Annotated in this window: 110 protein-coding genes and 2 tRNA genes (2 of these 112 only partly in view); 42 read left to right on the top strand and 70 right to left on the bottom strand. The window is 51.8% G+C overall.

Annotated elements, in window-relative coordinates:
- From cheY to otsB, 14 genes are all read right to left on the bottom strand, one after another.
- On the bottom strand, positions 1-377 hold the 5' portion of the coding sequence (cheY, locus tag MUG06_RS03310; protein WP_215846584.1) for a chemotaxis response regulator CheY. 13 nt of this gene lie to the left of the window's left edge; the window shows 377 of its 390 coding nt (coding positions 1-377); its start codon is at positions 375-377; the stop codon falls past the left edge of the window.
- Positions 378-416: 39 nt separating this feature from the next.
- On the bottom strand, positions 417-1466 hold the full coding sequence (locus tag MUG06_RS03305) for a chemotaxis response regulator protein-glutamate methylesterase (protein WP_215848260.1): 1050 nt from the start codon (positions 1464-1466) through the stop codon (positions 417-419).
- Positions 1466-2338, bottom strand: a complete 873-nt coding sequence (gene cheR, locus MUG06_RS03300; protein WP_215846583.1) for a protein-glutamate O-methyltransferase CheR — start codon at positions 2336-2338, stop codon at positions 1466-1468. Before cheR ends, MUG06_RS03305 begins: the two co-directional genes overlap by 1 nt.
- Before the next feature lie 82 nt (positions 2339-2420).
- Positions 2421-4097: a methyl-accepting chemotaxis protein gene (locus MUG06_RS03295; RefSeq protein WP_243077706.1), complete on the bottom strand. Its 1677-nt coding sequence runs from the start codon at positions 4095-4097 to the stop codon at positions 2421-2423.
- Between the two features lie 108 nt (positions 4098-4205).
- Positions 4206-5768, bottom strand: a complete 1563-nt coding sequence (locus MUG06_RS03290; RefSeq protein ID WP_243077705.1) for a methyl-accepting chemotaxis protein — start codon at positions 5766-5768, stop codon at positions 4206-4208.
- Between the two features lie 366 nt (positions 5769-6134).
- On the bottom strand, positions 6135-7802 hold the full coding sequence (locus tag MUG06_RS03285; RefSeq protein WP_215846580.1) for a methyl-accepting chemotaxis protein: 1668 nt from the start codon (positions 7800-7802) through the stop codon (positions 6135-6137).
- A 284-nt stretch (positions 7803-8086) separates the two neighbouring features.
- Positions 8087-8581 carry a chemotaxis protein CheW gene (gene cheW / locus MUG06_RS03280; protein WP_215846579.1) on the bottom strand — a complete coding sequence of 165 codons (495 nt, stop codon included), beginning with the start codon at positions 8579-8581 and terminating at the stop codon, positions 8087-8089.
- A gap of 23 nt (positions 8582-8604) precedes the next feature.
- On the bottom strand, positions 8605-10596 hold the full coding sequence (cheA, locus tag MUG06_RS03275) for a chemotaxis protein CheA (RefSeq protein WP_243078490.1): 1992 nt from the start codon (positions 10594-10596) through the stop codon (positions 8605-8607).
- 10 nt (positions 10597-10606) lie between these two features.
- Entirely contained in the window at positions 10607-11551 is a 945-nt protein-coding gene (gene motB / locus MUG06_RS03270) for a flagellar motor protein MotB (RefSeq protein ID WP_215846578.1), read from the bottom strand.
- Positions 11548-12435, bottom strand: coding sequence for a flagellar motor stator protein MotA (motA, locus tag MUG06_RS03265; RefSeq protein ID WP_215846577.1), 888 nt, complete (start codon positions 12433-12435; stop codon positions 11548-11550). The genes motB and motA overlap by 4 nt, the downstream gene beginning before the upstream one ends.
- A gap of 131 nt (positions 12436-12566) precedes the next feature.
- Positions 12567-13145, bottom strand: a complete 579-nt coding sequence (gene flhC / locus MUG06_RS03260; protein ID WP_215846576.1) for a flagellar transcriptional regulator FlhC — start codon at positions 13143-13145, stop codon at positions 12567-12569.
- Positions 13145-13495, bottom strand: coding sequence for a flagellar transcriptional regulator FlhD (flhD, locus tag MUG06_RS03255; RefSeq protein ID WP_215846575.1), 351 nt, complete (start codon positions 13493-13495; stop codon positions 13145-13147). The genes flhC and flhD overlap by 1 nt, the downstream gene beginning before the upstream one ends.
- A gap of 1007 nt (positions 13496-14502) precedes the next feature.
- Entirely contained in the window at positions 14503-15939 is a 1437-nt protein-coding gene (gene otsA, locus MUG06_RS03250) for an alpha,alpha-trehalose-phosphate synthase (RefSeq protein WP_243077704.1), read from the bottom strand.
- Positions 15936-16724: a trehalose-phosphatase gene (gene otsB / locus MUG06_RS03245; protein ID WP_243077703.1), complete on the bottom strand. Its 789-nt coding sequence runs from the start codon at positions 16722-16724 to the stop codon at positions 15936-15938. Before otsB ends, otsA begins: the two co-directional genes overlap by 4 nt.
- 522 nt (positions 16725-17246) lie before the next feature.
- On the opposite strand from otsB, the gene eptA reads away from it, so the two are divergent.
- The 5 genes from eptA to msrA all read left to right on the top strand — a co-directional run bounded on the left by eptA (position 17247) and on the right by msrA (position 22150).
- Positions 17247-18887 carry a phosphoethanolamine transferase EptA gene (gene eptA / locus MUG06_RS03240; RefSeq protein WP_243077702.1) on the top strand — a complete coding sequence of 547 codons (1641 nt, stop codon included), beginning with the start codon at positions 17247-17249 and terminating at the stop codon, positions 18885-18887.
- Entirely contained in the window at positions 18884-19564 is a 681-nt protein-coding gene (pmrA, locus tag MUG06_RS03235; protein ID WP_243077701.1) for a two-component system response regulator PmrA, read from the top strand. Before eptA ends, pmrA begins: the two co-directional genes overlap by 4 nt.
- Positions 19561-20652: a two-component system sensor histidine kinase PmrB gene (pmrB, locus tag MUG06_RS03230; RefSeq protein WP_215846572.1), complete on the top strand. Its 1092-nt coding sequence runs from the start codon at positions 19561-19563 to the stop codon at positions 20650-20652. The genes pmrA and pmrB overlap by 4 nt, the downstream gene beginning before the upstream one ends.
- 337 nt (positions 20653-20989) lie before the next feature.
- A complete protein-coding gene (locus MUG06_RS03225) occupies positions 20990-21556 on the top strand; it encodes a flavin reductase family protein (protein WP_215846571.1) in 567 nt (188 codons plus the stop codon).
- Positions 21557-21616: 60 nt separating this feature from the next.
- Positions 21617-22150, top strand: coding sequence for a peptide-methionine (S)-S-oxide reductase MsrA (gene msrA / locus MUG06_RS03220; protein ID WP_215846570.1), 534 nt, complete (start codon positions 21617-21619; stop codon positions 22148-22150).
- A 146-nt stretch (positions 22151-22296) separates the two neighbouring features.
- Here the strand turns inward: msrA and phoA are convergent, their stop codons facing one another.
- Positions 22297-23703 (bottom strand): alkaline phosphatase, encoded by a 1407-nt coding sequence (gene phoA, locus MUG06_RS03215; protein WP_243077700.1) that lies wholly within the window; start codon positions 23701-23703, stop codon positions 22297-22299.
- A 13-nt stretch (positions 23704-23716) separates the two neighbouring features.
- Here phoA and MUG06_RS03210 point away from each other — a divergent pair, with 13 nt between their 5' ends.
- Together MUG06_RS03210 and MUG06_RS03205 are read left to right on the top strand one after the other, a co-directional pair.
- Complete coding sequence (locus MUG06_RS03210; RefSeq protein ID WP_243077699.1) at positions 23717-23935, top strand: hypothetical protein; 219 nt, start codon at positions 23717-23719, stop codon at positions 23933-23935.
- An 11-nt stretch (positions 23936-23946) separates the two neighbouring features.
- Positions 23947-24034 (top strand) — tRNA-Ser (locus MUG06_RS03205).
- A gap of 138 nt (positions 24035-24172) precedes the next feature.
- Here the strand turns inward: MUG06_RS03205 and phoH are convergent.
- The 5 genes from phoH to putP all read right to left on the bottom strand — a co-directional run bounded on the left by phoH (position 24173) and on the right by putP (position 30495).
- Positions 24173-24961: a phosphate starvation-inducible protein PhoH gene (gene phoH / locus MUG06_RS03200; RefSeq protein WP_215846568.1), complete on the bottom strand. Its 789-nt coding sequence runs from the start codon at positions 24959-24961 to the stop codon at positions 24173-24175.
- Positions 24962-25537: 576 nt separating this feature from the next.
- Entirely contained in the window at positions 25538-26812 is a 1275-nt protein-coding gene (gene efeB / locus MUG06_RS03195; RefSeq protein WP_243077698.1) for an iron uptake transporter deferrochelatase/peroxidase subunit, read from the bottom strand.
- Between the two features lie 2 nt (positions 26813-26814).
- Entirely contained in the window at positions 26815-27933 is a 1119-nt protein-coding gene (gene efeO, locus MUG06_RS03190; RefSeq protein WP_243077697.1) for an iron uptake system protein EfeO, read from the bottom strand.
- 54 nt (positions 27934-27987) lie between these two features.
- Positions 27988-28815: an iron uptake transporter permease EfeU gene (efeU, locus tag MUG06_RS03185; protein WP_243077696.1), complete on the bottom strand. Its 828-nt coding sequence runs from the start codon at positions 28813-28815 to the stop codon at positions 27988-27990.
- A gap of 195 nt (positions 28816-29010) precedes the next feature.
- A complete protein-coding gene (gene putP, locus MUG06_RS03180) occupies positions 29011-30495 on the bottom strand; it encodes a sodium/proline symporter PutP (RefSeq protein ID WP_243077695.1) in 1485 nt (494 codons plus the stop codon).
- Between the two features lie 449 nt (positions 30496-30944).
- Between putP and putA the strand changes: the two genes are divergently transcribed.
- The gene (putA, locus tag MUG06_RS03175) at positions 30945-34892 is read left to right on the top strand and encodes a trifunctional transcriptional regulator/proline dehydrogenase/L-glutamate gamma-semialdehyde dehydrogenase (RefSeq protein ID WP_243077694.1); all 3948 of its coding nucleotides are present in this window, start codon (positions 30945-30947) and stop codon (positions 34890-34892) included.
- A gap of 1791 nt (positions 34893-36683) precedes the next feature.
- Here the strand turns inward: putA and MUG06_RS03170 are convergent.
- From MUG06_RS03170 to MUG06_RS03125, 10 genes are all read right to left on the bottom strand, one after another.
- Entirely contained in the window at positions 36684-37769 is a 1086-nt protein-coding gene (locus tag MUG06_RS03170) for an acyltransferase family protein (protein WP_215846563.1), read from the bottom strand.
- A 441-nt stretch (positions 37770-38210) separates the two neighbouring features.
- The gene (locus tag MUG06_RS03165) at positions 38211-39302 is read right to left on the bottom strand and encodes an acyltransferase family protein (RefSeq protein ID WP_243077693.1); all 1092 of its coding nucleotides are present in this window, start codon (positions 39300-39302) and stop codon (positions 38211-38213) included.
- Positions 39303-39530: 228 nt separating this feature from the next.
- Positions 39531-40283 (bottom strand): L-cystine ABC transporter ATP-binding protein TcyN, encoded by a 753-nt coding sequence (gene tcyN, locus MUG06_RS03160; RefSeq protein WP_243077692.1) that lies wholly within the window; start codon positions 40281-40283, stop codon positions 39531-39533.
- Positions 40280-40948 (bottom strand): cystine ABC transporter permease, encoded by a 669-nt coding sequence (gene tcyL, locus MUG06_RS03155; RefSeq protein WP_215846561.1) that lies wholly within the window; start codon positions 40946-40948, stop codon positions 40280-40282. Before tcyL ends, tcyN begins: the two co-directional genes overlap by 4 nt.
- Positions 40948-41748, bottom strand: coding sequence for a cystine ABC transporter substrate-binding protein (tcyJ, locus tag MUG06_RS03150; protein ID WP_215846560.1), 801 nt, complete (start codon positions 41746-41748; stop codon positions 40948-40950). The genes tcyL and tcyJ overlap by 1 nt, the downstream gene beginning before the upstream one ends.
- Before the next feature lie 104 nt (positions 41749-41852).
- Positions 41853-42839 (bottom strand): D-cysteine desulfhydrase, encoded by a 987-nt coding sequence (locus MUG06_RS03145; protein WP_243077691.1) that lies wholly within the window; start codon positions 42837-42839, stop codon positions 41853-41855.
- A 139-nt stretch (positions 42840-42978) separates the two neighbouring features.
- On the bottom strand, positions 42979-43482 hold the full coding sequence (fliZ, locus tag MUG06_RS03140; RefSeq protein ID WP_215846558.1) for a flagella biosynthesis regulatory protein FliZ: 504 nt from the start codon (positions 43480-43482) through the stop codon (positions 42979-42981).
- A 50-nt stretch (positions 43483-43532) separates the two neighbouring features.
- The gene (locus MUG06_RS03135; RefSeq protein WP_215846557.1) at positions 43533-44255 is read right to left on the bottom strand and encodes an RNA polymerase sigma factor FliA; all 723 of its coding nucleotides are present in this window, start codon (positions 44253-44255) and stop codon (positions 43533-43535) included.
- Between the two features lie 143 nt (positions 44256-44398).
- On the bottom strand, positions 44399-45367 hold the full coding sequence (locus tag MUG06_RS03130) for an HNH endonuclease signature motif containing protein (protein ID WP_215846556.1): 969 nt from the start codon (positions 45365-45367) through the stop codon (positions 44399-44401).
- A 165-nt stretch (positions 45368-45532) separates the two neighbouring features.
- Positions 45533-46837, bottom strand: a complete 1305-nt coding sequence (locus MUG06_RS03125; RefSeq protein WP_243077690.1) for a FliC/FljB family flagellin — start codon at positions 46835-46837, stop codon at positions 45533-45535.
- A 339-nt stretch (positions 46838-47176) separates the two neighbouring features.
- On the opposite strand from MUG06_RS03125, the gene fliD reads away from it, so the two are divergent.
- The 4 genes from fliD (at position 47177) to amyA (ending at position 50975) form a co-directional block, all read left to right on the top strand.
- Positions 47177-48598: a flagellar filament capping protein FliD gene (fliD, locus tag MUG06_RS03120; RefSeq protein ID WP_215846555.1), complete on the top strand. Its 1422-nt coding sequence runs from the start codon at positions 47177-47179 to the stop codon at positions 48596-48598.
- A 12-nt stretch (positions 48599-48610) separates the two neighbouring features.
- Positions 48611-49021: a flagellar export chaperone FliS gene (gene fliS, locus MUG06_RS03115; RefSeq protein WP_243077689.1), complete on the top strand. Its 411-nt coding sequence runs from the start codon at positions 48611-48613 to the stop codon at positions 49019-49021.
- Positions 49021-49386: a flagella biosynthesis regulatory protein FliT gene (fliT, locus tag MUG06_RS03110; RefSeq protein WP_243077688.1), complete on the top strand. Its 366-nt coding sequence runs from the start codon at positions 49021-49023 to the stop codon at positions 49384-49386. Before fliS ends, fliT begins: the two co-directional genes overlap by 1 nt.
- Before the next feature lie 104 nt (positions 49387-49490).
- Entirely contained in the window at positions 49491-50975 is a 1485-nt protein-coding gene (gene amyA / locus MUG06_RS03105; protein WP_243077687.1) for an alpha-amylase, read from the top strand.
- A gap of 573 nt (positions 50976-51548) precedes the next feature.
- On the opposite strand, the gene yedD is transcribed toward amyA, so the two are convergent.
- Positions 51549-52019 carry a lipoprotein YedD gene (yedD, locus tag MUG06_RS03100; RefSeq protein ID WP_243077686.1) on the bottom strand — a complete coding sequence of 157 codons (471 nt, stop codon included), beginning with the start codon at positions 52017-52019 and terminating at the stop codon, positions 51549-51551.
- Between the two features lie 322 nt (positions 52020-52341).
- Here yedD and MUG06_RS03095 point away from each other — a divergent pair, with 322 nt between their 5' ends.
- Positions 52342-52665: a DUF6388 family protein gene (locus MUG06_RS03095; RefSeq protein ID WP_243078489.1), complete on the top strand. Its 324-nt coding sequence runs from the start codon at positions 52342-52344 to the stop codon at positions 52663-52665.
- 190 nt (positions 52666-52855) lie between these two features.
- Here the strand turns inward: MUG06_RS03095 and iraP are convergent, their stop codons facing one another.
- Entirely contained in the window at positions 52856-53155 is a 300-nt protein-coding gene (iraP, locus tag MUG06_RS03090; RefSeq protein WP_215846552.1) for an anti-adapter protein IraP, read from the bottom strand.
- A 179-nt stretch (positions 53156-53334) separates the two neighbouring features.
- Between iraP and MUG06_RS03085 the strand changes: the two genes are divergently transcribed.
- Positions 53335-53574 (top strand): DinI-like family protein, encoded by a 240-nt coding sequence (locus MUG06_RS03085; protein WP_215846551.1) that lies wholly within the window; start codon positions 53335-53337, stop codon positions 53572-53574.
- 36 nt (positions 53575-53610) lie between these two features.
- On the opposite strand, the gene MUG06_RS03080 is transcribed toward MUG06_RS03085, so the two are convergent.
- The 3 genes from MUG06_RS03080 to MUG06_RS03070 form a co-directional block, all read right to left on the bottom strand.
- Positions 53611-53877: a hypothetical protein gene (locus tag MUG06_RS03080; RefSeq protein WP_215846550.1), complete on the bottom strand. Its 267-nt coding sequence runs from the start codon at positions 53875-53877 to the stop codon at positions 53611-53613.
- A 113-nt stretch (positions 53878-53990) separates the two neighbouring features.
- Complete coding sequence (locus tag MUG06_RS03075) at positions 53991-54332, bottom strand: hypothetical protein (protein WP_347568896.1); 342 nt, start codon at positions 54330-54332, stop codon at positions 53991-53993.
- Positions 54313-54699 (bottom strand): hypothetical protein, encoded by a 387-nt coding sequence (locus tag MUG06_RS03070; RefSeq protein WP_215846549.1) that lies wholly within the window; start codon positions 54697-54699, stop codon positions 54313-54315. The genes MUG06_RS03075 and MUG06_RS03070 overlap by 20 nt, the downstream gene beginning before the upstream one ends.
- Before the next feature lie 136 nt (positions 54700-54835).
- Here MUG06_RS03070 and MUG06_RS03065 point away from each other — a divergent pair, with 136 nt between their 5' ends.
- Positions 54836-55468, top strand: a complete 633-nt coding sequence (locus MUG06_RS03065; RefSeq protein WP_243077685.1) for a helix-turn-helix domain-containing protein — start codon at positions 54836-54838, stop codon at positions 55466-55468.
- A 64-nt stretch (positions 55469-55532) separates the two neighbouring features.
- On the opposite strand, the gene MUG06_RS03060 is transcribed toward MUG06_RS03065, so the two are convergent.
- Positions 55533-55781: a hypothetical protein gene (locus MUG06_RS03060; protein ID WP_243077684.1), complete on the bottom strand. Its 249-nt coding sequence runs from the start codon at positions 55779-55781 to the stop codon at positions 55533-55535.
- 320 nt (positions 55782-56101) lie between these two features.
- Here MUG06_RS03060 and MUG06_RS03055 point away from each other — a divergent pair, with 320 nt between their 5' ends.
- Positions 56102-56302 carry a hypothetical protein gene (locus MUG06_RS03055; protein WP_243077683.1) on the top strand — a complete coding sequence of 67 codons (201 nt, stop codon included), beginning with the start codon at positions 56102-56104 and terminating at the stop codon, positions 56300-56302.
- Between the two features lie 32 nt (positions 56303-56334).
- On the opposite strand, the gene MUG06_RS03050 is transcribed toward MUG06_RS03055, so the two are convergent.
- From MUG06_RS03050 to fliE, 3 genes are all read right to left on the bottom strand, one after another.
- Complete coding sequence (locus MUG06_RS03050; protein ID WP_243077682.1) at positions 56335-56553, bottom strand: hypothetical protein; 219 nt, start codon at positions 56551-56553, stop codon at positions 56335-56337.
- A gap of 1340 nt (positions 56554-57893) precedes the next feature.
- Complete coding sequence (locus tag MUG06_RS03045) at positions 57894-58055, bottom strand: YnfU family zinc-binding protein (protein ID WP_215846544.1); 162 nt, start codon at positions 58053-58055, stop codon at positions 57894-57896.
- Between the two features lie 567 nt (positions 58056-58622).
- Complete coding sequence (gene fliE / locus MUG06_RS03040) at positions 58623-58934, bottom strand: flagellar hook-basal body complex protein FliE (RefSeq protein WP_215846543.1); 312 nt, start codon at positions 58932-58934, stop codon at positions 58623-58625.
- Between the two features lie 233 nt (positions 58935-59167).
- Here fliE and fliF point away from each other — a divergent pair, with 233 nt between their 5' ends.
- The 15 genes from fliF to MUG06_RS02965 all read left to right on the top strand — a co-directional run bounded on the left by fliF (position 59168) and on the right by MUG06_RS02965 (position 73032).
- A complete protein-coding gene (gene fliF / locus MUG06_RS03035; RefSeq protein ID WP_243077681.1) occupies positions 59168-60898 on the top strand; it encodes a flagellar basal-body MS-ring/collar protein FliF in 1731 nt (576 codons plus the stop codon).
- Positions 60895-61887, top strand: coding sequence for a flagellar motor switch protein FliG (gene fliG, locus MUG06_RS03030; protein WP_215846542.1), 993 nt, complete (start codon positions 60895-60897; stop codon positions 61885-61887). Before fliF ends, fliG begins: the two co-directional genes overlap by 4 nt.
- Positions 61880-62572, top strand: a complete 693-nt coding sequence (gene fliH, locus MUG06_RS03025; protein ID WP_215846541.1) for a flagellar assembly protein FliH — start codon at positions 61880-61882, stop codon at positions 62570-62572. Before fliG ends, fliH begins: the two co-directional genes overlap by 8 nt.
- Positions 62572-63933 (top strand): flagellar protein export ATPase FliI, encoded by a 1362-nt coding sequence (fliI, locus tag MUG06_RS03020; RefSeq protein WP_215846540.1) that lies wholly within the window; start codon positions 62572-62574, stop codon positions 63931-63933. Before fliH ends, fliI begins: the two co-directional genes overlap by 1 nt.
- A 32-nt stretch (positions 63934-63965) precedes the next feature.
- Positions 63966-64409: a flagellar export protein FliJ gene (gene fliJ / locus MUG06_RS03015; RefSeq protein WP_215846539.1), complete on the top strand. Its 444-nt coding sequence runs from the start codon at positions 63966-63968 to the stop codon at positions 64407-64409.
- A complete protein-coding gene (locus MUG06_RS03010; protein ID WP_243077680.1) occupies positions 64406-65665 on the top strand; it encodes a flagellar hook-length control protein FliK in 1260 nt (419 codons plus the stop codon). The genes fliJ and MUG06_RS03010 overlap by 4 nt, the downstream gene beginning before the upstream one ends.
- 129 nt (positions 65666-65794) lie before the next feature.
- Entirely contained in the window at positions 65795-66280 is a 486-nt protein-coding gene (gene fliL, locus MUG06_RS03005) for a flagellar basal body-associated protein FliL (RefSeq protein ID WP_215846537.1), read from the top strand.
- A gap of 4 nt (positions 66281-66284) precedes the next feature.
- Positions 66285-67292, top strand: a complete 1008-nt coding sequence (gene fliM, locus MUG06_RS03000; protein WP_215846536.1) for a flagellar motor switch protein FliM — start codon at positions 66285-66287, stop codon at positions 67290-67292.
- Positions 67285-67692 (top strand): flagellar motor switch protein FliN, encoded by a 408-nt coding sequence (gene fliN / locus MUG06_RS02995; RefSeq protein WP_215846535.1) that lies wholly within the window; start codon positions 67285-67287, stop codon positions 67690-67692. The genes fliM and fliN overlap by 8 nt, the downstream gene beginning before the upstream one ends.
- A gap of 2 nt (positions 67693-67694) precedes the next feature.
- On the top strand, positions 67695-68093 hold the full coding sequence (gene fliO, locus MUG06_RS02990) for a flagellar biosynthetic protein FliO (protein WP_215846534.1): 399 nt from the start codon (positions 67695-67697) through the stop codon (positions 68091-68093).
- Positions 68093-68824 carry a flagellar type III secretion system pore protein FliP gene (gene fliP, locus MUG06_RS02985; protein WP_243078486.1) on the top strand — a complete coding sequence of 244 codons (732 nt, stop codon included), beginning with the start codon at positions 68093-68095 and terminating at the stop codon, positions 68822-68824. Before fliO ends, fliP begins: the two co-directional genes overlap by 1 nt.
- Before the next feature lie 26 nt (positions 68825-68850).
- A complete protein-coding gene (gene fliQ / locus MUG06_RS02980) occupies positions 68851-69120 on the top strand; it encodes a flagellar biosynthesis protein FliQ (protein WP_215846533.1) in 270 nt (89 codons plus the stop codon).
- Positions 69120-69905, top strand: a complete 786-nt coding sequence (gene fliR, locus MUG06_RS02975; RefSeq protein ID WP_243077679.1) for a flagellar biosynthetic protein FliR — start codon at positions 69120-69122, stop codon at positions 69903-69905. The genes fliQ and fliR overlap by 1 nt, the downstream gene beginning before the upstream one ends.
- A gap of 632 nt (positions 69906-70537) precedes the next feature.
- Positions 70538-71173: a transcriptional regulator RcsA gene (gene rcsA / locus MUG06_RS02970; RefSeq protein WP_215846532.1), complete on the top strand. Its 636-nt coding sequence runs from the start codon at positions 70538-70540 to the stop codon at positions 71171-71173.
- Positions 71174-71325: 152 nt separating this feature from the next.
- Positions 71326-73032: a methyl-accepting chemotaxis protein gene (locus MUG06_RS02965; protein ID WP_215846531.1), complete on the top strand. Its 1707-nt coding sequence runs from the start codon at positions 71326-71328 to the stop codon at positions 73030-73032.
- Between the two features lie 77 nt (positions 73033-73109).
- Here the strand turns inward: MUG06_RS02965 and dsrB are convergent, their stop codons facing one another.
- Together dsrB and MUG06_RS02955 are read right to left on the bottom strand one after the other, a co-directional pair.
- Entirely contained in the window at positions 73110-73304 is a 195-nt protein-coding gene (dsrB, locus tag MUG06_RS02960) for a protein DsrB (protein WP_215846530.1), read from the bottom strand.
- 63 nt (positions 73305-73367) lie between these two features.
- Positions 73368-73526: a YqaE/Pmp3 family membrane protein gene (locus MUG06_RS02955; protein WP_215846529.1), complete on the bottom strand. Its 159-nt coding sequence runs from the start codon at positions 73524-73526 to the stop codon at positions 73368-73370.
- 318 nt (positions 73527-73844) lie between these two features.
- Between MUG06_RS02955 and MUG06_RS02950 the strand changes: the two genes are divergently transcribed.
- The 3 genes from MUG06_RS02950 (at position 73845) to MUG06_RS02940 (ending at position 76618) form a co-directional block, all read left to right on the top strand.
- Positions 73845-74081, top strand: coding sequence for a DUF2525 domain-containing protein (locus MUG06_RS02950; protein ID WP_215846528.1), 237 nt, complete (start codon positions 73845-73847; stop codon positions 74079-74081).
- 491 nt (positions 74082-74572) lie between these two features.
- Positions 74573-75355, top strand: coding sequence for a mannosyl-3-phosphoglycerate phosphatase-related protein (locus MUG06_RS02945; protein WP_243077678.1), 783 nt, complete (start codon positions 74573-74575; stop codon positions 75353-75355).
- 42 nt (positions 75356-75397) lie between these two features.
- On the top strand, positions 75398-76618 hold the full coding sequence (locus MUG06_RS02940; protein WP_215846526.1) for a glycosyl transferase: 1221 nt from the start codon (positions 75398-75400) through the stop codon (positions 76616-76618).
- 85 nt (positions 76619-76703) lie between these two features.
- Here MUG06_RS02940 and MUG06_RS02935 read toward each other — a convergent pair whose 3' ends face one another.
- The 5 genes from MUG06_RS02935 to vsr all read right to left on the bottom strand — a co-directional run bounded on the left by MUG06_RS02935 (position 76704) and on the right by vsr (position 78980).
- Positions 76704-76883: a DUF2158 domain-containing protein gene (locus MUG06_RS02935; protein ID WP_215846525.1), complete on the bottom strand. Its 180-nt coding sequence runs from the start codon at positions 76881-76883 to the stop codon at positions 76704-76706.
- A 179-nt stretch (positions 76884-77062) separates the two neighbouring features.
- Positions 77063-77194 (bottom strand): hypothetical protein, encoded by a 132-nt coding sequence (locus MUG06_RS22780; RefSeq protein WP_256449269.1) that lies wholly within the window; start codon positions 77192-77194, stop codon positions 77063-77065.
- Positions 77195-77227: 33 nt separating this feature from the next.
- Positions 77228-78139, bottom strand: coding sequence for a DUF808 domain-containing protein (locus tag MUG06_RS02930; protein ID WP_243077677.1), 912 nt, complete (start codon positions 78137-78139; stop codon positions 77228-77230).
- A 21-nt stretch (positions 78140-78160) separates the two neighbouring features.
- On the bottom strand, positions 78161-78436 hold the full coding sequence (locus MUG06_RS02925) for a hypothetical protein (RefSeq protein WP_215846524.1): 276 nt from the start codon (positions 78434-78436) through the stop codon (positions 78161-78163).
- A 67-nt stretch (positions 78437-78503) separates the two neighbouring features.
- Positions 78504-78980: a DNA mismatch endonuclease Vsr gene (gene vsr / locus MUG06_RS02920; RefSeq protein ID WP_243077676.1), complete on the bottom strand. Its 477-nt coding sequence runs from the start codon at positions 78978-78980 to the stop codon at positions 78504-78506.
- Positions 78981-79365: 385 nt separating this feature from the next.
- On the opposite strand from vsr, the gene MUG06_RS02915 reads away from it, so the two are divergent.
- Both MUG06_RS02915 and dcm read left to right on the top strand, forming a co-directional pair.
- Entirely contained in the window at positions 79366-81243 is a 1878-nt protein-coding gene (locus tag MUG06_RS02915) for a hypothetical protein (protein WP_243077675.1), read from the top strand.
- Between the two features lie 82 nt (positions 81244-81325).
- Positions 81326-82705, top strand: a complete 1380-nt coding sequence (dcm, locus tag MUG06_RS02910) for a DNA (cytosine-5-)-methyltransferase (RefSeq protein ID WP_279233908.1) — start codon at positions 81326-81328, stop codon at positions 82703-82705.
- Between the two features lie 89 nt (positions 82706-82794).
- On the opposite strand, the gene MUG06_RS02905 is transcribed toward dcm, so the two are convergent.
- Positions 82795-83046: a hypothetical protein gene (locus MUG06_RS02905; protein WP_243077674.1), complete on the bottom strand. Its 252-nt coding sequence runs from the start codon at positions 83044-83046 to the stop codon at positions 82795-82797.
- 78 nt (positions 83047-83124) lie between these two features.
- The gene (locus MUG06_RS02900) at positions 83125-83823 is read right to left on the bottom strand and encodes a phosphohydrolase (protein WP_215846520.1); all 699 of its coding nucleotides are present in this window, start codon (positions 83821-83823) and stop codon (positions 83125-83127) included.
- Positions 83824-84429: 606 nt separating this feature from the next.
- Between MUG06_RS02900 and MUG06_RS02895 the strand changes: the two genes are divergently transcribed.
- From MUG06_RS02895 to MUG06_RS02885, 3 genes are all read left to right on the top strand, one after another.
- The gene (locus tag MUG06_RS02895) at positions 84430-85107 is read left to right on the top strand and encodes a hypothetical protein (RefSeq protein ID WP_215846519.1); all 678 of its coding nucleotides are present in this window, start codon (positions 84430-84432) and stop codon (positions 85105-85107) included.
- Positions 85108-85277: 170 nt separating this feature from the next.
- Positions 85278-86054, top strand: a complete 777-nt coding sequence (mtfA, locus tag MUG06_RS02890; RefSeq protein ID WP_243077673.1) for a DgsA anti-repressor MtfA — start codon at positions 85278-85280, stop codon at positions 86052-86054.
- A 103-nt stretch (positions 86055-86157) separates the two neighbouring features.
- Positions 86158-86233 (top strand) — tRNA-Asn (locus MUG06_RS02885).
- A 293-nt stretch (positions 86234-86526) separates the two neighbouring features.
- On the opposite strand, the gene MUG06_RS02880 is transcribed toward MUG06_RS02885, so the two are convergent.
- The 14 genes from MUG06_RS02880 to MUG06_RS02815 form a co-directional block, all read right to left on the bottom strand.
- Positions 86527-86688, bottom strand: a complete 162-nt coding sequence (locus MUG06_RS02880; protein ID WP_215846517.1) for a hypothetical protein — start codon at positions 86686-86688, stop codon at positions 86527-86529.
- Between the two features lie 106 nt (positions 86689-86794).
- On the bottom strand, positions 86795-87679 hold the full coding sequence (locus MUG06_RS02875; protein ID WP_243077672.1) for an ABC transporter permease: 885 nt from the start codon (positions 87677-87679) through the stop codon (positions 86795-86797).
- A gap of 9 nt (positions 87680-87688) precedes the next feature.
- Entirely contained in the window at positions 87689-88639 is a 951-nt protein-coding gene (locus MUG06_RS02870; protein WP_215846514.1) for an ABC transporter permease, read from the bottom strand.
- A 98-nt stretch (positions 88640-88737) separates the two neighbouring features.
- Positions 88738-90411, bottom strand: a complete 1674-nt coding sequence (locus tag MUG06_RS02865) for a peptide ABC transporter substrate-binding protein (protein ID WP_243077671.1) — start codon at positions 90409-90411, stop codon at positions 88738-88740.
- Between the two features lie 51 nt (positions 90412-90462).
- Positions 90463-91794 carry an FAD-binding oxidoreductase gene (locus tag MUG06_RS02860; RefSeq protein ID WP_243077670.1) on the bottom strand — a complete coding sequence of 444 codons (1332 nt, stop codon included), beginning with the start codon at positions 91792-91794 and terminating at the stop codon, positions 90463-90465.
- A 134-nt stretch (positions 91795-91928) separates the two neighbouring features.
- Complete coding sequence (locus MUG06_RS02855; RefSeq protein WP_243077669.1) at positions 91929-92402, bottom strand: MarR family transcriptional regulator; 474 nt, start codon at positions 92400-92402, stop codon at positions 91929-91931.
- A 138-nt stretch (positions 92403-92540) separates the two neighbouring features.
- Positions 92541-94175 carry an ABC transporter ATP-binding protein gene (locus tag MUG06_RS02850; protein WP_243077668.1) on the bottom strand — a complete coding sequence of 545 codons (1635 nt, stop codon included), beginning with the start codon at positions 94173-94175 and terminating at the stop codon, positions 92541-92543.
- Positions 94176-94445: 270 nt separating this feature from the next.
- Positions 94446-95558, bottom strand: a complete 1113-nt coding sequence (locus MUG06_RS02845; protein WP_243077667.1) for a beta-propeller fold lactonase family protein — start codon at positions 95556-95558, stop codon at positions 94446-94448.
- Positions 95559-95751: 193 nt separating this feature from the next.
- Entirely contained in the window at positions 95752-97161 is a 1410-nt protein-coding gene (locus MUG06_RS02840; RefSeq protein ID WP_243077666.1) for an EmmdR/YeeO family multidrug/toxin efflux MATE transporter, read from the bottom strand.
- A gap of 119 nt (positions 97162-97280) precedes the next feature.
- Complete coding sequence (locus tag MUG06_RS02835) at positions 97281-98027, bottom strand: ABC transporter ATP-binding protein (RefSeq protein WP_243077665.1); 747 nt, start codon at positions 98025-98027, stop codon at positions 97281-97283.
- On the bottom strand, positions 98020-98898 hold the full coding sequence (locus tag MUG06_RS02830) for an ATP-binding cassette domain-containing protein (protein ID WP_215846506.1): 879 nt from the start codon (positions 98896-98898) through the stop codon (positions 98020-98022). Before MUG06_RS02830 ends, MUG06_RS02835 begins: the two co-directional genes overlap by 8 nt.
- The gene (gene livM, locus MUG06_RS02825) at positions 98891-100174 is read right to left on the bottom strand and encodes a high-affinity branched-chain amino acid ABC transporter permease LivM (protein WP_215846504.1); all 1284 of its coding nucleotides are present in this window, start codon (positions 100172-100174) and stop codon (positions 98891-98893) included. Before livM ends, MUG06_RS02830 begins: the two co-directional genes overlap by 8 nt.
- 10 nt (positions 100175-100184) lie before the next feature.
- Entirely contained in the window at positions 100185-101099 is a 915-nt protein-coding gene (locus tag MUG06_RS02820) for a branched-chain amino acid ABC transporter permease LivH (protein WP_243077664.1), read from the bottom strand.
- A gap of 203 nt (positions 101100-101302) precedes the next feature.
- A complete protein-coding gene (locus MUG06_RS02815; RefSeq protein WP_215846500.1) occupies positions 101303-102418 on the bottom strand; it encodes a branched-chain amino acid ABC transporter substrate-binding protein in 1116 nt (371 codons plus the stop codon).
- A gap of 353 nt (positions 102419-102771) precedes the next feature.
- On the opposite strand from MUG06_RS02815, the gene MUG06_RS02810 reads away from it, so the two are divergent.
- Positions 102772-104226 (top strand): AMP nucleosidase, encoded by a 1455-nt coding sequence (locus MUG06_RS02810; protein WP_215846499.1) that lies wholly within the window; start codon positions 102772-102774, stop codon positions 104224-104226.
- 86 nt (positions 104227-104312) lie between these two features.
- On the opposite strand, the gene MUG06_RS02805 is transcribed toward MUG06_RS02810, so the two are convergent.
- Entirely contained in the window at positions 104313-104717 is a 405-nt protein-coding gene (locus MUG06_RS02805; RefSeq protein WP_243077663.1) for a hypothetical protein, read from the bottom strand.
- A 318-nt stretch (positions 104718-105035) separates the two neighbouring features.
- Positions 105036-106334 carry an NCS2 family permease gene (locus MUG06_RS02800; RefSeq protein WP_243077662.1) on the bottom strand — a complete coding sequence of 433 codons (1299 nt, stop codon included), beginning with the start codon at positions 106332-106334 and terminating at the stop codon, positions 105036-105038.
- Positions 106335-106762: 428 nt separating this feature from the next.
- Here MUG06_RS02800 and MUG06_RS02795 point away from each other — a divergent pair, with 428 nt between their 5' ends.
- Positions 106763-107506, top strand: a complete 744-nt coding sequence (locus MUG06_RS02795) for a response regulator transcription factor (protein ID WP_215846498.1) — start codon at positions 106763-106765, stop codon at positions 107504-107506.
- Here the strand turns inward: MUG06_RS02795 and MUG06_RS02790 are convergent.
- The 6 genes from MUG06_RS02790 to MUG06_RS02765 form a co-directional block, all read right to left on the bottom strand.
- Positions 107443-108495 (bottom strand): carbohydrate kinase family protein, encoded by a 1053-nt coding sequence (locus tag MUG06_RS02790; RefSeq protein WP_215846496.1) that lies wholly within the window; start codon positions 108493-108495, stop codon positions 107443-107445. The genes MUG06_RS02795 and MUG06_RS02790 overlap by 64 nt on opposite strands.
- A 1-nt stretch (position 108496) precedes the next feature.
- Positions 108497-109357 carry a ketose 1,6-bisphosphate aldolase gene (locus MUG06_RS02785; RefSeq protein WP_243077661.1) on the bottom strand — a complete coding sequence of 287 codons (861 nt, stop codon included), beginning with the start codon at positions 109355-109357 and terminating at the stop codon, positions 108497-108499.
- A gap of 11 nt (positions 109358-109368) precedes the next feature.
- A complete protein-coding gene (locus MUG06_RS02780) occupies positions 109369-110052 on the bottom strand; it encodes a D-lyxose/D-mannose family sugar isomerase (protein ID WP_215846493.1) in 684 nt (227 codons plus the stop codon).
- Positions 110053-110098: 46 nt separating this feature from the next.
- Positions 110099-111037: an ABC transporter substrate-binding protein gene (locus MUG06_RS02775; RefSeq protein WP_215846491.1), complete on the bottom strand. Its 939-nt coding sequence runs from the start codon at positions 111035-111037 to the stop codon at positions 110099-110101.
- Positions 111038-111433: 396 nt separating this feature from the next.
- Positions 111434-112417, bottom strand: coding sequence for a ribose ABC transporter permease (locus MUG06_RS02770; RefSeq protein WP_215846489.1), 984 nt, complete (start codon positions 112415-112417; stop codon positions 111434-111436).
- A 10-nt stretch (positions 112418-112427) separates the two neighbouring features.
- A complete protein-coding gene (locus tag MUG06_RS02765) occupies positions 112428-113942 on the bottom strand; it encodes a sugar ABC transporter ATP-binding protein (RefSeq protein ID WP_215846488.1) in 1515 nt (504 codons plus the stop codon).
- Between the two features lie 143 nt (positions 113943-114085).
- On the opposite strand from MUG06_RS02765, the gene MUG06_RS02760 reads away from it, so the two are divergent.
- Positions 114086-115002, top strand: the start of a protein-coding gene (locus MUG06_RS02760) for an ATP-binding protein (RefSeq protein ID WP_243077660.1). The gene runs 1681 nt beyond the window's last position; only the first 917 of its 2598 coding nucleotides appear in the window; the start codon lies at positions 114086-114088; its stop codon lies off the right edge, out of view.

Genomic DNA, 115002 nt, shown 5'->3' with positions numbered 1-115002 from the left:
TTTTCGAAAATCTTGCCCAATTTCTCTTCAAGCGTCGCCGCAGTGAACGGCTTAACGACATAGCCGCTGGCACCGGCCTGCGCGGCAGCAATGATGTTCTCTTTCTTCGCTTCCGCGGTGACCATCAAAACTGGCAGGCTGCTCATCGCTGCATCTGCACGGATAGTTTGCAACAGTTGCAGACCATCCATATTCGGCATGTTCCAGTCGGAGATGACAAAGTCAAAGCCACCTGCACGCAGTTTAGCCAGCGCATCAACGCCATCTTCTGCTTCTTCTACGTTATTAAAGCCCAGCTCTTTTAGCAGGTTACGCACAATACGACGCATCGTGTTGAAGTCGTCTACCACTAAAAAGCGCATGTTTTTATCAGCCATATCTACTCCTGTGTTATCTCGCCCGGCAGGACGGGCCTGTTAAATACGCAATGCCTGTCCGGCGCTAATTTTCGCCAGCATATGCTGACTGATGTTGCTTAAATCCACGACTTCGCTCACGCCGCCTGCGGCAATTGCCTCACGCGGCATGCCAAATACCACACAGCTGGCTTCGCTTTGGGCGATGGTCCAGGCGCCAGCACGATGCATTTCCAGCATCCCCGCCGCGCCGTCGTTGCCCATCCCGGTGAGAATCACGCCCACCGCGTTGCGTCCAGCGTTACTCGCCACCGATCTAAACAGCACATCTACTGACGGTTTGTGCCGATTAACCGGTGGCCCTTCATTGAGTTTCACCACATAGTTAGCGCCGCTACGGCCCAACTCCATGTGCATCGCGCCGGGCGCAATATAGGCGTGACCGGGAAGAATTCGCTCACCATCTTCGGCTTCTTTCACCGTGATCTGGCACAGCTTATTCAGGCGTTCAGCAAAAGAGCGGGTAAACCCGGGCGGCATATGCTGAGTAATCAGCAGCGCTGGGCTGGTGGCCGGCAGCGGTTGCAGCACGTGACGAATCGCTTCGGTACCGCCGGTTGACGATCCAATCGCAATCAGCTTTTCGCTGCTCAGCAGCGGCCCCGCTTTCAGCTTGACCGGCACTGGCGTTGAGGTACGCACATGCAATTGCGCTCGCGCCGCCGCACGTATTTTGTCGCCTATCATCTGGCTGTAAGCCAGCATGCCTTCACGGATACCCAACTGCGGTTTGGTGACAAAATCCACCGCCCCCAACTCCAGAGCTCGCAACGTGATTTCCGAGCCTTTACCGGTCAGCGAAGAAACCATCACCACCGGCATTGGACGTAAGCGCATCAACTTTTCCAGAAAGTCGAGCCCATCCATGCGCGGCATTTCTACGTCCAGCGTCAGTACCTGCGGGTTGAACTGCTTAATCAAATCGCGGGCAACTAAAGGATCGGGCGCGGTAGCAACCATCTCCATATCGGGATGACTGTTGATGATTTCCGTCATCAACTGACGCATCAGCGCAGAGTCATCCACGCACATCACGGTGATTTTGCTCATCATCTTTCCTTAGTCAGTCCATAGACGGTTTGCCCACGCAGCCAAAACTCTTTACTGATTTGACTAAAGTTCTCTGAGTGACCAGCAAACAGAATGCCGCCTGGCTTCAACAGCGGGACAAACCGACGCAGAATTTTTTCTTGCGTCTCTTTATCGAAATAGATCATCACGTTGCGGCAGAAAATCGCATCGAACGGCCCCGGCACTTTCCAGTCATTCGCCAGTAAATTAAGCTGGGCGTAGGTGATCGTACTGGCCAGTTCAGACCGTACCCGTACCATGCCTTCATGCGGACCGGTGCCGCGCAGGAAAAAGCGCTGCAACTGCGCCGGTGACAACGTGCGTAACTCTTCATGGCGATAAACACCTGCCACGGCTTTCTCTAAAACCTGCGTATCGATATCGCTGGCATGAACCTGAAATTTACCCGGCCCGCTACCCAGCGTTTCAGCCAGCGTCATGGCGATTGAGTAAGGTTCTTCGCCGGTAGACGCAGCGGTACTCCAGACATTGAAACTGCCCTGCCGCTTACGTGCATGTTCAGCGAGGATAGGAAAATGGTGCGCCTCGCGGAAAAACGCCGTCAGGTTGGTGGTTAATGCATTAATAAATGCCTGCCATTCAGCGCTGTTAGGATCGTGTTCCAGCAACGCCAGATAACGACCAAAATCATCTATGTTCAGCGTGCGCAGGCGGCGAACCAAACGGTTGTAAACCATTTCGCGCTTGTGATCGGCCAGCACAATACCTGCTCGTTGATAAATCAACTGGCTGATACGACGAAAATGCGTATCTGAGAGCGGTAAACGCTGAACCATTTGCGACAGCAGCGTCGTCGCCTCACTTTGATCCAATAACGTCGATTTCTTCATTTCTGCACCTGGCACTGAACTAAACACATTAACGATCTGCTGCTATGCCCAACCCTGTTTCAGGGCTGGGCCATCCAGGCGATTAAAAGGTTTCCCAGTTATCGTCACTACGAGAACCAGACTGACGGGCAACCGTCAGCGGCGCATCCAATCGGAGAGTTTTTGGCGCCGTTGTCTTGTTAACGGCCTGGGCGACAAATTCTTTACCAATATTGAACACTGATACGGCTTGTTTTAAGTTGCTGGCCTGATCTTCCAGGGCTGCGGCCGCCGCTGCGGACTCTTCAACCAGCGAGGCGTTCTGCTGCGTGACGCGGTCCATTTCAGTCACGGCAAGGCCAACCTGGTCGATACCGCGGCTTTGTTCGTCAGACGCAGAGGCGATCTCGCCCATGATGTCGGTAACGCGCGTCACCGCGCTGACGATCTCGCTCATGGTGTCGCCAGCGCTTTCCACCAGCACCGAACCGGTATTAACGCGGCTCACGGAATCTTCAATCAACCCTTTGATCTCTTTTGCAGCCTGCGCACTACGCTGCGCCAGGCTGCGTACTTCACCGGCAACCACCGCAAAGCCACGACCCTGTTCACCGGCACGAGCGGCTTCCACAGCGGCGTTCAGGGCGAGGATGTTGGTCTGGAAGGCGATACCATCAATCACGCTGGTAATGTCCGCGATTTTCTTCGAGCTACCGGCGATTTCCTTCATCGTAGTGACCACGCCATCCACTACTTTGCCGCCCTGCTGCGCGGTTTCGGAGGCATTAAGGGCCAGTTGCGAAGCCTGACGCGCATTTTCCGCGTTCTGCTTCACCGTCGCGGTCAGCTGCTCCATGCTGGCAGCGGTCTGCTCCAGCGAGGCCGCTTGTTGCTCGGTACGTGAAGAGAGATCGTTATTACCTACGGCGATTTCGCTGGCACCGGTATAGATCGCATCGGAACCATCACGCACCGTCCGTACAGTGCGCACCAGCTCTTGCTGCATATTTTGCAATGAGCTCAGTAATTCACCGATTTCGTTACGCACGGTAACGTCGATGGACTGAGTCAGATCACCACGCGCAATATGCTGAATATGTTCCATGCTCTGTTTCAGCGGGCGAATGAGTACGCTGCGCATCACATTCCACACCAGCACAATCACCAACAGCGTGACGAACAATGTGCCAATCACGATAGAGATAGAACGTTGATAAGCGTCGTTATTGGCTTCCACACCGCGCTTGGCGAGCACCAGGTTGTAACGCATCCACGCGTCGTAATCTGTCTGGAATTTGTCCTGGTAACTTTGCGTAGGCTGGTCAATAAATCCTTTGAAGTTGCCGCTGTTCAAAAACACGATCAGCTCAGCCAGCGCATCGTGATACGCCTTGTAGTTAGCTTGCAGCGTCAACACGTTTTCTGCGGTTTTGCCTTTTTCTGACAGGTTGGCGTTGAAGGTATCGAAGCCCTGTTCTGCGCGTTTTAATTCGCTGCTGGCCAGCGCCACTAACTCTTTAACGCTGGCACCGGAACCGGACATTTGTGCATCTTGCAGATAGCGGATCCCGGCACGGTTCAGGGTGTTACGTGCCTGAACCAGTGATACCCATGAGGTGCCCATCGCCTGCTGTAAGGTGCTCAGACGTTGGTTATAAGCGAAGTTCTCTTTGTCAGAACTTACCGTTTTGAAAAACATTCCCCCGGAAAACAGCTGTAGCAAGGCAAATAATGCCAGCACGCACAGCAGGCCGGAGACAACTCGTACTCGACTAAACATAAACACCTCATTGGTTGCGATTCACTTCTGTTTATCGGCGCGAGTGAAGGGAACTTTATGTGCGGCGGCACGGATTGGACCCGCCGCCGCCGAAAGGAGATACCGAGGTTATGTGCGAACCGTTTTAAACACCGAAACGGCCTGCGTTAATGCGCTGGCTTGCTGTTCAAGTGCCGCCGCCGCCGCCGCAGATTGTTCAACCAGCGAGGCGTTTTGCTGGGTCACGCGATCCATTTCAGTCACCGCCTGGCCCACCTGCTCAATGCCGCGACTCTGCTCGTCAGACGCAGAGGCGATTTCACCCATGATGTCGGTTACGCGAGTCACCGCGCCGACGATGTCACTCATGGTGCTACCGGCGCTTTCCACCTGTAACGAACCGCTATTGACGCGGGAAACCGAGTCTTCGATCAAGCCTTTGATCTCTTTCGCTGCCTGCGCGCTGCGCTGCGCCAGACTGCGTACTTCACCGGCCACCACGGCAAAACCCCGGCCTTGCTCACCGGCGCGAGCCGCTTCTACTGCCGCGTTAAGTGCAAGGATGTTGGTCTGGAAAGCAATGCCATCAATCACGCTAATAATGTCGGCGATTTTCTTCGAACTGCCGGCAATCTCTTTCATGGTACTGACCACACCATCTACTACTTTGCCGCCCTGCTGTGCCGTTTCAGATGCCGTCAGTGCTAATTGCGAGGCCTGACGGGCGTTGTCGGCGTTCTGTTTTACCGTTGCGGTAAGCTGTTCCATGCTGGCAGCCGTTTGCTCCAGCGAGGCCGCTTGCTCTTCGGTGCGCGCAGAAAGGTCGTTATTTCCTGCCGCGATTTCGCTCGCACCGGTAAAAATTGCGTCAGAGCCGTCGCGCACATCACTGACGGTGTTCATCAGCGACTGCTGCATTTCCTGTAAACCTGCCGCCAGCTGGCTCATTTCATTGCGCCCTTCCACGCTAATCGGTTGAGTTAAATCGCCCGCAGCGATAGCGCGAATATGCTCCAGCACCCGATGCAGCGGCTGAATCAAAACCTGACGCAGACCAAACCAGCATGCAGCGATTACCGCAATCACCGAGGCCGCCACAATACCCAGCAACCACATCATCTGCGTAAAGGCTTTTTGGTTCTGTAATAAACCTTGCTCAGAAAGCTCAGTCTGTTTTGCACGCCATTCGCTGTAGCTGACTTTCATGTCGTTCTGTTTCTGTTCGATGTTCTGTTTGAACATCCCTTCCAGATCGTTGGCCTGCAAACGTTCCAGCATCGCTTTTAAGCCATCATGGTAATTTGCGTAATCCGCCTCAAGGCGATCGCGTATAACGTTATCGAACCCTGGCGTACCCGGTAAGTTGTAATAAACCTGGAAAGAGCGATCGGCTACTGCCAGCTGTTGTTTTGCCTGATTAATCAGGTCATTTAGATTGCCGCCGTTGATTTTCGACGCCATGTTGGTTTGCAAACGCAACATCGCGCGGTTGAGCACAGTGCGCGTCTGGTTAAGTTCGATCCATGCATCGCTCATTGCTGTGACGTTACGTGTTGAGATTTGCGACAGTGCGAAGGCTTCTTTATCTTTGTTTAAAGCCGACCAAAACAGGCTGCCCGAAAGTAACTGTAAAGCGCCAAAAATCACCAAGACTGCGATCAGGCTGGTCACCACTTTTATTCGTTTCAACATCTTTTTCCCCGGAAAATTGGTTAAGGTGCAGCGGCTATATCGGCGCTGAAATGGGATTTGTTAGTAGGTTTTCCCTGTTTTACAAAACAACTGACTTTTGTAATTAATCTAAGTAGTCGTTAATTTTGTGTGGGTATTTGCGGCGGGATGGGTAATGCGTTCAGGGAAGGCGTGAGCTGACATGTTGAAAACAAACGGCACATTGCGGTTATGAAGGTGGGAAGCTCGGTCGCGGCGTAAAGCGTCCGCCACAGGGCGCTGTTTATGCCATCTTTACGCAGTGGCCCGTGCTTTTCGTCTGAAAAGCACGGGATGTTGAATGCGATGCGAGTGTAAAATCCCGCATCACGGTACTAAAGAGAATGCTTAAAACGTTTCCCAGTTCGTATCATTAACCGGCGTAGTCAATGCTTTACGCGGTGTATTCAACGTAGGCGCAGCACTCGGGATCGGCTTAGTTAACGTCTGAACAGCCTGCTCGCGGCGAACTTTAAACACCGCAACCGATTGACTCAAACGGCTGGCCTGCTCTTCCAGGGAAGCCGCTGCAGCAGCCGATTCTTCTACCAGCGAGGCATTCTGCTGGGTCACGCGATCCATCTCTGTTACCGCCTGACCTACCTGATCAATACCGCGACTTTGCTCATCTGACGCCGACGCGATTTCACCCATGATATCGGTGACGCGCGTTACCGCGCTGACGATATCACTCATGGTTTCGCCTGCAGTGCCCACTAAGGCAGAACCGGTGTTAACACGATTCACAGAATCTTCGATCAGGCTTTTGATCTCTTTTGCGGCTTGCGCACTGCGCTGGGCCAAATTACGCACTTCACCGGCAACTACGGCAAAACCTCGTCCCTGCTCTCCAGCACGCGCAGCTTCTACGGCAGCGTTCAGTGCCAGAATATTAGTCTGGAAGGCGATGCCATCGATCACGCTGGTAATATCCGCAATTTTCTTGGAACTTCCGGCGATATCGCTCATGGTTTTCACCACGCCATCCACCACATTACCGCCTTTCTGCGCAGTTTCTGAGGCGCTCAGCGCCAGTTTGGATGCCTGACGTGCATTTTCAGCATTCTGCTTCACGGTCGCGGTGAGTTGCTCCATGCTGGCAGCGGTTTGCTCCAGCGAAGCGGCCTGTTCCTCTGTACGCGCAGAGAGATCGTTGTTACCGGCTGAGATTTCGCTCGCGCCCGTAAAAATGGCATCTGAACCGTCGCGCACGTTGCTCACAGTGCGCACCAGCGACTGCTGCATCTCATGCAGACTCGCGGCTAACTGACTCATTTCATTGCGCCCTTCCACCACAATAGATTGGGTCAAATCACCCTGAGCAATGTGTTGGATATGGGTGATATTGCTGTTTAGCGGATTGATCAGCACGCGGCGCATCCCGACCCAACACAACGCAATAATAATAATAACCAGCGCTGTGATGAGACCGAGGATCCCTAACATGCGATCGTAAGCATGGGCGTTTTCTTCGACACCCGCAGCGGTCAGACGGTTTTGATCGGTACGCCAGTCGGTATAAATTTTCAGGAAAGCGCTCTGGCTCGGTGCAACGGGCGCTTTAGCCGCGCCGTCCATATCTTCAGCCATCAACGCTGAATGCAGTTGACCTAACGCAGCAGCATACGCGGCGTAGGATTCATCCAGCTGATTATTGAGCTGGGCATTTTGTCCCGGCGTATCTGGCGTGGTTTTAAAGGTTTTATAGAAGCTAGCGCCACGCTCCTGAAAACGTTGGCTGTCGCTAAACAATGCTTCAACATCGGCCTCTTTACCGGACAGTTTGCTAGTTGCCATACGAAGCTGAACGCGAGTCAATGCAACGCGACTCTGGTTAAGGTTCATATAGGCATCATTTAGCGCATCAGTATTTTTGCTCGCTAACTGCGACACCGCGAAACTCTGCTTATCGTGGCTTAGCGCTTTATAAAAAATTGAGCCGGAAATGAGCTGCAACAAGCCGAACATCAGTAACACCAGCAGTAAACTGGTTACAACACGGATTTTTGATAACATGATTGACCCTGAAAAAATGTGTAATAAAAGACGAACGAATTATCGGCAAGCAGAGAGAAGAAATTAGAGAGAGGATAACTATTATTATTTGATTTATAAGTGAATGTTTCAGTAATGAACTATACCCTATATCATTCGAATCGCTGGAAGGCGGCAAACGAGTGACCCCCAATGAGCTGACCAAAGTCAGTAATTTGGGTGAATAAGAGCAGCCAACGCATCAGCGACTTGAAGTAGGACGGGTATATCACGGACCGACCAAAGGCCGATCCGTGATTGCAGAATCAGGCGCGCAGCCCATCCACTAACGCCATCTCATCGCTGCTCAGCAACTTTTCGATGTCGACCAAAATCAGCATGCGATCGCCGAGTGCGCCAAGCCCTGTCAGGTATTCGGTAGACATGGTCACGGCAAATTCTGGTGAAGGACGAATTTGGTCTTGCGTTAATGACAGCACATCAGACACGCCGTCAACCACGATACCCACTACGCGGTTTTCCAGGTTCAACACGATCACTACCGTGTTGTCGTTGTACTCCACATCCGGTTGGGAAAACTTCACGCGCAGATCGATAATCGGCACGATTACGCCACGCAAGTTGGTGACGCCACGGATGAATTCTGGCGTATTCGCAATACGTGTTACCTGATCGTAACCACGAATTTCCTGAACCTTGAGGATATCAATGCCGTACTCTTCATCGCCCAGCGTGAAGACCAGGAACTCCTGGCCGACGGTTTCGCCAACGATTTTTGTCACGGTTGCCATTCCAGTCATGTTATTTACCCTTTCTTTATCAATCAGGCGGCAGCGCCAGCCACACGTTTTTCACGGTTGAGTGATTGCAGCGCAGAAACATCCACGATCAGCGCCACGCTACCATCGCCAAGGATGGTGGCCGCAGAGATGCCCGGCACTTTACGATAGTTACTTTCCAGATTCTTCACGACGACCTGATGTTGACCAATCAGTTGATCCACCAGCAGCGCATAACGCTTGCCGGCGCTTTGCAGAATAACGACGATGCCTTGTGTCGCTTCGGTTTTCGCGCCCCGCACATCAAATACGTTCCACAATTCCACCAGCGGCAGATATTCACCGCGCACTTCCAGCACGCATTCGCCACCCGCCAACGGTTTCAGCTCTTCGGCACGCGGTTGGAGCGATTCCATTACCGCATTAAGCGGCAGAATGAACACTTCGTTAGCGACGCGAACGGACATGCCGTCGAGGATCGCCAGCGTCAACGGCAGCAAAATACGGATGGTGGTGCCTTTGCCCTGCTTCGACGCGATTTCAACGTGGCCACCCATTTCCTGGATATTACGTTTCACCACGTCCATGCCAACGCCGCGCCCGGACACATCGGTCACCTGCTCAGCGGTAGAGAAGCCGGGTGCAAAGATCAGCATGCCGACCTCTTCATCGCTCATGTTTTCGCTGACCGGCAGGCCAGAAGAGAGCGCTTTAGCGAGAATACGTTCACGGTTCAGACCAGCACCATCATCAGAGACTTCAATGCAGATATTGCCCCCCTGATGTTCCGCCGACAGTGTTAAATTACCGGTGGTCACTTTGCCTGCAGCCAGACGTTTTTCGGGTGTTTCAATACCGTGATCGAGGCTGTTACGCACTAAGTGGGTTAACGGATCGATAATGCGTTCGATCAGGCTCTTATCGAGTTCAGTTGAACTTCCAAGCAGCGTTAGCTCGATTTCCTTGCCCAGCTTACTGGCAAGATCGCGCACCAGTCGCGGGAAGCGGCTGAATACATATTCCATCGGCATCATACGAATCGACATCACCGACTCTTGCAGGTCGCGGGCGTTACGCTCCAGCTGTCCCATGCTGTTCAGCAAATCGCCATGTGCGACAGGATCAAGTTCACCGGAACGCTGTGCCAGCATCGACTGGGTAATCACCAGTTCACCGACCAGGTTAATCAGCTGATCGACCTTTTCAACCGCAACACGAATGCTGCTGGATTCGCTGGCTTTGGCGGGCGCAGCAACGCGCTTGCTTTCGCGTTTAGCCGCAACCGGAATGTCTGTCACGGTCGCGGTTTCAACGGCTGCCACAACAGGTGCGGCAACGACCGGTGCGCTGGTTGGCGCTTCAGCCGCTTGAGCCGCTTGAGCCGCTTCAGGGAAACGAATTTGCGCTTCATCAATCACGAAACAGAGCACCGCAACGATGTCATCTTTGCCGACGCCGTCAATATTGACTTCCAGAGAGTTGCTGCCCTTCTGCACGTTACTTAACGTGCCGAGGTTGCCCATCTCTTCCAGCATCAAATCGACTTCGCGCTCTTTGAGATCGACTAACTGGACACGCAACCCACCGGTGCTTGGTGCAACCTCGACGGGCGCAGCAGCAGCGGGCACAGCGACGTTGGCCGGTAAACCTTTTGCCTCTAACGCCAGCTGGCGTAACGCTTCACAGATATATTTGAAGCTTTCCGCGTTTGGCTCTTGCGCGGTTTTATAGGCATCGAGCTGTTCTTGCATAATATCTTTGGTTTCCAAAAACAGGTTGATGATGTCGGTGCTGAGCTGCATCTCGCCGCGACGAGCACCATCCAGAATGTTTTCCAGGATATGAGTGGTTTCCTGTAATACCGTAAAGCCAAAAGTACCGGCTCCGCCTTTTATAGAATGGGCGGCGCGGAAGATGGCGTTAAGCTGTTCGGAGTCTGGTTCCTGGGGATCAAGTCCCAACAGGTGTTGTTCCATATCCGCTAACAGCTCATCGGCTTCATCAAAAAACGTCTGGTAAAAATCGCTGATGTCCATGCTCACGGGATCACCTCGGTTGTGACGGGGCTGCTGTATTCACCGCGCTGCCTTCTGGTGTTGGCGGTGCGGTAATCTGTTCAATTGCCGCCGGATCGCTGATCTGGACGGCATCACTTTCTGCGTTTTCTTTTTCTATTGCCGCTTCGGTGTCGTGGTTCAACACCAGTAAACTAATGCGGCGGTTAACAGCGTCATTGCCGCCACGGTTTTTCAATTTCATGGTGTCGGCCATGCCCAACACGCGCAAGATTTTGCCGCTGTCGAGGCCGCCAGCCACTAATTCGCGACGGGAAGCGTTGGCACGATCGCCTGAAAGCTCCCAGTTGCTGTATCCCCGATCGCCGCCAGCATATTGAAAATCATCGGTATGCCCGGCCAGACTAATGCGGTTAGGAATGTCATTTAGCACCGGCGCGATGGCGCGCAAAATATCGCGCATGTAAGGTTCTACTTCGGCGCTGCCGGTTTTAAACATCGGTCGATTTTGGCTGTCGATGATCTGAATGCGCAGCCCTTCTTCCACCATGTTGATAATCAAATGCGGACGCAGCGCTTTAAGGCGCGGATCGGCCTCAATCAGCTGGTCGAGTTTTTCGCGCAGGCGATTCAGACGAATGTCATCCAGCTTGCGTTTCTCCCCATCCAGATTCGGTTCTTTTTTGACTTCACCGGTTTTCTGGGTGTAATCCTCACCGCCACCCGGAATCGGGCTAACGCTGTCGCTGCTACGTGGCCCGCCACTTAACGCCACTTTGAGGGGCGTTTTGAAGTAATCGGCAATCTGCACCAGCTCTTTTGGGCTAGCGATTGAAAGCAGCCACATCACCATAAAAAACGCCATCATCGCCGTCATAAAGTCGGCATAGGCAATTTTCCACGAGCCATGACTTCCTTCATGTTTGTGAGACTTGCGCTTTTTAACCAGCACAATTGGGCGATTGCCGTTATTCATGAGCTCTGATCCGAAGTCTGTTTCGCCGGGTTCTTCGCGTTACGCACGTGCTCTTCCAGTTCACTGAAAGAGGGACGTTCAGCCGAGTACAAGGTTTTACGACCAAACTCCACGGCAATTTGCGGCGCATACCCGTTCAGGCTTGAGAGCAACGTCACTTTGATGCATTGCATCATCTTGGTTGATTCAGCACATTTCTGACGCAGCACCGAAGAGAGCGGTGAAATAAAGCCATACGCCAACAGAATCCCCAAGAAGGTGCCGACCATGGCGTGGGCCACTAACGCACCTAACTCGGCTGCCGGACGATCGGCTGAAGCCAATGCGTGCACCACTCCCATCACCGCGGCCACGATGCCGAATGCCGGTAAGCCATCCCCTATCGCCGCTATACTTTGAGCCGGTACGTCACACTCGTGTTCGTAGGTCTCAATTTCCTCATCCATCAGCGCTTCAATTTCAAACGCGTTCATGTTGCCGCTGACCATTAGACGTAAATAATCAGTAATAAAATCCACCAGCTGCTTATCGGCTAAAATGCGCGGATAATTAGCAAAAATTTCACTCTGACTGGGATCTTCAATATCACTTTCCAGCGATAACATGCCTTGCTGGCGTGATTTCGCCATCAGGCGGTACAGCAATGCCATTAAATCCATATAAATGGCTTTGTTATATTTAGAACCCCGCATTAATAGCGGCAGCGCTTTTAAGGTCTTCTTAATAGACTTGCCATTGTTACCGACCAAAAAGGCCCCTAACCCGGCTCCGCCGATCATTAATAATTCAGCGGGTTGATAAAGCGCGCCCAAGTGGCCGCCTACCAGCGCGTAGCCGCCCAACACGGACGCTAACACCACGATATAACCCAAAATTATCAGCACAAAAATTCCTTACGTCCGTAACGTGTTGGGGAAGTTAAGCCAGAAAGCCGCAATGGTTGTTAGCAAATCGGAAGCAAAAAAAAAGCAGCGGTATTAACCGCTGCTGGATGGCTTCCACAGTGCGAACAAACTTAAACGGCGTGTTTAACCGGTTCATCCAGCAGTTGTGGAAAGATATCGGCAGTATCTGCAGAAAGTTTACGTCTTTTTACGGCACGTGATGGCGGCTGGCAAAGGCTGCATACAAAGCTGCCAACAGGCTGATGCGCATGGTTAATAAAGCTACCATTGCAGCATTTGCAGTCTGTTAATTCCAGCATGCCACTTTCAACGAATCGTACCAAGGTCCAGGCGCGCGTGAGCGCCAACAGCGGGCCCTCGTCTGCTTGCGGACACTGTTCAAGATAGAGACGGTACGCTTTAATGACGGCATCAACGCCGCTGCACAAACCGGTTTTCAACAGGAACTTCCAGGCGTTACAGAACATCGACGCGTGAATATTTTGTTCCCAGGTCATGAACCAGTCGGTAGAAAAAGGCAGCATCCCTTTTGGCGGTGGGCTGCCGCGCAACTCTTTATATAACTTAATCAGGCGACCACGACTTAGCTGGGTTTCGCTCTCTAACATCTGCAAGCGAGCACCCAACGTGATCAGCTCCATCGCGAGCTGAATATCACGTGCTTCCTGAACAATACTTTTCTCAGACATTACATCGCCCTCTTCTTAGCAGGCGCGTCATCTTTAGACGCATTACGCAATAAACGGCTGGATAATAAAATACCCGTATGAATTTGTTGTAAATCATCCACACGAGATTCTTGCGTCAGGCGATTAATGTGCGTGCTGTCGGAAAAGCGAAACTGACAAATCAATTGGTTCGTTTCTGCTAATTTAACCATTTCTGGCAACGTTAATTCAGATAAAGCATTAGCCATCTTTTCATCAATACCAAGGCGAAACATTGCAGACGCTTTTTCCTGGTTTATTAAACGCTGCGCAAGCAGCAAATATGACAAGTTAAGATCGTAAATATGTTTTAGTAATTCAGATGTGCCCATTTTTTCCATCCTGAGAGATGCGACAAAACACTTCCGCAAATATATATCTGCGTATCGAGCTGCTGGTTGGTAAATCTAAAGATGGCAAAAATAAAATCATTTAAAGCATATGGTCATTGAAGTCTGTCTCGTTTCTTTGGAGAAACCGAACCAGTCTAAAGTCAAAACTCCAGGCCATTTTATTCTTGAGTTTGTAACCATCTTCCGTGACGTCTTCTTACATTTTTTAAGACTATTCTTAAAACAAGGCAAATCTATATCGTCTGATTTCTACATACAACGACACTCCCGTGAAATTTTAGATAAAGTGTGACGTAGATCACACTTTTAAGGCAAATTTCTTCAGTAACGCTTCACCATCACCAACCAGTTGATTACTTTTTGTACAAATTTACCTTATAAACGCCTTAATTAGTCCTTTCAAAGGTTTTATTAAGACTTTTCGCACTCTATTTTGCAGAGGGAGAAGTTAAGGCGATCTTTTATCTGTGTTAATGGTTTTAATGCCCTATTTAAGACCACCGTAAACAGTATAAGTAGAATAATATGCCAAAGAACCCTCAAGTAATTTTCTTTTAAATTAATCACTTATAGGTAATGTTACGCAGTGTGAGTAATGGAAGCGTTAAGGCAAGGTGCGGGGTTTTCCTGCTTTCAGGCAACGAAACGTTAACAGTCGGGCATGAGTGTTTAGCGTAAGACAGCAGATGTAACAATGGGTTACATAAGCAGAGTGAATGAATCGTGGAATGTATATATTTGTGCGTAAGAACTATCGGCGCTGGTAGTAAAAACTTTAGGGATCGGGCAGAAAAAAGCGTATGAATGGCGATAAAGACGCGACAGAAGGCTATTTAGCTAAAGTGCAGCTAAATTATCTCGCTGCGCTTATTAATTGTTTAGTCACGTTAGTAGGCGTTAGAGAGGGAAAGTGAAGGATATGTAGCCGATTAACCCGGGCAAAGTGTGTCAGCATGCCGTCCCTGGCGTGCTGCTGTTGAGATCAATCAAGCAAGCTTAGGAAAAGCTGCCACTTTGTTCTCTGATGCCTGTTCATCATCGCGCGATGCGAGGCTTTCTAAATCTTTCAGGAAATGCTCACGCCATGCGGTAATGTCGTTTTTACGTAGCACCGCCATCATGTCGTTGTAGCGCGAAATCCTTTCAGTACGCGGCATCGTAATGGCTCTATCGAGTGCAGCCGCCACTTCATCACGATCGTAAGGGTTTACGATCAGGGCAGATGTCAGTTCGTTAGCGGCGCCAGCGAAACGCGACAACACCAGCACACCCGGGTCATCAGGGTCCTGCGCCGCTACGTACTCTTTTGCCACCAGGTTCATGCCATCACGCAGCGGCGTAACCAGACCGACATCCGTTAAACGGAAGATTTTCATTAACAGACGGCGATCAAAGTGCTGGTTGAGGTAATAGAGCGGCGTCCAGCCGAGCGTACCGTATTTACCGTTGATACGGCCGGCTTCGGTTTCCAGCTGATGACGAATGTCCTGATACGCCTGCACGTCACCGCGTGAGGTAGGCGCAATTTGCGAATAACGAATCTTGCCGCGGTGTTCTGGGAAATTTTCCAGCAGCGCTTCGTAGGCCAGAAAACGCTCTGGCAAACCTTTGGAATAGTCGAGACGTTCACAGGCAATGATATTGCGTGCATCGCCTAATTCGCGCTTCATCGCCGCCATTTTTGGCGGTAGCGGCACTTCTGCCATCTCTTTAATGCTGTCCGGCTCAATACCAATTGGGTACACCTCGGTCATAAAGGTGTTACCAAAGGCACGGTGCAAATTATTGCCTTTATTTTGCATCTGAGTGAGCTGACTCATGCTGTCGAGGAAAGCCACGCGATCTGATTCAGTCTGGAAACCTAACAGATCATACTCAGACAGCATTTCCAGCAATTCCTGATGCGGCGGCAGTGCATTAAAGATCTCTGGCGTAGGGAATGGAATATGTAAGAAGAAGCCGATGCGGTTTTTAATTCCCGCTTTGCGCAGAGCCGCAGCAAAAGGCAGCAGATGATAATCGTGAATCCATAATATATCGTCTGGTTTAATCAGCGGTTTTAAACGCTGGGCAACTTCTTCATTAACCCGACAATATCCGTCCCAAGCTTCACGCTGAAATTGGACTAAATCCAGACGGTAGTGGAAAGCGGGCCAAATGACAGTATTAGAAAACTGGCAATAATAAAGATCATAGTCGTTCTGACTCAGTGGAAAAGAGGCGTAAGTAATGCCGTCGTGTTCCACTTGGGCAGTATCATCTTCTTCTTCACCAGAAAATTCGCTAATTTCACCGTTCCAACCGAACCACAGGCCGCCGGTGCTTTTCAACGCATCAAGAATACCGACAGCCAAGCCGCCTGCGCTGGATTTTGACCCATCAGGAATAGCTATACGGTTAGAAACAACCACTAAACGACTCATAACCTAAACTCCTTACCGACGTTGTCATGTTTTAATTGTAATAAACTGCGCTCCAGCCAGCCGTAGACGGCATCGACATCATCTAGTCGATAGCGCGCCTGGCTTGCGCCTTCGCCAACCTTAACGGAAATACCCTGCATGGCGTTTACCGTGAGAAATCCTTTCTCATCCGTCAGGTCATCACCAATAAATACCGGAATGCGTCCGGTAAAAGGGGGTTTTTGCATAAAGTCGCGAATGGCCGCGCCTTTATCTATGCCTTGCGGTTTGATCTCGACGACACATTTCCCTGGCTGAAGCGCCAGTCCTGGAAAGCGTTTCACCGATTGTTCAGCCAAACGCATCACATCCTGTTCATGCTGCATCGCCTGACGATAATGCAGTGCAAAGGCCATGCCTTTACTCTCAAGCTGCGTTCCTGGCCATTGCGCCATGGCGTGCTGTAACTCTTCTCGTAACGTTTGTTCCACTTCTACCGGCAACGTAATCCGATGAAATTCGCCTTGTGAGTCACGCCGTTCGGCACCATGTACGCCCGCTGCAGGCGTTTTTAACGGTGCGGATAAAGCATCAAGTTGCGCAATAGGTCGTCCTGATACCAGCGCTAATGCGCCGTTGCAGAGCGACGAGAGCTGCTGCAGCTGATCAATGACGTTAGCAGGGATGAACACAGATTCTGGCCGGGACTGAATCGCTGCCAGCGTGCCATCTACATCAAAAAAGAAGGCATACAGACCGCCGCTCAATGACGGTAACGTGGCAGAGTGATTTGCCGCTTGGGTCACGTGTCTTCTCCTTTGTTCCAATTTGCTTGTAAAAAATGGTTATCAACGCTAACCGCGTGATGACTTAAAAACCAGAGGATGTCTCTGAAAGAGGGGGAAACCAGCAACAGGGGTGACACAAGGCCAATTCGGGGGGCAAGGAGGGAGAACCAAAAACCACACCGTTATGATGAGTCACGCTCCTTAAACGCATACGTTTTTGCTGATAACGCCATCTTGTAAAAATACATCGTGACGTAAAGTGTAGACGCTAAGTCGGTTTTTGCCACAAATATGCATATGTTGTGCCAGCCGCTACGCTTATTTTTTGAATTTTTCGAAATGGAGAACGGTATCAATCTTTAACGGTAGCAGTGCCCCACTCTTTGCTTCAGGCAACGCTTTTTGAACGCGTGATATCCCCACCAAAAGTAAACCGTTCAGCAACCCCATGACGTTAATTGCCAAAGCTTAAGCTTCTTAAGGTTTTCCTAATCTTAAATCGGCAACCTCTTGCACATTATTGATTATCTGGTGCTTTCCATGTCCTTGCTGCCGTTGAAAAGGCCAGTGCTAAACCGCCTGACTTTTCTTATTCTGTTCTCTGTTTATATTTCAGTTTTCCTCAACATTGCTTATTACCGGCAGGTACTGGCGATATTGCCGCTGACAGATCTTCATGCGGTGCTGGTGTTTGTTTCCATGCCGCTGGTCGCTTTCAGTGTGATCAACATCGTTGTCACGCTGGCTTCCTTTCTGTGGCTGGACCGCGTTGTCATTGCGCTGTTCATTTTGTTATCGGCTTCGGCGCAATATTTCATCCAGACCTACGGCATCATTGTTGACCGTTCGATGATCGTGAACATGCTGGACACCACCGTTTCTGAAAGCTATGCCCTGATAACGCCTCAATTGTTGTTTGCGTTGCTGCTGACGGGTGGCCTGATGGCGCTGTTGGCTTTTCTGGTACGCATTAAAAAACCGGCCGTTTACTGGAAAAGTTTGCTCTATCGCCTGATCAGTATTGCGCTCTCTACCGCGCTCATTCTGTTAGTCGCCCTGCTGTTCTATAAAGATTACGCCTCACTGTTTCGTAATCATCGCGAACTGGTTAAAGCGCTGAGCCCTTCCAACAGCATTGCCGCCTCGCTCTCCTATTACCGGCACCATCAATTAGAGAATTTGCCGCTGGTGAGGATTGGTGAAGACGCCCACCAGCAACCGCAAATGATAGGCGGAAAAAAGAACCTGACGATTTTGATCGTAGGGGAAACATCGCGGGCTGATAACTTCTCTTTGTCCGGTTACGCTCGTCAAACTAATCCGCTGCTGGCAAAAGATCAGGTGATCTATTTCCCGCACACGGTTTCTTGCGGAACCGCAACCGCGGTGTCGGTACCCTGCATGTTTTCCAATATGCCGCGCGCGCATTATGACGAAACGCTGGCCAGCCATCAGGAAGGTTTACTGGATATTATTCAACGCGCCGGGATCAGCGTGCTGTGGAATGAAAACGATGGCGGCTGTAAAGGTGCCTGCGATCGCGTACCGCATCAGGATATGACCAGCCTGAATCTACCCGGCATGTGCATTGCAGGTGAATGCTATGACGACGTGCTGTTTCATGGTTTGGAGCAGTACATTGATCAGCTCAAAGGCAACGGCATCATCGTGCTGCATACCATTGGCAGCCATGGCCCGACCTATAATCATCGCTATCCGCCGTCGTTTCGTCAGTTCACACCAACCTGTGAAACCAATCAGATTCAGGATTGTTCGCAGCAGCAGTTAGTGAATACCTATGACAACACCCTGCTGTATGTTGATCACGTGGTTGATAAGGCGATCGGACTGTTGCGTGCGCATCAATCGCAGTTCACTACCAGCCTGGTTTACCTTTCCGATCACGGGGAATCATTGGGTGAAAACGGCGCCTATCTGCACGGTTTGCCCTATGCGATTGCGCCATCAACACAAAAGCATATTCCGATGCTGCTGTGGTTATCGGATGATTATCAGCATCGTTATGGCGTGAATGCGTCTTGCCTGAGCAAACTGGCGGCGACAGATGATTTTTCGCAGGATAATCTGTTTTCTACCGTGCTGGGATTAACCGGCACCGCCACGCATGAATATAAGCCCGCGGATGACATTTTGACGATGTGTCGGAGTACACCGAAATGAAGATTCTGATCGTGGAAGATGATGCCCTGCTGTTGCAGGGTTTAATGTTAGCGCTGGAAGGCGAAGGTTACGTGTGTGATGGCGTTTCCACGGTACGTGACGCTGAAGCGCATTTCGCTAGCGGCATGTATAGTCTGCTGGTGCTGGATTTGGGCTTGCCCGATGAAGATGGTCTGCACTTTTTACTGCGTCTGCGCCGACAGAAAAAAAGAGTGCCTGTGCTGATTTTGACCGCCCGCGACAGCATCAGTGAGCGCATTGCAGGGCTGGATGCGGGCGCTGATGATTATCTGATCAAGCCCTTTTCTCTTGATGAGCTGTTAGCGCGTATTCGGGCACTGATCCGCCGCCATGTGAACCAGGGTGACAGCCAGGTTCAGGTCGGCAACTTAACGCTGGATATGACACACCGGCAAATCCATCTTGCCGAACAGCTGCTGGATTTGACGCCAAAAGAGTTCGCCATCCTGTCACGACTGATGCTTAAAGCGGGCAACCCGGTACACCGCGAGATCCTTTATCAGGATATCTATAACTTTGAGACCGAGCCTTCAACCAACACACTCGAAGTCCACATTCATAATTTGCGCGACAAAATCGGCAAAGGCGCCATCCGCACGGTGCGAGGCTTCGGCTATGCGCTGGTGCAGCCGCTTAAACACAATGAGACCCAATGAGAAACGTTATTAAGCAGCACAACGGCAGTACGCTGCGTTTTCGGTTATTGCTGGCGATTGGATTAATTTTGCTGTTTTGCCAGTTGATTAGCGTTGCCTGGCTCTGGCATGAAAGCAAAGAGCAAATTCAGTTTTTGGTTGAAGCGACGTTGGAAAATCGCAACATGAATCGCCATGTTGAGAAAGAGGTTCATGAAGCCGTCGCCAGCCTGGCGGTGCCAAGCCTGGTGATGATCATTATGACGCTGCTGCTCTGCTATCAAGCGGTGAAATGGATTACCCGCCCGCTTTCAGAATTACAACGCCAGCTGGAACAGCGTAGCGAAGAAGATCTTGATCCGCTTCGCTCTGACAGTTCGGTACGCGAAATCAATGCCGTGACGCAGGCGATAAACCAGCTGGTTTCACGTCTGACCACCAGCCTCGAGCGAGAACGGCTTTTTACGGCGGATGTGGCGCATGAACTGCGTACCCCGCTGGCGGGGTTGCGACTGCATCTGGAGTTGATTGAACGCAAAAACCACATCAACGTGCAGCCGCTGTTACAGCGACTTGATCAGATGACCAACAGCGTGACGCAACTGCTGCAACTGGCGCGCGCCGGTCAATCTTTTACGTCGGGTACTTATCAAAACGTGGGGTTAATTGAGGATGTGGTCCTGCCGATGGAGAATGAACTCAGCACCATGCTGGCGGTTCATCAGCAGTCGCTAAAGCTGGTTGTCGCAGAGGAAGTGTTTGTTCGTGGCGATGCCACGCTATTGAAAATGCTGTTACGTAATTTAGTCGAAAATGCACATCGTTATAGCCCGCACGCCAGCACCATTACTCTGCAAGTGACCCACGCGCCGCATCCTTCATTGATTGTTGAAGATGAAGGTCCCGGCATAGATGAAAGTAAAAGTGGCGAACTCAGCAAAGCGTTTATTCGGATGGACAGTCGTTATGGCGGCATTGGATTGGGATTGAGCATCGTCAGCCGCATCGTTCAGCTACATAAAAGTCAGTTTTTCCTGGAGAATCGCCGTCACACTTCAGGCTGCCGGGCATGGGTGAAGTTTAGTCTGCCACCCCAGGTTAAGCCGTAAACCAAATGTGAAGGAAAGCGACAATAACCAACAGGCTAAACAGCAGTGTCGCCATCTCGCTGGTGGAATTAATAATCTGTTTCATGGTTCTCTCCTTTATACAGTGAGGAGAGTATCCCAGCGGGAGATTAAGGAAACCTTAGGCCAGTAAAACAACGTTACGGCCTGGCAACTGATAAACAACAGGCCATTGAGCTTATTCGTGCTGCGCCTCTTCAGTCTTGCGTCGGTCGCTCGTTCTGACGCGGGGTTAATCACATCTTAATCAGGCGGCTCAGCCGCCTTCTTTTTTGGCTTCTACACTTAATGGCTAGGTTCTGATCAAAGAGGCGCAGCCATGAGTCAACGAATGCACAAATACACCTTCCCCGTGAGCAAAGCACGTAAATATCTTGAACCTGGACCGGTGCTGCTGCTGAGTTCGCAGTTCGAGGAGCAGAGCGACATCATGACGCTCGGCTGGCATACCGTTTTGGAGTTTTCTCCCTCGCTGGTGGGCTGCATGATATCCAGCATGAACTTTAGCCACGAACTGATCCGTAACAGTGGGCAATGCGTGTTGAATCTCCCTACGGCTGAACTCATCGATAAAGTTGTGGCTATCGGAAACAGCCATGGCGATAAACTCGATAAGTTTGATGCCTTTGGTTTAACAGCCGAACCGGCACACAGCGTAGGTGCGCCATTAATTGCTGAGTGTTTTGCCAGTTTTGAATGTCAGCTTTACGACGATTCCATGGTCGATAACTACAACCTGTTTATCTTTGAAATCGTTAAAGCGCACGTTGCGGAACAGCCCGAATTTCCCACGACGCTGCACTACACCGGTGAAGGCCGCTTCACCATCATGGGCGATAAGATGCTGGATAAGAGCAAGGATTTTAAGCCAGAGATGCTGATTTAGTTGAAATGCGCGCACCGCGCCCCCACCTGTTTCCTTTCGACCTGACAGGAGTAAAGCATTATGGCAATCGAATACGCAGTGATCGCAGGCGGCTGTTTTTGGTGTACCGAAGCGGTATTTAAGGATGTGATTGGCGTTGAGTCCGTTGAAAGTGGTTATACCGGTGGCGCACGTCCCAATCCCACCTACGAGCAAGTCTGCAGCGGCGCAACCGGTCATGCAGAGGCGATTCGTATCGGTTTCGATCCAGAGCAAGTGAGTTATGGTGACCTGCTGGATATTAGCTTTGTGACTCACGATCCGACCCAGCTTAATCGTCAGGGCAATGATATTGGCACACAGTATCGTTCAGCAATTTTCCCTGCTAATGCAGAACAGGAAGCGGAAGCGCGTGCTGCCATTGAGCGTGCTCAAGCGGATCATTCCGTGCCGGTGGTGACCACCATTGAACCGCTGAAAGAGTGGTATCCCGCCGAAGCGTATCATCAGGATTACTGGGAAGGAGCCGGTCAGCGCAATGGATATTGCATGGCGGTGATCCCACCTAAATTGCAGAAGCTGCGTAAAAGTTTTGCTAACCGCGTGAAAGCGTAGTTTTTCGACGCAGTGGTTTTTGATTGAGGCGCGCACTCTTTCGGGAGAGCGCGTTTTTTATGAGGTGTGCGCTGTCCCCACCTCGTTCCTCCCCCATAAAGGGGGAGGAAGACACTGCACTATGCTCATTGCGGTGCTGCCCGGCCTTACTTCAACGCCATCGCATCACGCAGCGTAAAGAACAGATCCGTCTGATCGGTTAAACCCACTACGTTTGCTGCATGTGGCCCATAAGCTGCAATACGCAATTGTGAACCGGTATGCTCCTGCGAATCTTCTTCTGAGTTGCCGTAGCTAATGGTCATAATCGCGCCATCCTTGGTATTAACGGCTTGGGTCAAGCCTGGTGCCTTAGTGCCATTTTCAACAATCTGACTGCTGTGTGCATGATCCGCTGTCACCACTACCAGCGTGTTGCCCTCTTCACGCGCAAATGCCAGCGCCTGCTGTACCGCTTCATCCAAATCAACGGTTTCACCAATCTGACCACAAGGATTCGCCGCGTGATCCTGCTTATCAATGGAAGCGCCTTCTACTTGCAGGAAGAAGCCATTCTCATTGGTTTTCAATAATTCAATGGCTTTCGAGGTCATCTGCGCCAGCGTAGGTGTTGCGACCGGACGATCCTTGTTCACTTCGCAGGTGACTACTGGCTTATCAATATTGCCGTGATAGCTGGCTTTTGGCCCTTGCCAGCGCACAGGCATGTTGCCCGCAGAAAACAACCCAAGCAGCGGTTTCTGCTGGTTGGCGGTAGTAATACGGGTCAACCCTTGCCAGTCATTGACCATTTGATAGCCCAGCGCCTGGGCCTGCTCATTCAGTGTTTTCCCCTGATAATCACCCGCCTTCGCCACCTCATTGAAACTCTTGCTGCCACCGCCTAAGGTGACATCCGGCCGCGTTTTCAACATCTGCTCGGTAATCGAGCCTTTACCGCCCTGTTCTAACGCGTTAGTCGGGCAAAGCTCGCTGGTTTTTTCCGGCCCGTAGCATTTACGTGACGTGACATGCGCCATCAGCGCGGCGGGTGTCGCGTCCTGCAACTCAGCGGTCGAAACGTTACCGGTTGCCTTGCCCGCCGCTTTCGCCAACTCCAACAGCGTGACCTGATCTTTGCCATTCACATCTACGCCAATTGCGCCGTTATAGCTTTTGGTGCCGGTTGCCCAGGCAGTGGCTGAGGCTGCTGAATCGGTAACGTAATTTGGTTTATGGGTTTTCTTATCCAGTGAATAGTGCGTGTATTGTCCGGTAAGCGGGAGCGCATCAATGCCTTTGAAAAAACCGCCCGCCCCTTCTGCTACGTTACGCGCAGCAGTGATTTCTGAATCACCCATGCCATCGCCAATCAGTAAAATCACGTTTTTCGCGGTGGTATTACGTAACGATGCTTTCAACGCTTCAGTCTGATCGCCAGTTAAACGTCGGGCTCCGCCGTGCTGACTGAGATCCCCTTGTGCTGCGCGAGAATAGGTATTTGTTTCAGCAATGGCGGAGGTGGCGAGTAAGCTGGTGAGCAGAGAAACCGTCAATAAGCGAGCCTGAGTCATGTTGTCTTTCCTTATGAGCAATAATTACCAGAGATTTCAGGCGCTAAGTTTGCGACGGTTTGGTGATATTTTTGTGTCGGCAGGATGTCATTTTGATGACAAAATCAGCAAGCTGCGCAGCGCTACAGCGATTCGTTCAGAGCTTAAGCGAATAGAAGAAAAGAGAAAAATAGTGCTTGACCGTTTTATGCCTGATCCCTATAGTACCGCCCCGTTGACCCAGCGCGGTTAACAAAAAAATGTGGTGAGGTGTCCGAGTGGCTGAAGGAGCACGCCTGGAAAGTGTGTATACGGCAACGTATCGAGGGTTCGAACCCCTCTCTCACCGCCAACATTTCAAAGAAATGCCTGAACATCTGTTCAGGCATTTTTTTTTGCGTTTTATTTTTATAATAAAGGCATAAAAAAACCCGGCCGAAGCCGGGTTTTGCGCTACATCAACTCAATCGAACTCTAGTACAATCAACGACTAACTGTAAGCATGCAGCGTACGCTGGCAGAGCGCCGAACGTACACAATCCCCTTTGCCGAAACGGACAATGCCAACCATCTCGTCCTCTTCGAAACGCGCTAACGCGTCTGCGAGACCGGAAGGCACCCCAGCGGGCAAGTCGCACTGGGTAATATCACCGTTAACGATTACCGTGACGTTTTCGCCAAGGCGTGTAAGAAACATTTTCATCTGCGCGGCGGTGACGTTTTGCGCCTCATCCAGAATAACGACCGCATTTTCAAAGGTACGTCCGCGCATATAAGCAAATGGCGCGATCTCTACCTTGGCGATTTCTGGACGCAGACAATATTGCATGAAGGATGCGCCAAGACGTTTAACCAGAATGTCATAAACCGGTCGGAAGTACGGAGCGAATTTCTCTGAGATATCTCCGGGGAGGAACCCCAGATCTTCATCCGCCTGTAGCACCGGGCGCGTGACGATTATCCTGTCGATATCCTTATGAATCAGGGCCTCAGCCGCTTTCGCGGCGCTGATCCAGGTTTTACCGCAACCTGCTTCACCAGTTGCAAAGATCAGCTGTTTCATTTCTATGGCGTTGAGATAGTGCGCCTGAGCTTCATTTCGAGCTTCAATTGGCCCCCGGTCACGCGCATCGCGTGCCATGCCAATTGAATCTAACCCACCCATTTGCACCAGCGAAGTGACCGATTCTTCTTCACGCTGACGATGACTGCGAGAGTCATTGCGAAGCACTCGTCTGGCTTCTCGACGCGCTTTGATCACTGCTTTCTGTCTTCCCATAGTGGCACCTTACAGTTGGTTTCATTTCCCGCTCCAGGCTATTGGCCCTTTGCGATTACGTGAACGCTTTAGAGGTTTTGATTGGCTTCCTTGTAAGCCGTGATGACCATGAAGAAAGGTATGCAGCAGCGCAACAGCATTGCTGTACACCGGACAACGAAGAATTCGATTTGGAAAGAAAAGGTCAGAGAAGTGGAGTTCAAGGGGAAAATTAGCCCTCGCAAAAAATTGCGATGCGGTAATTACATTTAGCTGTCCATATAAGGTTCGACCCATGCGCGAACTCCAGTGTGATACATCAACACGTCTGATTACGCTTAAGGATTAAATTGCATCATCTTCACGTGGGTTTGCAACTCTAATTTTACCTGACGGCAAAGAAATTGCGTAATTCGGGGTAAGAAATTTACGTATTTAAATTAAATTAAGTATATTTAACAGTTAGTTACCATATTCATCTTTATTGGGAAAAATTAGGAGAATCCGTAAATTTTTGCCTGAATAAACTCAGAAGGCAGATGCAAGACGAGAAACCTCCTGCCGACGGCGCAGCAGAAGGTGGTGGCTAAAATGCTATCAGGCTTCAAGTAGCGATTGCGCTAAATAATGATGCTCATCAGCAACGCCGGGCAAAACATAAAAATATCCGCCACCGATCGGACGAATATATTCTTCCAGCGCTTCGCCATTCAGCCGGTTCTGTACCGTAATAAACCCTTTCTCTAAATCGTGCTGATAACAGACAAACAACAGGCCCATTTCTAACTGACCAGAAGCAGAGATGCCGGCTGAATAGCTGTAACCGCGTCGCAGCATCAAACTGCTGTCAGTTTCAGGGGTACGTGGATTGGCCAAACGGATATGCGCATCCAATGCAATGACTTCACCGTCAGGATCGCGACTGTAATCCGGCACATCGCGTTCGTGCTTCATGCCCAGCGGCGCCCCGCTCAGCTTCTCACGCCCAAAAATGGTCTCCTGCTCGCCCAATGGTGTACGGTCCCACATTTCCACATGGAAACTGATGATACGCACCGCCTGATAACTGCCGTTGCGCGCCCATGCGGGTTCATCCTGGTCATCAGTGACCCATAACATCTGCTTCATCAACGCAGCGTCATGACTATCGGGATTAGCGCTACCATCTTTAAAACCCAGCAGGTTGATCGGCGTCTCCTGGCCCAGGCTGCGTGCGGCGTGATCTGAGATAAAGCCTTCACGCCGCCAGCGCACGCCGAGCAGATCGGGCGTGTGTTTGATAATGTCGCGCAGCGCGTGAATCACCGTATCCTGAGTATTGGCGCAAATTTGCAGCAGCAAATCGCCATGGCATTGATTCGCGTCGAGCGAATCGTTAGGAAAGCGCGTCATGACCTGCAACTTTTTTGGTTTATGCGCAGCTAAACCAAAGCGTTCATCAAACAGCGACGTGCCTACCGAAACGGTGATGGTAAGGTTATCAGGCGCAATCTGCGCCCCTAAAATGCCTGAATCCATTGGCGGTAGTTGCGGGTTTGTGACGACTGGCGCGGGCCCGCCCGTAGTCAGGAAGGCGATACGCTGCGTGAGCAATCTGAACAAGCGTTGCAGATCGGCTTTGTCACTGGCCAACAGGTCAAACGCCACCAGCATCATTGATGCCTGCTGTGGCGTAATGATGCCCGCCTGATGCTGACCATAAAACGGTTGCACCTGCTGGCGCGCATTGGGTGTCACCGTGCCGGGAGAAAAGCTTTCGGCGGCAGCATGAAACGGGCAACCGCCGCCTAACGCCGCCGCGCCTCCCAGCAAGCCTAACCCTTTTAATAAACGACGACGCGCGGGTTGCGCGTCATCCTGCTGATTGCTCATGCTTAATTCAGACCCAAGGTTCCACGCAGTAAAGAGAGATCTTCTGCCAGTGCAGTAATCGGGCCTTTCAGCGCGTTACGGTCACCGGTAGTGAGCTTCTCATAAGATTCGAAGCCCTCTTTAGTGCGGTATTTGCTGAGAATGGTATCGACTTTTTTGAAGTTACCCTCCACTTTCGCCAATAACTGTGGATTGGCTTTCTCTACCATGGGTCGCAGCAGTTCAACGATCTTCTGTGCGCCATCAACGTTGGCCTGGAAGTCCCACAAATCGGTGCGGCTGTAGCGATCCTCTTCACCGGAAATCTTGCTGGAAGCGACCTCTTCAATCAATCCGGCGGCACCACCCACAACTTTTGCTGGCGGGAAAGCCAACTCACTGATGCGCGTTTGCAGATCCAATACATCTTTGTTTAGCTGATCAGCATAACCTTCCATACCTTTGGTGCTGTTGTCCGCAAACAGCGCTTTTTCCAGACGGTGGAAACCAGTGAACTTAGGATCTTCCGCTTTCTTCTCATAATCATCTTCGCGGGCATCAATGCTGCCGTCGAGATCGGAGAACAGTTCTGCAATCGGTTCAATGCGCTCGTAATGTTGACGAGTCGGGGCAAACAGCGCTTTGGCTTTTTCTGTATCGCCCGCTTTCACCGCATCGGTAAAGGCTTGCGTGCCGCTAACCAACTGTGCGACTTCACCGGTAACGTAAGCTTTATATTCGCTAATCGGGCCAACCAGCTGCATCACATCGCCGCCTTTCTTCGCTGTTGCTGTACCGCTGGCTTCGACAATCAGCTTACCTTTCGGATTACTCAGCAGCCCGCAGGTCATGTCATATTCGCCAGCCTCCAGCGTGGCCGTCATTTTCTGACTGAAGCCCGGTGCAATGTTTTCGCGCTCTTCGACCACCATCACACCTTTCAGGATTTCCCATTCCAGCGCTTTCTGGCTGTTGTTCTTGATCAGGAATTGGGTTTTACCCGCCTTTACCGTCAGTGACATCGGCTCACACTGTTTGTCATTCACGCTAACGGTAACCTGCGGAACGGCTGCGGCTGCGGCTGAACCAGAGATAGCCAGCAGCGAAGCCAGCAGTGCCTTGCGGCGGAAACGCGTCATCATAATTCTGTCCCTTTAATGATTATGGCGAGCGCGAGGTGCGCGCTCAGTAATGGCTTAGCGCACGGCAGCTGATGTGGTCGGTCGCGTTGGCGTGAAAAAAAGCAGTAAAAACGGTATCAGATAGCAGAAATAGACCGTGACTTCGCTGATGCTTGGCGCCTCCTGATAACCCAATATGCCCTCCAGCAAGGTGCCGAACAGCGAATGCGTAGATAAGGTGCCACTGAGATCAAAGGCCACATCCTGAAAATGGTTCCAGAGGCCCGCCTCATGAAAAGCGCGTATCGCACCCGCCGCCAGACCCGCCGCGACAAATAAAATAAACACGCTGGTCCAGCGAAAGAAATGCGCCATGTTCAGCCGAACACCGCCCCAATAGAGCAGCATGCCGAGTATCACCGCTGTGGCCAGGCCTAGCACCGCACCGATCGGTGGCGCGTATCCAACATCTTGCGTAAAGGCGGCCAGCAGGAAAAATACCGATTCCAGCCCTTCCCGCGCCACCGCAAGAAACACCATCAACACGAGCGCTAGCCCGCCGCCGCCTTTTTTTGTCAGCGCCTGATCGACCGCTTGCTCCAGCTCGCCTTTGATGTTGCGCGCCACTTTACGCATCCAAAACACCATTGAGGTCAGAATCACCACCGCAATGACGGCCACGATGCCCTCAAACAGCTCTTGCTGCTTTTGCGGAAATTCGCCGGTGGTTTCGTTGATGAAGATACCTAGCGCAAGGCAGAGCGCAGCGGCAATAAATACGCCAGCCCACAGGGCAGGAAACCATTGAGTACGCTGGGTGCGCTTCAAATAGCTGGCGATCAGGCTGACAATCAATGCGGCTTCTAAGCCTTCACGCAGCATGATGAGAAACGGAACAAACATCGCCAACCTCTTGAATGTTAAGCAGCGTCAATAACAAGTAAATTTTCGTAAATCTAAACGAGTTCGATTATCATTATCGCTGAGTAAAAAACAAGTTGCTGAGTGAGATTATTTCGCTTTTGTCGCAAGAAGCTTTGTAACAAGCCATAAAAAAAGCCCGCCTTGTCAGAAGGCGGGCTTCGGTAGGAAAGCAGGTTATTTCGTCTGGAACTCCGCTTCTGCCGCATCAAAACGTTTCATGGCTTCGGCTGACGGCGCACGGCCCATCAGGCTGAAAACCACAATTGCGATGCTGGCAAAAATGAAGCCTGGGATGATTTCATACAGATCCAGCCAGCCATACTGTTTCCATACCAACACCGTAACGGCACCGATAACCATACCGGCCAGCGCGCCATTGCGGTTCATGCGCTTCCAGCAAACGCCGAACAGCACAACCGGACCAAAGGCAGCACCAAAACCTGCCCAGGCATAGCTCACCAGACCCAGTACGCGGTTTTCTGGATTCGAAGCCAGCGCAATGGCGATTATCGCAATCAACAGCACCATTAAGCGCCCTACCCAAACCAGCTCTTTCTGGCTGGCGTTTTTGCGAAACAGCCCTTTATAGAGATCTTCCGTCAAGGCGCTGGAGCAGACCAACAGTTGGCAGCTCAGCGTTGACATCACTGCTGCCAAAATGGCGGAAAGCAGGATACCGGCGATCCATGGGTTAAACAGAATGCGCGTCAGTTCGATAAAGATGCGTTCGCCATTTTCACTCACGCCTGCTGCTTGTGATGGATTGTTCTGGAAATAAGCGATGCCGAAGAAGCCGACCGCCACGGCACCTGCCAGGCACAAAATCATCCAGGCCATGCTAATGCGGCGTGCGGTACGAATGGAGCGGTGCGAATCCGCTGCCATAAAGCGCGCCAGGATATGCGGTTGCCCAAAGTAGCCCAAGCCCCAGCCCAACAACGAAATCACCGCAACAAAATTCAGCCCTTTCAGCATGTCGATATTTTCGAGGCTTTTGGCTTCAATCACTGCCAGTGAATCTGAGAAGCCGCCGACCGAGATAATCACAATGACAGGCGTCAGAATCAGCGCAAAAAACATCAAGCTGGCCTGCACGGTATCGGTCCAGCTGACCGCCAGGAATCCGCCCACCAACGTATAGAGGATGGTCGCTGCGGCGCCAGCCCACAATGCGGTTTCGTAACTCATGCCAAAGGTGCTTTCAAACAGGCGCGCCCCGGCCACCACGCCCGAGGCGCAATAGATAGTGAAGAAAACCAGGATAACGATCGCGGAGATGACACGCAGAATTTTACTGTGATCTTCAAAACGGCTGGAGAAGAAGTCTGGCAGCGTCAGGGCATTGTTGTGGTGCTCCGTTTGAACACGCAGGCGACCCGCTACAATTTTCCAGTTTAGCCATGCGCCAATAATCAGGCCGATAGCGATCCAACTCTCGGAGATACCAGAAATGAAAATGGCACCTGGCAACCCCATTAACAGCCAGCCGCTCATATCAGATGCCCCTGCGGACAAGGCTGTAACAACGCTACCGAGGCTACGACCACCCAGAATATAATCATCAAAATTCTTGGTTGAACGGTAGGCAATAAAGCCAATCAGTATCATCCCGAGAATATAAATCAAAAAGGTCACCAACATTGGTGTGCTTATACTCATCTGTCTCTCCATTTATTATTTAATTTCCCCAGAGAAATCGCTTGCTGGTGGTTGCCGGAACGGGGTAACCAGGCAGCGTATCCTCATCAGGGCATGAGCCATTTCCCCGAGGCGCAGTATCCTGCCGGAAAGGCGTGACGCGCACAATGGATTTAACACAGGCGCTACAGCGATTTCACTAACCGTTTGCGAAAAATTGCTCAGAGGTTGCACTCGCTCACAGATCTGGAGTTGCACCCAAGAACGTTCTTATAAAACCCGCGGTTTCTCTGGCCTGCCACGTTGGCCAGATTCTTGCAGCAAGATCTGTGCCGCATTTTGAAATTTAACATTCGACGACGTGGAAACCTTGCTATCTGGCTCACGATTAACATGGTTGCACAAAGTTGCAACATGAGTGATAGTGCTGGCTACGCCGTACCGAACCACTTTTAAGGAGCACTGGAGTCATGGGTACAACCACCATGGGTGTAAAACTGGATGATGCGACTCGCGAGCGCATTAAACTGGCCGCACAACGCATCGATCGCACGCCGCACTGGCTGATCAAGCAAGCGATTTTTAACTATCTTGGCCAGCTTGAAACGGGCACTTCACTGCCGGAAATTCCGCTGTCGGCATTGGCCGCGGCAGAAGGTGATGAAGCCGCGCCAGACGAGTCCCATCAACCGTTCCTTGACTTCGCTGAGCAGATTCTGCCGCAGTCGGTTACGCGCTCTACGGTGACTGCCGCCTGGCGTCGACCCGAAACGGATGCGGTACCGATGATGTTGGAACAGGCGCGTCATCCTGCTCCGCTGGCAGAAAAAACCCATCAGTTAGCCTACAAGCTGGCTGACAAGCTCCGGCACCAAAAAGGGGCAACTGGGCGCGCTGGAATGGTGCAAAGCCTGTTGCAGGAGTTCTCTCTCTCTTCTCAGGAAGGTGTTGCGCTAATGTGTTTAGCGGAAGCGCTGTTGCGTATTCCTGACAAGCCTACCCGCGATGCGTTAATCCGCGACAAAATCAGCAACGGCAATTGGCAATCGCATCTTGGCCGCAGCCCTTCCCTGTTCGTCAACGCGGCAACCTGGGGTTTATTGTTTACCGGTCGTTTGGTTTCTACCCATAACGAAGCGAATCTTTCGCATTCGCTTAACCGTATTATCGGGAAAAGTGGCGAACCGCTGATTCGTAAAGGCGTAGACATGGCGATGCGCTTGATGGGTGAGCAATTCGTTACGGGCGAAACCATTGCTGAAGCGTTGGCGAATGCCCGCAAGCTGGAAGAGAAGGGTTTCCGCTACTCCTACGACATGCTGGGTGAAGCCGCGCTGACCGCCAGCGACGCCAAAGCCTATTTGGTCTCTTATCAACAGGCGATTCACGCGATTGGCAAAGCCTCAAACGGGCGCGGCATCTATGAAGGCCCTGGCATTTCGATCAAGCTTTCTGCGCTGCATCCACGCTATAGCCGCGCGCAATATGAACGCGTAATGGAAGAGCTTTATCCGATTCTGAAATCGCTGACGCTGCTGGCGCGCTCTTATGACATCGGTATTAACATTGACGCAGAAGAAGCCGATCGTCTGGAGCTGTCGCTGGATCTGCTGGAAAAACTCTGCTTCGAGCCGGAACTGGAAGGCTGGAACGGTATCGGCTTTGTGATTCAGGCTTACATGAAGCGCTGCCCGTTTGTGATTGATGAATTGATCGATCTGGCGCAACGCAGTCGCCGTCGCCTGATGATCCGTCTGGTAAAAGGCGCCTATTGGGACAGCGAAATCAAACGTGCCCAAATGGAAGGCCTGGAAGGTTATCCGGTTTATACCCGCAAGGTGTATACCGACATCTCTTATCTGGCCTGCGCCCGCAAATTATTGTCGGTGCCGAACCTGATTTATCCGCAGTTTGCGACCCACAATGCGCATACGTTGGCGGCAATTTACCAGCTGGCGGGCAATAACTATTATCCAGGCCAGTATGAATTCCAGTGCCTGCACGGGATGGGCGAACCGCTCTACGAGCAGGTGGTGGGCAAAGTTGCGGATGGCAAACTGAATCGACCTTGCCGCATTTATGCGCCGGTAGGTACGCATGAAACACTGCTGGCTTACCTGGTGCGTCGTCTGTTGGAAAACGGCGCCAATACCTCATTCGTTAACCGCATCGCTGACACGTCGTTACCAATTGATGAGCTGGTGGCCGATCCGGTCAGCGCAGTGGAAAAAATGGGTGCCAGCGAAGGGGCTATTGGCCTGCCGCATCCGAAGATTCCATTGCCACGTGAGCTTTATGGCAAATACCGTGTGAACTCTGCCGGTTTGGATATGGCCAACGAGCATCGCCTTGCGTCGTTGTCCAGCGCCCTGCTCAGCAGCGCGGCACATCCCACTGTGGCACAGCCGATTATTGATGGCGAACTGATCGCGGGTGAAACCCGTGCCGTCATTAACCCTGCCACGCCAAATGATGTTGTGGGCCACGTACGTGAAGCCAGCGAGCAGGAAGTGTCGCAAGCGCTGGATGCCTCCGTTAATGCGGGTCCGATCTGGTTCGCAACGCCACCGGAAGAGCGTGCCGCCATTTTGGAACGCGCTGCAGAGATCATGGAAAGCCAGATGCAACAGCTGCTCGGCATCCTGGTGCGTGAAGCGGGTAAAACCTACAACAATGCCATTGCAGAAGTGCGCGAAGCGGTCGATTTTCTCTATTACTATGCGGGCATGGTGCGCGATGATTTCGACAACGAAACGCATCGTCCATTAGGCCCGGTGGTCTGTATTAGCCCGTGGAACTTCCCATTAGCGATTTTTACCGGCCAGATTGCTGCTGCGTTAGCGGCGGGTAACAGCGTGCTGGCTAAACCGGCTGAGCAAACGCCATTAATTGCCGCACAGGCGGTGCAGATTCTGCTGGATGCAGGCGTTCCAGCTGGCGTGTTGCAGCTTTTGCCCGGCCAGGGTGAAACTGTTGGCGCACAGCTGACCGGCGATGAGCGCGTACGTGGCGTGATGTTTACCGGTTCAACCGCTGTCGCCACGCTGTTGCAGCGTAATCTGGCGGGTCGCCTTGATCCTCAAGGCCGTCCTACCCCACTGATTGCAGAAACCGGCGGCATGAATGCAATGATCGTCGACTCTTCGGCGCTGACTGAACAAGTGGTGACGGATATCGTGGCATCGGCCTTTGACAGCGCCGGTCAACGCTGTTCTGCCTTGCGTTTGCTCTGTATCCAGGCCGATGTTGCCGATCACACCCTCAAAATGTTGCGCGGTGCGATGGCAGAATGTCGTATGGGTAATCCTGAGCGCCTCTCAACCGATATCGGTCCGGTGATTGATGCCGAAGCGAAAGAGAACATTGAGCGTCACATTCAGGCGATGCGCAATAAAGGCTTCGCCGTGTATCAGGCCGTGCAGGAAAACCCGCAGGACAGCAAAGAGTGGGCAACCGGTACCTTTATCAAACCAACGCTGATTGAACTGGATCAGGTCAGTGATCTGGATAAAGAAGTTTTTGGTCCGGTGCTGCATGTGGTGCGCTTCACACGCAACGATTTACCTAAACTGGTCGATCACATTAACGCTTCTGGTTACGGGCTGACGCTAGGCGTCCACACGCGCATCGATGAAACCATCGCGCAGGTGACGGCCAATGCCAAAGTCGGCAACCTTTACGTTAACCGCAACATGGTGGGTGCGGTGGTGGGCGTGCAGCCCTTTGGCGGCGAAGGCTTGTCTGGAACCGGCCCGAAAGCGGGTGGCCCGCTTTACCTCTATCGCTTGCTCTCTCACCGCCCGGATGGCGCGCTGCGTCTGACCTTTGATCGTCAGGATGCTGAACGCCCAGCAGACAGCACGCTGCGTCAGGCGCTGCTGGAACCGCATAAGGCGCTGAGCGAGTGGGCAAAAGAGAAGCCGGAGTTGGCGATGCTGTGTCAACAGTATGCCGATCTGGCGCAGGCCGGAACGGTACGTCTGCTGCCTGGCCCAACCGGCGAGCGCAACACCTTCTCACTGTTACCGCGCGACAGCGTGTTGTGTCTGGCCGATAACCAGCAGGATGCGTTAACTCAGCTGGCTGCGGTAACCAGCGTCGGTAGCACAGCAGTGTGGCCGGATGACGAATTACATCGCACCTTGCTGGCAAGCCTGCCTGCCGCAGTGAAAGCCCGCGTTAGCCTGGCGAAAGATCCGCTGGCGGAAGCGTTTGATGCGGTGATTTATCATGGAGATGCCGATCAGCTCCGCACGCTCTGCGAACAGATTGCTGCGCGCAACGGCGCGATTGTTTCGGTGCAGGGCTTTGCGCGTGGTGAAACTAATTTGCTGCTGGAGCGGTTGCTGATTGAGCGCTCACTGAGTGTGAATACTGCTGCCGCAGGTGGGAATGCCAGTCTGATGACCATCGGGTAAGGATGGAGGTTCGGGGCGCGAACCGGGCGCTTGGGTTCGGGGCGCGAACCGGCGCTTGAGTTCAAAGCGCCGAACCGGGCGCTTAAGTTCGGGGCGCGAACCGGGCGCTTGGGTTCAAAGCGCCGAACCGGGCGCGGTGGCTTTTTCGTTCGCCCGCCAACCGGGCAGTTTCATTTCCTCCTTGCGGGCGACCGACAAGGGTTGCTGAGCGGCAACCCTTGACCCGCGCTTCCGGCCAGCCCCCTCGCCGCTTCGCGGTTCCCTCGTTTTTTCACGATTTCTGACGGACCGGACGGATTCGCCATCCCTGGCTCACCCCGTCCTCTTCGCGGCATCCCTGCCGCTCGTCCTGAAATCCCTCACTCTCTCGGCGAGTGAAATGGCCTCTGACAGACCTCGCGGCAGCAGCGACACCGTTTCTTTTATGTTTAGCACTGCTGTGAATCTCACAAACCCATTCCTCCTTCTCGCGTCTTCGGTTACTTAATTTCTACAGACCTGTCTGTGGGCTTTAAATTTATGAACTGAGATTTGAGATTTGAGGCATCAAAGTTTCAGACGAGGATGTATATAAGAAAGAAAAGAAAGTGGCAGGCGGTGGGGTGCCGGAGGCATACGGTGCGCTGAGGAAAGAACGGAGGCCAGGGCGAGCGGCAGGGATGCCGCGAAGAGGCTGGGTCGAGCCAGGACGGCGAGTCCAGCCGGTCCGTCAGGCCGGGTGAGTGACGAGGGAACCGCGCGAAGCGTGGCGCGGAGTCTGCCGGACGCCGTGATTGTTAAGGGGCTGGCGTAAGCCCCTTAACACGTCCGCCTGCCCGGAGCAGATGAAACTCCCCAGCGTCTGGCGGGCGGAACCTTCACGAAGTGAGCCCTCTTCACGAAGTTCGGGCCGCGAACCGGCGCTTGGGTTCAAAGCGCCGAACCGGCGCGGTGGCTTTTTCGTTCGCCCGGCAACCGGGCAGTTTCATTTCCTCCCTGCGGGCGACCGACAAGGGTTGCTGAGTGGCAACCCTTGACCCGCGCTTCCGGCCAGCCCCCTCGCCGCTTCGCGGTTCCCTCGTTTTTTCACGATTTCTGACGGACCGGACGGATTCGCCATCCTGGCTCACCCCGTCCTCTTCGCGGCATCCCTGCCGCTCGTCCTGAAATCCCTCATTCTCTCGGCGAGTGAAATGGCCTCTGACAGACCCCGCTGCAACAGCGGCATCTTTTCTTTTATGTTTTGCACTGCTGTGAATCTCATAAACCCATCCCGCCTTCTCACGTCTTCGGTTACTGAATTTCTACAGCCCTGTCTGTGGGCTTTAACTTTATGAACTGAGTTTTGAGCTTTGAGCTTTGAGCTTTGAGGCATCAAAGTTTCAGACGAGGATTTATATAAGAAAGAAAAGAAAGTGGCAGGCGGTGGGTGCCGGAGGCATACGGCGCGCTGAGGAAAGAGCGGAGGCCAGGGCGAGCGGCAGGGATGCCGCGAAGAGGCTGGGTCGAGCCAGGACGGCGAGTCCAGCCGGTCCGTCAGGCCGGGTGAGTGACGAAGGAACCGCGCGAAGCGTGGCGCGGAGTCTGCCGGACGCCGGGATTGTTAAGGGGCTGGCGTAAGCCCCTTAACACGTCCGCCTGCCCGGAGCAGATGAAACTGCCCAGCGCCTGGCGGGCGGAACCTTCACGAAGTGAGCCCTCTTCACGAAGTGAGTCACCTGCACAGCCCGCTGCAAGCAAAATCCGCACTCCGTGCACTGACCTTAGCCCGCTGCAAGCGTGAAAGTGCCCACTTTGGGCACCCTCCCTCCGCTACACCGACGGACTGCGGTTCCGCTTCATCCCAATCAACGTTGGGAAAATAAACAGCGATTGTCCCAATCCACGGTTGGTGAGCGACCACACAGCAACCGAACAGAGTGAACAAAGGGCCACGATAGCCAACGGGTAGAAGCACGCCCATATAAACGAAAACCAGGCCTGTTCAAACAGATGGTGACGTTGGGCAAACAAAATCGCCGACATGCCAAAGAACTCAATGAAGATGCGATGTATCACATAAATTTGTAGCGTGTTGCGTCCAATCCAGTTCATGTAAGACATACTGAAATGCTGGTTTAGCCAGCGACAGGCGGCCACACTAAACAACACCGCGATAATGCAGGTAAACAGACTTTTATCGAGTCCAAAAATCACATGGATACCGGCCAGCGCCGCCAAGATTGCCCAAGGCATGAAGTTCTCACGACGCCATTCGCTGAGACGCAACATGGTGCTGCTGCAAAAAGCGCCCAATAAAAAGAACAGAAAATATTGCGCAACGCTTTGCGGTCCCCAATACGGAATGATTTTCTCGACAGCAAGATAGTTAAGGACCACCGCCGCGATAAACAGCGCCAACTTATATTGGCGAAACATCTTCGCACACAGGAAATATATCGCCAATCCGTACAAATACCAGGAAGTACTCATGGCCATAAAGGTTAATTTTAGAAATTCAAATAAAGAACCTGCATAAGCAGCGTTTAAGTTTTGAGAAATACGTTGACCGGTAATTTCAGTGGATATGCCAACAATCGACCACCATTGAATGAATCCCCATAATATATAAAGGTAGAATAGATTAGTAATTCGGCTGGTGAATACCTGTTTCCATGGCCGCTTCATAATTCCATTCGTCGCCAATAAACCAGAAACAAAGAAAAAAGCTGGCATTCGTAACGGCGACAAAACAGTATTAAACTGCACCCATATTTCAGCAGGAATCCATCCCGCAGAGAGATATTTCAGCGTGCTTTCAAACCCAGGCAATACTGTGTGATACAGCACGACCAACAGAATACAGGCGCCTTTTAGGGTATTCACCCACAATATTTCATCTGACTTGGTGTTGTTCATTTATTGACTCCTGCTGTGTGGTACAGAATGCTGAATAAACAATGCGAGGTATTGCACTAGGTTTTTAGAATTATTAGGTGATTATTCGCCAATGAAGGATGGGTGAATGTAGCGAAACTCTTAAAAGTCTTGAAGTGGCCCTGTTACAAACAGTTATTTACGCTATCTCATGTTTCTTTACATTAGCTGCGCATAAATAATCCTGCTTAATTTTAAACACTAAGAAGTGAAAATGAATTCGACTATTATGGCCTGCAGCATATTTAAATGAGAGAAACCTAAGGGCAATTAAACCAGAATAAAGTGGGCGAGTAGAAAAGATTTGTCAGATGCGTCAAAATGTTTAACGAGAATATAAAACATATGCTATGCAAAATTAAATGAGTAGGATTACGTGTAGGAATAAAATAAAAAAGGCCAGAATATCTGGCCTTATCGGGATTAACGTTCGCCAGGCACCTCTTCAGGTTTAACGGGCTGTCGCAGTAAACGCGGATACACAAACAGCATGCGTCCCGGACCACGATTAAGTATTGACCATACCGCTAAAGAGATCAGCACGCATAGCGTGACACCGCACACTGGCATCACTAACGCCCACGTCCAACTGAAGGCTGCCGTGCCAAACCAACCATAATGTAATGCCAGCGTCAGCGCGCTCAGGCCCAGCAGTTCAATGAAGATACGGTGCAAAACATAGATTTGCAGCGTGTTGCGGCCAATCCAGTTCAGCCATGCCATGTTAAAGCGCTCATTGAGGAAGCGGCACAGCACAATGCCAAATACGATGGTCAGTAAGCTATAGAACGGATTTTTATAATGGCCGACTGCATGATGTGCAATGCCGACTAGCGCGATCGCGGCTAACCACACCCAGTGGCGGCCTTCCAGCTTGCTTAACTCAACCAGCGCCTGGCTAAAGAAAACGCCGAGCAGAAAATAGAGATAGTTCTGTGCCACGCTGGCCGGGCCCCATCCGGGGATGAGATTGAATTGGGCCGCATAGTTCGCCACTAATGCCAACACCACCAGGGCGATCTTTTGTTTGTGGAACAGCTTGGTAGCAAGGAAAAAACCTGCCAGCGCGTAGAGATACCATAAGCTGGTCATTGACAGCATCAGCAGCTTCACAAACTCCAGCGGCGTATCGGCGTAAGCCGCATTCTTGGTACCCGAAAGCTTTTCACCCAGATGTGTCGCGATGTAGTGAATAGAGAGCCACTGAATCACGCCCCATAACAGGTAAAGATAAACGATATTGCTGAATTTTTTTGTAAAAACCTCCTGCCAACTTTTTTTGACGATGGAGCTGCAGGCCAGTAAACCAGAAACGAAGAAAAAGGCTGGCATTCGTAAAGGTGAGAGATACTTATTAAAGGCGACCCACCATTCAGCCGGCGCAATGCCTGCAGTCAGATAATGCAGTGAGGGCGCAAAGGTCGTGATGATGGTGTGGTGTAACACCACCAGCAAAATACACCCCCCTTTCAAGGTGTTAATCCAAAGAACTTCTTTCTTCGCTGGCGTACTCATTGTGATGTCCTGATGCCATGTATTTGTAAAGAATTATTTAGATTTATAAAAAAAGTCACAATGAGGTGGAATCCCAAAAGGAAAATTTCAGGGTTTAAGCGGGCAAGGTTTGTCCGAATTAAGGTCTAATTCAGGAAGTTACACTCATATCTCTGCGTTATTTTCAGATAATACCTGGATGAAATAGTTAACAGCAGTAATGCGCCTTCCTGGCGGAAGGCGAGATAATTACTGATTCAGGAACTTTTCGAGGAATTGGCGGGTACGTGATTGCTGCGGATTGCTAAACAACGCCTTCGCGTCACCTTGTTCAACGATGCGGCCCTGGTCCATGAAGATAGCGCGATCGGCTACGTCGCGGGCAAAGCTCATTTCATGTGTGACGATCACCATGGTGCGCTTCTCTTCTGCCAGCGCCCGTATAGTGTTCAACACCTCGCCAACCAGCTCGGGATCCAACGCAGAGGTCGGTTCATCAAACAAGATAACTTCCGGGCGCATCGCGAGCGCACGGGCGATTGCCACACGCTGCTGCTGCCCGCCCGAAAGACGACGAGGAAAACTCTCCTCTTTGCCCTGCAATCCCACTTTTTCCAGCAGTGAACGCGCTCGGGCTATCGCTTCTGCTTTCGGTTCACCTTTTACGATCACCGGGCCTTCGATGATGTTTTCCAGTACCGAACGGTGAGGAAAAAGGTTGAAGCTTTGAAAGACAAAGCCCACCTGCTGACGTAAACGACGAACCTGCTCTTTCTGTTTACTCTGCGCCAGCGCGGCTTCAATGGTGATGTCACCCACTTTGATGCGACCGCTGTCTGGAACTTCTAACAGGTTGATGCTGCGAAGTAAGGTAGTTTTTCCTGAGCCACTCGGCCCAATAATCGCCACCACTTCACCGGAGGCAACGTCAAGATCAATGCCGTGCAGCACCGTTTGGCCGTTGAAGGTTTTGACCAGTTTACGCACTTCAATGGCACTCATTTCGACTCCCGATCCTGACGGTTAACGTGATCTTCCAGACGATTTTGCAACATAGACAACAGCGTCGCCATCACCCAATAGATCAATGATGCTGCCAGATACATGGTGAACACTTCCAACGTCCGCGAGGTGATCAACTGTGCCTGACGGAACAGTTCCGGCACCTGAATGGTTGCCGCCAGCGACGTGTCTTTTACCAGGCTGATAAAACTGTTACCTAACGGCGGCAATGCCGTACGCGCAGCCTGAGGCAGAATAACGCGACGTAGCGTTTGCCAACGCGTCATACCGATACTGGCGGCCGCTTCCCATTGGCCACGTTCAATCGCAGAGATTGCGCCACGCAATGATTCTGACGCATATGCCGCCGTATTAAGCGACAAGCCAATCATCGCCGACGGGATCGGATCCAGCTCAATGCCGAACTGCGGCAAACCGTAATAAATCATAAACAGTTGCGCGATCAGCGGCGTGCCACGGAAGATCGACACATAGATGCGGGAGAGCCAGCTTATCGGCCACAAGTGCGACAGGCGCATCAGCGCAAGGATGAAACCCAGCACCAGGCCGAAAAACATCCCGCCAATGCTGAGTTGCAGCGTGAACAGCGCGCCCTTTAATAAAAAGGGTGCTGAATCCAGCACCAGTTGTAAGCTTTCCTGCATTATTTAGTCACGTCCGCGCCGAACCATTTTTCGGACAGCTTGCTGAGTGAGCCATCTTTCTGCATATCGGCAATCGCCTGATTAATCGCTTTCAGCAGATCATCATCGCCTTTACGCAGCGCCACACCCGATTCCAGACGTGAAAACGCATTACCCGCCACGGCCATGGTGTTGCCGGTCTTTTTCACCAGATCCAACGCAGCCAGACGATCAACCAAGATCGCATCAAGACGGCCTGAGCGCAGATCCTGATATTTGGTTGGGTCATCATCGTAGGTACGAATATCCACGTTTTTAACGTTATCACGCAGCCACTGCTCGTAGTTAGAACCTAAGCCGACACCCACTTTCTTACCGGACAAATCTTCAGGCTTAGTGATGGTGCCCGCTTTGGCTTTCATGGTCAGCGCCTGGACACCAGAAACAGTGTAAGGCGTGGAGAAGTCATACTTCTTCTTACGGTCATCAGAGATGGTGACCTGATTGATGACCACGTCGATACGCTTCGAATCCAGCGAAGCTAACATGCCGTCCCATTTGGTCGGTTTCAGGCTGGCCTTCACGCCAAGGTGCTGCGCCAGCTGCTCGGCGAACTCCACTTCAAAACCGGTCAGCTTGCCGCTTTCATCCTGGAAGCTGAACGGCGGATACGTGCCTTCAAGGCCAACCAGTAACGTGCCGCGATCTTTCACTTTATTCAGCAAATTTTCTGCCGCGAAAGTATTGACGTTAACGCCGGCGACCAGCGCCATCGCCATAACGCCCAGCGCCAGTTGGCGACGTACACGAGAAAAAACCATATTCACCCCAATTTATTAGTATGTGATGTGTGTTGTGCGGCAGCGTTTGCTGCCGAGCCTTACTGAGTAAGTTTTAGATTATAAACTGGATTTTTCCTGCTGTATCAGACTGAAGGGTGATAAGCAAATAACGCCGGTGCGCCGCCCGTATGAATAAACAGCAACGGGCCTTCGCGGCGGAAGCGATTTTGGTTGATGCCATCCAGCAATCCCGCCATTGCTTTGCCGGTGTAAACTGGATCGAGCAGGATACCTTCAAGGCGCGCCAGCAGTTTTACCGCTGCCATGCCCTCTTCGTTCGGCTCGCCGTAGCGGGGTGCAAAGTAATCATCCCAGAGCGTGATGGGCGCGTTGGCGGTTAGCGCTAATTGTGTTGCCAGCGGCTGACGAATGCGCTCGACCACTGGCAGCTGCGCTTCTACTGTGCGTGAAACCGTTATGCCAACCAACTCAGTTTCTGGCAGCAAGTGCTCCAGACCCACCGCTAAACCCGCGTGGGTTCCAGCGCTGCCTGATGCCACCACCACAGCGGCGAAATCCACCACACCTTCGCTTTGGTGCGCAATCTCCTGTGCGCATTCAACATAACCCAACGCGCCAAGCGTATTCGAGCCGCCCACCGGCACCACATACGGACGGAAACCCTGCGCTTCAAGCCGCGTGGCGTGTTCAGCGAGTTGTTCATGAGGATTATGCAAGGCATCAACCATGACGATTTCGGCATCCATCAGGTCGAGCAGCAAGCGGTTCCCGTTGCTGAGGTAGTTTTCTGAGGCAGTACCAATCGGATTTTCAAGCAGGGCAACGCATTTCAAACCCAGCCGAGCGGCGACGGCCGCGGTTTGCCGCACATGGTTGGACTGGATTGCGCCCGCAGTCAGCAGCACGTCGGCCCCTTCACGCAGCGCATCAGCGGCCAGGAATTCGAGTTTACGCAGTTTATTGCCGCCCATCGCCACTGGCGTGACATCGTCACGTTTTATAAAGATATCGCGGGCAAGATAGTCGGAAAGTCGGGGTAAATGCTCAAGCGGCGTGGGTGCGCCAAGCAGTTCCAGACGAGGAAATTGATGAATAAGTTGTAAAGACAAGGCTGCCTCCAAGGCATTGCGCAATGATCTTTACAGTGTTGCAGAAGATGAGGAAAGGATCATCCGTAAATCTGCGAGGCGCTGCACGCGAGCAACTATTCATTGCTCGCGTGCTATCCATTCAGCCGCGAATGGCCCCTCAGTTTTGCTGCCAACCCAAAAATTGGTCGTACTTACGCAACGCAATGCGGTAATTGTTATTGCCCGCATCCGGTAAATCACGTTCCAGACACTCATGCCAGCTATTACCTTGCAGTCTGTCGGCAGGGAAATTTTTGGCTTTCAACATGTCGTCCAGCCGACGTAGCCGCACCACGTATTCACGTATGGTGCTGGGGCTCATTTCAGTCTGTTCGAACAAATATTGCTTAAACGCCATAATGTCGAAATAGTTTGGATGGGTATTACAAAAAATGTCGCTGCAAAAACGACATAACGCGGTCAGTTCGGGCTGAAGTTTCAGCCACAGTGGTTCATCAATCATTTGGTCCATCCGAGCGATGGCCTCTTTATTGATGATCTGACCGCGAAAAACGAGCGCCATACGATCTAATACCTTGCCACAATGCGAACAATGACTTTGGCTGTGTTTATAGTCTTTAAGATAACGACTTAACGGTCTGGCTTTGGTTTTGGCTCCCATTGCTGAGTCCCCGGTTTCTTATATTTTTGAATCGCCAGGAACTGATACTGCTAGCGCGCTCCCGTAAGTCGGGCACGCAGGCGTTTGATCGCCTGACTGTGCAGTTGGCTGACTCGGGATTCCCCTACATCAAGCACCGCGCCAATCTCTTTCAGGTTCAGTTCTTCCTGGTAGTACAGTGTCAGCACCATCTTTTCGCGATCGGGTAACGCTTCGATCGCTTCAATGACGCGCTCACGCAGACTCCCTTCTAACAACTGATGAAGCGGATTAGCCTCTTCGTGGCCTTCCGTCACCAGCTCCGCACTGTCGCCGTGTTCTTCTCGATACTCGTCGTAGGAAAAGAGTTGGCTGTTGTTGGTGTCCAGCAGAATCTGCCGGTACTCCTCCATCGAAACATTCAACTGTTGAGCCACTTCCTGCTCGGTAGCAGCACGCCCCAACGTCTGTTCTACCTGATGCATGGCACCGGCTACCTCGCGTGCGTTACGACGAACGCTACGTGGTGCCCAGTCCCGACTGCGAAGCTCGTCCAGCATTGAGCCACGAATGCGCTGCACTGCATAAGTGGTAAAGGCGGTGCCCTGCAGCGCGTCATAGCGCTCCACGGCATTCAACAGACCAATGCCACCTGCTTGCAGCAGATCGTCAAGCTCAACGCTGGCTGGCAGACGCACCTGAAGGCGCAGCGCTTCGTGCCGCACCAGAGGAACGTAACGCTGCCAGAGCGAATGCTTATCCATCACGCCATCGGCGGTATAGAGATTGTTCACGTTGACTACCCTGCGTTAATGAAGTTATCGGCATGATTATCCAATTCTGTAGGGTTTTTGATTGGGTGAATAGGCGGGGTAAATCGAGGTTATTTCAAATTTGTTATATCAGGAGGCGACGATTACGCCCCCTGTGAAATAGATTAGCGCAGCGCGAGCAGGCGCTGCCGCGTGCCCGACGGCACAGCATCCCATAATGCACAGGTCTGCCCTTCCAGCGCCTGATAAAACGGGCTTATACTTTCAAGCGCTTCTTCACCCGGATGAAAATAAATCCGTCCCGATTCACCATCAATATTAATCAATCGGTTAATGAATAAACGCTGCAAATCACTGCGTAAAAACAAGCCGTTATCCACGCTGTTGTCGGCTAAAAAGCCCTCTTCGTTTTCACGCGTATCGATATAACAGGCTTCAACCCACGGCCAGTTATGACGATCGGTAAGACGCGTGCCGGTGATCACGCAGGCACCATAGCGCGCTTTAACTGCGGCGGTGAATTCTGTCTGACTGGCGCGTTGCAGCACTTTGGCTTTGACGCGCCGCCCCACTTCTGTTCCAGGCATTACCGCTGTAGGCACTTTATGTTGCGGCGTGCTGAGAACCACAATGAACTGAATGCGTCGCGACTGCGGGAAACAGGGATTGGCCTGCGGGTTAAACAGCTGCCAGTACTCCTCTTCTTCATCCTGGCGCATCAGCACCAGCTTATAGCCGCGACTGGTCAGCAGATTCTGCGCCACCGCGGAGTGCGGATCGATCATCGCGTAAACCCGACTCTCTCCCATCACCTGCCAAAGATTCTCTTTTTTGCCCTGCTCGCTGCGGCGGAAATAGAGAAACGGCAGTTGCTGCTTTAAATAGTGCTCAAAACGGCGCAGATAGTTTTTGCGCTCATTGTCGTTAGAGATGAACAGCAAATCCTCTTGTGGACTGTTGCTCTCTTCATGGGCAAACACCGCGCGAATTTTCAGCGTGCGGAAGCTGGTGCTGGGACTGAGTAAAGCGCGTGCCGTTAACTCTTTATCATCAGGGTATTGCTGGGAGTAGCGTAAGGCGATCTCTTCGAAGGTCAGCAGCTCACCCGGTAACAAGTCATAATTGAAGCGCATAGACACTCCAGAAGTCGGAAAAAAGGATCAAACGTTGTGTTGTTGTAAAAGGAGTTATCGGCAGATCGGAGAGGATCTGTAACAGGACGGTTTCGTTTAGGAATAATCCCCAATAAATAAAAAAACCCCGCCGAAGCGAGGTTTTTACGTATTTCAAGAGAGCGATTAGCCCTGCAGCAGAGACAGAACCTGCTGTGGAACGGAGTTCGCTTTCGCCAACACGGAGTTACCCGCCTGCTGAACGATCTGTGCTTTAGACATGTTTGAAACTTCAACCGCGTAGTCAGCATCCTGAATACGAGACTGTGCTTCAGACAGGTTAGTGGTGGTGTTGTTCAGGTTGGTGATAGCAGAATCCAGACGGTTCTGTACCGCACCCAGGCTTGAACGGAAGGTGTCAACCTGCGCAATGGCTTTGTCCAACAGTGCCAGCGGATCTGAAGTCGCTGTACCTTCATAAACACTGGTGTTTGCATCATCAGCGATGTCGCCGATGTCTGTGGCTACGTTAAGAGTACCAGTAGTATCAGCACTGTTAGTTAATGCGCCAGCGTCAGTATTGTAATTTTTACCTTGAACAGTAACGTAACCTACTGCGTTACCATTATCATCGGTACCTACTTTAACTAATTTGCCCGTTTGCTCTGCGTCTGTGACACCGTTATCACCATCATCATATGTAACATCGGTGGTGTTTAGTGTAACGGTGCCATCATCTGCAACAGAAGCTGCATAGAAGTCATCACCGCTCTGTACAACATAATCAGAAGTTGCAGCACCATTGCTGTCAAGTACGTTATGCAGGCTCAGAGATGATGCATTAACAGTTGAGCCGCTTGCGGTACTGATAGAACTTGCAGCATCTGTCAATTTAACAGCACTTGGTGCAGCTGAGCCATCACCTACCTGAGTCACAGCATCGCCTACTTTCAAAGCATTGCTGGTTACAGAGAAACCGCTCAGACCCAGAGTAGAAGAGTCGATTTTTTTCAGGTCAATAGAGATGGTTTCGCCATCATTTGAACCAACCTGAATTTTCATTGAACCATCTTTAGCCAGTACGTTCACGCCGTTGAACTGAGTCTGACCAGAAACGCGGTCAATTTCGTCCAGACGTGATTTGATTTCGTCCTGGATTGAAGACAGGTCAGAATCAGAGTTGGTGCCGTTCTGTGCCTGTACGGTCAGTTCACGTACACGCTGTAAGTTGTTGTTGATTTCTGACAGTGCGCCTTCAGTAGTCTGCGCAGCAGAGATACCGTCGTTGGCGTTACGAGCAGCCTGAGTCAGGCCGTTGATGTTAGAGGTGAAACGGTTGGCAATTGCCTGACCAGCAGCGTCATCTTTAGCGCTGTTGATACGTAAACCTGAAGACAGACGCTCGATAGAAGTAGACAGAGCAGACTGGTTCTTGTTGATGTTGTTCTGAGTGATCAGCGAGAGGCTATTGGTATTAATGACTTGGGCCATGATAAATTTTCCTGTTAATCAAGTCTTTCGGTTAAGGTGTGGGCTTCAACCCGCCGGCTTCAACGCCGTCAATGTTGTTATCGTCTGCCCTTGAACAACCTTTAGAATTTTTTTTAGGACCAGGCCAACTTTTTCTGCTGGTTCCTGTCACGCTAATGTTTATCGCCCACCCTCAGAACTTCTTTAGCGTTAATTGAACATTTTTCTAGTCGCCGAAATACCCTTCTCTATATGTCCTATTCGGTTTATTAGCGATGCGTAAATAACCTTAAACTTTACTTAATAAAAGCCGATAACACCGGTATTCAAACTCCGTGTCGACCATATAAAGGAAACAACATGGCTAGTATTTCTACCTTAGGTATCGGTTCAGGCCTCGATTTAAGTACTATTCTGGATAGTCTGACCACTGCAGAGAAAGCGTCATTGACGCCGATTACCACGCAACAGTCCGCGTATACCTCTAAGTTGAGTGCTTACGGCACGCTGAAAAGTGCATTAACGACGTTTCAAACCGCCAACACCAAACTGAATGATGCCGATCTGTTTACCGCCACTACGGCAACCAGCAGCTCCAGCGCATTTAGCGCCACCACATCAGGTAGCACCGTGGCCGGTAAGTACACCGTCAGCGTAACGCAGCTGGCGCAGGCGCAAACCCTGACGTCAGCGGTGCAAACCAGCAACACCACTGCATTGGGTGACAGCGCTGCCAGCCGCACAATGGCTATCACGCTGACCGATGGCACCAGTAAAAACATCACGCTAACCGCCGAACAAACCTCACTGACCGGCATGCGCGATGCGATCAACAGCGCCGATGCAGGCGTCACCGCCACGATTATCAAAGTGGGTGACGGAAGTTATCGTTTATCAATGACCTCCAGCGAAACCGGCAGCGACAACGCCGTCAGCAAAATTGAAGTCACCGGCGACGATACGTTACAAGCCGTTGTGGGTTATGACGCTTCAACCACCACCAATGCGATGACCGAAAGTGTGACGGCGCAAAACGCCAAGCTCACCGTGAACAACGTGGCGATTGAAAGCAGCAGCAATGAAATCAGCGATGCCCTGGAAGGCATCACGCTGAATCTCAATGACACCACAACCGGTAACCAGACGCTGACGATCACCAAAGACACGTCAAAAGCGAACAGCGCCATTACCAGCTGGGTCGATGCTTACAATACCTTGCTGGATCAATTCACTACGTTAACTAAATACACTGCAGTTGATGTCGGCGCTGATGCGCAAGATTCCAGCAACGGTGCGTTACTGGGCGACAGTACGCTGCGTACCATCCAGACCCAGTTAAAAACCATGCTGACCAATGCGCAAAGCTCATCGACCTATAAAACTATGGCGCAGATTGGCATCACCACCGATCCTACCAGCGGCCAGTTAGAACTCGACTCTGACAAACTGGACACCGCACTGAGTACAGATCCGGACGGTGTGAAAGAGATGATCGTTGGTGACGGCAAAACCACCGGTATCACCACCACCATCGCGACGAATTTAACCGGCTGGCTCTCATCAACCGGCATTATTCAGGCGGCGACTGACGGCGTCAGTAAAACTCTGAATAACCTGACCGATCAGTACAACACCATGAGCACGCGTATCGATAATCTGGTGGCGCGCTATAAAGCGCAGTTTACCCAGTTAGACGTGCTCATGAGTTCGCTGAACACCACCAGCGACTACTTAACTCAGCAGTTTGCGACTTCCACAAGCTCCAGCAGCAGCTCATCGTAATAAGGAGTAAACATGTACAGCGCAAATGGCACAAAAGCCTATGCAAAAATCGGCGTCGAAAGCGCCGTGATGAGCGCCAGCCAGCATCAGCTGGTTGTGATGCTTTTCGACGGTGCGCTTAGCGCGCTGGTGCGTGCCCGCCTGTTCTTACAGGACGGCAACATTGAGGGAAAAGGTCTTTCCCTCTCAAAAGCGATCAATATTATTGAAAGCGGACTGAAACAAGGCCTCGACGATCACAGCGGTGATGAACTTGCAGATAACCTGCTGGGTCTTTATACCTACATGGTGCGTCGTCTGTTACAAGCCAATCTACACAATGACGTAGAAGCCATCGAAGAAGTCGAAAGCCTGCTACGCAATATTGCCGACGCCTGGAAAGAAGTTGCGCAACCTCAAACCCTGATTCAGGACGCCGTTTAATGACTCTTGCACCGCATCTGATTACGACTTACCAACATTTACTGACGCTAAGCCAGGGGATGCTGCGCCTTGCAACCGACGGCGAATGGGAAGCGTTGATTAGCAAAGAGATGGATTATGTCAGCGCGGTGCAGAAATTAGCGCGTTCAACAGAGGACGCCGCGCCTTCTGTTCAGGTTCTGGAGCAGCTGCGCCCCGTCTTACGTCATATCCTTGATAATGAAGCTGAAGTGAAGCGTCTGTTGCAGATACGTATGGATGAGCTGGCCTCGCTGGTCGGTCAATCTTCACGTCAGAAATCCGTGCTTTCCGCTTACGGTAAGCAAGGCGGTATTGTGATGGTGCCGCGCGAAACCCAATCCTAGTTTCCTGCCTTTAACGTGTCGCGCAGATATATTTTTCAGCGCGACGCGCCTTTTTTCCCGCTTACTCCATACTTGATTTTCATCATCCCTCATGGAGTGCAGCGATGCAAAACCCAACCTTATTGCAGTTTTTCCATTGGTATTACCCGAAAGGCGGCAAACTGTGGCCAGAAGTTGCAGAGAAAGCGGCTTGGTTGAGTGAAATCGGTATTACGATGGCGTGGCTTCCACCCAGCTACAAAGGGGGATCGGGTGCAGATTCTGAAGGTTACGATACCTATGATCTGTTTGATCTGGGTGAATTTGACCAAAAAGGCAGCATTGCCACCAAATATGGTGACAAGCAGCAGTTATTAGCCGCTGTTGATACGCTGCGCAGCCACAACGTTGGCGTGGTCATGGACGTGGTGCTGAATCATAAAATTGGCGCTGATGAAAAGGAGAAAATAAAGGTTAACCGCGTCAATCCTGATAACCGAGAAGAGATTGATGATGAAGTACTCGAGTGTGAAGCCTGGACGCGCTTCACCTTTCCGGCGCGCGCGGGCAAATATTCAAAATTCATCTGGGATTACAAATGCTTTAGCGGCGTGGATCATATCGAAAATCCCGACGAAAACGGCGTGTTCAAAATCATCAATGATTACACGGTCGAAGGTTGGAACGACCAGGTTGATAATGAACTCGGCAATTTTGATTATCTGATGGGTGCCAACATTGACTTCCGTAACAACGCGGTGAGTGAAGAATTAAAGTATTGGGCGCGTTGGATTATGGAACAACTGCCCTGCACCGGATTTCGTCTGGATGCAGTGAAGCACATTCCTGCCTGGTTTTATAAAGAATGGATTGATCACATTCAGGATGTCGCCAACGAACCGATGTTTATCGTGGCCGAATACTGGGCGCATGAACTTGATAAATTGCAGCAATATATCGAGCAGGTTGACGGCAAAACCATGCTGTTTGATGCGCCGCTGCACTTGAACTTCCATCAGGCTTCTCTGCAAGGAAGTGAATATGACCTCAGCCAGATATTTGCAAATTCACTGGTGGTCGCCGATCCCTGGCATGCCGTGACCATCGTTGCTAATCACGATACACAGCCGTTGCAATCACTGGAAGCGCCCGTTGAGTCATGGTTTAAACCGCTGGCATATGCGCTGATTTTGCTGCGCGAACAAGGCGTGCCGACAATTTTCTACCCTGACCTGTTTGGGGCCAACTATGAAGATGAAGGTGATGATGGCGAGATGTATAACATTCAGATACCGGTGATCGCTGAACTGGAAAACTTGATTCGTGCCCGCCAGATTTACGGCTGGGGCGCGCAAACCGACTATTTTGATCATCCGAACTGCGTGGCGTTTAGTCGCAGCGGCACGGAAGAACATCCCGGCTGCGTGGTTATCATGTCAAACGGTGATGAGGGTGAGAAAACGGTGGCGATGGGCGCAGGTTATGCTGGCAAATCCTGGAGCGATTATTTAGGTCATCGCCTGGAAACAGTCACTACCGATGAAGAAGGTAACGCAGTTTTTCTGTGTAACGGCGGCAGCGTGAGCGTCTGGGTGGTTGATAAGAAATAGTTCGGCGTCGTTTGTCCCCCACCTCGGTCCTCTTCAGTAGGGAGTCGTTTGTCCCCCACCTCGGTCCTCCCCCATACATGGGGGAGGAAGATGCTGCCATATGCGAGTATTGAAGCTGCATGTGGCAGCGTCTCCTTCCCCCGCGTCGCGGGGGAAGGTCGGGATGGGGGCCAGCGTACTCCACTTCAACATCTTAAGTGCGAAGTCGTTTGCCCCCCACCTCGGTCCTCCCCCATACATGGGGGAGGAAGATGCTGCAAAATGCGAGTATTGAGTCTGCATGTGGCAGCGTCTCCTTCCCCCGCTTCGCGGGGGAAGGCCGGGATGGGGGCCAGCGTACTCCACTTCAACATCTTAAGTGCGAGGTCGTTTGTCCCCCACCTCAATCCTCCCCCATACATGGGGGAGGAAGATGCTGCCATATGCGAGTATTGAAGCTGCATGTGGCAGCGTCTCCTTCCCCCGCTTCGCGGGGGAAGGCCGGGATGGGGGCCAGCGCGCAGAGGAATAATCCAAACAGCGCGCAGAGGAGTAATCCAAGCAGCGCAGCTACCCTAGCATTACACTCGGAACTTACTTCTCGTTATTCTGTGTAATCGTTGTGCGCAGCAGTTCTGGTTCGATATTCTGAATCACCGCTGCATCAGGCTGTTTGGCCACTTCATCCAGCGCTTTTTGGCAATCTACCGTTGGACGATCCACTCTACGCAGCGTCAAACCGTCATATTTCAGTTCGCCGTTTTCCACCACCAGCGGCATAACGCGCAGTTGACGATTTACGTTAACGTAATCACCGCTCAGCAAGGTTAATTTCCCCGGCTTGGCGATAATGCGCTGCCATTGGCGACAATCCAGCGTGCTGCCATCAGAATCAATGATCAAACTGGCAATGGCTTGATCGCTAATCAAGCCGCCTTGCGGCCCAACGGTTTGCCAGTTGCCTTGCAAACTGGCGGGCGCTGGCGTTTTCACCGCGCTTTTATAGTTATCGATTTGGGCACAGCCGCCCAGCGCCAGTACCGCAATCAGCATCCACTTTTTCATCTTTAATCCCTAAGCTCGCATCAATGGCGGCTACGTTATAATTTTTCCACTAAGCTACGCAAGATATCTGCGCATCCGTAACCGCTTTCAATGCCGCTTTCTTCTCTCTTTCGCTGTTTTACGGCTCATCAACATGCAGCAAAGCGTGACAGCGCCTGGAGATAATTCGAACGTTTGCGCAGTCTGCCGCCATAATATGAAAGCGAGTATAGAAGTTTCAACAGAATGCCCCTTCATCTACTTAGCGGCGTATCGGATTCCTGACAATACGATTGCAACAGGCTACACTGGTGCGCTGCAACAGACTTTCAGGAACGTAATGATGAAAACGCCAGAAGCCTATTATGCCCAGGCGCGCGACATGTTTTTCGCCGCCCACGCCGATTTCCAGCAAGCCCTTGATGAACTTACCGAAAGCGATGCGCGCACCGCAAACTTATCACTGCGACAGTTGCGCGAATGGCATGCCGAACGCATCTACGCTGCGTTTTTACGTCAAAAAAATCTCGATGGGATGATCTTTTCTATTCAGCTGGCTGAACCAGATAAAGCGGTAGCGGCGGACGCGATCGAGACTTATCTCAAATCACATGCCGAATCGTTGGGTATGACGTGGGAAGAGTTTTGCATCAAGAATGAGCTATAAGGCGATCGGGTTAAAGGTGCACTTTAAAAACACCTCCAACCAGTCGAAATCGGCATAAATAAATTGTACAACAAGACAAATCTTGTATAAGTTTATCCCACGACTTCGGTCGCGATTGTCCTTGAACGAATAGTGCTTTTGCACTGCCTCTGGAGGTGTTGCTGGATTTCCACCTCCAGAGGCTAATTTTTTACTCCCCTTCTGTTTCTGCCTTGCCATTCACTTCGACGTATTTCGCCACTGCCAGCAAACGATTAATGTGCGTCAACAGCAAATCTACATCAGATTGCAAAAACTCAGTTGAAGAGCGTGAAGCCGTGACGATCGCATCTTGCACCGTTTCGGTGATGGTGAGCGAATTGTCTTGTTTTGCCTGAATCAGCAATGCGGCGATTAACAAAGTTTGCGCTTCGGTCTGCGCTGTCAATTCTTTGGCGTCGACATCCATCTTTGCCATTTTAAGCAGAATATCTATAACCAGCTGTCGCATTGCACTTCTCCTGAAGTCAGTAATTCCAATATGTCGTTTTGACCCGTCCACATTACTCCAGACCAGCACAAATTACTAAACGACATAAAATATTTTGTCTCTGTCGCTCGCGACATCTTGCTACTGTTTTTATTTACAGTATTATGTGCGGGCCATTTTGCCCTCTACGGATTGCCATTATGTTTGTGGAATTGATTTACGATAAGCGTAACGTTGCGGGTTTACCTGGCGCTCGCGAAATGATTTTGCAAGAGCTGGAAAAGCGCGTGCATCGAGTGTTTCCTGATCTTGAAGTTAAGGTCAAGCCGATGGAACGTAACGCTATAGATACCGATTTAAGTAAGAATGATAAAGCTACCATTGCCCGCATCGTCGAAGAGATGTTTGACGAAGCGGAAATGTGGCTGGTGGCCGAGTAATTCCTTCTCAGCCACCGCGACAGTCAGCGGGAGATATTAACTCTCCTGCTCGCTGTGATTGATCTCAATTTCAATATCCTGGATCGCCGCATCCAAATCTTCCAACAGCTTTCCCTGTTTGTTCAGCAGCGCGTCAACGCGGTCCGCATTAACCTTATCTTTGTATTCACCGGCGTCAAATGCTAACCAATGGCTGGAGAGTGTTTCGGTGTTGGTTTGCGCATAGTGACGCATCTCTTTTAACTGAGAAGTCACATCGCGCAGATAATCTGTCTTGCTTTTAGTTTCAACTGAATCACTCATGCTATGTTTCCTTTTGGTTAGTTATTCAATGGCTTTTTACCCAATAAAATGTTGCCTGGAGATTTAAAGATAGTCGAAAATAGCGAAGCCGCATTAGGAATAATCGGAAGCTGCTATTTCCTCTCCGATGAGATCATATTCGCCTCATCGGACTTCACCACTTCCTTCACTTTATCTGCTGTCTTGCTGGCCGTACGATCGGGCAATAAATCGAGTTTGCGCTGCAAGTTGTTAACCTGCGTACTTAACTGTTCAACCTGCGCATCTCGTCGATCAGCCACTTCGCGATAATCCGCCCGAATCTGATTAACCCGCTGATTAGCCGCATGACTTACATACAAAAACATAATGGTCATGATGATACAGATCATCGATAACCCCAGAAACAGCCCGCCGAGAATAACTTTGCGCTTGTTATTAGTAGGGCCAAAATTGTTATCTATTTGAACCATCATTGCGATCCTCCAGAGTCGTAATAAGCCGATCGACTTCATTACGAAACTTATCGTTATGGTCGGCTTCCGTCATCGCCAGCAAAATGCCAAGCGCGTTTTTGATGATGCGTAGATCTGATTCAAGCAAGGAAATTCGACGAAGATTTTTATCGTGCCGCTCACGCAATTCATCGTTCTCCTCGCGCAGCAACAAATTACCTTCCTTTAACAACATCACCTGCTCTTTGTAACTGGTAATGATTTCGCCACCTGCGCGATTGCTGGTCACAATTGAGGCGATCCCTGCCAGCAGCGGCTTCCAAAATAGTGCCGCTGCGCCCCCACCGAGAACTAAGGCTCCTACACTGGTAATTAAACTACTTTCCATGCTCCACCTCTCTTGCTGGTAAGGTGTCTGGAGCAAAACAACCGGGTCGCACAGACACACTGCGCCATGGATTTAAGTTTACTTAAGTACCATGGTTAAGTAAACTTAAGCCTCTCTTATGCAAAAAGTCAAGCTAATGAAAAACGAAACGACAGGTAACCGCATCTTATTGCGTCGCAAAACACAGGAGCTGACTCAGAAACAGCTCGCTGTTCAGGTTAAGGTTTCCCACGTTGCGATATCGCAGTGGGAAAAAGATGAGACATTGCCAAGGGGTGAAAACTTACTTCGGCTGGCAGAAGCGCTGGAATGCGCACCCGCTTATTTGATTGATGGCGAAGGCCCGATCTTTGATCGCTCGCCAACTGAGACAGGCTTCAGCGCCATTCCGCTGATCGCGCTAGCGGATATCCAGCAATGGGCAGAGGGAAAATATGCTCACCTTGAACCTGTTTTATCCAGCGAAAGGGGATTATCGAAGGGCACGTTTGCCGTGCGTATTGAAGACCATGCTATGGCGCCGGCTTATCTGCCGGGAGATGTAGTAATTATTGATCCGCAGCTGGTGCCGCTGCCCGGTGATACGGTTCTGGTCTTTCAGTCTGATAACGCCCTGCTACGCACCTATCGCCCGCGTGGGAAAATTGATGGTGTACCGCAATTCGAATTGGCACCGGCAAACATCGATTACCCGGTATTGCATTCACATCAGGAAAAGTTACAACTGGCGGGAACAATTATTGAGTTGCGGCGCTATCGACAGCGTTAAACAAAAAAACCGCCATAGCGCGGTTTTTTGCTTAAGGATTGGGTCATTAACGTTCAGGGTAAACTTACAGTACGTCGGTCAAGTGATCGACCACCACTTTGCCCTGCAGATCGGTCTGCATAATACGATAGCTGACCCGATACGAGCGGCGATTGCTGAGTTTATCAAACAACGCCACCACACCTTTTTCTTCACCGCTGTGGTTTATAATGGTCCATTCGGTGACATCTTCCTGCCCACGATTGTTGGTCCGCAAAGTGCCCTTCTCAACTAATTTGTCTTCAGCATCAATCTTTAAATAATCACGTAACATATTGTCGACCTCCCAGTAACGCAGGTTACTATATGCTTTTTATCAATCCTTTCAATCGAATTTATTAATCGATATTCAAGATGTCGCATAGAGGCAATTTATGGCTGATTTGTCCATTCCCCGCTTAACATCTCGGGTATAGCATGGGCCGGCTATACGCGCACAGCGAATGCGCTTAGTAAAACGATCGAGAGATAAAAATTACTTTAGCCCGCCCGGTGCGGGCTTTTTTATGCATTTTTGCAGCTACATGACAACTTCGTTACGCCGGATCAGGCAGCCTCGTCTAGACTTTATGCACTGGACAAAAGGAGCGAGCAATGCATAAACATCAGACAAATGAAGAGCGTAAACGCGAAGGTGATGTCAGCAAAAGTTTACCGGAGGCCGCACCAAACGCAGGTAATGCCTATGAAGAGGACGATCATCCGGCAACAGATGCGCCGAAAGATCACGGCGAAGTGCCGCGTAAAAATGATGACAGCGAGGATGATAAAAAGGATCCTTACACCGCTACTTAATCAAATACGCCCCTGTTGAGGGGCGTATTTGTTTACAGCGACTGCTGATAGTTTTCAGGAAAGGGAACGCCGGACTCTTCTAATCGTGACAGTTTTTGCAGAATATCGTTGTGTACCGTTTCATCGCCTTCTTGCCAGTAAGGTCTTACTACGTCTAAAACCCGCTGCGCTGTATCGGCATCGTAATTTTCCGGTTCGTTACCTTTCAGCGTCTGGTGAATTTTTTCGTTCATCTCTCTCAGATCAATCATCTCTTTCTCCGTTCAGGGGTAAATAGTTAACCTGTCTCGAGAAAAGTATAGTTCACCCCATTCACCCGATGTCACGGGGATGTGTCTGGTCATGATTGAGCAAAGTGATTAAGTAAGCAAAAACGGATGGCAAGCTATCCCTTTGTCATGACTGTTTAGCCGATCAACAGCCGGCAAATCCGGTGCATTCATCATGAATGCCCTTTTAAGTGATACAAAACCGGTCAGGAAATTTAATTCGTACTTTTAAAGGATTAAATAGCTACTCTGCATATTCATAAAACCACCGAGTACAGGAAACATTGTGGGTTGAGTTCCATCACATGCCTGTTAAAAATCATTAAATTTACACTGCCAGCGGTAAGTTATGAATCCGTAACACCCTGTAAAGTACAACAATGATAAAAATAATCTTCTTATTTCTCTCGGCTAATCTTTTACTACCATCACAATATTCGTTCCTGTCGAAAAGATTAACTCCAATATCTTTGGTATCAATATTTATAGCATTACTCTAGCCTACAGATGAAAACAATAAGGTGTTGCAGTAGAGAGAATAGTTTGAAATTTTTTACGCCCGCTTCTTGCGGGTTTTTTTATCACGACAACCCAAGAAAATCTTCTTAAACCAATAGGCTCATCCCACACCATTCTTATTTTAAGCCATTGATAATGAATAAATAAATCACAATAATACCCCATAAAGAAGCGTTATTCCCCACTTATCCTTACCGTTCCCACTAAAAAACAACTGTCTATTAAACTAAAGATAAAAATCAGTAATTAATCTTCTAACAAATTATTATCGGCGCATATATTCTTGATAATTCCTAATCTATCGTCCTTTCGCGACTAATATATCTATTCGTGTTTTAATTGAATGCGCGCCCAACACGCGATGACTTAGTGAGTAGCTTTCACACCCGCCCTACGCGGGTTTTTTCAGCTTTGCAATGCAAGCACGCTATAAGCCAGGCTCATATTTGTCATTACGTCAGAAATATAAAATAAGGATCCTCTTCTGGCGGTCGATACCTGAGAAGTTAATAGACCGCGTTAATTTTTCGTAAAAGTGCCTGCTCAAATGTGGGCTTTTTTTACCCTATTACGTGTGCATTGGACGAGACAGTGACGTTTGATGGTCCTAAAGTAAGTCTGGGTTTATCACTGTCTTCACGACGTCAAAAACTAAGGGCCACGCTGCCTGATTAGCAGGCATTCGATACTTGCTCAGGGCTTACTGTCTGTCATTCGCAACGCTTCACAGCAAGGCTAACCGCATCCCTTATCGGAGAATGCAATAAAAAACCGCCCTCAGGCGGCTTAGTGTTTTGGATTTTTTATCCATGGATAACGAAGAGAGATTTACAGTGCGGACAGAGTAAAGCCTGCTCTTTCGAAACTTTTGTAACGGACTGCTTAGACGTTTTCCCGCATGTTGGGCACTTGGCGTCAGTATTGATTCTGGCGATACGGTCCATTACCTGAGTGAAGTAGGACATGGTATTCCGCCTTTTTTATGAATGAGACTAATCGTAACACCGATGATTGTTTTTTAATCAACTCATGATGATTAATCTTACGTTAGATCATAATCTCTGCTTATTTTGCAAAACTATAATATCTTCAAAACCCCAAAAGATGTATTTGTTTTACTACTTATTGCCTTGAGTGTGATAAGTTAGTAATCCTTGACTATCACTTCGTCAACAAATGGATTCCTGCCAGGGAAACGCTCACGGATGAGCCCCATCGCCTACGCCTTTACTTTCGATTTGATACCTTCGCTAAAATGAATCGTGCTGACAATAAAAAAACCGCCCGTAGGCGGTTAGATAATAAATTCAATTGATTACGCTGCTTTACTTCTAGCCCAATGAGACGCCTTTCAGCAAGCTCAAGAGGTTCAGATTCAACTTACGTGACCACAGATAAGGCTCTCAAGTACCCGCAAAATTTGCCAGTCTCAAGATGCATGATGAATGAAAAACTGAATGAATGAGTCCTATCAGTGTTCCATACAGCAGCGATCTAAGCGAATTTCGCTTTTATATCATCCAGTTAATCCGCTACACCTGCATATTCATGATGTCGGAATAAGCTGACACCAGTTTGTTCCTGACCTGAATTCCCATCTGCATTGAAATCGACGATTTCTGCAGATCGACCATCACATCATTCAGCGCAATACCCGGTTTACCCATCTCAAAATCTTGCGCCTGCGAGCGGGCGGTGGTTTGGGTTTCGCTGATCTTATCCAGCGCTGCTTTCATCGTTGCGCCGAAATCAATCTGATGAGTGGCTTCGCTGCTTTTATTGCTCGCCTGCAGCGAAGTCATTTGCAGCTGCTGCAGAACGCCGTCGATTGCCTGAATGGTCATTGCCGATACCTTATTGAAGACAGTGGGATTTTTTCTACGCTGGAAAAGTTATCACATTGTCAATGAGACAAACCCTCTAAATGACTGCAAAAAACCCAGCTTATCCAGCCATCAAATTTTGCGATTCATCAAATAATGCCCGGCATTGAAGTGGAAATTTTATTTACGCAGGTCAGGGAGTCTGTTTTGCCATCACAACTAACCCGGTCAATTACGTCAGGCAGGAATCGGTCATGAATGCGAGTGCAGCCGCCACACAGGATCAAGAAAAGAAAGGCTTAAGTGACCTTTTTGCCCGCCTGCGCGCTAACCCGCGTATTCCGTTAATTATCGCCGCCGCAGCTACCATCGCGGTGGTTTTTGCATTGGTGTTATGGGCGAAAGCGCCGAGCTACAGCGTGCTGTACAACAACCTGTCCGATGAAGACGGCGGCGCGATTGTTACTCAGCTTACCCAGATGAACATTCCTTATCGCTTCGCCGAAAGCGGTGGCGCATTAATGGTACCGGACGAGAAGGTGCATGAACTGCGTCTGCGTCTGGCTCAGCAAGGCTTGCCGAAAGGCGGATCCGTTGGCTTTGAACTGTTAGATAAAGAAAAGTTTGGTATCAGCCAGTTCAGTGAACAGGTGAACTATCAACGTGCGCTGGAAGGTGAACTGGCCCGCACTATCGAAACGCTCGGTCCCGTTAAAGCCGTCCGGGTGCATTTGGCGATGCCAAAACCAACCTTGTTCGTCCGTGAGCAGAAAGCCCCTTCCGCGTCCGTCACCTTAACGTTGCAACCTGGCCGTGCGCTGGATGAAGGTCAGATTCAGGCCATCGTGCATATGGTATCGAGCAGCGTAGCGGGTTTACCGCCGGGCAACGTGACAGTTGTCGATCAGGCTGGACGTCTGCTGACCCGCTCTGATGCCGCCGGACGTGACCTGAATGACGCGCAGCTGAAATATGCCGCTGAAGTCGAAGCCCGTTTCCAGCAGCGTATTGAAGCGATCCTGAATCCTATTTTAGGTCAGGGAAATGTGCATGCTCAGGTTACGGCGCAAATCAACTTTAATACCAGCGAGCAGACGGACGAGAAGTATCAGCCAAACGCCCAACCCGACAGCACAGCGATTCGCTCACGCCAAACCAGCACCAGCGATCAATCGGGCAGTCCTTATCCAGGCGGCGTGCCGGGTGCGTTATCGAACCAACCTGCGCCAGCCAATACTGCGCCGGTCAATGCGCCGAACACTAATGCAAACGCAGCCAATGGTCAGAACGCTAACGGGCAAAATGCGAACGCGCAAAACAACGGCAGCACCACCAGCACCGCTGCCAGCGCCGGTCCAACCAATTCGCGTCGTGACGATACCGTTAACTACGAGTTAGATCGCACCATCCGCCATACCAAAATGAACGTTGGCGACGTGCAGCGCCTTTCTGTCGCTGTGGTAGTGAATTACCGCGAAGATGACAAAGGCAAATCGGTTGCGCTGAACGAGCAGCAGCTGAAGCAGATTGAAGACTTAACCCGTGAAGCGATGGGTTATTCGCAAACGCGTGGCGACAGCATCAACGTGGTGAACTCGCAGTTCAATACTACCGAGCCAACCGTGGGTGATCTGCCGTTCTGGCAGCAGCAAGCCTTCTTTGATCAGCTGATGAGCGCCGGTAAGTGGCTGCTGATTGCGCTGGTCGCCTTCATCCTTTATCGCAAACTGGTGCGTCCGCATCTGGTGCGTAAGAAAGAAGAAGAGAAAGCTGCCGCTGAAGCTGTTGCAGCACGCGCTGCCGCTGCACCGCAAGATGAAGAAGCCTTCAACGTTCAGCTCAGCAAAGATGAGCTGGATCAGGAACGTAAATCAAACAACCGCATGAGCGCTGAAGTTTTGAGCCAGCGTATCCGCGACATGTCTGAAAACGATCCGCGCGTCGTCGCGCTGGTCATTCGCGAATGGATGAGTAAAGAACTATGAGTCTGACCGGTACTGAAAAAAGCGCCATTCTGATGATGACCATTGGCGAAGAGCGCGCTGCGGAAGTTTTCAAGCACCTGAATCAGCGTGAGGTCCAACACCTCAGCGCGGCAATGGCCAATATGCGTCAGGTTTCACACAAACAGCTGACCGAGGTGTTGCGTGAGTTTGAAGCCGACGCCGAGCAGTTTGCAGCGCTGAGCCTCAACTCCAACGAATACTTGCGTTCGGTGTTGGTCAAAGCGCTGGGCGAAGAGCGTGCTTCCAGCTTGCTGGAGGACATTCTCGAAACGCGCGAAACCACCAGCGGTATGGAAACGCTGAACTTTATGGAACCGCAGGCCGCCGCCGACCTTATTCGCGACGAGCATCCGCAAATCATCGCCACCATTCTGGTCCACCTCAAACGGGGTCAGGCGGCAGATATTGTGGCGCTGTTCGACGAGCGTTTACGTCACGACGTCATGCTGCGTATCGCCACCTTCGGCGGCGTTCAACCTGCAGCGTTGGCGGAGCTGACCGAAGTGCTCAACGGCTTGCTGGATGGCACCAACCTCAAGCGTGCGAAGATGGGCGGCGTGAGAACCGCAGCAGAAATTATCAACCTGATGAAAACCCAGCAGGAAGAAGCGGTTATCGAAGCGGTTCGCGATTTCGATGGCGAGCTGGCCCAGAAGATCATCGACGAGATGTTCCTGTTCGAAAACCTGGTCGAAGTGGACGATCGCAGCATCCAGCGCCTGTTGCAGGAAGTGGAATCCGAGCAGTTGCTGATCGCCCTGAAAGGTGCCGAGCAGCCGCTGCGCGAGAAGTTCCTCAAGAACATGTCGGCACGTGCTGCCGATATCCTGCGCGACGATCTGGCCAACCGCGGTCCGGTACGTATGTCTGCCGTCGAGAACGAACAAAAAGCGATCCTGTTGGTGGTACGCCGCCTGGCAGAATCTGGCGAAATGGTAGTGGGCAGCAGCGAGGAAACGTATGTCTGATGCATTTTCCGCGCGCCCGTGGCAGTTGTGGCAGCCCAACGATTTAGGTCGTAGTGATGCGCCCGAGCCAGAACCGCTGCCAGAGATCGAATCGTTTGAAAATGAAGTAGACGAGCAACAGCAACTGCTCGAACGCATGCAGCAGCAAATGCGCAAAGAGGCGCAAGGCCAGGGTTATAACGAAGGCCATCAGCAAGGGTTTGCGGAAGGTCAGAAAACCGGTTACGACGCCGGTTTTGCCCAAGGTTTAGCCGATGCCCAGCAGCAGCATGCTCCGCTTCAGGCGCGTATGCAGCAGTTGGTGACTGAATTCCAGAACACGCTTGAATCGCTGGACAGCGTCATCGCGGCGCGTCTGATGCAGCTGGCGCTGGAAGCGGCGCGCTCTGTGATTGGCCAGGCCACCACGGTGGATGGCAGCGCCCTGCTGCGTCAAATTCAAGGCTTGCTGCAACAGGAACCGATGTTCAGCGGCAAACCGCAGCTGCGGGTGCATCCTGACGATCTGCAACGTATTGAGCAGACGCTGGGGCCAACGCTGGATCTGCACGGCTGGCGTTTGCTGGCCGATAACACGCTGCATCCGGGCGGCTGTAAACTCAGCGCGGAAGATGGCGATCTCGACGCCAGCGTGGCCACGCGCTGGCAGGAACTGTGCCGCCTTGCTGCGCCAGGAGAGTTGTAATGACCACGCGTCTTAATCGCTGGCTTGGCGCGCTCGACGCGTTTGAAGGCCGCATTGCACAAGTTCAGCCGGTTCGCCGCTATGGCCGTTTAACCCGCGCGACCGGTCTGGTACTGGAAGCGACCGGTTTGCAGCTGCCGCTCGGTGCGACCTGCGTGATTGAACGTAACGATGGCAAGAAGATCACCGAAGTTGAAAGTGAAGTGGTGGGCTTTAACGGTCAGAAACTGTTTTTAATGCCGCTGGAAGAAGTGGATGGCATTTTGCCCGGCGCACGCGTGTATGCACGCCAGACCAGTGAAAACCCACAGGCAGGTAAACAATTACTGCTGGGCCCGCAGCTATTAGGCCGCGTGCTGGACGGCAGCGGGCGTCCGCTCGACGGTTTGCCGTCACCCGACACCGGCTACCGCGCACCGCTGATCACCCCACCGTTTAACCCGTTGCAACGTACCCCAATCACTGACGTGCTGGATACCGGCGTACGCGCCATCAACTCGCTGCTTACAGTGGGACGCGGTCAACGTATGGGGCTGTTTGCCGGTTCCGGCGTGGGTAAAAGTGTGTTGCTCGGCATGATGGCGCGCTACACCGAAGCTGATGTCATTGTCGTGGGTCTGATCGGTGAGCGTGGACGAGAAGTAAAAGACTTTATCGAGAACATTCTGGGTGCGGAAGGTCGTGCCCGTTCAGTGGTAATTGCCGCTCCCGCCGACGTTTCTCCTTTATTACGTATGCAAGGTGCCGCTTACGCCACGCGTATCGCCGAAGATTTTCGCGATCGCGGCAAGCATGTGCTGTTGATCATGGATTCCCTGACGCGCTACGCCATGGCGCAGCGTGAGATCGCGCTGGCGATCGGCGAACCACCCGCCACCAAAGGCTATCCACCTTCCGTGTTTGCCAAGCTCCCTGCTCTGGTAGAACGCGCCGGTAACGGCATTGATGGCGGCGGCTCAATTACTGCGTTTTATACCGTACTGACCGAAGGCGACGATCAGCAAGACCCGATCGCGGACTCCGCACGTGCGATCCTGGATGGTCACATCGTGTTGTCTCGCCGTCTGGCGGAAGCGGGTCACTATCCCGCGATAGATATCGAAGCTTCAATCAGCCGTGCCATGACCTCGCTGATTGATGAAAACCATTACGCGCGGGTACGCCAGTTCAAGCAGTTGCTCTCCAGCTTCCAGCGCAACCGCGATCTGGTCAGTGTCGGTGCCTATGCTGCGGGTAGCGACCCGATGCTGGATAAAGCCATCAAACTCTATCCGCAAATGGAAGCTTTCCTGCAACAAGGCATTTTTGAACGCAGCGATTACGACGACGCCTGTCTGCATCTTCATGCTTTGTTTGGTTAAGACACGTTCGGTTAATCAGTGAGGTAACAGCAATGAAAACTGCAAATGCCATCGACACACTGCGTGATCTTGCGGAGCAGGATCTGGAAAAAGCGGTGATTTTTTTAGGCGACATGCGTCGTGGTCAGCAAGCCGCTGATCAGCAACTCACCATGCTGCTCGATTATCAGGATGAATACCGCAATAAGCTCAACGACAACATGTCGACCGGTATCGCCAATAACCGCTGGACCAACTATCACCAGTTTATCCAAACGCTGGAAAAAGCCATTGAGCAGCACCGCAACCAATTACAGCACTGGAATCAGCGCCTTGAGCAGGCGCTGGTGAACTGGCGTGAGAAACAACAGCGGCTTAACGCCTATCAAACGTTGATCACGCGCGCGGCTGAAACCGCCTTACAACAAGAAAACCGTCTCGATCAGAAACGGATGGATGAATTTGCCCAACGGGCCGCCTTTAGGAGAGCCGAATGATTACGCTGCCAACACTTAGCACGCAGACCGTGGCTACCGGTGATGCTGATACTTCAATGTCCACAGACATTTTATCGGGTGCCGATGCGATGCCGCAGGACTTCCTGACGGCGCTGGGTAATCAATTATTGACGCTGGCCAAACAGCCTGGGAAAGTCACGCAATTAACTGATCAACTTGAAGAAAGCGAAGCGGATACCAAGCCGACCAGCGCGCTGAATGCGCTGCTGGCAGCGCTGGAAAATCCCGATGCAGTGAATGCGTTGCTGAAGCCGGAAAATATTAAAGCCGCCACGAAATCAGCCGATGATAAAGATAAGCAAGACGCCAGTACATTAAGCGCCAGTGAGATGCAAAACGTGCAGGCACTGTTTGCCATGTTACCGGCAGCAGCCGCTAACAATGCAACGCCCGCCGTTGCCAGCAGCGAGTTGACACAAAGCGATGTGCGCCGCAATACGCTGTCATCGCTGTCGCAAGCCGTGAACAGCGCGCTGACCAGCAAAGATGAGGCGCCTGAAGGTAAAAGCAGCAAAGCCAGTGACAACAGCGCGCTGATGGGTAAAACCCCTGCGGCAGCCAGCAACACGGCGGCGGTAAGCAGTAATAACAACAGCAATGCGCTGAATCTCGACAGCAGCTTTCAACAGGTGTTGAGCAGCTTGAGCAAGCAGGATGATCAGTCCGCGCCTAAAAACAGCACCAGCGATAATTTGCTGGTGACCAGCGCACCGATCTCCAGTGCCAGTTCGCTGACCGCACCGCTGAATGCCTCAGCGACGACCAATACGCCATCAACCCCGATGCTGAATGCGCAGCTCGGCAGCAACGAATGGCAGCAGGCGCTGAGCCAGCAAATTGTGATGTTCAGCCGTAACGGCCAGCAGAACGCAGAGTTGCGTTTGCATCCTGAAGACCTTGGCGCCATCCAGATCAGCCTGAAACTGGATAACGACACGGCACAGTTAAATATGGTTTCCAGCCACAGCCACGTAAGGGCGGCGCTGGAAGCTGCCCTCCCGCAGCTGCGTCATGCGCTGGCAGAGAGCGGCATTAACCTGGGTGAGAGTCAGGTAAGCAGTGACAGTTCCGCGCAAGGCCAGAGCTTCCAGCAGCAGCAGGAGGCGCGCCGCGATGGACAACATGGCCGCTTCTCCCTCTCCCAGGACAGTGATAATGACATCACGCCGATTGCTGTGCCCGCCACCCTCCAGGCGCGTGTAGCAGGCAACGGCGCCGTCGACACCTTTGCCTGACAGCGACAAACGCTGAAGGTAAGCGTAAAACTCGCGTCTTTTCTTCCCATTGTTTGACTTAAGACGCGGGATAATCTGTTCAGGTGAGCCGAGAGGCTTGCCCATAATTCACAGGAAGTAACTGCAAAAATGTCTGAAAACGCGAAAGCTAAAGGCCGCAAACGTTCAATCTTAATTCCGGTGTTACTGGTGGTAACGCTGGCCGCTTGTAGCGTGGCAGGCTATGCAGTCTGGCGAATGATGAATAAACACGAGGGCGATAAGCCGGAAGTCGCGAAAGTCGAACCACCTGCCGCCCCGGTATTTTTTGCACTTGATACATTTACGGTTAACCTGGTCAATCCCGACAACGATCCTGACCGCGTGCTGTACGTAGGCTTTACCCTGCGTCTGCCGGATGAGGACACCCGTCGTCGGATGAATGACTATCTGCCTGAGGTACGCAGCCGTCTGCTGCTACTGCTCTCACGTCAGAGCGCGAATGCGCTAGCGTCAGAGCAAGGAAAGCAAGCGCTTGTTGAGCAAATCAAACAGGCACTGTCTCCACCACTGGTAAAAGGTCAACCTCCGCAGGCCGTGAACGACGTGCTGTTTACTGCCTTCATTTTGAGGTGAATCAATGGGCGATAGCATTCTCTCCCAAGCTGAAATTGACGCGCTACTCAACGGCGACAGTGACAGCAAGGAAGATGAAAAGATTCAGAAAGGGCCGGAAGGCGACATTCGTCCTTACGACCCGAATACACAGCGCCGTGTAGTACGCGAACGTCTGCAGGCGCTGGAAATTATTAATGAGCGTTTTGCTCGTCAGTTCCGTATGGCGCTGTTTAACCTGCTGCGCCGTAGCCCTGATATTTCTGTGGGTGCGATCAAGATTCAGCCGTATCACGAGTTTGCCCGCAACCTGCCGGTGCCAACCAACCTGAACCTGATCCACCTGAAGCCGCTACGCGGCACTGCGCTGGTGGTGTTTTCACCCAGCCTGGTGTTTATCGCGGTTGATAACCTGTTTGGTGGTGATGGTCGCTTCCCGACTAAAGTGGAAGGCCGTGAGTTTACCCACACTGAGCAGCGCGTTATCCGCCGTATGCTGAAGCTGGCGCTGGATGGTTACAGCGATGCATGGAAAGCCATTTACCCGCTGGACGTAGAGTATGTACGTTCAGAGATGCAGGTGAAATTCACCAACATCACCACTTCACCGAACGACATCGTGGTTAACACGCCGTTCCAGGTGGAGATTGGTAACCTGGTCGGTGAATTTAATATCTGTATTCCGTTTTCGATGATTGAGCCGCTGCGCGAGCTGCTGGTGAACCCGCCGCTGGAAAACTCCCGTCAGGAAGATAATCACTGGCGCGATAACCTGGTGAAGCAGGTTCAGCACTCTGAGCTGGAGCTGATTGCGCACTTTGCTGAGACTTCACTGCGTCTGTCACGCATTTTGCAGCTGAAGCCAGGCGATGTACTGCCGATTGAGAAGCCCGAGCGCATCATCGCCCATGTGGATGGCGTGCCGGTATTAACCAGCCAATATGGCACGATCAACGGCCAATATGCCCTGCGTGTCGAACATCTGATTAACCCGATTTTGAATTCGCTGAACGAGGAACAGCCCAATGAGTGACAGCAAGAAACCGTCCGATGACAACATCTCTGCGGACGATCTGTGGGCTGAGGCAATGAACGAACAAGCTGGCACCAGCGCGCCACAGAGCGACGATGTGTTTAAAACATTCGAGAGCAGCAATATCTCTGGCTCGCTGCAGGATATCGATCTGATTATGGATATCCCGGTGAAACTCACCGTGGAACTGGGCCGTACCAAAATGACCATCAAAGAGCTGCTGCGCCTGACGCAAGGTTCAGTGGTGTCACTGGATGGTCTGGCGGGTGAACCTTTAGATATCCTGATCAACGGTTACCTGATTGCTCAAGGTGAAGTTGTGGTGGTGAACGACAAATATGGCGTGCGCATCACCGATATCATCACCCCTTCTGAACGTATGCGTCGCCTGAGTCGTTAATAATGAATAACCAGTCTCAAACACTGCATCCCGCCGCGCCGCAAACGCAGGCGATTTCTACCGGTTCTGTAGTGACGCAAGTCAGCAGCGTGTTAGCCGGGATTGTATTGTTGATACTGGCTTTTGCCTGGCTGGCGCGCCGCCTCGGTTTCGCACCGAAGAAGGTCAGCAGCCAGGAACTCAAAATGACCGCCAGTGTTCAGGTCGGTCAGCGTGAACGCGTTGTGATTGTTGATACTGCCGATGCGCGCCTGGTCCTTGGCGTCACCGCTCAGCACATCACCCATTTGCACACGTTGCCGCCTGCTGCGCCGGAAGAAAATGCGCCATCAGGCGCTGCGCCACAAGATTTTCGCCAACTGCTACAGAATCTGGTTAAACGTCCCGGAAAACACCCATGATGCGTCGACTGCTTTCTCTTCTGCCGCTGCTGTTGCTGGCACCGGTTGCCCATGCCCAACTGCCGGGTTTGGTGAGTCATCCGTTAGCCAATGGCGGTCAAAGCTGGTCACTGCCGGTGCAGACGCTGGTGTTTATCACCGCGCTGACGTTTATCCCCGCGGTATTGCTGATGATGACCAGCTTTACCCGCATCATTATCGTTTTTGGCCTGCTGCGTAACGCCCTGGGCACGCCTTCTGCACCGCCTAATCAGGTTTTGCTGGGCCTGTCGCTGTTTCTGACCTTCTTTATTATGGCGCCGACCTTCGACAAGATTTATCAGGATGCTTATCTGCCCTTCAGCCAGGACAAGATCACCATGGACGTGGCGATTGAAAAAGGGGCGCAACCGCTGCGCGACTTTATGCTGCGCCAGACGCGAGAAGCAGATTTAGCGCTGTTTGCCCGCCTGGCTAATACACCACCTATTGCTGGCCCTGAAGCCGTACCGATGCGTATCCTGCTGCCTGCTTACGTGACCAGCGAACTGAAAACGGCGTTCCAGATTGGCTTTACCGTCTTCATTCCCTTCCTGATTATCGATTTGGTAGTCGCCAGCGTGTTAATGGCGCTGGGGATGATGATGGTTCCGCCTGCCACCATTTCACTGCCGTTTAAGTTGATGCTGTTTGTATTAGTGGATGGCTGGCAATTGCTGGTCGGTTCGCTGGCGCAAAGCTTCTATTCCTGATTCCCCTTTTCTGACTGGAGCATGACATGACACCCGAATCGGTAATGGTGATGGGGCAAGAAGCGATGCGCGTTGCGCTGATGCTGGCTGCACCGCTGCTGCTGGCTGCGCTGGTCAGCGGTTTATTTATCAGCCTGCTGCAAGCCGCAACCCAGATTAACGAACAGACACTGTCGTTTATTCCAAAAATTCTTGCGGTCGCTGCTACTGGCATTATTGCGGGCCCGTGGATGCTGAACCTGGTGCTGGATTACATTCGTACCGTCTTTACCAATCTGCCTTACATCATCGGCTGATGATTACTCTCGACAGTAGCCAACTTGTTCACTGGGTGAGTCAGTTTTACTGGCCGCTGGTGCGTTTGCTGGCGCTGTTTGCAACCGCCCCCCTTCTCAGTGAACGTTCCATTAGTAATCGGGTCAAAATTGGTCTGGCCGTGATGATCACCTGGTTATTGATGCCCATGCTGCCGCCCGTTGAGGTCACGCTGTTTTCTCCTGCCGGATTCTGGATTCTGATCCAACAAATTCTGATTGGTGCCGCGCTGGGTTTCACCATGCAGTTTGCTTTTGCAGCAGTACGAACGGCGGGTGAAGTGATTGGTTTGCAGATGGGATTGTCGTTCGCGACCTTTTTTGATCCGGGCAGTCGCCTGAACATGCCGGTGCTTGCGCGTTTTCTCGACATGCTGGCGATGTTATTGTTCCTGACCTTCAATGGTCACCTGTGGCTAATCTCGTTATTGGCGGACAGTTTTCATACACTGCCCATCAGCGGAACCACGATAAATGCCAACGCCTTTATGGCATTGGTAAAATCGGCGGGCTTAATTTTCCTTAATGGCATGATGTTAGCGTTACCCTTAATCGTTTTGCTCCTCATGCTAAACTTGGTACTAGGTTTGTTAAACCGCGTTTCACCACAGTTATCAATCTTCGCAATTGGCTTCCCGATTACCTTAACAGTGGGTATTCTCACTATTAGCCTGTTAATGCCACTACTTGCCCCGTTCTGCGAGCATTTATTCAGTGAAGTATTTGATTTACTCGCACTGTTTCTAACCGAACTATCCCGTCCCTAAACATTAAGTATCTAACTACTGTCCTCCTGCGATACTTAAGTAATTTGATACCATCAGTGCATTTTCTGAACCAATTTTCTCAGAAATCAACTAAGGAAATTCTGATAAATGTGCCGTCAGTCTGAAAATAATTCTTATTAAACCCTGCTTCGCGTATTTTAGTTAGGCGGTTCACAGAAAGCATAACTCTGTGGAATTGTTGATAAATCCGGCAATACGTTGAAATTGCACAAAAAAAATCTTTCGATAATTTTTCTTGTCAGGAAATGTTTTTTCCGGCATTGTCAACACGCGCTGATACGTCACACTTTCGTGAAGTAAATGTTTTTAAGATTTGTCCTATCAGATAACTCCGGATTTTCGGCGATAGTGACAACGCTCCCAAAACAGGTTTTACCCGTACTTCGGTACTCCCCAGCAATTCCCACTATTGCTGGAGAGATGGGTGACGTCACAGCAGCACGTAAAAAAATATTTTGCAGAACGGGTCAGGGAAGAAGACTTTTACAGGCGTTTGCCTGTTGCCACACTGCATGAGCAGAATAAAAAAGTGTCTTAGAAATCTCTCTCGTACCGCAACGCGTAATTCATCGTTGATTTAAACGGATAACAAATTGGTGAGGGTCGCTAACATGCCAACGATTATTATGGATTCCTGCAACTACACACGCCTGGGATTATCAGATTATATGTCCTCTAAAGGTGTTAAGAGGAAAAATATTACTTCAGCCTCTGACATTGAACAATTACAGCAACGTTGTGAACAATTACAACCTGGCGTCGTTTTTATTAATGAAGATTGCTTCATTCATGAACCTGATTCCAGCGAACGCATTCGCAGTATTATTATGCAGCACCCTGAAACACTGTTTTTTATATTTATGGCCATCAGTAATATCCATTTTGAGGAATACCTCTACGTTCGTAAGAACCTGATTATTACGTCAAAATCGATAAAGACATCCACATTGGATTCCTTACTGAGTACTTATTTGCAGAAGAAACTCAATCAATCTCCGCGTATTTCCTCTGGGTTGGATATTCATCCATTAACGCTGAGCCAGACTGAGTCGAATATGTTGAAAATGTGGATGTCAGGCCATGACACCATTCAAATTTCCGACAAGATGCAAATTAAAGCTAAAACAGTTTCATCACACAAAGGTAATATTAAGCGCAAAATCAAAACCCACAACAAACAAGTAATTTATCATGTGGTGCGATTGACCGATAATGTCACCTCGGGTATTTATGTCAATGTGAGATAATAACCCTACTGAAAGAACCGACCTTTTAAGGTCGGTTTTTTTTTGCCCCTTCTTTGCTTTAAAGTGGGAGCCAGATCTCACTTAATCTCCTAATCCTTTTCTCTGAATTGCCGATGTTAGCTTCATAACAACAATCTCAAGAGAGCAAGGATATGAACACAGCACAGGTTATTGATGGGCAATACAAGCCGAGCATCTGGCAAAATCTTCGACTCGTTCCCCTGTTTAGTATGATTTTCGGCGGCATTCTGCTGCTGTTCGCACTCTGTATTGGACTCGCCAGCTACTTTCTTATTCAAAGCAATCAGTCACTTCAAAATGCCACTGAAGAAATCCAGGTGCGCATGGGTATTTCTAATAGTTCAAACCATCTGCGTACCGCTCGTCTAACCATTATTCAGGCTGGTGCCGCCGCACGTATCGGTGAAATGGATGTGTTTCGCGCTAACGTTGCCGCTACTGAGAAACGCATCCAGCAGGCGAAAGATGGCTTCAAAGTTTACATAAACCGCAAAGTAAAATCGGCAGCCGATATGGACCTGGATGCCGCGTTAACCACGCGCTTCAATGAGTACGTTGATAAAGGCCTGGTGCCGATGATCAATGCCGGTAAGCAAGGCAGCTTTGAAGGCATTATCGCGCAGGAAACTGACGTCACACAAAAGCTGGATGCCGCCTATAACGACGTCCTGTTGAAGGCGATCAAAATTCGTACCGACCGCGCGCAGTCGATTAACGTGGAAGCGGAGCACCAATCGCGTATTGGCTTTATTGCCATGGCCGTTGCGTTTGCTGCCGCGCTGATATTAGTGCTGCTGACCTTTGTATTTTTGCGTCGTGTGATCATTAATCCGCTGCGCCAGTCAGTTTCACGCATTGAACGCATCGCCCAAGGTGATTTAACCGCCCCTTCCCTGCCGCATGGCCGCAGTGAGATTGGATCGCTGATCCATAATTTGCAGCTTATGCAGCAATCCCTGGTGAAGACCGTTGGCACTGTTCGTGAAGGCGCAGTAGCCATTTACCAAGGCTCCAGCGAAATTTCAGCCGGTAACACCGATCTCTCTTCTCGTACCGAGCAGCAGGCTGCAGCACTGGAACAAACCGCTGCCAGCATGGAGCAGTTGACCGCCACGGTGAAACAGAATGCCGAGAACGCGCATCACGCCAGCCAGTTGGCCGCGGATGCGTCCGGTAAAGCACGCAGCGGCGGTAATTTGGTCAGTGGCGTCGTGAAGACCATGACTAACATTTCAGGCAGCTCGAAGAAGATTGCTGAGATTACCAATGTCATTAACAGCATTGCGTTCCAGACCAATATCCTGGCGCTGAATGCTGCGGTAGAAGCGGCACGCGCCGGTGAGCAAGGCCGTGGTTTTGCCGTGGTTGCCAGCGAAGTACGTAATCTGGCTCAGCGCAGTGCACAAGCAGCGAAAGAGATTGAAACCCTGATTGCCGAATCAGTGACATTGATTAATGACGGCTCTCATCAGGTCGGTGAAGCCGGTTCCACGATGAGTGAAATTGTCGAAGCGGTGCGCCGCGTGACAGACATTATGGCGGAGATCGCTGCGGCATCGGATGAACAGAGCCGAGGTATTCAGCAGGTGAGTCTTGCTGTAACTGAAATGGATAACGTGACGCAGCAAAATGCTTCACTGGTGGAAGAGGCTTCTGCCGCTGCCTCCTCGCTGGAGGATCAGGCGGGTAAATTGACGCAGGCGGTTTCCGCTTTCCGTTTGCATGACTCGCCAGCGCAGACGCTCGCGACACGCGCGCCCTCACCCGCACAAAAATCACCTGTGCTCGCATCCCGCCCGGCATTAGCCTCGGGGAATGACAACTGGGAAACCTTCTGATTACTGTTGTCGTTAGCAGATTGAAGCCATAAAAAAGGTGCGCCATGGCGCACCTTTTCTCTTTGCAAACGCGGTTATCAGGCCGATTCATAAGGTTCAACGAAGATTCCGTCAGCCTGTTCAGTTTCATTAAAAAACCATATCCCCAGCGGATAATCTTCTAATGCCACCAGGAACATGGTGCCTTCGTTAAACGGCTCCACGGCCAAAATGGTTCCAACCCTGCGCGGGCCGCCATCCGTTTTTACCGTGACACGGTCATTCACCTTCATTCTCATTTCTCCTGATTATTTCCTGAGTCACAGTTTAAACGAACAATGGCTTCCATGTAGCGTTTAGCGGCGAGCAATCACCCAGACGGCGTGAATGATACCGGGTATGTAGCCACACAGCGTTAACAGGATGTTTAGCCAAAATGCTCCGCCAAAACCGACCTGCATAAAGACGCCCAGCGGGGGTAACAAAATAGCAATAATGATGCGGATAATATCCATGGTCGCTCCTTGAGGTGTTGATTAAAAACAGCTTTGTCGTTAAATATAGCCGTTTCTCCTGCTTTTAAGCAAAAAAGCAGGTAAAGATGAGTAAGATTAGGAAATTTCACTTCCTTAACGTTTCACGACAAGATTTCTAACGCGAAAACCTTTTACACTTCTTAGCACTGCACCAACCCCAATAGGCGCAGTCAACCTAAAAGTAACAAGGATTTTTGCCCGCGCAGCGCGGGCTTTTTTTTGCCTGTCATTCCGCATTCCGCGCTTTCCCCGCCGCCGTCTATACTCAAATATCATCTCGCCTTCAGGAGGCAGATTATGGCAACGGCAAAAGAGTCTAGCGATGACGCACAGCGGGCTTTGAATGTGGACGTGGATGCGCTATTAGAAGCAATCCAGGTGAAAACATCGGGCGATGTTCGCGATTATATGGATTTTGATCCATCCCATCGTGGAATAAAGCTGGATAGCAGACATTTTGAGGCTTACACCGAAATCGCTGAAGCGTTTGAACTTGATATTCACGACTGCACCAGCAGTGAAATGAATCGTTGAAATCGTTTCCAAAAAAATACCCGGCGGGATGGCCGGGTAAAAAATTCAATTCGTTACACCAGGGAATTCTTAACACCTCTGCAGACTACGCCTCTCCTGACTTAAGACAAGTCTTAACCCTGCACAAACCTGCCACACAAACCGCTATTTTGATGTCACTGTTACCGAAAACACCTTGTGTACCAAGCGCTAGAGCGCGCAAGAAACGTGCAACATACCCGTAAACGCCGTTACGTTTTAAGATTATTCCTAGTTATTCATAAGGTGAGTGTTCGGCGAAAGTGCAACTAAGATTCAACTATAATATTGAAAAATCGTTGCTTTATACCCTGAATAATTTGCGTTGCAGCGAGGCGGCAAACGAATGACACAGTAGGCGAAATCGGTTTGACCTGCATTTCGCTGACGCACAGACGTGTCGAGTAATGTAGATAACGCACCTGCAGCGTGAAGAATGACGGGGCGTTGAATGTGATGAAAGGAGCCTTACGATGCCTACGCTTCAACAACCATTGATGATTGTGACCGATCTAGACGGTTCCCTGCTCGACCATCACAGCTATAGCTGGGATCCCGCTGAGGAATGGCTTGAGCAGTTGCAACAACACCAAATTCCTTTGGTGATCTGCTCCAGTAAAACCGCAGCGGAAATTCTGCCGTTGCAAAAGAAACTCGGTATTACGGGCGCACCGTTCATTGCTGAAAACGGTGCGCTGATCCAACTCGATCCTTCAGAACGGATCCGCCTGCCCGCTGACAGCGCAGACTATGAAACGCTGTGCCACCGTTTATCGCTGCTACAAAGTCGTTATCGCTTCACTGGATTTCATAATTTTACCGATCGGGAAGTCTCGGCGATGACAGGACTCAGCGAGGCTGACGCCGCACTATCGCGCCAGCGCGACGCGTCAGAGGTGCTGGTCTGGCGTGACAGCGAAGAAGCTTTTGCTTCCTTTCACAGCGAACTCACGCAACACAATCTGACATTAACGCAGGGCGGTCGCTTTTGGCACGTGATGCCGGCGGGCAGCGGGAAAGGTGAAGCGCTACGCTGGTTACTTAGCCAGCAGTCAGGTGAACCTCGGGTCACTATTGGGTTGGGTGATGGCCCAAACGATGCACCCATGCTGGATGCCGTCGACTACGCGGTGGTGATCAAAGGCTACAGTAAAACGCCGGTGCGCCTGACACGACAAGATCTCAAACATATCTATCACACCGCGCACTATGGCCCCGAAGGCTGGTGCGAAGGTCTGGACTATTTTCTTACTTAGCCTCAATTTGCGGCAGCCGCTGCATACCATAAGGATAATGCGATGAGTGATTTTTATCAGAATGGCGTCGTCACTAACTTCCATAACCTCACCCACCGCAGCGTGGAGTCGCTTGAAAAAGAGATGGTACGCTTTGCCCGTAAGCGCAAAATGGGCTTAATTCTGCCGTCACTGTTTTCTGAGCTGGAAGGCCCGGCACTGAGCAATATTGTTGATGAACTAGCCCAGGTACCTTATCTCAATGAGATCGTCATCGGTCTTGATCGCGCTGACCGCGAGCAGTTTTTACATGCCCGCGAATTCTTCTCGCGTTTGCCACAGCGCCATCGAATTTTATGGAACGATGGCCCGCGTTTGAAAGCGATAGATGCAGAATTAGACAAAGAGGGCTTGTCGCCCAGCCAGCCCGGCAAAGGCCGCAACGTCTGGTTTTGTACCGGCTATACGCTGGCTTCTGACCGCACCAGCTGTGTGGCGCTCCATGACTGCGATATCGTCACCTATGAACGCGGCATGCTGGCGCGCCTGCTTTATCCGCTGGCGAACCCGTCGTTCCAGTATGAGTTTTGCAAAGGTTTCTATGCGCGCGTGGCAGATGGCAAACTAAATGGTCGTGTTGGGCGTTTACTGGTTGGCCCACTGCTGCGTTCGCTGCAAAAAGTGTACGGCCATTCTGACTATCTCGATTACCTTTCCAGTTTTCGTTACCCATTATCGGGTGAGTTTGCCATGCGTACACACGTGCTGAACGGCATAAAAATTCCGGGTGACTGGGGTCTGGAAATTGGCGTGCTGTCGGAAATATTTCGTAATTACACCACGCGACAAACGTGTCAGGTCGAAATAGCCGACAACTACGATCACAAACACCAGCCGCTGGCGGAAGAAGATGGCACGGGCGGACTGAAACGTATGAGCAGCGATATCGTACAGTCGCTGCTACGTAAACTCGCCACCATGGGCGTGCCGCTTACCAGTGATTCTTTCCGCGTGCTGAAAGCCACCTATTACCGTAACGCACTCGATATGATGGAAATCTACAATCACGAAGCGACGATGAATGGTCTGAAGTTTGAACAGCATGTAGAAGAAGCGGCCGTTGAGATGTTTACACAGTCGATTCTTGAAGCGGGACAGGCCTTCATAGAACGCCCTAATGACAAGCCGTTTATTCCAAGCTGGAGTCGTGTGCAGTCTGCATTCCCTGACATCCTACAGCGTATTTATCAGGCCGTGGAAGAGGATAACGAAGGTAACGTGTGATGGGGCTAGAGGGTGAAGTCTAAAACGGGATGAGAGTGTTAAGGCTAAGACACCCGCCGCAGGGAAGCGGCGGATAAAAAACGCATCAACTTGCCAACTGTTGTGACGGTGTTGAATGACTCAGCTCATCAGAACGGAAAGCTTCTCTTCTCACCGCGTAGCCGTCATACCAACGACACTCGACCATACCGCTGGCATAACCGGTGACAACCATCGTTTGCCCGCCTTCCTTATGCTGAACTTCTTCACTGATTGCAAAAACCATGTTGCGCCCTCCGTTTGACTTTTTAATGAACAGTTTTCTTTATAGCAGGCGAAAAGGGTTCTTGCCTGTTAAGGCACACATAAAAATGGCGAATTCAGAATTAAGCAGATGGATATGTTGAAAATAAAAAAAGCGGATAACATTTGTTATCCGCTTTTAAAGAAACTCTTTAACAAGAATTAGATTTTGCAGCCTTCGCAATCTGCTTCATCGCCGAGATCGTCAGGCACTTCGTTGGCCTTCTTCTCTGCTTTCGCTTCAGCCTGCTCAAGCTGTGCATCAATATCAAATTCAAACATGTCATCGCTCATTTTTTTGCTCCCGTTACGCAATTTCAGCGCGCTTTATACCGATTTCCCACGCATTTTTGCAATCAGATTTACGCCTAACAGCACGATCGACCCAATGATAAAACCGAGTACCAGATTGGCACCGTTGCTTAATAAGCTTGAAATCAGGCCGCCAAATCCAGCAGTGGCTTCTTCAATAAAATGATGCAGCGGCGTGATGCCATGCACCACAATGCCGCCGCCCACTAAAAACATGGCGATAGTGCCAACGACCGATAAAATCTTCATTAACCAGGGCGCGGTCGCCAGCAAAAAGCTGCCAATTCCCTGCGCCATGCGCGAAGGCTTTTCTCGCAGCCAGAAACCTAAATCATCGATTTTCACGATAGCCGCGACGATGCCATACACCCCAACAGTAACGAGAATGGCGATGCCGGCCAGGATGATGACCTGATTCATTAATGGTGCTTCGGAGACAATGCCCAACGTGATAGCGACAATTTCCGCAGACAAAATAAAATCCGTGCGTATCGCCCCTTTTATTTTCTTTTTTTCGAACGCTTGCGGATCCTGCTTGGTCAGTTTGTCCAAACGCTCCTGTCGCGCTTCCGGTGACTTTTGCTGTTTATCATGTTGCAAACTGTGCATAACCTTTTCTACGCCTTCGTAGCAAAGGTAGGCACCGCCAATCATCAAAAGTGGCGTAATCAGCCAAGGGGCAAACGCTGAGATCACCAGTGCCAGCGGCACTAAAATCAACTTATTAAGAAATGATCCTTTAGCAACGCCCCACACAACCGGCAACTCACGATTGGCTTTAACTCCCGTCACTTGCTGAGCGTTAAGCGATAAATCATCACCTAAAACGCCTGCCGTTTTTTTGGCCGCCACTTTTCCCATGACGGAAATATCATCCAGAAGTGTTGCAATATCATCTAATAAAGTCAGTAAACTCGTTCCTGCCAAAATGCGATCCTTATGCCGGTTCTATTCCGGTTCGTTATGCTGACAACATGGGCAGCGCTCAATTTCGGCAACTGACATCTCGGCGATGCCCTCACAATCCCATTCCACACGCACCGCTTCTCCCGCTTTCGTCTGTGCATGCAGATACTTACTTACTGGACTCTCAGTTAACCCTGTCACTTCCTCCGTGGCGATAAGCGTATCGCCCACATAAATTCGCGCTGTCGCTTTGGTGTTTACCATGCGCTCATCACGGATCTGATAAAGGCGTTTAACGGTCAGTTTAATGCTGCTCATTACAGGATCCTTCACGGAGAAAGCGGAGATCTAACCAATTATGTTGCTGATTGGCAAGGCTGCAAGTTCAGGGGGCGCGGTAATGGTGAATTCCCTGATGATCAATCTCAGCGTTCTCCTTCATCACCAGCAGCCACTCTTCCAGCCTTTCCTGCAAATCTTCATCGCTGAGACGCAGCTTTCCGCGCAGTGCACATTCCCAGATAATCAGAACCTTCCAGCCATTTTCCTGCAGTTGCTTAACATAGCGCTGGTCACGCTCTACGTTGCTGTTGATCTTACCGATCCAGAATTCGGTGCGGGTGGCCGGAATTTTAAACAGATAGCAATGATGACGATGCCAAAAACAGCCATGGACGAAGATGATCGCCTGCTGCTCCAGCAGAACGAAATCGGGACGTCCCGGTAAGTTTTTGTCCTGTACGCGGTAAGTAAACCCCCGATCTTTGAGTAAGAGCGCAATGCGCTGCTCAATCGCGGTGTCCTGCTGGCGGATAGCCCGCATGTTTTTGCTGCGTATCTCGCTAGAGTGAACGTCGGCCATGGCGTCTCCTTTTTGACTGGTCTTTCAACTTTAGCCTGAGCCACGAAAATCGACAGTGTTAGCGTCAATCCGGCGACGCTATTAATAAGCCACTGACAAGGGTTCTCAACCTGACAATGCTGCCATGCTGCACAATCTCCTGTCTGTAAATCCTTTTTTGGCCCTATTTTCGGTCCAACGATGCATAAAAGAGTGCTGCGAATAATCTGTAAAGCGTAAATCTTCCGCTTCGCTTATCGCCACAATTCAATCCGTTACCGCTGATTAAAAATAAGACTACATATTTTACTCCGGTTAACGGCGGCACGCGCATAAATATTATTTTTCAAGGACTTATACTAAAAAAGACTTTAACTCTTCTTGACCATTTATTAAGGAAAGCACCATGACGAATAAATCAGATGACGTCACCGTTAGCGCTGATAACAGTAACTCGCTCACCGTTTTAGATAAAAACGGTAAAAGCATTGATTTCGGCAAAATTATAGTGGAGTTGGCGAGCCTAAATAGCAGCAATGGGGCGGGCATTACGCAATTAAAAAACATCGCTGAGTTACGCAGCACCGAGCCGACTCAGCCGGGAGAACTTGCCTCAGTATTGGAATACAACACCGACACAAACAGGGGCGGTGGCCTTTTTGTTTACGATGCTGCAGATAAAACCACTGCAGAAGATTTTGGCCTGAACATTGTCACGCCGGAAAAAGCGCGCTGGAAGCGAGTCGTTCTGGATTATAACAACGTGACGGTTATCGATTTTGGTGCCGTCCCAGACGGTAAAGTCGATTGTCTTGAAGCGGTAACGCGTATGTTTGACTGGTCGCAGAAAAATAATCCTGCAACCGGCATTCGTTTTACCGCTGGCGTATTTTTGCTGTCGAAGTTTGATATTTCCTCAAAAGAGATTGCCCGATTTAAAATCTCTGGCGCACCGGTTAACTTTGGCTTTTTTGCCTCAACAACGCTGCTTTCCGATCAGAAAAATAACGAAGTGATGTTCTCAGTAAAAGCGCGCTATGTGGAGATATCAGGCTTCGTTGTTAAAGGCCAAAGCAAGGGTGACGGCAGTACGGTTGCCAATACCAAAGGCTTCTTTAAAAATATTATTCCCGGTGGCCAGTTTTTACGTTTGAGCTGCGTAGAATTCCGCTACCTCGGCGGACGTGCACTGGATATTATCGATACCCTTGACTGCAAATTCGATCAATTTTATGGCCGCTATTGTCAAAATTCCATTGTCTATGCACGCTGGTCAGGTCAAGCGCAAGGCGTATGGGATCATTCAACGGCGATTGAACTGGCCAACTTTAATATCCAGCACAACACCTTGTTCCCTGCTTTAGATATTCCGCGCTGTACGCAATCCATTATTCGTAACGGCTGGATCGAACACACAGAATTTCCCGGCGATCTCTCGAACGGTCAGTGGATCATTGAGACCTTCAATCTGGAGGATTGTGCCAACCCGTTAAAACTCGCTTACGCCCGTATTATCATGACGCAGAAAAATCTACAAAGCGGAAGTAAAGTCGATTTCACACCGGAGGGCGAGCGCTGGCTGTCGGAATATGAAGAGGGCAACGTGGAAATGGCGAACTGGGGGATGATCCTGAATGGTTCGCTAAATTATGACTACGTTACCTCTCAACATCGCATGGATAACCGCACTAATAAGGACGTCTGGTTTTATTTGGGCGAGGTCGCTTTTCCCACCGAATCTAATCAGCTCAATATTAAAATTGTGGGCTCCGGTGGATACAGTACCGTCGGGGAAACACAAAATGATTATTCGCAGAGAACCGCGCAGGGCGCAGCATATATTGCGATTCAGGCCACCAGCGGTGGACCTTACGCCACCTGGCACGGCGAAGGCTCTTCCCCGGTTATTCAGGTACACATTGAAGGTGGAAGCTCAGCCTGCAAAATCTATGTGAAGATCGGCCAATATACCGGCCAAAGCATCGCGTTATTAGAAACCAACGGCGTGGATCGTTATCAAGCCGGCGTGCATTTTCTGTTCCGCAAAAGCTTCACGAAATGTGAGCCGGAAAAAAGTGCTGAGTTGGATGCCACGCCAGTGATCTGCTTTGAGCAACACTGGACCGGCAATAAAAGCGTCGGCTTTGGCTATAACAATAACAAAGAGCTGATTATTCACGGCACCAGTGGCAAAGTGGCTGAGTTTGATGAAGCGACCAGCTGCCTTAAAGTACGCATCAACGGGCAGATTTTTGGTATCGAAATGAGAAAGTTAAAAGCCTGATCTCACTGGCGGGCACGTCCCGCCAATTTCTTCGGCGCGTAAGGAGTGTTAGCATAGGCGCTTCACTGTTAAGGATAAACGCATGCACGCCGCCGCGACCGCTGAACCACGTCTCTCCCCCGCTTCGCCATCTGATGAAATGACCCTGTTAACCCACGTGCTGGCGATCTATTCGGTACGCGATATTGTCATGCGCCTGCATGATGCGGGTTATCAGGACTGGACACCTCAACTGCTTAATCGCATTCGTCAGGGCAAAACGGCGCTGCCAACGCTTTCTGCGCAGGAAGTATTATTACTGCAAAATCTGTTGCCCACGCGTCCGGCACATTATGATGCGCCAGAGTTCCGTTTCGTCGATTTGTTTGCCGGCATTGGCGGCATTCGTCGTGGATTTGAGGCGATTGGCGGCAAATGTGTTTTCACCAGCGAATGGAATAAAGAAGCGGTTCGTACTTACAAAGCCAATCATTACAGCGATCCGCAAGAGCACACCTTTAACAGCGATATTCGTCAGGTTACGCAACCTGCCGATGTGTCAGGTGATGAGGCGATTTATCAGCATATCGACGCGACAATCCCCGATCATCAGGTTCTACTCGCGGGTTTTCCTTGTCAGCCTTTTTCACTGGCAGGCGTCAGCAAAAAAAATGCGTTGGGTCGCGCGCATGGCTTTGAGTGTCAGGTTCAGGGCACGCTTTTTTTCGATGTAGCGCGCATTCTGGCTGCTAAAAAACCGCCGTTTTTCGTACTGGAAAACGTCAAAAACCTGAAAAGTCACGATAAAGGCCGCACTTTCGCCATCATTATGGAGACGCTGGATGAGCTGGGTTACGACGTAGCCGATGCAGACGCCAATGCGCCTGATGCCAAAATCATTGATGCGCGTCACTTCCTGCCACAGCATCGTGAACGTATCGTTCTGGTGGGTATTCGTCGTGATATTGCCGGCAGCCGCGCCTTTACGTTGCGTGATATTCGTCAGCATTTTCCAGCTGAAGTACCCAGCCTGCAAAGCCTGCTGGAGAGCGAACCAGAAGAGAAATATACCCTTTCTCCACATCTCTGGCGTTATCTCTATAACTACGCAAAAAAGCATAAAGCCAAAGGCAACGGTTTTGGTTTTGGCCTCAACGACCCCCGTAATATTCACTGCTGCGTGCGAACGCTGTCGGCGCGCTATTACAAGGATGGATCTGAAATTCTTATCGATCGCGGCTGGGATAGCGTGGTCGGGGAAGCGGATTTTCAAAATGTTGCGAACATGGCGCGTCGTCCGCGTCGTTTGTCGCCACGTGAATGCGCACGCCTGATGGGTTTTGACGTACCTGGCAGCGAACCCTTCCGTATTCCCGTCTCTGATACCCAGGCTTATAAGCAGTTTGGCAATTCGGTAGTGGTTCCGGTTTTTGCCGCCGTCGCCCAGTTGCTGTTACCGCATATCCGCGGTCTAAAACGCTAAACGCGTCTCTCCCTTTTCGCGGATGAGTGCGCAGCTTGATGAAGGACAAAAAAAACCCGTCAATTGACGGGTTTTTCATTATGGTTTTTTCACTTCTTCTTCTTGGTCTGCTTTTTCAACAGTGTACGAAGTTGTTTGACCTCCGCTGATGTCAGCGGGCTGGGAACATCTTCAACAAGATCCTGATTATCCACCGCAGGATGTTGCTGAGTTTGCAGGCTGGTCTGAAGTCGCTGAACAATCTCTTGGCTCATTGAGATTTCGTTTTCAAGCGCCAGCTGTTTGAGGTGTTCTTTTAGCGCAGGATCGATTTTTATCGTTAAATTAACAGTTTCGGTCATCGTGGTACTCCTTATTGTTCTGGCTATCACGCTACCGGATGACCGTTTCGATTAACAGACTGTCACAAAAATTTAATATTAAGCGCGCAAAGGCGTGAAATCGCGTAATACGGACTCATCCATGCTGACTAAATTGCCCTGTAATTCCGCACACAGCTTTGCCATGTAGCGCACCAGGAAATCGGCGTTATGCTCCGCCATTGCCCTACCCGTCGCGGTGTGCATAGTCTCCGGCAGGCGCAGCAGTTTTTTCTGGAAGTGATCAAGCGTCCAGTGCACATCATTTAGCTCACGCTCTTTTCCCAGCGGATCCTCGCTGTCAAACAACGGACGGTTAAGGGCACCGGCGGTATAAAACACGCGCGCCAGCCCAATAGCCCCTAATGATTCCAGTCGGTCAGCATCCTGCACAATTTTTGCTTCAAGTGTCTCCGGCATAATGGCCGCGCTAAAGCTGTGCGCTTTTACCGCGTGTGCCACGGCATCGATCAACTCAGCAGGAAAATCGATAAATTCCTGCTGTAAAATCCGCTGCGTTTCGCTCGCTGCATAGGTGGAAGCCAGATGCCGCTCAGGATGGTTTTTAGCCAGATTCACCACATCATGGAAATAACAGGCGGTCAATACCACCAGCGGATTGGCTTCGCTGTCCGCCATGATCCGTTGCGCACTCATCCATACGCGGCGTAAATGCGCAATATCGTGAGCCTTATCGTCATGAACCCAATTGAGTTGAAACCAGCTTTCAAAGCGGGATTGCCAAAGAGTGAGTGACATAATCCATCTCCCTGTAGTGTTTTATGCGCGACCCCGGAAAAAAGAGGCGTCGCGAACGGCAGGCCATCATAACGACTGGCTAATGACACTTTTTTTACAGTGCTGTGGAAAAGAGCGGCGCTGCCGGAGATTTCAGGCAGGAAAGTGGGATCTCGATCATTTATATAGCATTTCTCGCCGTTAATAACCGCAAATCATCCTCTTTTAAGCATTTCCTTAAGTGATTGTAGTTAAATGAATCAGTTTAAGATCGGTAATGGTTTACAACATTAATGCTTTTTTCTGCCAAATTCAGGCTGGCGCTCGTCGCTGCGCGCTATCACGGAAACAGGCTATTCGGACAGGTTAACAAATCTGAAAAGGTTCCCATTTTTGCCGTTATAACGTACTGTATCTGGGCAATTAGCCGCCTAACACAAATTATTCTGGCGGGTTTGGTTCGAATTTTGCATTTTGCTCTTTTTTAAGACCAAAATACGCAGCAGCCGCCTGATAATAAGGCGACAAATTATTAAGCAAAATGATATATACGCTCTATGCTAGAGCGCATTCAGCGAAAAATGCTTACCGCAGTAACCGGGTTCTACTAATAAAAAGAGGTACTCAATGAAAGAACGGCCGATTCTTTTTTCCGAGCAGCGTGTTCGAGCCTTGTTGGTTGGTCAGCAGACGCAAACCCGGCGCATTATGAAAACGCAGGCGTTCGGTCCAGGACAAGATAACCATGAAGGTGTACACGCCTTTGATGTCAGTGCAAACCATTTGCATGGTTACAAAATGATGGCGATGACAGACATCAGCTATCAATGCCCTTATGGCAAACCGGGTGATATTTTATGGGTGCGAGAAACCTGGCGTGGGCCGATTGTGCCTGAAAGCGCCCTGGCGGAGTATGAGCGCGATCCTACGCCGTTCCGCCTGCCCGAATTTTGCCAGTATCGTGCCGACAGCAATGAATTAGGCCATCATTCGATGAACGACACTGAAGGCGAGCAGTTTGGCTGGCAAACCGCCATCCACATGCCGCGTTGGGCGAGCCGTATCAATCTGCAGATCACGGGCGTACGTGCCGAAAAGATCCAGGATATTAGTGAAGATGACATCATGGCGGAAGGGGTGCAGACCGATTCCCACTTCCTCAATAACTTCTTCACCATGAATATGAATTCAGAATCGCCCAAAGAAGCCTACCGTAAAGCGTGGCAAAAGCAGTATGGTGCTACCAGTTGGGAAGTGAATCCGTGGGTGTGGGTGGTGGAATTTCAACGCGTTGAAAGAGGCTAATTCATCGCGCTTTGCGGGTTGAATCACAGACATTTTGAGTCCGACCCGTTTGAATAGGTGCCTTGTCCCTGTCACCAAACAAACCTTGCCAGCATGATGTTTCGATGCTGGCATTTTTATGTCTGGCACGTCAGGATAGCGTGGTCATCTGATTCTGAGCGAGTGCTGTGATGTTTACCTGGCCCTGGAAAACGCATGTTGATTCGGCTCTGGCCGAGCTGCCGTGGCAGCAAGGTTTGGCGCAACCGATCTTTACTCTTCTTACCGATGACGAACAGCGAGCGTTGGTGCTGTTAGCGCAGCGGTTTCTCTCTCAGAAAAAACTGGTTCTGCTGGATGGCGTACAGCTCGACGCGTTACGCAGCGTGCGCATCGCCCTGCTGTTCTGTTTGCCCGTTTTGACGTTAGGCCTGGACTGGCTGGATGGTTTTCATGACGTGCTGATCTATCCCGAACCCTTTTCCGTGCATGACAACTGGCAGGATGAAGCGGGACTGGTACACAGTGCTCCTGCGGTGCATGCCGGACAAAGCTGGACGCAAGGTCCGGTGGTGTTGAACTTGCAGGATATTCAGGATTCGTTTGATCTCTCCGGCTACAACCTGGTGATTCACGAAGTCGCGCACAAACTGGATGCCCGTGGAAGCGGCTACACCAGCGGTATTCCGCTGATGCCGCTGCGCGAAGTCGCGCTGTGGGAAAGGGATTTACGTGCGGCAATGGAAGAGATCGAAAGCGAAGTTGAGCTGGTCGGCGAACAGGCGGCAAGTATCGATCCTTACGCCGCCAGCGATCCTGCTGAATGCTTTGCGGTGCTATCCGAATATTTCTTCACCGCACCCGATCTGTTAGCTGAACGTTTTCCAGCGATGTATCAGCACTTACGCCAGTTTTATCAACAAGATCCCTTAAGCCGCCTGACGGCAAACGCATCAGAATCTGCTTAAATCGCGATCGCTTTGTGCTAAAGCTAGCCAGTTGAATGATAATGTATTTTTTGCTGTTGACACCCTCAGACGTCGCCGTTAATATTCGCCTCGTTCCAACGATTCCTCTGTAGTTCAGTCGGTAGAACGGCGGACTGTTAATCCGTATGTCACTGGTTCGAGTCCAGTCAGAGGAGCCAAATTCGAGAAAACAGACATCCCCGGATGTCTGTTTTTTTTTGTGCCTAAAACAGCCTGATGAAAAGGTGCTGCCACAAAGCAGCCCTCTTAGCGCAGCCGCTGCACACCTCTCCTGCTCTACCTGATGCAACGTCTTAAACGTCCGTCCAGCCACGCAATACATCGTGATAAAGGTTGAGCAGCGGTGTTGAAAGAGTACGTGGCAACGCAGCAGCAAAATGGACAAAAAAAAGGCCCGCGGGTCTAAGCGGGCCTTTACATGGTTAAGTAAGAGGTTAAGCAGCAACAGCGGCTATTTTTCATGATAGCGGTGAATGGAGGGATAATACTCCAGCCCATAAAGTTGGCTGATGGGGAACAGAAGCTCACTATCCAGGGTCGATTCACTGGCGTCTGCGTTGGTTGAGCGATCGGCTGCCAGCCAGGCCTCAAACCATGCTTTTAGGTGTTTCATTTTGTCGTCTCCTCAAGGGTTGATGGTTTGAGTTAACCGGTTTTCAACGCAGATCAGAACCACCAATTTCTGCGCTGCTTTACCAAAAATCAACTAAGCCGCGCCACTAAGATTTATCACTGCGGCTGTCGAGCGCATCGCGTAATCCGTCGCCAATGAAGTTGAAGCAGGTCACTGCAAGCGTGATGGCAATGCCAGGAACCAAAGCGAGCCACGGTGCACGCAATAAATATTGCTGTGCCCCGTTGAGCATATTGCCCCAGCTTGGCAACGGCGGTTGAATGCCATAACCGAGAAAACTGATGTACGCCTCCAGCAGAATGGCGCGTGCCACCGTCAATGTGGCAGCGACAATAATCGGCCCCACGACATTGGGTAACAGCTCGCGAAACATAATCCATCGCCCAGATAAGCCAAGCATTCTGGCTGCTAGAATATATTCCCTTTCACGCAGCGAGCGGACTTCTGCCTCAACAATACGCGCCACCTCCATCCAGCTGGTTACGGCGATAATCACGGTGATCATCGCCGGGCTGGGTTTGATAAACGCAGCCAGCGCCAGCAGCAAAAAGACACTTGGGAAAGCGAGAAAAGCATCTACGATGCGCATTAACAGCGCACCCATCCGCCCGCCGTAATAGCCCGCCACAATGCCGACAACGGTGCCCAGCATAATACTGAGTACCATGGCGAAAAAACCAACCAGCAGTGAAATACGTCCCGCCATTAATAAGCGAGCCAACACGTCACGGCCTAACGGATCGGTACCCAACCAGTGATAACCGGTCATCGGTGGCGCAAAGCGCGCGCGCAGATCAATAAACAGATCGTCAAACGGCAGCAGCAGCGGGCCGAAGGCGCAGGCCAGCGCCATGAGAATGATGATGATCAGGCTGGCACAAGCCAGGCGATGCTGTATAAAACGCTGCAGCGTCCGGTTGTGCCGCCAGCGCACTCTGATCACCGGCGGTGCTAATACTGAAGAAGCCATATATTCACCTCAGGTTGGACGAATGCGCGGATCGACCAGCGCAGTTATTACGTCAGCCAGTAAATTGCCCACTAACACCAACAAGGCTGAACACATCAGCAGCCCCATCACCACCGGATAATCGCTGTACCCCAAACTGTCCAGGAACAGCCGTCCCATGCCAGGCCAGGTGAATACCGTTTCTGCCACTAACGCGCCGCCCAGCACCGTAGGAAGCTGCATGCCCGCCAGCGTGATCATCGGTAAAAGTGCGTTACCGACCACATGCTTCATCAGCACCCGACGCGGCGGCACACCTTTGGCGCGAGCTGTTTTGACGAAGTCCTGATGAATCACTTCCAGCGTGGCGGTACGCATGTAGCGGCTCCAGATCGCCACATCCACGAAGGTCAGCACCAAAACCGGCAGGATCAAGTGACGCAACACATCCAGCACCGACCCATCGCCCACCGTGTACATATTGCCAGCGGGCAACCATTGCAGCTTTAGCGAGAAGAAATAGATCGCCACCAGACCGAACCAGAAAGTGGGAATTGACAGCGCGATCATTGAGGAGAGTGTGGAAACCTGATCGAACAGACTGTTGCGCTGGGTTGCGCTCTTGATTCCCGCCCAGGCCCCGATGGTAATCGACAGCACCATTGAACTCACCATTAACAACAGCGTGGCAGGCAGATGCGAGAAGATAATGCGCAACACCGGTTCACCGTCGCGGTAAGAACGCCCCCAGTCGCCGCGCACCAGATGGCTTAACCAGTCAAAATATTGCACCGGCAAAGGACGATTGAGTCCCATCTGTTCAGCAATACGCTGCATCGCTTCCTGCGTCATACCCGGCGTTAAGGCAAATTGCGAGAGTGGGCCACCCGGTGCCAGATTCAGTGCCGTAAAGCCAATGATCGAAACCAAAAACAGCAGAATGAGGCTCTGCCCCACGCGTCTCAACAGAAAAGCTGCCATACGCATTCTCCTCAGAGCGATGTACCACTGGTTTGCGCCGCCCTTAAGCCTCTTAAGCGGAAAAAGAGGCTTAAGGTGAAGCAAAACGCGCTAACCCATTAGGCTTTCCAGCCCCAGCTGTTCACGTTCCAACTGTCGATACGCACGTTGATATTTGGCGTAATGTTCTCTGCGCCCTGCTTGTAGCCGCGCACGTTAGCGAAGGTAAACAGCGTTAACACCGGCATATCCTTACGCACCAGCGCCTGGATTTTCAGGTAGGTTGCCTTACGTTTTTCTGGCGAAAACTCTGCTGCACCCTGAACCAGCAAGGTATCCACTTCTGGATTTTTATACTGGAACACGTTCTGCCCTGCACCGCCCTGCACGGGAATGGACGTTGAATGCATGTAATTAGCGGTATCAGGATCGGAACCGGTGAGATAGTTCAGTCCGACAATCGCACTGTCATATTTTGACAGCATCCAGAAATCGCCCCACATCACTGCCGGTGGCAGGTTAGCAATTTTCATCTCCACGCCAATTTCCTGAAAACTTTGCTGGATAAATTGCTGCATCTGTTCGCGCAGATGATTGCCCGCGGTGGTGGAATTACTGAACGACAGCCGTACGCCATTCTTTTCGCGAACACCTCCCGCGCCCGGTTTCCAGCCCGCATCATCGAGCAGCTTTTTGGCTTTATCGAGATTGTATTCATGCTTCGGCAGGTCGGGATTGAAATAAAATGACTGCATCGGCATGTAGGTTTCGGTCGGCTTCGGCAAACCATAATAGAGCGCGTCGATAATCGTCTGTTTGTCGATGGCGTAATACAGCGCCTCGCGCACGGCAAGCTCCTGAAACTGCGGCTTGCCAAGGTTGAAAGCAAAGTTCTCAATGGTGGCGCTTTGAAACACATCCACCACTTTATTGGGCAGCTTCTTCGCTTCGTCATAGTGATCGGCGGTGATCCACTGCAAGCCCACCACATCGATATCACCGGAGGCGAACTGGGTATACATCACATTGAGATCGGGGATGTATTTATAGATCAGCCGTTCCAACATCGGGCCATCGAGGAAATAGCTTTTGTTTGCTACCAGCTCAATGTGATCGCCCGGCACGCGCTGCTGCCACTTAAAAGGACCGGTACCAATGGGTGCCGTGTTAAAGGGGGCGGTGTTTTTATCGGCTACGCCGTCGAAAGCATGCTTAGGCACAATAAAAGTGGCGGCCAGAATAGAGGTATAAGGCGAGTACGGTTTCTCCATCCGCCAGGTAATTTCGGTTGGCGACACCACCTTAATGTCGCGCACCAGTTCATGCCCGGTACGCGTCCAACTGCGGAAGTTGGCATCTACCAGCAGCTCCAACGTGAATTTAACGTCCTCCGCGGTGAAAGGTTTACCGTCGTGCCATTTCACGTTATCCCGCAGTTTGAGATGGAAATTCAGGCCATCCGCGCTAATACCACCGTTTTCCAGCGTCGGCACTTCTGTCGCCAGTTTAGGAAACAAATTGCCTTTGTCATCTACACCAATCAGCTGATCGAACAGGCTAAAATGCAGGCCATCATCCACCTCAATATGCGGCATTAAAGGGTTAAACACTGTCGGCTCCTGCGAAAAGCCCACGACCATTTGCCCACCCTTACCTGCGCCGGGCATCGCCGCACGTGCCATGTTACCGCCAAACAGCGAAGGCATCGCCAGCGCCGCCGTACCCGATGCCAGATAAATCAATGCCTGCCGACGCGAAATAGGGGGCAGGTGATCCGCAAACTTATCGCTCATCTTTTTTCCTCAGGTCAGGGAACGCAACGTCGGGCAGTCTCGCCCGACAAGTCAAAAGCCGGTGATAATTTCAATTTTTGAGCCGTCACTAAAACGCGAAAAGCGGAATGCGCGAGGATCCACCACCGGTTGGCGACCCAACACCAGATCAGCCATCAGGCGTCCCGCCGCCGGGCCAATTCCAAAACCGTGGCCGGAAAAGCCGGTCGCCATATACAAACCGGGATAACGTTCAACCGGAGAAATCACCGGAATCGCGTCGGGCAGTACGTCAATGTAGCCCGCCCAACGCTGAGCGACTTTGAGATTAGCGAAGGCGGGAAGTTGCTGACGCAGCTGATCCAGTACCTTGTCGGTTAAGGTTCTCGACGGCGGTAGATCGAGTACCCGGCAATATTCAAACGGGCTGGGTTCATCCATCTCCCAGCGATCGGGAATGCGCAGTTCATCAAAGAAGCGTCCACCCAGGCGCAAACGCAGCGAACCCCATTCATGGCGTAGCGCAGGAATAAAATCACGGGCGAAGCGGAAGGTTTTCGGCACGATATCAACCTGACTTTCATGCCCGGACGCGATGGTGTAACCGCCATCCAGACGTTTGCGCACCGCAAAATCCCGCGCCCATACAGCCGTCTCGGGGCCGCCCGCGAGCGGTTCGGTCCGCACTACGCTGTTCAATACCTTTAACTGCGGTAAACGCAAATCGAGGCGACCTGCAAACAAGCTTGACCAGGCGCCACCTGCCAACACCACTTGCTGACAGGCGATGTACCCCCGCTCGGTAAATACGCCACAGACGCGTCCGGCGGCAGTATCAATGCCGCGCACTGCGCACTCCGTCAGAATCGATGCGCCCTGCTTGCGTGCGGCTTCAGCTATCGCCGGGGCCGCTTTTTGTGGTTCGGCGCGTCCATCATCTGGGGTATATAACGCCCCAACACCGGCTAAGCGTTGCCCCGGAAACAGACGTTCAAAGCCAGCACGATCAACCATTTCAGCTTTGAATTCTGAGCCTTCCAGATGACGCGTCCAGCGTTGATGCTGCTGAAAAGCCTCATCGTCGGCACAGTGAAAGACAATGCCCGCGCGCCGATAGCCCGTTTCTGCACCAACGCGCTGATTCAGGGTTTGCCAAATACGCAATGATGCTGCCATCAGCGGCACTTCACGCGGATCGCGACGGGAAAGCCGCACCCAGCCCCAGTTTCGGCTCGATTGCTCTTGCCCAATGCCCCCTTTTTCACACAGCGCCACGCTAATGCCCTGCTCAGCAATTTCCAGTGCGGTGGAGCAGCCAATAATGCCGCCGCCAATGACCACAACATCCACCTTTGTCGGGCATTCCACATCCCCATGAACGGGTACAACAAATGGACCTGGCATATAAATACTCGCGGTTGCCCTACGTTATTTCGCCCAATTTCTCAGGTGAACCCAAAATAAAGACAAAAGCTGGCGCTACCACGCAGAATTAAACCTTCCACGTAGCGAGAGATATTCAGTGGTAAAGCGGAAAGTCAGGGAGAATAACGCATGATTTTCTTCAGCAGTTTAATCGTTGACTTTTTTTCCTGTGCCGTTAAATGGCGGAAAAAGCGATCTTCCTGCTGCTGAGTTAATTGGCGAACACGTTGTGCTAATGCGGCGCCTCGTGGCGTGAGAAACAGCGCTTGGGAGCGCTGATCCTGTTCACCCGTTTGGCGTGTGAGCAGTTGCTGCTGCTCCATTTGGTCAATCAAACGCGCCATTGCGGAACGGTCGCGCTGTATGACTTCAGCAATCAGCGAAGGGCGAATGCCGGGATGATGATCGATAATCAGTAACGTGCTGATTTTTCCCGTACCGCGAGCAACCTCCAGCCCTGATAGCTGCTCATCGAGGTCACGCGAAACGGCAATATTCACGCTGCGCACCCAGTAACTCAGCATGGTGCCAAGCACCCCGAGATTAACGTCTTGCGGATGAACCGGAACTGCTGTTGCTGCCATCATGTCGACCTCCACGCTGGTTAAAAAAACCATCAAGAAGAAAGGGTTAGCGACGTTTTCATACAACTGCAACCTGTTTGCAGTATTGGCGACTTAGTGGACGATCACAACCTGTTTCGTCATAGCTTTTTCTGATTCCACTTAAGGTGCGATGGCCGAGGCTTCGCCTGGAATCGACGCCACCAGCTGTGCGGTATAAGCGTGTTTCGGTTGCTGGAAAACCGCCTGTGGCGTGCCCTGTTCGACAATCTCACCTTTGTACAGCACCGCAATTTCGTCACATACCTGGCTGGCAACGCGCAGATCATGGGTAATAAAAATCATCGCGACCTGGGTTTTTTCCTGCACTTCTTTTAGCAATGCCAGCACCTGCGCCTGAATTGAGACATCCAACGCGGAAACCGACTCATCTGCCACCAGCAACACCGGGTCAAACATCAGCGCACGGGCAATGCCGACACGCTGGCGTTGACCACCGGAAAACTCATGCGGGTAACGTTCCCAGGCGCTGGGTTCCAGCCCCACCAGGCTCAATAGCTGCTGCGCTTTGCGCTTAACTTCTGTCTGGCTCATGCCGCCCAACGCCAGCGGGCCAGCCGAGAGAATGGTGCCAATGGTGTGGCGGGGATTGAGTGAAGCAAACGGGTCCTGAAACACCATTTGGATCCAGCGACGCAGTGGACGAAAAGCGCTTTCGCTCATCGGTAAAATGTCACGTCCATCAAAGATCACTTCACCACTGTCGGCAGGCAACAGCTTGAGCAGCACGCGCCCCAGCGAAGATTTTCCCGAACCCGATTCGCCGACGATACCTAAGGTTTCGCCTTTTTTCAGGCTGAAACTCACCTTGTTCAGTGCGGTCACTTCCCGGCTACGGCTAAACCAGCCGCTGTCGCTACGATAAGTTTTGCACAGCGCTTTGACTTCAAGCACCTGCGGAGAAAGCGCATTACGTGTCCGCGCCTGCTGCTGTAAGCGCGGTACCGCTGCAATCAGTTTGCGCGAATAGGGATGCTGCGGATGGCGTAAAACGCGCTGTGCCGGGCCTGATTCCACCATCTTGCCCTTTTCCATCACAATCACCCGATCGGCAATCTCTTCGACCACGCCAAAATCGTGAGTGATAAACATCACGCTCATCGCTTTACGCTGCTGTAACTCGCGGATCAGCTTAAGGATTTGCGCTTGCGTGGTGACATCCAGCGCGGTAGTCGGTTCATCAGCAATCAACACATCCGGATCCAACGTCAATGCCATGGCGATCATCACACGTTGGCGTTGCCCACCCGACAAACGAAACGGATATTGATGCTGCATGCGTTCAGGATCGGGTAATCCCACTTCGTCTAACAGCAACAACATTTTCTGTCGTCGCGACGGCGCATCGCCCACATTATGTGACTCCATCACTTCTATAATTTGCGCCCCGATAGTCATCAGTGGATTCAAGGCGGACAGCGGATCCTGAAAGATAATGGCAATCGTGCGGCCCTGTAACTGACGCAGGGTTTCAGGCGATTGCGTCAGTAAATTCTGGCCGCGCAGTACAATTTCGCCCTTGGTGATCTGCAACGCGCGGGGTAGCAATCCCATCGCCGCATGGGCAGTGACTGATTTGCCAGAGCCGGATTCGCCGATAATGCACAGGATTTCACCGGCTGCGAGGTCGAAACTGAGGTTTTCCACCGCAAACTGCCGATCCATTCCCGCCGGAAGCGCCACAGAAAGCTGCCGTACGCTAAACAGCGGCGAGCCGTTATCGAAGCTTTTTTCCATATCGTTCTTTCTCCTGGCTAAATAACTGTTGAGTAAACAGGAAAGCGAGAATAAATATCACCGAACGGAAACGCTATTTAAGTCAGAGTCGCAACGAGATGAAGAGAGTTATTTAATTGACGATGTCCATTAAAAAATGACACAGATCAACCCGCGGGAAATAATAGCTTTTACTTATTTCCAACCGGTCGGCGGAATTATTAAGAAAAAGCCGATGCACTTAGCACCGGCGAATAAACGTAAAGCCAACAAACCGGATGTGAAAACAACTCAGTGTGAAATCAGTGTCACCCAATTTGAGCCCTTGCCACTTGGCGCTTCAGCGACCCGCTGCAACGCGCCACTTTGAGGATGAATGGCATAACTGCCAATCACGGCGCTTTTTTCACCGCTGGCAATCAGCCATTGGCTTTGTGCATCAATAGCGATACTGCGTGGCTGTTTTTCTACGCGCCAACTGCCGATCAAGCTTAATGCACCGGATGATGTGTCAACCCGATAACCACTGACGGTGCTGGAGGTGCGTTCAGTAACGTAGAGGAAATGACCATTGGGGGTGATTTGAATGTCAGCAGCCCAGATGCGTGGTGTGGGATCGCTGTAACCTGCCGGGCGTTGTACGCCGTGCTGCAAGCCATATTTCTCGGCGACCGCATTCGGCCAACGCTGCACTTCTTTCAGAGCGCCATCTGCCGCGCGTGAATATTGCGTCACGGTGCCGCTCATCTCCGCCAGGTTATAAACAAAGCGGTTATCGGGCGACATCACCGAATGGCGCGCGCCACTGTTTTTCTCGCCCGCTACGTACCCTTTACCCACTGGCGTAATACCGCCCTGATCGCTCAGTGTGAGTTGCAGCAGCCGATCTGCGCCGAGATTACCGACGTAAAGCGAATGGTTGCTGGCATCGGGTATGACTGAATGGGCATGCGGCCCAGTATGAAATCGTCCCGTCATGTTAGCGGTGACAATACCTTGAGGATCGATGCGGTTACTGGTCACGATATCGCTATCGTAAGAGGCGGCAAGCAGATAACGGCCTGTTTTATCGGTGGTGATAAAGGGGAAACTGGCGTCAACCGGCGTCACCGCCTGCTTATCCAGGGCACCGTTTTGCCGATTCACCCGCCAGCTCACAATCGAATAGGGTGGACTGCGCAACGCACCGTATAAGTGTTTGCCATCGGGACTGGCGGCTAACGGCATGATCTTTTTGCCTGCAGGCGTATCACCCAGCCACTTAAGCGCGCCCGAGTGTTGATTGAGTTGATAACGCGAAACGGTGCCGGAGTCGGCATTTGAGACATAAACGAAGGTGCTCGCCCACAACGGGGCGCTGCACAGCAGTGGCAGCAAAGCCAGCAGCGGTTTAATACCTGCCATATATTCACCTGTTCATTGCGTAGGATACGATTTTTATTGTCTCCGTCGATGCGGAGCGCTGTTAACGCTAGTCAGGGAATCGCCGCGCTGCATTGTGCAACTGACTGAAATTTTACAAATAAAATTGGCATTGTGAGGGGGTGAGCGCCAAGGTGTTTTCCCTATCTCACTGACGCAAGAGAGGGAAAGAGGATTACCCGTTTTTCGCCACCATCTTGCGGTAGTTATTCAGCCATTTTCCGCTGTTCAGTCGCCACCAGAAGAAAATGCCGCGCACCGCCCAATCGAGGAACATACCAAGCCAAACGCCCACTACGCCCATACCAAGGACGATTCCCAGCAGATAACCGGCCACCACGCGGGCGCACCACATGCTGAACATCGAAACATACATGGTGTAACGTGCGTCGCGTGCGCCTTTCAGCCCGGCTGGCAGTACCCACGACGCCGCCCAAATCGGCATGAACAAGGCGTTGAGCCAAATCAAATGCTGCGTCACATTAATCACTTCTGGATCGCTGGTGTAGAAGCGCGCCAGAATCCCTGCCAGCGGCACAGTTAGCATCGCCATCCCGGTAAGGCAGATCGTTGCCAGCCAGAACACATGCCTGACCTGCCGCTCCGCCTGGAACACCTGATTTTTTCCGAGCCGGGTACCGGTAATAATCGTTGAGGAGGAACCGAGTGCATTGCCCGGCAGGTTGATCAAGGAAGCGATTGAGAAGGCGATAAAGTTACCGGCGATTTCGCTGGTTCCCATGCCAGCGACAAACACCTGCGTCAACAATTTACCGCCATTGAACAGCACCGATTCGATACTGGCGGGTACGCCGATGCTCAATACCTCAAACAAAATATTGCTGTTCCAGCGGCGGAAATAGCTTTTCAGCGAGATTTTCAGCGAGGCGTTAAAGCCGATCATCAGCACGTAAATCACTGCGATAGCGCCAATGTAACGGGTGATCGTCAAGCCCAATCCCGCGCCGACAAAGCCCAGCCCGTCCCAGGAAAAACAGCCGTAAATCAGCACGCTACTGATGACAATATTCAGGATATTCATGCCGCCGTTAATCAGCATCGGAATTTTGGTATTGCCTGCCCCGCGCAGCGCTCCGCTGCCGATTAACGTAATAGCCGCAGCAGGATAGCTCCACGCCGAGATCTGCAAATAACTCAGCGCCAAGGCTTTCACCTTGGGATCGGCCGCACCGGCAATGAGATCGATAATCAGATGTCCCCAGAACTCAATAGCGATCACCAGCACAAACGCCAGCATGGTCATCATCGCTAAAGATTGGCGCGTCGCGGCTCGGGCGCGTTTACCGTTACGCTTCGCCAGGCTGAAGGCCACCACCACCGTAGTGCCTAAATCGATAGCGGCAAAAAAGGAGATGATCACCATGTTGAAGCTGTCAGCCAGGCCAACGCCCGCCATCGCCTCTTTGCCCAGCCAGCTGACCAGGAAGGTGCTCAATACGCCCATCAATAAGACGCAGAGGTTTTCGATAAAGATAGGCACTGCTAATGGCGAGATCTCACGCCAATAAAGCGTGCGATAAGCGCGACGTTTGGGATACCACGCAGTACGCTTGATCGCCTGCATCACTGCTACGCCAGGATTTTGCAAGGGAATACCAAATCAGAAGAGATTGGACAGGAGATCTTATGATGATAGGGGGCGAGAATTTATGCAAAGTGTTTCCTCGCCCAATTCAGACATTATTACAATATTTTAACTTCACCCGCGGCATGATCTGTTCCGCCGCCGAGATAAGCGCTGCGGACCTCTTCATTATTCAGCAATTCTGCTCCACTGCCGCTCATTCGAATCTCGCCATTGACCATCACGTAACCGCGATCGGCGAGCTTCAACGCATGACGTGCATTCTGTTCCACCAGAAACAGCGTCATGCCCTGCGCGGTCAATTCACGCAAAATAGTAAAGATTTGCTTAACCACAATCGGTGCCAAGCCCAGACTTGGTTCATCCAGCAGCAGCAAGCTTGGACGACTCATCAAGGCACGCGCAATCGCCAGCATCTGTTGTTCACCGCCAGAAAGCGTCATTGCCCGCTGCTTGCGGCGCTCCAGCAAGCGTGGAAACAGCGCGTACATCCGTTCCAAATCCTCTTTCTGATGACGGTTGCCGATGGCGATGGTGCCCATCTGCATATTTTCTTCCACCGTCATGTCGGCAAAAATGCGCCGCCCTTCCGGGGCCTGCGCAATGCCGTTTGCCGCGATGAAATGGGTCGATTTATGACTGATCGGTTCACCGCGATAGCGAATCTCACCGCTGGCGATACGCGGCTGGCCGAAAATCGACATCAACAAGGTTGATTTCCCGGCACCATTTGCGCCAATCAACGCCACGGTTTCCCCTTCCGCAACCGTCAGTGACACGTTTTTTAACGCCTGCAGCGGGCCGTAGAACACATTTACCGACTCAAATGCTAATACGTCAGCCATGCGCATCCTCCTCATCATCCACGCCCAGATAGGCGGCGATTACCCGTGGATCGTGCCGAATATGTTGCGGTGTGCCTTGGGCGATAACATCACCGTGATCGAGCACCACGATGTGATCGGAGATGCTCATCACCATTGGCATGTCATGTTCAATCAGCAGCACGCTGATACGGTGATCGGCACGCAGCCGGTGCAAAATAGCGCTAAGCGCATCAGTTTCGACGGGATTCAGCCCTGCCGCCGGCTCGTCCAGGCAGATCAGTTCCGGTTGCGTACACATGGCGCGGGCAATCTCCAGACGCCGCTGCTGACCGTAGGAGAGCGTGCCCGCCAGCCGGTTGACGGTTGGCACCAAATCCACCATCTCCAGCCAGTAAAAGGCGCGATCCAGCGCCAGGTTCTCTGCTGCACGATAGCCGCGCGTATTAAACACGCCCGCCAGTAAGTTGCGGTTCACTAGCATGTGCTGCGCCACTAACAGATTTTCAATCACTGACATTTCCCGGAACAGGCGAATGTTTTGAAAGGTACGCGCCAACCCGGCGCGGTTCACCAAATGCGCCCCGCCAAACATTTTGTACCAGACGCGCGATCCAAGTTGCGTCGGGTTAATCCAGTCGCTGGGATGGATTTTCTCCCCCAGTACCTGAATCACATCGGTGGAGCGCTGATTCGCATTTAGCTGTATCCGCCCACCGCTGGCACGATAAAAACCGGTTAAACAGTTGAACACGGTGGTTTTCCCGGCACCATTGGGGCCAATCAGTGACGTGACGGAACCGCGCTCAACTTTCAAACTGACATCGTTTAACGCCTTGATGCCACCGAAGCGCATCATCAAATTATCCACCTGCAAAATCGCATCAGTCATGGCGAACCCCTTTGCGCAGCGGCACGCCAACGCGGCTGGTGCGCACCAGACCACGTGGACGCCAAATCATCATCAACACCATCAACATGCCAAACAGCAGCACACGATACTCGGCGAAACTGCGCAATAGCTCTGGCGCAACGGTCAGCACAAAGGCTGCCAGCACCACGCCCAGCGTTGATCCCATTCCGCCCAACACCACAATCGCCAGAATCAACGCGGATTCGAAAAAGGTAAACGAGGTGGGATTGACAAAACCCTGATAGCTGGCAAAAAACACCCCAGCAATGCCGGCGGTTGAGGCGCCCAGCATGAAGGCGGAGAGTTTGACCAACACGTGATTCAGCCCCATCGCGCGGCAGGCGATTTCATCTTCGCGCAGCGCTTCCCAGGCGCGACCGATAGGCATACGCGTCAGGCGATGCTTAATAAACAGCACCAGTAACACCACCAGAACCAGCACCGCATAGATAAAGATAAACTTCATATTCGGGTTGTAGCTGAGATGGAAAAACTCATGAAACGGCACGCCGCCTTCACGAGCGCGACGGCCAAATTCCAGCCCGAGAAAGGTCGGCGACGGCACGGAAACGCCATTGGGGCCGCCGGTAAATGCGAGCCAGTTGTTTAACACCAATCGAATGATTTCACCGAACCCCAGCGTGACAATCGCCAGGTAATCACCGTGCATACGCAACACCGGAAAGCCCAACAACGCGCCAGCACAGGCCGCCATCAATGCGGCCAACGGCAACATGCTCCAGAATCCCAGGCCGAGATATTGATAACCCAGCGCCAGGCCATATGCCCCAATGGCATAAAACGCCACATAACCGAGATCGAGCAGCCCAGCAAGGCCGACCACAATGTTCAGCCCCAGCCCGAGCAGCACATAAATCAGCCCGAGAATCGCCACGGTTAACAGATATTTGCTGGAGAAGGCCGGGAAAACACAGGCGGCGATCAGCAGCAGCGGGATAATCCAGCGCAAACGTGAGCGGTAGCCTGGCTCACGCACGTAAACGCCATCATCCACATCTGCAAATTTTCGCAGCAGTTTTTTACCTTGAGTGGTTTGCATAAACAGGCTAAACAGCAAACGTCCCGCCATCACAATGGCAACCAGCAGCGCCACACGCAGCGGCTCAAGTTGAAACTGATAACCGTCTAACACGATGCCGACAATCGGCCCAAATACGATCAACGCAATAAATCCTGCCAGCACCGTTTCCCGCAGCGTATGGCGAAGATTGATTCCCTGAATGGTTTCACTCATGCCTGCTTCCTCACACTTTCGCTACCAGCGGTCGCCCCAGTAATCCCTGCGGCCGGAAGATCAAAATCACCACCAGCAGGGCAAAAGAGAACACATCTTTGTAGTCAGAATTCACCAATCCGGCGAACTGCGCCTCCGCCACGCCCAGCAGCAGGCCGCCTAACATCGCGCCGGGCAACGAGCCGATGCCGCCGAGCACTGCGGCGGTAAACGCTTTGATGCCGATGATGAACCCGGCGTAAAAATCAAACGTGCCGTAGTTCATGGTGACCAGCACGCCCGCCAGCCCCGCCATTGATGCGCCAATGACAAACACCAGTGAGATGATCCGATCGGTGTTAATGCCGAGAATGGCAGCCATGCGCCTATCTTGCTGCACGGCACGACAGATGCGGCCCAACCGCGTGTACTGGATGATCCAGGTTAGTAGCGCCATGCCGCACGCCGCGGCGATCAGGATAAAGACTTTGGTCCAGGTGATCTGCACCACACCGCCATCAAACTCCATGCGCAGCACACCGGTTAACAGCGTCGGCACGCCTTGCTGATTCGGCCCCTGGCTCAGCTGCACGTAGTTTTGCAATATCAGCGACATGCCAATCGCCGAAATCAGCGGCGCTAAGCGGGTGGAGTTACGCAGCGGACGATAAGCAATGCGCTCAATCGTCCAGCCATAAACGGCAGTAATCACGATGGTGAAGAGCAATGTGCCGAAGATCAGCAGCGGAAAGGAGTGAATACCGAAAGAGGAGAGCAGCGCCAGACCAATGGCGCACAAGTAGGCTGAGAGCATGTAAACCTCACCGTGGGCGAAGTTAATCATGCCGATAATGCCGTAAACCATGGTGTAGCCGATGGCGATCAGGCCGTAAACCGCGCCCAGCGTCAGGCCATTAATCATTTGCTGCAGGAAAAAAGCGTCCATAGCGAAGTCTCACCGCAAAGAGCCAAACCGCTGGCTCATTGGAAATTCGCCCCGCCCGCAAGCGAGGCGCGATCTCATTACCCTAAATTATTCACGTCGCAGGAAGGCGGCGAGCTTGAGAATCCCCGGGAGCTGACAATCGTCAGTGACCGGGGTGAGCAAGTGAAGCCAACGCGCCCGTAACGTGAAGAATGACGATTAAATTAGAGTTGGTGGTATTTGCCTTTATCATCCCACTGATAAATGACGTAGTCGGAGACTTTCAGGTCGCCTTTACCATCCCAGGATTTCTGTCCCATGACAGTATCGACTGGATTGGCTTTCAACCACTCGCTGGCTTTTTCGTTATCTTTGCCTGCGCCTTTGTACGCAGCGGCAATCGCCTGAATCGAGGCATAGGCGTACAAGGTGTATCCTTCCGGTTCGAAACCACCGGCACGGAATTTCTCAATCACCGCTTTGCCTGCGGGGATTTGACGCGGATCGTTACCAAAGGTCATGTACACGCCTTTGGTGTATTGCGGCCCACCTGCGGCGGTGACCATCTCTTCGGTTACGATACAGTCGCCTGAGAAGAAGTTCGCTTTCACGCCCTGCTCACGCATCTGACGCACCAGCGGCCCGGCTTCTGGATGACATCCCCCGAAATAGACCACATCAGGATTGACCTGGGCAATCTTAGTTACCAGCGCGTTAAAGTCTTTCTCGCCCCGCGACAAGCCTTCATACAGCACCTCTTTCACACCGCGTTTTTCCAATGCGGCTTTGGTCGCATCGGCTAAGCCTTGTCCGTAAGTATCTTTGTCGTGGATCACCGCGACTTTCTTGGCTTTAAGCGTATCGATCATGTAATTGGCGGCAATCGCGCCTTGTTGGTCATCACGCCCACACATGCGAAACATCGATTTCATGCCGCGCTCGGTGATTTTGGGGTTGGTTGAACCTGGCGTAATCGTGAGTACACCCGCTTCGTCATACACTTCTGACGCTGGCATGGTTGATGAGGAGCAGAAGTGGCCGACCACCGCCATCACTTTATCCTGATCGACCAAGCGGTTAGCCACAGAAACAGCCTGCTTGGGTTCGCAGGCATCATCGCCCTGCACCAGCACAATCTTCTCGCCGTTCACGCCGCCTGCGGCGTTGATGTCTTCGGCTGCTTGCGTGGCGCCTTTCCAGTACTGCGCACCATAGGTGGCATTAGGGCCAGAAAACGGGCCGGCCACGCCAATCTTGATATCGGCCTGTGCATAAAACGCGGTGGTTAAACACCCTGCAAGTACGAGTTTCATCGGTAACTTGATCAATTTCACAGACATGCTGTCATCCTCAACACGGTTAGGCGCGAATGCCAAATAGGGAGAAATCAACTTCTGAATACACTGACTGGGGAGCACTTTGAGAACATTCTGTGGCCGGGAGTGGCCACGGTTAATTCGTAAGCAATAATCTCGCCAAAAGTCACCATTTGTGACGAAATCTTACGTTGAAGGGTGAATTTGGGGGCGTTGAGCGCCTTTCGCTTCCACTTGATCACTAACGATAGAGTGCTTTGGCTAACTCACCAGCACCACGTTGGTGCAAAATGCGGTTGATCACAGATTATTAACCAAAGCCAGCGTCAAACCCGCTAAGCTGAGGATAATTCGCTGTAAACACCCAAGGAGAAGCTATGCCTACACAACGGAAAAATTTGACCAGCCAACAGGCGCTTGATGAGCTTGAGCGTTTATATGATGAATCGGTAAACGCCCTGCGTACTGCCATCAAAGCCTTCACCGAAGATGGCACGCTGCCTGACTATGCGGCACGCGCACAAGGTCTATTTGTTTACCCTGAGCTGCGCATCAGCTGGCACGGCGATGGCCCGCAACAAAACCGCACCCGCGCGTGGGGACGCTTTACGCACACCGGCCGTTACAGTACCTCAATTACGCGTCCAGCCCTGCTGCGCCATTACATCGCCGAGCAGTTAGCGATGCTGGAAAAAGAGTATGAAGTGGATATTGAAGTCGGCCCATCAGCGCAAGAGATCCCTTATCCTTACGTAATTGATGGTTCAGATTTGTCACTGGATCGCTCGATGAGCGCCGGTATTGCGCGCCATTTCCCCACCACTGAACTGTCACAGATTGGCGATGAAACGGCTGATGGCTTGTTCAACGTCGATGCGCGCTTCCCGCTGTCCCACTTTGACGCACTGCGCACTGACTTTTCGCTGGCGCGCCTGCGCCATTACACCGGCACGTCAGTAGAACATTTCCAGCCGTTTGTGCTGTTCACCAATTACACGCGCTATGTTGATGAGTTTGTGCGCTGGGCTATTGAGCAGGTGCGCGATCCCAACACAGCTTACGACAGCCTGGTCTGTGCCGGTGATGTGGTGCTCACCGCCGATACCGCGGACAGCGACGCCATGCTTTCTGATTTAGCATGGAAGAAACACCAAATGCCTGCCTGGCATCTCACTTCCCCTCATCGTCGCGGCATCACCTTGATCAACATTGGCGTTGGCCCGTCGAATGCCAAAACCATTTGCGATCACCTAGCTGTTATCCGCCCACACGCCTGGTTGATGATTGGCCACTGTGGCGGACTGCGTGAAAGTCAGCGCATTGGCGATTATGTACTGGCTCACGCTTACCTGCGTGACGATCACGTGCTCGACAGCGTATTGCCGCCAGATATCCCGATCCCAAGCATCGCCGAAGTGCAGCGCGCGCTTTATGATGCCACCAAATCGGTCAGCGGCATGCCAGGTGAAGAAGTGAAAGAGCGCCTGCGTACCGGAACCGTGGTTACCACCGATGACCGCAACTGGGAACTGCGCTACTCCGCTTCTGCATTGCGCTTCAACCTGAGCCGTGCGGTGGCAGTGGATATGGAAAGCGCCACCATCGCCGCGCAGGGTTATCGCTTTCGCGTGCCTTACGGAACGTTGCTGTGCGTTTCTGACAAACCGCTGCACGGAGAAATCAAACTGCCGGGTCAGGCAAACCGTTTTTACGAAGGCGCAATCTCGGAGCATTTACAGATCGGTATTCAAGCGGTAGAACTGCTGCGCGCCGAAGGGGATAAATTGCATTCACGGAAACTGCGAACCTTTAACGAACCGCCGTTCAGATAAGGTTTTGTTCGCTTTCAGCCTCGTCACGAGAGCAATCAATGCGGGCAGGTCCCGCATTGATGATTAGCCATATCGACAGCCGAGAACTAAACGTGAAGCACCGCGGTTTTAATGAACCACCCCACCACAAACAGCGTTAAAGGAACCATCATTGTCCAGATAATTCGGTTATTAAGGGCATCGAATTTCTTGTCTATGGCGTCGAACTTCTTATCTATGGTGTCGAACTTCTTGTCTATAGCGTCGAATCTTTGAATCACTTCTTTTTTGAATGCACCATGCTCACTTCGAATCACTTCAAGATCAGCCTTTGTCGCAAATGTTTGCGAACGCTCGGTCAACACCGCTATATCAATTTTGACCTGATGCAAATCCAGCTCGACTCGCTCAATGCGTTTTTCCAGTTTTTCCATGTTATTGCCTCCACGGCAGCGAGCGCCATTAAACGTAAACGGTTCCCACTGCTCAAACCTTCCATAAAAATAATCCATTATTTTCCCCTGCAACGCCGACACGTCTGAATGTGTCTCCCGCGTCGTATTCGTTCACGCCGGAATCTGTCGCACAGAGAGTGAAACAGATTGCCGCAGTTTAATCATTCCACGTTTCGGTAAAACCGCAGCAATTTAGGATTCGGTCAAAAACCTCAGACACGACAAAACTATCGCTTAATCGCAGAAGAAACAGGGGATTTATTATGCTCTGGAAGCGGCTGCGCAAAAATGATCAATCAGCCAGTAAGAGAAGGCGAAATGGCAGTGAAGGGGCGAACCCGCCGCTGCGAAATAAACAGCGGCGGAGAGGGGTTATCAGGCGCTCAGCCACCCCAGTTTAATCACAAACAGGATCGACAGAACGATCAGTGCGACATTGACCTCTTTGGTACGGCCACTCAACAGTTTCACCACGGTCCAGGTAATAAAACCAAAAGCGATACCGTTAGCAATCGAGTAGGTTAACGGCATGGTTAACGCCGTTACCGTTACCGGTGCAGCGGTGGTGATGTCTTTCCAGTCAATCTCAGCCAGGCCCGAAGCCATCAATACCGCCACAAACAGCAGCGCAGGCGCGGTGGCAAATACCGGTACGCTGGAGGCCAGCGGTGAGAAGAACAGGCTGAGTAAAAACAGAATCGCCACCACAATCGCGGTTAAGCCGGTACGGCCCCCGGCGCTGACGCCCGCCGCTGATTCTACATAACTGGTGGTGGTTGACGTGCCCAGCAGCGAACCAAACAGCGCAGCTGCGCTGTCGGCAATCAGCGCACGGCCCATTTTCGGTACGTTGCCCTTCTCATCGGCTAAGCCTGCACGTTTAGTCACGCCCAGCAGCGTGCCGGTGTTATCAAACACGTCAACGAACAGGAAAGCGAAGATCACGCTGATCAGGCCGACGTTAAACGCACCGGCAATGTCCAGCTGCAAAAAGGTGGGTGCGATGGATGGCGGCGCAGAAAACACCCCGGCAAACGGCGACAAACCGATGCCCATTGAGATAAATGTCACCACCAAAATGCCAATTAGCACCGCACCGGTCACGCGGCGCGCTTCCAACACTACGATGATGATAAAGCCCAACACTGCCAGCAGCGGCCCCGGTTTGGTTAGATCGCCAATGCCCACCAGCGTGGCGGGGTTATCCACCACAATACCGGCGCCTTCCAGCGCAATGATCGCCAGAAACAAGCCAATCCCAGCCGCGATGCCCGCACGCAGTGGCAGCGGAATACTGGCGATGATCCATTCGCGGATTTTGAACAGCGATAATGCGAAGAAAATCACCGCCGACAAGAACACAGCGCCCAACGCGATTTGCCAGGTGTAACCCATGTGCAACACCACGGTGTAGGTAAAGAAAGCGTTCAGTCCCATGCCCGGTGCCAGTGCAATCGGGTAATTGGCAATCAGGCCCATCAGCAGCGAACCGATCGCCGCCGCCAGGCAGGTCGCCACGAACACCGAACCTTTATCCATGCCGGTTGCGCTGAGAATACTGGGGTTAACAAACAAGATGTAAGCCATCGCGAGGAAAGTCGTTATCCCGGCGATGATCTCAGTGCGGACCGTAGTGTTGTGAGCTTTGAGCTTGAATAATTTATCTAACATCATCATCTCTCGTTAGCGGAGACGCCATTTTCATGGGTGCTCCCTTGCCAATGTGGTTTGCATGCGCGTTGTTTTATGTAAAAGGCAGTGACGGTTGCACGCTCTTCCGTCTCGAACTTTTGTCCGTGCTTCAGGACATCACATCAGGACATAGCAATTGCTATGCCATAAGTTGCGCAGCGTAAAAAAGCGTTGCGCAACAAATCTTAAGATTATTCTGAACCAAAACAAGGCGCGATTATGGTGCAACGCACCAATGCTGCGCAATCGTTTTCCTGCACGCCGCTTTTTCCACAAGAAATTTCTGAGCTGACGCACGATTCAGCGCTTTGGCAGGCGATATCGGTCACGTTTCAGCTTGCTGAATCAGCGCTGTTTTTACGGCTGTGTACACTCCTGACTTACCCCTTTCGTAACATTGAGGCCGCGCAATGAAGCCAGCGATATTGGTGGTGGATGACGATCGTGCCGTCTGCGAAGTGTTGCAGGACGTGCTGAGTGAACATGTGTTCAATGTTTATAGCTGCCATCAGGGCAAAGAGGCGCTGACCATGCTGGCGCAACACCCTGAGATCTCACTGGTGATGCTGGATATGATGCTGCCCGATACCAACGGCTTGTTGGTGCTACAACAGCTCCAGCGACAGCGTCCCGATGTCCTGGTCATCATGTTGACCGGCATGGGATCGGAAGCGGAAATGGTAATTGGTCTGGAGATGGGTGCCGACGACTACATTGCCAAGCCGTTCAATCCGCGCGTGGTCGTGGCGCGTGCCAAAGCGGCGCTGCGGCGCGGTACTCGCCTGGTTTGTCAGGATTCAGATTATGATGGCTGGCGCTTTAATGGTTGGCAGTTAGATGAAGCGCGCTGTCAGTTACTTAATCCTCAGCGAGAATCGGTACCGCTTACGCAGGGCGAATACACGCTGCTGCGGGCGCTGGTGAAACATGCCCGCAAAGTGCTGACACGCGATCAGCTGTTGGAGTTAACCCACAGCGAAAGCCTTGATGTGTTCGATCGCACCATTGATGTGCTGATCATGCGTTTGCGCCGAAAAATCGAAACTAATCCACACCAACCTAATTTAATTCGTACTATTCGCGGCCTGGGTTACGTTTTTTCTGCGGATGTGGTGAAACCAGAAACGGCGCGGCTCTCCACGCAGATCGCCTGATCCATCCAGCGCTGCATCTCATCAAGTGGACGAATGCCGTCAATGGCATTGGCGGCGTGCAGATTAAAACAGGCGCAGGTGTGCGCCAGTCGCAGCGTCGTCAACATATCAAAGCCTTGATGCGTGGCGTACAACACGCCTGCGCAAAAGGCATCGCCTGCGCCCACGCTTCCCACAATCTCTTCCGCGCTAAGCTGCCATGAAGATTGCCAAACGCCCGCGCCGTTGACCTCGCGTCCCCACGCCCCTTCAGGCGCATGAATAATCACCCGTTGCCGCACGCCTTGCTCCATCAGCCACTGGGCGGCAGCGGCGAATGCGTCAGGCGGCTGGATGCCTTCACTGCCTCGCAACGTAATACCCGTTAGCGCCTCCGCTTCCAGTTCATTAATGATCAGATAATCCAGCCAGCGCAGCGACGGCAGAATCAGCGGACGATTATCGCCAGCGCGAGAGACCAAATCTAAAGAGGTGTAATAACCACGCTGCTGCATCATTGCCAGTAATCGTGCACTGCGTGTACCAAACGTTTCATCAGCGTGGTCGAGGCTTTCCAGCAGCAGCAAATACCCCAAATGAAATATGCGATAGCGATCGTTTAGCGCGTCAAAATGAGGAATATCCAGCTGGCGATTGGCGCCTGGCGCGTAGAAAAAGGTGCGCTGACCATCGGGCGCGGTCATTACCTGGCTGGTAGACGTCGCTAGCGTTTGCGAACGCTGTACCGCACGCCGATCAATCTGCGCCTCATCCATCACCTGCATCAGGTAATCGCCGTCGGCATCTTCGCCCAGCAAGCCAATCGCCGCCAGCGGCAATTGGCACTGCATACGTGACAGTGTCACCAGAACATTAAGCGGCGCACCGCCTGCCGCTTTTTCACTGTGGCTGACTTCGGCCAGCCAGCCTTGTTGAGGCCAGAGATTGATGCGGTGAACGTAGTCCACCAGCATGATACCGGCGGCCAGGATGCCGCTGCGCCCCGCCATCTCACGCCTTCCCGCTGCTGCCGAAAATCTGCATCTGTTGCATGACAATCTCGCTGATCGCCGTTTCCACTGCCATTAGCATTTCAGCAAACTCGTCGTAGCGCGTGTTACGCGAGGACATGCACTGATCGATCGCGCCCAGCGCCGCCTGCGACATGCCGGTATAAAAGTTGATTTCATGAATGCCCAGTTCAATAGCGCGACGGAAATCGGCGTCGCTGATCCCTGATCCACCGTGTAACACCAGCGGCACGCCCGCCTGCTGACGTATCGCTGCCAGCCGCTCAAAGTCGAGTTTCGGCTCGCCTTTGTATTTGCCATGCGCATTGCCAATCGCCACCGCTAAAGTATCGATACCGGTTTCTCGCACAAATTCGGCCGCGAGGTTCGGGTCGGTAAATTTTGCGCTGTCCGCTTCGCCAAACAGTGCGCCGCCTTCATCGCCGCCTACTGCACCCAACTCCGCTTCCACCGACACGCCTACCGCATGCGCAATTTTTACCACTTCTCGCGTCTGACGCAGGTTCTCTTCATAACTCAGCGTTGAACCATCAAACATTACCGAGGTAAAGCCCAGGCGAATCGCCTGCATCACCGCCTCAAAATGCAGGCCGTGATCGAGATTCAGCACCACCGGAATAGCATGTTTCGCCGCTTCAAAACGCACCGCTTCCACCAGATGATCAAGGGTGATGTATTTGAAATGCACCTCCGCGATATTGATGATAAACGGCGAACGCTGCTGCTCAGCTGCCTTGAACAGCGCACGCAGAAAATGGGTGTCGATAACATTAAATGCACCCAACGCATAACCGTGTTGCTGCGCGTGGGCCAAGCCCTGCGCTAAAGAGATCAATGCCATGCTTTACTCCTTCAGGTTAGCCAGCGGTCATATTCGTTACAGAGCAGCCAGCGCGGTTGTTCATCCTCATCAATCGGATTGAAGCGTGCTAGCGGCGTAAGAAACACGTTGTCATGGTCGTCGTCATTGGGCATGGAAACTTCGCCTACCAGCACATCACCTAATCCCTCTTCGCCCCAGAAGCTGTGCCAGATGCCCGGCACCAGCGTAACGCTTTCGCCTGGCGATAAACGCAGCTGTGAACCGGCGGCATGCGTTTGGCTGAGGCCATCCAGCGTGACGTTGACGGGTGTGTTCGCCAGGCCATCACCGTCGCGGTTGTGCAGCGTGACAATAAGATTGCCGCCACCACGATTGATAATGTCTTCCATCTTTTGCGGGTGATAATGCATCGGCGTCACCTGAGCTTCACGCACGTGCATGATCTTTTCGGCGTAGGGTTTGTGCCAGGGTTTGCCGCCCGGCGATCCGTTGCGCAGGGTGAACAGCGTCAGGCCGGTTTGCTGGAAATCATCTTCGCCAAAGCTGGTCACATCCCAGCCGAGATGCAGCGCCAGCAATTCTGATGCTGAAGCGCGATCAAGCGCACGCCACTGGCTGAGGCCGTAATCTGCCCATGGCGGCAAATGAACGTCCTGACGCATAAAGAACTCACGCGTCAGTTGCAAGATGGTGTTGACTTCGGAACGTTGCATGGTCGAACCTCCGAAACAGGCGGCATCATGACATGCCGCATGCGGGTTATTTCACCGTCCAGCCTTTGTAGCCGCCGATGTTGTTGCGATCGATCATGCTGACCGGAATCAACACCGGTTTATCCGGCGCCGGTTTGCCTTGCAGTATGTCGTAGCCAATTTCCACCGCTTTCGCCGCCATCACTTGTGGATCCTGCGCGGGCGTTGCGACAAACAGGGAATTTTTACGCTTCAGCGCCTCTTCGCCATCCGGTGATCCATCGACACCAACAATAAAGAATTCGCTGCGCTGAGCCTGTTTCGCCGCCAGATCGGCACCGATCGCGGTGGGATCGTTAATGGCAAAAACTGCATCAATTTTTGGATTAGCCGAGAGCAAACCGGTCATCACTTCCAAGCCGCCTTCACGGCTGCCTTTGGCGTTTTGGTTATAGGAAAGCAGCTTGATGTTGGGATGACGTTTAAATTCGGTCATGCAGCCTTCCACGCGGTTTTGCACTGCAGAGACCGGTGGGCCGTTGATGATCACCACGCTGCCGGTCTCTTTCAGGCGCTGGGAAATATATTTACAGGCCATTTCTCCGGCTTGGGTGTTATCGGACGTAATAGTGGCATTGGCACCATCAGCGGCAACGTCGACGGCAACCACCACAATGCCAGCATCACGCGCACGTTTTACCGCCGGTGCAATGCCTTTGGAATCGGCGGCGTTGAGGATAATCATGTCCACTTTCGCGGCGATAAAGTTATCGATCTGGCCAACCTGCTGCCCCAGATCGTAGCCGCTGGAGACCAGCGTGACGTTGACTTTGTCACCCGCCAGTTCACGCGCTTTCATCTCCGCGCCTTTGGTGATCTGTACGAAGAACGGGTTAGCGAGATCGCCCACCGTCACGCCGATAGATTTCAGTTCTTTCGCCTGAGCCACGCCAGCACTGAACAGCGTCGCCGCCAGCAGCCCGGTTACGATCGGATTAAAACGCATTGTGCTTCTCCTGCTGTTTTACCCGTCATATTCCACGCTACAGATGTGTTGGCTTCACTTATCCAAGTGAATCACTGACATCCGTCAGCTCATCGAGATGGATTCGTTTGCCGCCTTGCTGCAACCTGAAATATTTTGGGTAGTTATGATTGCCAACCGCTGAATGGCGTAGGGTAAAAATTTTTATCGGGAGTCGTTTGCCAACTCGGTCCCCATAAGTGCGAGGTCGTTTGTCCCCCACCTCGGTCCTCCCCCATGCATGGGGGAGGAAGATGCTGCCGCATGCCAGTATTGAAGCTGCATGTGGCAGCGTCTCCTTCCCCCGCTTCGCGGGGGAAGGCTGGGATGGGGGACAGCGCGCACCTCACCAGGGACAGCGCGCTCCTCACCCATCGTTCAACTCACGTGATGACGTGTACGATATTTATCGATCAACACCGCGATAATGATCACCGCGCCCTTGATCACCAACTGCCAGAAATAGGAAACCCCCATCAGCGTCATGCCGTTGTTCAGCGTCGCGATAATCAGCGCGCCAATCAGCGTGCCGGTGATGGTGCCAATACCGCCGACAAAACTGGTGCCGCCGAGGATCACCGCTGCAATCGCATCCAGCTCATAGCCCACGCCTAAGTTGCCGTTGGCGCTATACAGCCGTGACGCGCTCATCAATCCGCCCAAACCTGATAGCAAGCCGCTCATGCCATAAACAAACGCCAATACCACGCCGACTTTAATCCCGGTTAACCGCGCGGCTTGCATGTTGCCGCCAACCGCGTAGATGTGAACGCCCAGCGTGGTGCGGCGCAAAATAAACCAACACAGCGCAATCACCGCAAAAGCGATCACAATCAGCCACGGCACCGGGCCTAGATAACCGTTGCCTATCCATTCAAAATTAATATCGGAGTTGATGACCGTGGTGCCATCCGCCAGCAAATAGGCGGCACCACGCAATGCGGTATAAGTACCGAGCGTGACAATAAACGGAGGCAGTCCGGCCCATGCCACTAAAATGCCGTTGAACAGCCCCATTATCAGCCCGGCGCCGAGCGCCATGGGAATCGTCAACGAGGCCAGCATCGGATCCAACGACGCCACCAGCGCCACCACCGCAGTGGTGCCGAGCATCGATCCCACTGACAGATCAATCCCGCCGGTCAGAATCACAAAGGTCATTCCCGCCGCAAGCACGATATTGATGGAGGCCTGACGCGTAATGTTCAGCAGGTTTGCTTCAGTAAAAAAGTTGGGTGCCACAAAACCAAAAATCGCGACGATCAGGATCAAGATCGGCAAGATACCGATGGTTTGCAGCAAATCGCCCATCAGGGCGCGTTTCAGTGTCGGCGCTTTGGCGCGTGCGGTTGGTGCTGTCATGGTTTTCTCCTCACACTTCAAGCGGGGATGCGCTGTGCGCACCGGTTGCCAGCGTCATAATGTTTTCCTGACTGATGTTGTCGCCTTCCAGCTCACCAGCGATGCTGCCTTCGCGCATCACGTAAACGCGGTCGCTCATACCCACCACCTCCGGCAGCTCGCTGGAGATCATTAATATCGCTACGCCCTGGCGCGCCATCTCCTGCATCATGCGATAAATTTCACTTTTGGCTCCGACGTCAACGCCGCGCGTCGGTTCGTCGAGAATCAAGATACGTGGGCCAATTGAGACCCAGCGCGAAATCAACAGCTTCTGCTGATTACCGCCAGACAAACCGCCGGCCCGCACTTGCGCATGCGGCACACGAATGTTGAGGTTGGCAATGGCATCGTTAGCGATTTTTTGCCCTTTGCGACGATCAAGCAGGCCATAATTGGCATCGCGTTCTAGCGTGGCCATCACAATGTTCTCCATCGCCGCCATCTCCAGAAACAGACCTTGTTCCTTGCGGTTCTCGGTAAGAAAACCGATGCCGCGCGCAATCGCATCACGGGGCGAATGAATCGTGACTTTTTGACCATCTACCCAGATTTCGCCCTCTTTCGGCTTATGCACGCCAAAGATCAGCTGCGCCAGCTCACTGCGTCCGGCACCGACCAGCCCGGCTAATCCCACGATTTCGCCCGCGCGCACGGCCAGGCTGCTGGGATGCACTTTGCCTCCATCGCCAAGATGATTCACTGCCAGGCGAATATCACCCATCGCAATGTTGCGGTCTTTATTGAACAGATCGCTGAGCGGCCTGCCGACCATCATGCGCACCAGCTCACTGGCGTTGAGATTCTCCCGCGTCAGGCTGCCAACATATTCGCCATCGCGCAGCACGCTGACGCGATCCGACAGCTCATAGACTTCCGCCATGCGATGACTGATATAGATGATCGCCATGCCTTCACCGCGCAGGCGCTTGATCAGCGCAAACAGCTGCTCGGTCTCGCGGTTAGAGAGTGCAGCGGTAGGCTCATCCATTACCAAAATGCGACTGTTGCGATGCAGCGCACGGGCGATTTCCACCTGCTGTTGTTCAGCAATACTGAGGCGGTTAACCAGGTCGTTGGCGCTGAACTGCGCGCCCAGTCGATCAATCACCTGCTGCGCCTCATCGGCCATTTGGCGCCGCTTCACCATGCCGCCTCGGGTGATTTCACTGCCAAGAAAGATGTTTTCCGCCACCGTGAGATTCGGTGCCAGATTGATTTCCTGATAAATCAGGGTGATGCCTGCCGCTAACGCCTCTTTGGGCCCTTTAAGCGTGTAGGCTTTGCCGTCAATTAAAATTTCCCCGCTGCTGGCGCTATAGGCTCCTGCCAGGATTTTCATCAAGGTGCTTTTTCCGGCTCCGTTCTCCCCCATCAGCGCGTGAACTTCACCAGGATAAACCGTGAGATCGACACCTTTCAAGGCGTAGAAATTGCCGAAGCGGCGGGTGATTTTCCGCATTTCCAGTATTGGTGTGGCTGTCATCTGCCCGCTCCTGCTGACTATGAATGCCAGCAGTAAAGCAACGCCAGATAAATGGAAAATGTCAGCACCCATTCATATTTGTCATATTTGCCCGCGGCCCCGCTCTTATACTCGCCCCATTAGCGCGGTAAGGGAGACGATGTATGCAGCGCGATTATCCGTGGCAGGCCGGGGCCCGAGGCCGTCTGCTGCTGTTCAACTTGCTGGTGGTCTGCGTCACGCTCATGGTGAGCGCGGTCGCGATTCTCGGGTTTCGCCACGCCGGGGCGATTCAGGAGCAGGCGCAGGCGCAAACGCTGGCGGACATGAACGGCAGCCTGGCGCTGGCGCGTGATACCGCCAATGTCGCCACCGCGGCGGTACGGTTGTCACAGGTGGTGGGCGCGCTGGAATACCAAAGTGAATCGTTGCGCCTGCAGCAAAATCAGCAGGCGCTGCAACAGTCGCTCTCCTTACTGGCGAATGCCCCGATGGCGTCACGCCAGCCAGAGCGGGTGGCGCGTATCCGTGCGCGCAGCCTAATGCTTGAGCAAACCATTACTCAGCTATTGCGCACCGGGCATCAGCGCCATCTGCAACGTAACCTGATGCTCAGCGGCCTGTGGCAATCCCAACTGCTGCTCAGTCATATTAATCAGCTCGCCTTAAAAAATGCGGCGCTTGCCCCGAATGCCGCGCTGCGTCAACAGACTGAGCAGCTGCTTACCGTGGCGATTCGCACGCCTTCACCGGTCGCCGCCATCGATCAATTAGGTGAAGTGATGATGGCGTGGCGCAGCGCGCCTGCTCGCGGCGTGCTGGCAGATCACGTGCAACGCTTATTAACGGCCCAGCAGCAACTGGTGCCGCTGACGACAGATCTGGAGCAGAGTGATTTAGCCATTGCCTACGCGACCTATCGCATCAAAGCGCTGGTGGCGATGCTCAATGAAGACATCACCGCCTATGTGCAGCAAGTGGCGCAGCAGAGCGAAACGCGCACTTTGGCCACCCATCAGGAGCTTGATTCAATCATCGGGTTTATCGCGTTGTTTGTGCTGCTGGCGCTGGCGATTACCTG

The organism is Pantoea sp. MQR6, assembly GCF_022761075.1.
In the GTDB taxonomy this organism is placed as follows: Bacteria; Pseudomonadota; Gammaproteobacteria; order Enterobacterales; family Enterobacteriaceae; genus Pantoea; species Pantoea phytostimulans.
This window is presented reverse-complemented; position numbering and strand designations above follow the sequence as displayed.

What these genes read in the sequence shown, in the direction of transcription:
- flhD (WP_215846575.1), bottom strand. Translation starts at nt 13,495, where the DNA reads ATGGGCACATCTGAATTACTAAAACATATTTACGATCTTAACTTGTCA.
- MUG06_RS02820 (WP_243077664.1), bottom strand. Translation starts at nt 101,099, where the DNA reads ATGGACGCTTTTTTCCTGCAGCAAATGATTAATGGCCTGACGCTGGGC.
- MUG06_RS03080 (WP_215846550.1), bottom strand. Translation starts at nt 53,877, where the DNA reads ATGAGTGATTCAGTTGAAACTAAAAGCAAGACAGATTATCTGCGCGAT.
- dcm (WP_279233908.1), top strand. Translation starts at nt 81,326, where the DNA reads ATGCACGCCGCCGCGACCGCTGAACCACGTCTCTCCCCCGCTTCGCCA.
- MUG06_RS02860 (WP_243077670.1), bottom strand. Translation starts at nt 91,794, where the DNA reads ATGCCAGGTCCATTTGTTGTACCCGTTCATGGGGATGTGGAATGCCCG.
- dsrB (WP_215846530.1), bottom strand. Translation starts at nt 73,304, where the DNA reads ATGAAGGTGAATGACCGTGTCACGGTAAAAACGGATGGCGGCCCGCGC.
- fliH (WP_215846541.1), top strand. Translation starts at nt 61,880, where the DNA reads ATGTCTGATGCATTTTCCGCGCGCCCGTGGCAGTTGTGGCAGCCCAAC.
- fliQ (WP_215846533.1), top strand. Translation starts at nt 68,851, where the DNA reads ATGACACCCGAATCGGTAATGGTGATGGGGCAAGAAGCGATGCGCGTT.
- tcyJ (WP_215846560.1), bottom strand. Translation starts at nt 41,748, where the DNA reads ATGGTTTTTTCTCGTGTACGTCGCCAACTGGCGCTGGGCGTTATGGCG.
- pmrB (WP_215846572.1), top strand. Translation starts at nt 19,561, where the DNA reads ATGAGAAACGTTATTAAGCAGCACAACGGCAGTACGCTGCGTTTTCGG.
- MUG06_RS03130 (WP_215846556.1), bottom strand. Translation starts at nt 45,367, where the DNA reads ATGCGCTTCAATTATGACTTGTTACCGGGTGAGCTGCTGACCTTCGAA.
- MUG06_RS02955 (WP_215846529.1), bottom strand. Translation starts at nt 73,526, where the DNA reads ATGGATATTATCCGCATCATTATTGCTATTTTGTTACCCCCGCTGGGC.
- MUG06_RS03075 (WP_347568896.1), bottom strand. Translation starts at nt 54,332, where the DNA reads ATGATGGTTCAAATAGATAACAATTTTGGCCCTACTAATAACAAGCGC.
- MUG06_RS02940 (WP_215846526.1), top strand. Translation starts at nt 75,398, where the DNA reads ATGAGTGATTTTTATCAGAATGGCGTCGTCACTAACTTCCATAACCTC.
- flhC (WP_215846576.1), bottom strand. Translation starts at nt 13,145, where the DNA reads ATGTCTGAGAAAAGTATTGTTCAGGAAGCACGTGATATTCAGCTCGCG.
- eptA (WP_243077702.1), top strand. Translation starts at nt 17,247, where the DNA reads ATGTCCTTGCTGCCGTTGAAAAGGCCAGTGCTAAACCGCCTGACTTTT.
- MUG06_RS02915 (WP_243077675.1), top strand. Translation starts at nt 79,366, where the DNA reads ATGACGAATAAATCAGATGACGTCACCGTTAGCGCTGATAACAGTAAC.
- MUG06_RS03225 (WP_215846571.1), top strand. Translation starts at nt 20,990, where the DNA reads ATGAGTCAACGAATGCACAAATACACCTTCCCCGTGAGCAAAGCACGT.
- fliZ (WP_215846558.1), bottom strand. Translation starts at nt 43,482, where the DNA reads ATGGGAGCCAAAACCAAAGCCAGACCGTTAAGTCGTTATCTTAAAGAC.
- phoA (WP_243077700.1), bottom strand. Translation starts at nt 23,703, where the DNA reads ATGACTCAGGCTCGCTTATTGACGGTTTCTCTGCTCACCAGCTTACTC.
- MUG06_RS02925 (WP_215846524.1), bottom strand. Translation starts at nt 78,436, where the DNA reads ATGAGCAGCATTAAACTGACCGTTAAACGCCTTTATCAGATCCGTGAT.
- fliN (WP_215846535.1), top strand. Translation starts at nt 67,285, where the DNA reads ATGAGTGACAGCAAGAAACCGTCCGATGACAACATCTCTGCGGACGAT.
- MUG06_RS02800 (WP_243077662.1), bottom strand. Translation starts at nt 106,334, where the DNA reads ATGATGTTAGATAAATTATTCAAGCTCAAAGCTCACAACACTACGGTC.
- MUG06_RS02870 (WP_215846514.1), bottom strand. Translation starts at nt 88,639, where the DNA reads ATGGCAGCTTTTCTGTTGAGACGCGTGGGGCAGAGCCTCATTCTGCTG.
- MUG06_RS03095 (WP_243078489.1), top strand. Translation starts at nt 52,342, where the DNA reads ATGAAAACGCCAGAAGCCTATTATGCCCAGGCGCGCGACATGTTTTTC.
- efeU (WP_243077696.1), bottom strand. Translation starts at nt 28,815, where the DNA reads ATGTTTGTTCCGTTTCTCATCATGCTGCGTGAAGGCTTAGAAGCCGCA.
- MUG06_RS02935 (WP_215846525.1), bottom strand. Translation starts at nt 76,883, where the DNA reads ATGGTTTTTGCAATCAGTGAAGAAGTTCAGCATAAGGAAGGCGGGCAA.
- MUG06_RS02765 (WP_215846488.1), bottom strand. Translation starts at nt 113,942, where the DNA reads ATGACAGCCACACCAATACTGGAAATGCGGAAAATCACCCGCCGCTTC.
- MUG06_RS02865 (WP_243077671.1), bottom strand. Translation starts at nt 90,411, where the DNA reads ATGAGCGATAAGTTTGCGGATCACCTGCCCCCTATTTCGCGTCGGCAG.
- fliF (WP_243077681.1), top strand. Translation starts at nt 59,168, where the DNA reads ATGAATGCGAGTGCAGCCGCCACACAGGATCAAGAAAAGAAAGGCTTA.
- MUG06_RS02805 (WP_243077663.1), bottom strand. Translation starts at nt 104,717, where the DNA reads ATGGATTATTTTTATGGAAGGTTTGAGCAGTGGGAACCGTTTACGTTT.
- putA (WP_243077694.1), top strand. Translation starts at nt 30,945, where the DNA reads ATGGGTACAACCACCATGGGTGTAAAACTGGATGATGCGACTCGCGAG.
- fliS (WP_243077689.1), top strand. Translation starts at nt 48,611, where the DNA reads ATGTACAGCGCAAATGGCACAAAAGCCTATGCAAAAATCGGCGTCGAA.
- phoH (WP_215846568.1), bottom strand. Translation starts at nt 24,961, where the DNA reads ATGGGAAGACAGAAAGCAGTGATCAAAGCGCGTCGAGAAGCCAGACGA.
- MUG06_RS03045 (WP_215846544.1), bottom strand. Translation starts at nt 58,055, where the DNA reads ATGTCCTACTTCACTCAGGTAATGGACCGTATCGCCAGAATCAATACT.
- MUG06_RS03285 (WP_215846580.1), bottom strand. Translation starts at nt 7,802, where the DNA reads ATGTTATCAAAAATCCGTGTTGTAACCAGTTTACTGCTGGTGTTACTG.
- tcyN (WP_243077692.1), bottom strand. Translation starts at nt 40,283, where the DNA reads ATGAGTGCCATTGAAGTGCGTAAACTGGTCAAAACCTTCAACGGCCAA.
- fliM (WP_215846536.1), top strand. Translation starts at nt 66,285, where the DNA reads ATGGGCGATAGCATTCTCTCCCAAGCTGAAATTGACGCGCTACTCAAC.
- fliG (WP_215846542.1), top strand. Translation starts at nt 60,895, where the DNA reads ATGAGTCTGACCGGTACTGAAAAAAGCGCCATTCTGATGATGACCATT.
- MUG06_RS02845 (WP_243077667.1), bottom strand. Translation starts at nt 95,558, where the DNA reads ATGGCAGGTATTAAACCGCTGCTGGCTTTGCTGCCACTGCTGTGCAGC.
- MUG06_RS02880 (WP_215846517.1), bottom strand. Translation starts at nt 86,688, where the DNA reads ATGAAACACCTAAAAGCATGGTTTGAGGCCTGGCTGGCAGCCGATCGC.
- MUG06_RS02950 (WP_215846528.1), top strand. Translation starts at nt 73,845, where the DNA reads ATGGCAACGGCAAAAGAGTCTAGCGATGACGCACAGCGGGCTTTGAAT.
- efeO (WP_243077697.1), bottom strand. Translation starts at nt 27,933, where the DNA reads ATGATGACGCGTTTCCGCCGCAAGGCACTGCTGGCTTCGCTGCTGGCT.
- MUG06_RS03295 (WP_243077706.1), bottom strand. Translation starts at nt 4,097, where the DNA reads ATGTTTAGTCGAGTACGAGTTGTCTCCGGCCTGCTGTGCGTGCTGGCA.
- MUG06_RS02785 (WP_243077661.1), bottom strand. Translation starts at nt 109,357, where the DNA reads ATGGCATTGATCTCTTTAGCGCAGGGCTTGGCCCACGCGCAGCAACAC.
- MUG06_RS02810 (WP_215846499.1), top strand. Translation starts at nt 102,772, where the DNA reads ATGCCTACACAACGGAAAAATTTGACCAGCCAACAGGCGCTTGATGAG.
- MUG06_RS02945 (WP_243077678.1), top strand. Translation starts at nt 74,573, where the DNA reads ATGCCTACGCTTCAACAACCATTGATGATTGTGACCGATCTAGACGGT.
- MUG06_RS02875 (WP_243077672.1), bottom strand. Translation starts at nt 87,679, where the DNA reads ATGGCTTCTTCAGTATTAGCACCGCCGGTGATCAGAGTGCGCTGGCGG.
- yedD (WP_243077686.1), bottom strand. Translation starts at nt 52,019, where the DNA reads ATGAAAAAGTGGATGCTGATTGCGGTACTGGCGCTGGGCGGCTGTGCC.
- efeB (WP_243077698.1), bottom strand. Translation starts at nt 26,812, where the DNA reads ATGAGCAATCAGCAGGATGACGCGCAACCCGCGCGTCGTCGTTTATTA.
- fliR (WP_243077679.1), top strand. Translation starts at nt 69,120, where the DNA reads ATGATTACTCTCGACAGTAGCCAACTTGTTCACTGGGTGAGTCAGTTT.
- MUG06_RS02775 (WP_215846491.1), bottom strand. Translation starts at nt 111,037, where the DNA reads ATGCGTTTTAATCCGATCGTAACCGGGCTGCTGGCGGCGACGCTGTTC.
- MUG06_RS02840 (WP_243077666.1), bottom strand. Translation starts at nt 97,161, where the DNA reads ATGCAGGCGATCAAGCGTACTGCGTGGTATCCCAAACGTCGCGCTTAT.
- iraP (WP_215846552.1), bottom strand. Translation starts at nt 53,155, where the DNA reads ATGCGACAGCTGGTTATAGATATTCTGCTTAAAATGGCAAAGATGGAT.
- MUG06_RS02855 (WP_243077669.1), bottom strand. Translation starts at nt 92,402, where the DNA reads ATGATGGCAGCAACAGCAGTTCCGGTTCATCCGCAAGACGTTAATCTC.
- fliO (WP_215846534.1), top strand. Translation starts at nt 67,695, where the DNA reads ATGAATAACCAGTCTCAAACACTGCATCCCGCCGCGCCGCAAACGCAG.
- pmrA (WP_243077701.1), top strand. Translation starts at nt 18,884, where the DNA reads ATGAAGATTCTGATCGTGGAAGATGATGCCCTGCTGTTGCAGGGTTTA.
- MUG06_RS02795 (WP_215846498.1), top strand. Translation starts at nt 106,763, where the DNA reads ATGAAGCCAGCGATATTGGTGGTGGATGACGATCGTGCCGTCTGCGAA.
- MUG06_RS03210 (WP_243077699.1), top strand. Translation starts at nt 23,717, where the DNA reads ATGAGCAATAATTACCAGAGATTTCAGGCGCTAAGTTTGCGACGGTTT.
- MUG06_RS03305 (WP_215848260.1), bottom strand. Translation starts at nt 1,466, where the DNA reads ATGAGCAAAATCACCGTGATGTGCGTGGATGACTCTGCGCTGATGCGT.
- MUG06_RS02830 (WP_215846506.1), bottom strand. Translation starts at nt 98,898, where the DNA reads ATGACTGATGCGATTTTGCAGGTGGATAATTTGATGATGCGCTTCGGT.
- putP (WP_243077695.1), bottom strand. Translation starts at nt 30,495, where the DNA reads ATGAGTATAAGCACACCAATGTTGGTGACCTTTTTGATTTATATTCTC.
- MUG06_RS02895 (WP_215846519.1), top strand. Translation starts at nt 84,430, where the DNA reads ATGAAAGAACGGCCGATTCTTTTTTCCGAGCAGCGTGTTCGAGCCTTG.
- fliI (WP_215846540.1), top strand. Translation starts at nt 62,572, where the DNA reads ATGACCACGCGTCTTAATCGCTGGCTTGGCGCGCTCGACGCGTTTGAA.
- fliE (WP_215846543.1), bottom strand. Translation starts at nt 58,934, where the DNA reads ATGACCATTCAGGCAATCGACGGCGTTCTGCAGCAGCTGCAAATGACT.
- MUG06_RS02900 (WP_215846520.1), bottom strand. Translation starts at nt 83,823, where the DNA reads ATGTCACTCACTCTTTGGCAATCCCGCTTTGAAAGCTGGTTTCAACTC.
- MUG06_RS02790 (WP_215846496.1), bottom strand. Translation starts at nt 108,495, where the DNA reads ATGGCGGGGCGCAGCGGCATCCTGGCCGCCGGTATCATGCTGGTGGAC.
- MUG06_RS02965 (WP_215846531.1), top strand. Translation starts at nt 71,326, where the DNA reads ATGAACACAGCACAGGTTATTGATGGGCAATACAAGCCGAGCATCTGG.
- msrA (WP_215846570.1), top strand. Translation starts at nt 21,617, where the DNA reads ATGGCAATCGAATACGCAGTGATCGCAGGCGGCTGTTTTTGGTGTACC.
- cheW (WP_215846579.1), bottom strand. Translation starts at nt 8,581, where the DNA reads ATGACTGGAATGGCAACCGTGACAAAAATCGTTGGCGAAACCGTCGGC.
- MUG06_RS03070 (WP_215846549.1), bottom strand. Translation starts at nt 54,699, where the DNA reads ATGGAAAGTAGTTTAATTACCAGTGTAGGAGCCTTAGTTCTCGGTGGG.
- vsr (WP_243077676.1), bottom strand. Translation starts at nt 78,980, where the DNA reads ATGGCCGACGTTCACTCTAGCGAGATACGCAGCAAAAACATGCGGGCT.
- mtfA (WP_243077673.1), top strand. Translation starts at nt 85,278, where the DNA reads ATGTTTACCTGGCCCTGGAAAACGCATGTTGATTCGGCTCTGGCCGAG.
- cheR (WP_215846583.1), bottom strand. Translation starts at nt 2,338, where the DNA reads ATGAAGAAATCGACGTTATTGGATCAAAGTGAGGCGACGACGCTGCTG.
- fliP (WP_243078486.1), top strand. Translation starts at nt 68,093, where the DNA reads ATGCGTCGACTGCTTTCTCTTCTGCCGCTGCTGTTGCTGGCACCGGTT.
- MUG06_RS03290 (WP_243077705.1), bottom strand. Translation starts at nt 5,768, where the DNA reads ATGTTGAAACGAATAAAAGTGGTGACCAGCCTGATCGCAGTCTTGGTG.
- MUG06_RS02850 (WP_243077668.1), bottom strand. Translation starts at nt 94,175, where the DNA reads ATGGAAAAAAGCTTCGATAACGGCTCGCCGCTGTTTAGCGTACGGCAG.
- MUG06_RS02905 (WP_243077674.1), bottom strand. Translation starts at nt 83,046, where the DNA reads ATGACCGAAACTGTTAATTTAACGATAAAAATCGATCCTGCGCTAAAA.
- cheA (WP_243078490.1), bottom strand. Translation starts at nt 10,596, where the DNA reads ATGGACATCAGCGATTTTTACCAGACGTTTTTTGATGAAGCCGATGAG.
- MUG06_RS03055 (WP_243077683.1), top strand. Translation starts at nt 56,102, where the DNA reads ATGCATAAACATCAGACAAATGAAGAGCGTAAACGCGAAGGTGATGTC.
- rcsA (WP_215846532.1), top strand. Translation starts at nt 70,538, where the DNA reads ATGCCAACGATTATTATGGATTCCTGCAACTACACACGCCTGGGATTA.
- MUG06_RS02770 (WP_215846489.1), bottom strand. Translation starts at nt 112,417, where the DNA reads ATGACAGCACCAACCGCACGCGCCAAAGCGCCGACACTGAAACGCGCC.
- MUG06_RS03050 (WP_243077682.1), bottom strand. Translation starts at nt 56,553, where the DNA reads ATGATTGATCTGAGAGAGATGAACGAAAAAATTCACCAGACGCTGAAA.
- MUG06_RS22780 (WP_256449269.1), bottom strand. Translation starts at nt 77,194, where the DNA reads ATGAGCGATGACATGTTTGAATTTGATATTGATGCACAGCTTGAGCAG.
- MUG06_RS03010 (WP_243077680.1), top strand. Translation starts at nt 64,406, where the DNA reads ATGATTACGCTGCCAACACTTAGCACGCAGACCGTGGCTACCGGTGAT.
- MUG06_RS02780 (WP_215846493.1), bottom strand. Translation starts at nt 110,052, where the DNA reads ATGCAACGTTCCGAAGTCAACACCATCTTGCAACTGACGCGTGAGTTC.
- livM (WP_215846504.1), bottom strand. Translation starts at nt 100,174, where the DNA reads ATGAGTGAAACCATTCAGGGAATCAATCTTCGCCATACGCTGCGGGAA.
- tcyL (WP_215846561.1), bottom strand. Translation starts at nt 40,948, where the DNA reads ATGCAGGAAAGCTTACAACTGGTGCTGGATTCAGCACCCTTTTTATTA.
- MUG06_RS03065 (WP_243077685.1), top strand. Translation starts at nt 54,836, where the DNA reads ATGAAAAACGAAACGACAGGTAACCGCATCTTATTGCGTCGCAAAACA.
- fliT (WP_243077688.1), top strand. Translation starts at nt 49,021, where the DNA reads ATGACTCTTGCACCGCATCTGATTACGACTTACCAACATTTACTGACG.
- fliD (WP_215846555.1), top strand. Translation starts at nt 47,177, where the DNA reads ATGGCTAGTATTTCTACCTTAGGTATCGGTTCAGGCCTCGATTTAAGT.
- MUG06_RS02835 (WP_243077665.1), bottom strand. Translation starts at nt 98,027, where the DNA reads ATGGCTGACGTATTAGCATTTGAGTCGGTAAATGTGTTCTACGGCCCG.
- MUG06_RS03165 (WP_243077693.1), bottom strand. Translation starts at nt 39,302, where the DNA reads ATGAGTACGCCAGCGAAGAAAGAAGTTCTTTGGATTAACACCTTGAAA.
- MUG06_RS03125 (WP_243077690.1), bottom strand. Translation starts at nt 46,837, where the DNA reads ATGGCCCAAGTCATTAATACCAATAGCCTCTCGCTGATCACTCAGAAC.
- MUG06_RS03085 (WP_215846551.1), top strand. Translation starts at nt 53,335, where the DNA reads ATGTTTGTGGAATTGATTTACGATAAGCGTAACGTTGCGGGTTTACCT.
- fliL (WP_215846537.1), top strand. Translation starts at nt 65,795, where the DNA reads ATGTCTGAAAACGCGAAAGCTAAAGGCCGCAAACGTTCAATCTTAATT.
- fliJ (WP_215846539.1), top strand. Translation starts at nt 63,966, where the DNA reads ATGAAAACTGCAAATGCCATCGACACACTGCGTGATCTTGCGGAGCAG.
- MUG06_RS02815 (WP_215846500.1), bottom strand. Translation starts at nt 102,418, where the DNA reads ATGTCTGTGAAATTGATCAAGTTACCGATGAAACTCGTACTTGCAGGG.
- motB (WP_215846578.1), bottom strand. Translation starts at nt 11,551, where the DNA reads ATGAATAACGGCAATCGCCCAATTGTGCTGGTTAAAAAGCGCAAGTCT.
- MUG06_RS03170 (WP_215846563.1), bottom strand. Translation starts at nt 37,769, where the DNA reads ATGAACAACACCAAGTCAGATGAAATATTGTGGGTGAATACCCTAAAA.
- otsA (WP_243077704.1), bottom strand. Translation starts at nt 15,939, where the DNA reads ATGAGTCGTTTAGTGGTTGTTTCTAACCGTATAGCTATTCCTGATGGG.
- MUG06_RS03060 (WP_243077684.1), bottom strand. Translation starts at nt 55,781, where the DNA reads ATGTTACGTGATTATTTAAAGATTGATGCTGAAGACAAATTAGTTGAG.
- amyA (WP_243077687.1), top strand. Translation starts at nt 49,491, where the DNA reads ATGCAAAACCCAACCTTATTGCAGTTTTTCCATTGGTATTACCCGAAA.